General features: G+C 34.9%; 104 protein-coding genes, 1 pseudogene and 1 other annotated feature (2 of these 106 only partly in view). Of the genes and pseudogenes, 89 read left to right on the top strand and 16 right to left on the bottom strand.

The genetic code is table 11. The annotated features are described in order from the left end of the window. The 12 genes from CAR_RS07455 to CAR_RS07400 form a co-directional block, all read left to right on the top strand. Positions 1-330, top strand: partial view of a LacI family DNA-binding transcriptional regulator gene (locus CAR_RS07455; RefSeq protein WP_013711097.1) — the 3' end only. 684 nt of this gene lie to the left of the window's left edge; the window shows 330 of its 1,014 coding nt (coding positions 685-1,014); the start codon falls outside the window, past its left edge; the stop codon is at positions 328-330. 152 nt (positions 331-482) lie between these two features. Further along, the gene (rpe, locus tag CAR_RS07450) at positions 483-1,139 is read left to right on the top strand and encodes a ribulose-phosphate 3-epimerase (protein ID WP_013711096.1); all 657 of its coding nucleotides are present in this window, start codon (positions 483-485) and stop codon (positions 1,137-1,139) included. Further along, positions 1,139-1,591, top strand: a complete 453-nt coding sequence (rpiB, locus tag CAR_RS07445) for a ribose 5-phosphate isomerase B (protein WP_013711095.1) — start codon at positions 1,139-1,141, stop codon at positions 1,589-1,591. Before rpe ends, rpiB begins: the two co-directional genes overlap by 1 nt. A 237-nt stretch (positions 1,592-1,828) precedes the next feature. Then, on the top strand, positions 1,829-2,761 hold the full coding sequence (locus CAR_RS07440) for a sugar phosphate isomerase/epimerase family protein (protein WP_041556404.1): 933 nt from the start codon (positions 1,829-1,831) through the stop codon (positions 2,759-2,761). A gap of 36 nt (positions 2,762-2,797) precedes the next feature. Next, a complete protein-coding gene (locus tag CAR_RS07435; RefSeq protein ID WP_041556892.1) occupies positions 2,798-4,174 on the top strand; it encodes a PTS transporter subunit EIIC in 1,377 nt (458 codons plus the stop codon). A 93-nt stretch (positions 4,175-4,267) separates the two neighbouring features. Beyond that, positions 4,268-5,005, top strand: a complete 738-nt coding sequence (locus CAR_RS07430; protein WP_013711092.1) for a DeoR/GlpR family DNA-binding transcription regulator — start codon at positions 4,268-4,270, stop codon at positions 5,003-5,005. Positions 5,006-5,166: 161 nt separating this feature from the next. Next, the gene (locus CAR_RS07425) at positions 5,167-5,880 is read left to right on the top strand and encodes a nuclease-related domain-containing protein (protein ID WP_158305247.1); all 714 of its coding nucleotides are present in this window, start codon (positions 5,167-5,169) and stop codon (positions 5,878-5,880) included. 198 nt (positions 5,881-6,078) lie between these two features. Then, positions 6,079-6,369 carry a hypothetical protein gene (locus tag CAR_RS07420; protein WP_013711090.1) on the top strand — a complete coding sequence of 97 codons (291 nt, stop codon included), beginning with the start codon at positions 6,079-6,081 and terminating at the stop codon, positions 6,367-6,369. Positions 6,370-6,574: 205 nt separating this feature from the next. Beyond that, on the top strand, positions 6,575-7,279 hold the full coding sequence (locus CAR_RS07415; protein WP_041556402.1) for a DUF969 domain-containing protein: 705 nt from the start codon (positions 6,575-6,577) through the stop codon (positions 7,277-7,279). A 3-nt stretch (positions 7,280-7,282) separates the two neighbouring features. After that, positions 7,283-8,206 (top strand): DUF979 domain-containing protein, encoded by a 924-nt coding sequence (locus CAR_RS07410; RefSeq protein ID WP_013711088.1) that lies wholly within the window; start codon positions 7,283-7,285, stop codon positions 8,204-8,206. An 85-nt stretch (positions 8,207-8,291) separates the two neighbouring features. After that, the gene (gene pcp, locus CAR_RS07405; protein WP_013711087.1) at positions 8,292-8,939 is read left to right on the top strand and encodes a pyroglutamyl-peptidase I; all 648 of its coding nucleotides are present in this window, start codon (positions 8,292-8,294) and stop codon (positions 8,937-8,939) included. A 1-nt stretch (position 8,940) separates the two neighbouring features. Next, positions 8,941-9,408 carry a gamma-glutamylcyclotransferase family protein gene (locus tag CAR_RS07400; RefSeq protein WP_013711086.1) on the top strand — a complete coding sequence of 156 codons (468 nt, stop codon included), beginning with the start codon at positions 8,941-8,943 and terminating at the stop codon, positions 9,406-9,408. A 138-nt stretch (positions 9,409-9,546) separates the two neighbouring features. On the opposite strand, the gene CAR_RS07395 is transcribed toward CAR_RS07400, so the two are convergent. From CAR_RS07395 to CAR_RS07375, 5 genes are all read right to left on the bottom strand, one after another. Further along, a complete protein-coding gene (locus CAR_RS07395) occupies positions 9,547-10,719 on the bottom strand; it encodes an NAD(P)-dependent malic enzyme (RefSeq protein WP_013711085.1) in 1,173 nt (390 codons plus the stop codon). Positions 10,720-10,730: 11 nt separating this feature from the next. Further along, positions 10,731-11,837: an Ldh family oxidoreductase gene (locus CAR_RS07390; RefSeq protein ID WP_013711084.1), complete on the bottom strand. Its 1,107-nt coding sequence runs from the start codon at positions 11,835-11,837 to the stop codon at positions 10,731-10,733. Between the two features lie 253 nt (positions 11,838-12,090). Next, entirely contained in the window at positions 12,091-12,912 is an 822-nt protein-coding gene (locus CAR_RS07385) for an ABC transporter permease (protein ID WP_041556401.1), read from the bottom strand. After that, a complete protein-coding gene (locus tag CAR_RS07380; protein WP_013711082.1) occupies positions 12,909-13,838 on the bottom strand; it encodes an ABC transporter ATP-binding protein in 930 nt (309 codons plus the stop codon). The genes CAR_RS07385 and CAR_RS07380 overlap by 4 nt, the downstream gene beginning before the upstream one ends. A 233-nt stretch (positions 13,839-14,071) precedes the next feature. Beyond that, positions 14,072-14,995, bottom strand: coding sequence for a helix-turn-helix domain-containing protein (locus CAR_RS07375; RefSeq protein WP_013711081.1), 924 nt, complete (start codon positions 14,993-14,995; stop codon positions 14,072-14,074). Positions 14,996-15,776: 781 nt separating this feature from the next. On the opposite strand from CAR_RS07375, the gene CAR_RS07370 reads away from it, so the two are divergent. Then, entirely contained in the window at positions 15,777-17,192 is a 1,416-nt protein-coding gene (locus tag CAR_RS07370) for a hypothetical protein (protein WP_013711080.1), read from the top strand. Positions 17,193-17,338: 146 nt separating this feature from the next. Then, complete coding sequence (locus CAR_RS07365; RefSeq protein WP_013711079.1) at positions 17,339-17,884, top strand: RNA polymerase sigma factor; 546 nt, start codon at positions 17,339-17,341, stop codon at positions 17,882-17,884. A gap of 62 nt (positions 17,885-17,946) precedes the next feature. On the opposite strand, the gene CAR_RS07360 is transcribed toward CAR_RS07365, so the two are convergent. Further along, on the bottom strand, positions 17,947-18,879 hold the full coding sequence (locus CAR_RS07360; RefSeq protein WP_013711078.1) for a competence protein ComK: 933 nt from the start codon (positions 18,877-18,879) through the stop codon (positions 17,947-17,949). Between the two features lie 317 nt (positions 18,880-19,196). Then, positions 19,197-19,466: a binding site (T-box leader), on the top strand. Positions 19,467-19,530: 64 nt separating this feature from the next. On the opposite strand from CAR_RS07360, the gene CAR_RS07355 reads away from it, so the two are divergent. The 11 genes and pseudogenes from CAR_RS07355 to CAR_RS07300 all read left to right on the top strand — a co-directional run bounded on the left by CAR_RS07355 (position 19,531) and on the right by CAR_RS07300 (position 30,492). Then, positions 19,531-20,628: an iron-containing alcohol dehydrogenase family protein gene (locus CAR_RS07355; RefSeq protein ID WP_013711077.1), complete on the top strand. Its 1,098-nt coding sequence runs from the start codon at positions 19,531-19,533 to the stop codon at positions 20,626-20,628. Positions 20,629-20,651: 23 nt separating this feature from the next. After that, a pseudogene (locus CAR_RS07350) lies at positions 20,652-21,858 on the top strand (aminotransferase class I/II-fold pyridoxal phosphate-dependent enzyme). A gap of 15 nt (positions 21,859-21,873) precedes the next feature. Then, complete coding sequence (locus CAR_RS07345) at positions 21,874-22,698, top strand: MetQ/NlpA family ABC transporter substrate-binding protein (RefSeq protein WP_013711074.1); 825 nt, start codon at positions 21,874-21,876, stop codon at positions 22,696-22,698. Positions 22,699-23,046: 348 nt separating this feature from the next. Next, a complete protein-coding gene (locus CAR_RS07335; protein WP_013711073.1) occupies positions 23,047-23,931 on the top strand; it encodes a VOC family protein in 885 nt (294 codons plus the stop codon). Continuing rightward, the gene (locus CAR_RS07330) at positions 23,931-24,506 is read left to right on the top strand and encodes a dihydrofolate reductase family protein (protein ID WP_013711072.1); all 576 of its coding nucleotides are present in this window, start codon (positions 23,931-23,933) and stop codon (positions 24,504-24,506) included. Before CAR_RS07335 ends, CAR_RS07330 begins: the two co-directional genes overlap by 1 nt. 305 nt (positions 24,507-24,811) lie before the next feature. Then, the gene (locus tag CAR_RS07325) at positions 24,812-25,795 is read left to right on the top strand and encodes a LacI family DNA-binding transcriptional regulator (RefSeq protein ID WP_013711071.1); all 984 of its coding nucleotides are present in this window, start codon (positions 24,812-24,814) and stop codon (positions 25,793-25,795) included. After that, the gene (gene rbsK / locus CAR_RS07320; RefSeq protein ID WP_013711070.1) at positions 25,788-26,702 is read left to right on the top strand and encodes a ribokinase; all 915 of its coding nucleotides are present in this window, start codon (positions 25,788-25,790) and stop codon (positions 26,700-26,702) included. The genes CAR_RS07325 and rbsK overlap by 8 nt, the downstream gene beginning before the upstream one ends. Next, positions 26,677-27,075, top strand: coding sequence for a D-ribose pyranase (gene rbsD / locus CAR_RS07315; protein WP_041556397.1), 399 nt, complete (start codon positions 26,677-26,679; stop codon positions 27,073-27,075). Before rbsK ends, rbsD begins: the two co-directional genes overlap by 26 nt. A gap of 12 nt (positions 27,076-27,087) precedes the next feature. After that, positions 27,088-28,569: a sugar ABC transporter ATP-binding protein gene (locus CAR_RS07310; protein WP_013711068.1), complete on the top strand. Its 1,482-nt coding sequence runs from the start codon at positions 27,088-27,090 to the stop codon at positions 28,567-28,569. Position 28,570: 1 nt separating this feature from the next. Then, positions 28,571-29,542, top strand: coding sequence for an ABC transporter permease (locus tag CAR_RS07305; protein ID WP_013711067.1), 972 nt, complete (start codon positions 28,571-28,573; stop codon positions 29,540-29,542). A gap of 14 nt (positions 29,543-29,556) precedes the next feature. Beyond that, a complete protein-coding gene (locus CAR_RS07300; protein WP_013711066.1) occupies positions 29,557-30,492 on the top strand; it encodes a D-ribose ABC transporter substrate-binding protein in 936 nt (311 codons plus the stop codon). A gap of 84 nt (positions 30,493-30,576) precedes the next feature. On the opposite strand, the gene CAR_RS07295 is transcribed toward CAR_RS07300, so the two are convergent. Then, on the bottom strand, positions 30,577-32,112 hold the full coding sequence (locus CAR_RS07295; protein ID WP_013711065.1) for a M protein trans-acting positive regulator PRD domain-containing protein: 1,536 nt from the start codon (positions 32,110-32,112) through the stop codon (positions 30,577-30,579). 259 nt (positions 32,113-32,371) lie between these two features. Between CAR_RS07295 and CAR_RS07290 the strand changes: the two genes are divergently transcribed. The 8 genes from CAR_RS07290 to CAR_RS12845 all read left to right on the top strand — a co-directional run bounded on the left by CAR_RS07290 (position 32,372) and on the right by CAR_RS12845 (position 43,608). Next, positions 32,372-33,622, top strand: coding sequence for a sugar ABC transporter substrate-binding protein (locus tag CAR_RS07290; protein ID WP_013711064.1), 1,251 nt, complete (start codon positions 32,372-32,374; stop codon positions 33,620-33,622). Between the two features lie 164 nt (positions 33,623-33,786). Then, the gene (locus CAR_RS07285) at positions 33,787-34,683 is read left to right on the top strand and encodes a carbohydrate ABC transporter permease (RefSeq protein ID WP_013711063.1); all 897 of its coding nucleotides are present in this window, start codon (positions 33,787-33,789) and stop codon (positions 34,681-34,683) included. Between the two features lie 18 nt (positions 34,684-34,701). Then, positions 34,702-35,532, top strand: coding sequence for a carbohydrate ABC transporter permease (locus CAR_RS07280; protein WP_013711062.1), 831 nt, complete (start codon positions 34,702-34,704; stop codon positions 35,530-35,532). Positions 35,533-35,553: 21 nt separating this feature from the next. Then, the gene (locus CAR_RS07275; RefSeq protein ID WP_013711061.1) at positions 35,554-37,698 is read left to right on the top strand and encodes a glycoside hydrolase family 3 N-terminal domain-containing protein; all 2,145 of its coding nucleotides are present in this window, start codon (positions 35,554-35,556) and stop codon (positions 37,696-37,698) included. A gap of 18 nt (positions 37,699-37,716) precedes the next feature. Continuing rightward, positions 37,717-41,058, top strand: coding sequence for a GH36-type glycosyl hydrolase domain-containing protein (locus tag CAR_RS07270; RefSeq protein ID WP_013711060.1), 3,342 nt, complete (start codon positions 37,717-37,719; stop codon positions 41,056-41,058). 61 nt (positions 41,059-41,119) lie between these two features. Further along, complete coding sequence (locus CAR_RS07265) at positions 41,120-42,073, top strand: LacI family DNA-binding transcriptional regulator (RefSeq protein WP_013711059.1); 954 nt, start codon at positions 41,120-41,122, stop codon at positions 42,071-42,073. An 18-nt stretch (positions 42,074-42,091) separates the two neighbouring features. Then, positions 42,092-42,850 (top strand): alpha/beta hydrolase, encoded by a 759-nt coding sequence (locus CAR_RS07260; RefSeq protein WP_041556395.1) that lies wholly within the window; start codon positions 42,092-42,094, stop codon positions 42,848-42,850. Between the two features lie 125 nt (positions 42,851-42,975). Further along, positions 42,976-43,608: a VanZ family protein gene (locus tag CAR_RS12845; RefSeq protein ID WP_052303139.1), complete on the top strand. Its 633-nt coding sequence runs from the start codon at positions 42,976-42,978 to the stop codon at positions 43,606-43,608. A gap of 207 nt (positions 43,609-43,815) precedes the next feature. Here the strand turns inward: CAR_RS12845 and CAR_RS07250 are convergent, their stop codons facing one another. Then, complete coding sequence (locus CAR_RS07250) at positions 43,816-44,439, bottom strand: histidine phosphatase family protein (protein WP_041556393.1); 624 nt, start codon at positions 44,437-44,439, stop codon at positions 43,816-43,818. A 282-nt stretch (positions 44,440-44,721) separates the two neighbouring features. Here CAR_RS07250 and CAR_RS07245 point away from each other — a divergent pair, with 282 nt between their 5' ends. The 29 genes from CAR_RS07245 (at position 44,722) to CAR_RS07105 (ending at position 74,525) form a co-directional block, all read left to right on the top strand. Further along, the gene (locus CAR_RS07245; protein ID WP_041556391.1) at positions 44,722-45,798 is read left to right on the top strand and encodes a DUF871 domain-containing protein; all 1,077 of its coding nucleotides are present in this window, start codon (positions 44,722-44,724) and stop codon (positions 45,796-45,798) included. 4 nt (positions 45,799-45,802) lie between these two features. Beyond that, positions 45,803-46,693 (top strand): N-acetylmuramic acid 6-phosphate etherase, encoded by an 891-nt coding sequence (murQ, locus tag CAR_RS07240; protein WP_013711054.1) that lies wholly within the window; start codon positions 45,803-45,805, stop codon positions 46,691-46,693. 18 nt (positions 46,694-46,711) lie between these two features. Continuing rightward, on the top strand, positions 46,712-48,208 hold the full coding sequence (locus CAR_RS07235) for a PTS transporter subunit EIIC (RefSeq protein ID WP_013711053.1): 1,497 nt from the start codon (positions 46,712-46,714) through the stop codon (positions 48,206-48,208). A gap of 127 nt (positions 48,209-48,335) precedes the next feature. Then, positions 48,336-49,193: a MurR/RpiR family transcriptional regulator gene (locus CAR_RS07230; RefSeq protein ID WP_013711052.1), complete on the top strand. Its 858-nt coding sequence runs from the start codon at positions 48,336-48,338 to the stop codon at positions 49,191-49,193. A gap of 140 nt (positions 49,194-49,333) precedes the next feature. Then, on the top strand, positions 49,334-49,645 hold the full coding sequence (locus CAR_RS07225; RefSeq protein WP_013711051.1) for a hypothetical protein: 312 nt from the start codon (positions 49,334-49,336) through the stop codon (positions 49,643-49,645). A gap of 43 nt (positions 49,646-49,688) precedes the next feature. Continuing rightward, a complete protein-coding gene (locus CAR_RS07220) occupies positions 49,689-50,510 on the top strand; it encodes a Cof-type HAD-IIB family hydrolase (protein WP_041556389.1) in 822 nt (273 codons plus the stop codon). Between the two features lie 234 nt (positions 50,511-50,744). Next, the gene (locus CAR_RS07215) at positions 50,745-51,545 is read left to right on the top strand and encodes a sorbitol-6-phosphate dehydrogenase subunit (protein WP_013711049.1); all 801 of its coding nucleotides are present in this window, start codon (positions 50,745-50,747) and stop codon (positions 51,543-51,545) included. A gap of 19 nt (positions 51,546-51,564) precedes the next feature. Then, complete coding sequence (locus CAR_RS07210) at positions 51,565-53,445, top strand: BglG family transcription antiterminator (RefSeq protein ID WP_041556388.1); 1,881 nt, start codon at positions 51,565-51,567, stop codon at positions 53,443-53,445. Between the two features lie 14 nt (positions 53,446-53,459). Beyond that, entirely contained in the window at positions 53,460-53,915 is a 456-nt protein-coding gene (locus CAR_RS07205; RefSeq protein ID WP_041556886.1) for a transcriptional regulator GutM, read from the top strand. A gap of 20 nt (positions 53,916-53,935) precedes the next feature. Further along, on the top strand, positions 53,936-54,490 hold the full coding sequence (srlA, locus tag CAR_RS07200) for a PTS glucitol/sorbitol transporter subunit IIC (protein WP_013711046.1): 555 nt from the start codon (positions 53,936-53,938) through the stop codon (positions 54,488-54,490). 23 nt (positions 54,491-54,513) lie between these two features. Then, a complete protein-coding gene (gene srlE / locus CAR_RS07195) occupies positions 54,514-55,518 on the top strand; it encodes a PTS glucitol/sorbitol transporter subunit IIB (RefSeq protein ID WP_013711045.1) in 1,005 nt (334 codons plus the stop codon). Between the two features lie 93 nt (positions 55,519-55,611). Continuing rightward, complete coding sequence (locus CAR_RS07190) at positions 55,612-55,977, top strand: PTS glucitol/sorbitol transporter subunit IIA (RefSeq protein ID WP_013711044.1); 366 nt, start codon at positions 55,612-55,614, stop codon at positions 55,975-55,977. 20 nt (positions 55,978-55,997) lie between these two features. Beyond that, entirely contained in the window at positions 55,998-56,657 is a 660-nt protein-coding gene (locus CAR_RS07185) for a transaldolase family protein (RefSeq protein WP_013711043.1), read from the top strand. 238 nt (positions 56,658-56,895) lie between these two features. Beyond that, positions 56,896-57,219 (top strand): four-helix bundle copper-binding protein, encoded by a 324-nt coding sequence (locus tag CAR_RS07180; RefSeq protein ID WP_013711042.1) that lies wholly within the window; start codon positions 56,896-56,898, stop codon positions 57,217-57,219. Positions 57,220-57,722: 503 nt separating this feature from the next. Continuing rightward, the gene (locus tag CAR_RS07175; RefSeq protein ID WP_013711041.1) at positions 57,723-58,691 is read left to right on the top strand and encodes a GNAT family N-acetyltransferase; all 969 of its coding nucleotides are present in this window, start codon (positions 57,723-57,725) and stop codon (positions 58,689-58,691) included. Between the two features lie 50 nt (positions 58,692-58,741). Then, complete coding sequence (locus CAR_RS07170) at positions 58,742-59,548, top strand: GNAT family N-acetyltransferase (protein ID WP_013711040.1); 807 nt, start codon at positions 58,742-58,744, stop codon at positions 59,546-59,548. Between the two features lie 198 nt (positions 59,549-59,746). Beyond that, positions 59,747-60,469, top strand: coding sequence for a sugar transferase (locus CAR_RS07165; RefSeq protein WP_013711039.1), 723 nt, complete (start codon positions 59,747-59,749; stop codon positions 60,467-60,469). Positions 60,470-60,540: 71 nt separating this feature from the next. Continuing rightward, positions 60,541-61,749: a DegT/DnrJ/EryC1/StrS family aminotransferase gene (locus tag CAR_RS07160; RefSeq protein ID WP_013711038.1), complete on the top strand. Its 1,209-nt coding sequence runs from the start codon at positions 60,541-60,543 to the stop codon at positions 61,747-61,749. A 44-nt stretch (positions 61,750-61,793) separates the two neighbouring features. Next, positions 61,794-63,011, top strand: a complete 1,218-nt coding sequence (locus tag CAR_RS07155) for a glycosyltransferase family 4 protein (RefSeq protein ID WP_013711037.1) — start codon at positions 61,794-61,796, stop codon at positions 63,009-63,011. A gap of 38 nt (positions 63,012-63,049) precedes the next feature. Further along, positions 63,050-64,324: an O-antigen ligase family protein gene (locus CAR_RS07150; RefSeq protein WP_041556385.1), complete on the top strand. Its 1,275-nt coding sequence runs from the start codon at positions 63,050-63,052 to the stop codon at positions 64,322-64,324. A gap of 16 nt (positions 64,325-64,340) precedes the next feature. Next, complete coding sequence (locus CAR_RS07145; RefSeq protein WP_013711035.1) at positions 64,341-65,171, top strand: glycosyltransferase family 2 protein; 831 nt, start codon at positions 64,341-64,343, stop codon at positions 65,169-65,171. Between the two features lie 27 nt (positions 65,172-65,198). After that, a complete protein-coding gene (locus CAR_RS07140; RefSeq protein WP_013711034.1) occupies positions 65,199-66,260 on the top strand; it encodes a glycosyltransferase family 2 protein in 1,062 nt (353 codons plus the stop codon). 84 nt (positions 66,261-66,344) lie between these two features. After that, complete coding sequence (locus tag CAR_RS07135; RefSeq protein WP_013711033.1) at positions 66,345-67,805, top strand: oligosaccharide flippase family protein; 1,461 nt, start codon at positions 66,345-66,347, stop codon at positions 67,803-67,805. An 80-nt stretch (positions 67,806-67,885) separates the two neighbouring features. Beyond that, the gene (locus tag CAR_RS07130) at positions 67,886-68,623 is read left to right on the top strand and encodes a YveK family protein (RefSeq protein ID WP_013711032.1); all 738 of its coding nucleotides are present in this window, start codon (positions 67,886-67,888) and stop codon (positions 68,621-68,623) included. A 13-nt stretch (positions 68,624-68,636) separates the two neighbouring features. Then, positions 68,637-69,359, top strand: a complete 723-nt coding sequence (locus tag CAR_RS07125) for a CpsD/CapB family tyrosine-protein kinase (protein ID WP_013711031.1) — start codon at positions 68,637-68,639, stop codon at positions 69,357-69,359. Between the two features lie 62 nt (positions 69,360-69,421). Beyond that, on the top strand, positions 69,422-71,242 hold the full coding sequence (locus CAR_RS07120; RefSeq protein WP_041556381.1) for a polysaccharide biosynthesis protein: 1,821 nt from the start codon (positions 69,422-69,424) through the stop codon (positions 71,240-71,242). Positions 71,243-71,326: 84 nt separating this feature from the next. Beyond that, positions 71,327-72,286, top strand: coding sequence for a glycosyltransferase family 2 protein (locus tag CAR_RS07115; protein WP_148229447.1), 960 nt, complete (start codon positions 71,327-71,329; stop codon positions 72,284-72,286). A gap of 194 nt (positions 72,287-72,480) precedes the next feature. Further along, a complete protein-coding gene (lpdA, locus tag CAR_RS07110) occupies positions 72,481-73,872 on the top strand; it encodes a dihydrolipoyl dehydrogenase (protein WP_013711028.1) in 1,392 nt (463 codons plus the stop codon). A gap of 107 nt (positions 73,873-73,979) precedes the next feature. Beyond that, on the top strand, positions 73,980-74,525 hold the full coding sequence (locus CAR_RS07105; RefSeq protein ID WP_052303138.1) for a hypothetical protein: 546 nt from the start codon (positions 73,980-73,982) through the stop codon (positions 74,523-74,525). Positions 74,526-74,617: 92 nt separating this feature from the next. On the opposite strand, the gene glmS is transcribed toward CAR_RS07105, so the two are convergent. Beyond that, positions 74,618-76,426 (bottom strand): glutamine--fructose-6-phosphate transaminase (isomerizing), encoded by a 1,809-nt coding sequence (gene glmS / locus CAR_RS07100; RefSeq protein WP_013711026.1) that lies wholly within the window; start codon positions 76,424-76,426, stop codon positions 74,618-74,620. 403 nt (positions 76,427-76,829) lie between these two features. Between glmS and CAR_RS07095 the strand changes: the two genes are divergently transcribed. The 4 genes from CAR_RS07095 (at position 76,830) to CAR_RS07080 (ending at position 82,081) form a co-directional block, all read left to right on the top strand. Next, positions 76,830-78,281, top strand: coding sequence for a PTS mannitol transporter subunit IICB (locus CAR_RS07095; RefSeq protein WP_013711025.1), 1,452 nt, complete (start codon positions 76,830-76,832; stop codon positions 78,279-78,281). Positions 78,282-78,378: 97 nt separating this feature from the next. After that, the gene (locus CAR_RS07090; RefSeq protein WP_013711024.1) at positions 78,379-80,475 is read left to right on the top strand and encodes a BglG family transcription antiterminator; all 2,097 of its coding nucleotides are present in this window, start codon (positions 78,379-78,381) and stop codon (positions 80,473-80,475) included. Between the two features lie 15 nt (positions 80,476-80,490). Continuing rightward, a complete protein-coding gene (locus tag CAR_RS07085) occupies positions 80,491-80,931 on the top strand; it encodes a PTS sugar transporter subunit IIA (RefSeq protein ID WP_013711023.1) in 441 nt (146 codons plus the stop codon). A 1-nt stretch (position 80,932) separates the two neighbouring features. Continuing rightward, positions 80,933-82,081, top strand: a complete 1,149-nt coding sequence (locus tag CAR_RS07080; RefSeq protein ID WP_013711022.1) for a mannitol-1-phosphate 5-dehydrogenase — start codon at positions 80,933-80,935, stop codon at positions 82,079-82,081. Positions 82,082-82,260: 179 nt separating this feature from the next. Here the strand turns inward: CAR_RS07080 and CAR_RS07075 are convergent, their stop codons facing one another. From CAR_RS07075 to CAR_RS07060, 4 genes are all read right to left on the bottom strand, one after another. Further along, complete coding sequence (locus tag CAR_RS07075) at positions 82,261-82,929, bottom strand: deoxynucleoside kinase (RefSeq protein ID WP_013711021.1); 669 nt, start codon at positions 82,927-82,929, stop codon at positions 82,261-82,263. Positions 82,930-83,047: 118 nt separating this feature from the next. Beyond that, a complete protein-coding gene (locus tag CAR_RS13395; protein ID WP_013711020.1) occupies positions 83,048-84,151 on the bottom strand; it encodes a peptidoglycan-binding protein in 1,104 nt (367 codons plus the stop codon). Positions 84,152-84,273: 122 nt separating this feature from the next. Next, positions 84,274-84,498: a DUF2922 domain-containing protein gene (locus CAR_RS07065; RefSeq protein WP_041556378.1), complete on the bottom strand. Its 225-nt coding sequence runs from the start codon at positions 84,496-84,498 to the stop codon at positions 84,274-84,276. A gap of 54 nt (positions 84,499-84,552) precedes the next feature. After that, positions 84,553-84,756, bottom strand: coding sequence for a DUF1659 domain-containing protein (locus tag CAR_RS07060; protein ID WP_013711018.1), 204 nt, complete (start codon positions 84,754-84,756; stop codon positions 84,553-84,555). 509 nt (positions 84,757-85,265) lie between these two features. Between CAR_RS07060 and CAR_RS07055 the strand changes: the two genes are divergently transcribed. The 8 genes from CAR_RS07055 to CAR_RS07020 all read left to right on the top strand — a co-directional run bounded on the left by CAR_RS07055 (position 85,266) and on the right by CAR_RS07020 (position 93,457). After that, positions 85,266-85,997, top strand: coding sequence for a hypothetical protein (locus tag CAR_RS07055; RefSeq protein WP_013711017.1), 732 nt, complete (start codon positions 85,266-85,268; stop codon positions 85,995-85,997). Positions 85,998-86,248: 251 nt separating this feature from the next. Then, a complete protein-coding gene (locus CAR_RS07050) occupies positions 86,249-87,163 on the top strand; it encodes a general stress protein (RefSeq protein ID WP_013711016.1) in 915 nt (304 codons plus the stop codon). Between the two features lie 304 nt (positions 87,164-87,467). Beyond that, the gene (locus CAR_RS07045; protein ID WP_013711015.1) at positions 87,468-88,337 is read left to right on the top strand and encodes an SDR family oxidoreductase; all 870 of its coding nucleotides are present in this window, start codon (positions 87,468-87,470) and stop codon (positions 88,335-88,337) included. Between the two features lie 198 nt (positions 88,338-88,535). Then, on the top strand, positions 88,536-89,453 hold the full coding sequence (locus CAR_RS07040) for a general stress protein (RefSeq protein WP_013711014.1): 918 nt from the start codon (positions 88,536-88,538) through the stop codon (positions 89,451-89,453). Positions 89,454-89,589: 136 nt separating this feature from the next. Next, positions 89,590-90,444 (top strand): recombination regulator RecX, encoded by an 855-nt coding sequence (recX, locus tag CAR_RS07035; protein WP_013711013.1) that lies wholly within the window; start codon positions 89,590-89,592, stop codon positions 90,442-90,444. Beyond that, the gene (mutY, locus tag CAR_RS07030; RefSeq protein ID WP_013711012.1) at positions 90,441-91,655 is read left to right on the top strand and encodes an A/G-specific adenine glycosylase; all 1,215 of its coding nucleotides are present in this window, start codon (positions 90,441-90,443) and stop codon (positions 91,653-91,655) included. The genes recX and mutY overlap by 4 nt, the downstream gene beginning before the upstream one ends. 222 nt (positions 91,656-91,877) lie before the next feature. Next, positions 91,878-92,414: a nucleoside tri-diphosphate phosphatase gene (ntdP, locus tag CAR_RS07025; RefSeq protein ID WP_013711011.1), complete on the top strand. Its 537-nt coding sequence runs from the start codon at positions 91,878-91,880 to the stop codon at positions 92,412-92,414. A 203-nt stretch (positions 92,415-92,617) separates the two neighbouring features. Beyond that, the gene (locus CAR_RS07020) at positions 92,618-93,457 is read left to right on the top strand and encodes a hypothetical protein (RefSeq protein WP_148229394.1); all 840 of its coding nucleotides are present in this window, start codon (positions 92,618-92,620) and stop codon (positions 93,455-93,457) included. A gap of 64 nt (positions 93,458-93,521) precedes the next feature. Here CAR_RS07020 and CAR_RS07015 read toward each other — a convergent pair whose 3' ends face one another. Further along, on the bottom strand, positions 93,522-94,619 hold the full coding sequence (locus CAR_RS07015) for an FUSC family protein (RefSeq protein WP_013711009.1): 1,098 nt from the start codon (positions 94,617-94,619) through the stop codon (positions 93,522-93,524). A 126-nt stretch (positions 94,620-94,745) separates the two neighbouring features. Beyond that, entirely contained in the window at positions 94,746-96,038 is a 1,293-nt protein-coding gene (locus tag CAR_RS07010; protein ID WP_013711008.1) for a glutamate-1-semialdehyde 2,1-aminomutase, read from the bottom strand. Between the two features lie 234 nt (positions 96,039-96,272). Here CAR_RS07010 and CAR_RS07005 point away from each other — a divergent pair, with 234 nt between their 5' ends. The 3 genes from CAR_RS07005 to CAR_RS06995 all read left to right on the top strand — a co-directional run bounded on the left by CAR_RS07005 (position 96,273) and on the right by CAR_RS06995 (position 98,805). Beyond that, entirely contained in the window at positions 96,273-96,725 is a 453-nt protein-coding gene (locus CAR_RS07005; protein ID WP_013711007.1) for a Fur family transcriptional regulator, read from the top strand. A 187-nt stretch (positions 96,726-96,912) separates the two neighbouring features. Further along, positions 96,913-97,884, top strand: coding sequence for a LacI family DNA-binding transcriptional regulator (locus CAR_RS07000; protein WP_013711006.1), 972 nt, complete (start codon positions 96,913-96,915; stop codon positions 97,882-97,884). Between the two features lie 27 nt (positions 97,885-97,911). Further along, on the top strand, positions 97,912-98,805 hold the full coding sequence (locus CAR_RS06995; RefSeq protein ID WP_041556376.1) for a diacylglycerol/lipid kinase family protein: 894 nt from the start codon (positions 97,912-97,914) through the stop codon (positions 98,803-98,805). 337 nt (positions 98,806-99,142) lie between these two features. Here the strand turns inward: CAR_RS06995 and CAR_RS06990 are convergent, their stop codons facing one another. Then, a complete protein-coding gene (locus CAR_RS06990) occupies positions 99,143-100,519 on the bottom strand; it encodes a D-serine ammonia-lyase (RefSeq protein WP_013711004.1) in 1,377 nt (458 codons plus the stop codon). 285 nt (positions 100,520-100,804) lie between these two features. On the opposite strand from CAR_RS06990, the gene CAR_RS13390 reads away from it, so the two are divergent. From CAR_RS13390 to CAR_RS06935, 12 genes are all read left to right on the top strand, one after another. Next, positions 100,805-101,575, top strand: coding sequence for an alpha-amylase family glycosyl hydrolase (locus tag CAR_RS13390; RefSeq protein WP_274413340.1), 771 nt, complete (start codon positions 100,805-100,807; stop codon positions 101,573-101,575). Beyond that, positions 101,536-102,522: an alpha-amylase family glycosyl hydrolase gene (locus CAR_RS13385; RefSeq protein ID WP_013711002.1), complete on the top strand. Its 987-nt coding sequence runs from the start codon at positions 101,536-101,538 to the stop codon at positions 102,520-102,522. The genes CAR_RS13390 and CAR_RS13385 overlap by 40 nt, the downstream gene beginning before the upstream one ends. Positions 102,523-102,641: 119 nt before the next feature. Continuing rightward, positions 102,642-104,327 carry an alpha-glucosidase gene (locus CAR_RS06980; RefSeq protein WP_013711001.1) on the top strand — a complete coding sequence of 562 codons (1,686 nt, stop codon included), beginning with the start codon at positions 102,642-102,644 and terminating at the stop codon, positions 104,325-104,327. A gap of 48 nt (positions 104,328-104,375) precedes the next feature. Beyond that, positions 104,376-106,157 (top strand): glycoside hydrolase family 13 protein, encoded by a 1,782-nt coding sequence (locus tag CAR_RS06975; RefSeq protein ID WP_013711000.1) that lies wholly within the window; start codon positions 104,376-104,378, stop codon positions 106,155-106,157. 117 nt (positions 106,158-106,274) lie between these two features. Then, positions 106,275-107,552 (top strand): extracellular solute-binding protein, encoded by a 1,278-nt coding sequence (locus tag CAR_RS06970; RefSeq protein WP_041556375.1) that lies wholly within the window; start codon positions 106,275-106,277, stop codon positions 107,550-107,552. 187 nt (positions 107,553-107,739) lie between these two features. After that, the gene (locus CAR_RS06965) at positions 107,740-109,023 is read left to right on the top strand and encodes an extracellular solute-binding protein (RefSeq protein WP_013710998.1); all 1,284 of its coding nucleotides are present in this window, start codon (positions 107,740-107,742) and stop codon (positions 109,021-109,023) included. A gap of 85 nt (positions 109,024-109,108) precedes the next feature. Next, positions 109,109-110,419 carry a sugar ABC transporter permease gene (locus CAR_RS06960; protein WP_013710997.1) on the top strand — a complete coding sequence of 437 codons (1,311 nt, stop codon included), beginning with the start codon at positions 109,109-109,111 and terminating at the stop codon, positions 110,417-110,419. A gap of 1 nt (position 110,420) precedes the next feature. After that, positions 110,421-111,272 carry a sugar ABC transporter permease gene (locus CAR_RS06955; protein ID WP_041556374.1) on the top strand — a complete coding sequence of 284 codons (852 nt, stop codon included), beginning with the start codon at positions 110,421-110,423 and terminating at the stop codon, positions 111,270-111,272. Between the two features lie 42 nt (positions 111,273-111,314). Further along, positions 111,315-112,175, top strand: coding sequence for a DUF1189 family protein (locus tag CAR_RS06950; protein ID WP_013710995.1), 861 nt, complete (start codon positions 111,315-111,317; stop codon positions 112,173-112,175). Then, positions 112,168-114,459, top strand: a complete 2,292-nt coding sequence (locus CAR_RS06945; RefSeq protein WP_013710994.1) for a glycoside hydrolase family 65 protein — start codon at positions 112,168-112,170, stop codon at positions 114,457-114,459. The genes CAR_RS06950 and CAR_RS06945 overlap by 8 nt, the downstream gene beginning before the upstream one ends. Before the next feature lie 97 nt (positions 114,460-114,556). Then, positions 114,557-115,216: a beta-phosphoglucomutase gene (gene pgmB / locus CAR_RS06940; protein WP_013710993.1), complete on the top strand. Its 660-nt coding sequence runs from the start codon at positions 114,557-114,559 to the stop codon at positions 115,214-115,216. A 13-nt stretch (positions 115,217-115,229) separates the two neighbouring features. Continuing rightward, positions 115,230-115,343, top strand: the 5' end (the start) of a protein-coding gene (locus CAR_RS06935) for a glycoside hydrolase family 13 protein (RefSeq protein WP_013710992.1). 1,527 nt of this gene lie beyond the right edge of the window; 114 of the gene's 1,641 nt are visible here — the first part of the coding sequence; the start codon lies at positions 115,230-115,232; the stop codon falls past the right edge of the window.

The raw sequence follows: 115,343 nt of genomic DNA, 5'->3' as shown, positions 1-115,343 counted from the left end.
ATTGCTCAAAAATCTATTGAAGAAGTTTTAAATAGAGGATTGGTTTTTGATGGCGTATTTGCTACAAACGATTGGCTGGCATATGGTGCGATACAAACATTGAAGAAGAATCATATTTCAATTCCAGATGAAGTGAAAGTTGTTGGCTTCGATGATGATAGTATCTCTAAGTATACTTCTCCAAGTATTACAACGATTCACCAGGAAACGAATGAAATTGCTGAAAAAGCTGCTGATATCTTGTATCAATTGATGACCAGGCCAGATATGACATTAAATAATCATGATATCAAAGTATCTACCAGACTAATTAAAAGAGAAACGACATAAAAATCGTTTTTTTGTCTATTGAGTAATCGTTTACTCAAAAAGGAATTTCTATAAGTTAAAACCTAGAATCAGAGTTAAAAGAGATTATCTTTTTACCTTTTGAGTAATCGTTTACCCAAAAGTATAAATTTAAATTTGAAAGGAAGAAAATAATGGAAAAATTAATTTGTCCATCTATGATGTGTGCGGATTTTGGATCTTTAAAAGATGAGGTAACGAAATTAGATCAAGCAGGAGCAGATGTTTTTCATATTGATATTATGGATGGTGTTTATGTTCCTAACTACGGTATGGGGTTGCAAGATTTTGAATTTATTCGTAAGGCGACTAAAAAATTAGTGGATGTTCACTTAATGGTTAAAAACCCAGCAGATTATGTCGAAAAGTTTATCGATATGGGAGCCGATATTATTTATTTTCATCCTGAAACAGATCAGCATCCAGCAAGAACATTGGATAAAATACGAGCAAAAGGAAAGAAAGCAGGAATTGCTATCAATCCAGGAACCTCTATTGAAACTATTCAAGAATTGCTTTATTTAGCAGATTACGTTTTAGTAATGACGGTGAACCCTGGTTTTGCTGGACAAAAATATTTAGACTATGTAGACCATAAAATTAAAAAGTTGAGTTCTATGAAAAATGAGTATGATTTCGAATTAGTAGTAGATGGAGCAATTTCAAATGAACGAGTGGAAACATTGAGTGCACTTGGTGTAAAAGGTTTTGTATTGGGCACTTCAGCTTTATTTGGAAAAGATGAAAGTTATCAAGAGATTATTAAAAGCTTAAAAGGAGAGGGTAAATAATGAAATTAGCAATCGGCGGAGATCACGTAGGACAATTATTAAAACCAGAAATTATCAGTTATCTTGAAGAATTGGGACATGAGATGAAAGATTATGGTCCATTTACAACTGAGAGAACAGACTACCCAAAATATGCTGAAAAAGTAGGAACAGAAGTAGCAAAAGGCAATTTTGATGGTGGAATTTTGATTTGTGGAACGGGTGTAGGAATATCAATTGCTGCTAATAAAGTAAAAGGAATTCGTGCTGTTGTTTGTAGTGAACCTTATTCTGCAAAATTATCAAAAGAACACAACAATACAAATATTTTAGCATTTGGCTCTCGTGTGGTTGGATTAGACTTGGCTAAAATGATTGTAAAAGAATGGTTAGATGCAGAATTTGAAGGTGGTCGTCATGGAAATCGCGTGAATATGATTGAAGATATTGAATGTCGCTATATCGGAGAATAAAATTTTAGCATTTCTATAAACCATTTAAATTGAGTTGTGACTGTCAAATCTTAGTGCAGTCACAATTTGCTAGTTTATTGTTGAGAAACTTCAATACATATAAATAATTTCTTAGTGAGGATTAAACAACACTTTGAAACTATTTGACATAATATGGAATTATTTGATAAATAATGATTGATTTTGAAATTAAATGATGTTAAACTAAATTTATCAAACGAAGCGGAGGATTTAAATATGAAATTAGCTACTCGAATAAATTCATTTTTACCAGTATATGATAATGATTTAAAACAAGTTTTTTCAAAATTTAATGATCTAGGACTTACCCATGTTGACTTGAACTACCCAGAACACGTGACCGGATTTTCTAGTGGGGAAATGAAAGCGTTGTTAGATGGAAATAATTTAAAAGCAAATGGTGTAGCCTTACGTTTCAGAAATGAATTCATTAATGGTGAATTAGGGAATTCAGATGAAACAATTGCTCAACACGCTTTAGAGCTTTGTAAGGAAGCGGCTGATTACTGTAGAGAAGTTGGCGGAGAAATTGTCACAATCTGGTTAGGTTTTGATGGTTTTGACTACAGTTTCCAAATCAATTATCAAAAAGTATGGAATCAACTTGTGAATGCATTTAAAGAGATAGCAAACTATGCACCTGATATGAAAATCAGTATTGAATATAAACCATTCCAACCTAGAGCGTATGCCTTTATCGATAGTATGGGTGTTGCCGGAATGATGTTGAATGATATTGACTGTGAAAATGTTGGGGTCACGCTTGATTACTGTCATATGTTAATGAAACATGAAAATCCAGCTTTTGGTGCTGAAATTTTTGGTAGTCGAAATAAATTGTTTGGCGTTCATATTAATGATGGTTATGGTCTCAACGATGACGGTTTAATGATTGCTACGTCAACACCGTTCAAGACATTAGAATTTCTTTACTATGTTAAAAAGCATAACTATGATGCACCATTTTACTTTGACACATTCCCAATCATTGAACACGCAGTAAAAGAATGTGAACAAAATATTAAAATGATCAAATTATTAAATGGTCTGATTGATAATGTTGGTATGGACCATATTCAAGATATTATTGACCGTAACGATGCAATTGGAGCAAGCGAACTTATGATGAAATTTTTATCAAACAATTAGTCTCAATAAAAAAAAGAGGTGTGAGGAAATATGGTAATGAATTATAAAGATGGTGCTAAAGATATAATAAACCTTATTGGAGGGAAAGAAAATATCTCTGGCATGACTCATTGTGCTACTAGATTACGGTTTAACTTAAGGGATATTTCTAAAGCAGATACAGCAGCAATAGAAAAAGTTGATGGCGTTGTTAACGTCATCAACAAAGCTGGACAATATCAAATCCTAATTGGAACGAATGTACCAAAATTGTATGCTGAAATAGAAGAATTAGTTGGTGAGACTAAAGCAACTAATTCAGAAAAAGGTGATAGATCAGCGCAAGGCATAATTGGATCCGTTTTCTCAGCTATTTCAGGTATTTTTGCACCTTTGCTACCAGCATTAGCTGGTTCAGGTATTTTGAGAGGGTTACTTTTATTATTGGTTCAGTTAGGTTGGTTAAGTGAAGCAAGTGGGACTTACCAAATTTTGTCAGCGGCTTCAATGACCGTGTTTTATTTCTTACCAGTGTTACTTGCCTTTACTTCAGCAAGAAGATTTGGGGCAGATATCTATATTTCAGCGTTAATTGGTGCGGCGTTATTGCATCCTGATTTTATTGCCTTACTAGGTGATGTTGGTAATGGAGCGACAACCACGTTCTTAGGTATTCCAACTGTATTAATGAATTATAATTCAACAGTGGTCCCAATCATTTTATCTATCTGGATTTTCTCATACCTGTACAAATGGCTCGACAAGGTGATTCCAGAAACACTTAAACTAGTTGTATTGCCTTTAATATCAATAGTAATTATGGTACCGTTGACAATTATCGTAATTGGTCCTTTAGGCGTTTATGGTGGGGAAGCAATTGGAAGTGTAGTTAACTGGTTGATTGCAAGAAGCAGTATTCTTGCCGGAATCGTGGTCGGTGGCGGCTGGTCTGTTCTAGTTAGTTTAGGCATTCACTGGGCAGTTAACCCAATCATGATCAATAACATTGCGACTTATGGTATGGATTACATCGTACCGTTTACCTTTGCATGTAACTTCGCAACGATTGGTACAGCATTAGGTGTCCTTCTAAAAGCAAAAGATTCTGATATTAGAAGTTTTTCAATTACTGGTATGGTCACAATCGCATTATCAGCAATTATTGAACCAACTGTGTTTGGTTTATTGCTTAAAAATAAAAAATTGTTCTTAGCACAAATTATTGGTGGTGCAGTAGGTGGAGCATACCTAGGTTTGACTAACGTATACGCAAATGCATTTGTTTTTGGAAGCGTTACTACTTTCCCTGCATTTGTGGGTGAGAATCCATCAAACTTCATTAATGCAATGATTGGTCTGGTTATTTCATTAGTTGTAGCAGCTGTTATTTCGTACTTTGTTACAAGAATAGATGAAAAATTAATCAAAAACTAAAATAATTCACGATAATAGTTATAAAAGCTTGTCACCTGGTCATTTATATGAAATGATAAGGTGACAAATTTTTTTTACTGAGGTGTGTTTATAATGATTCCGTATGAGAGAAAAAAAGCAATCTTACAAAAACTAAACGAACAAGATATTGTTATACTGGATGAATTACAAAATGTATTATCTGGCGTATCGGTTTCTACTATTCGACGTGACTTAAAAGATTTAGAGAGAGCAGGTCACGTAACAGTATTGCCTGGCGGTGCCGCAAAACTATTTTCCCGTTCTACAGATGTTCCAATTACAAAAAGAACGACTTTAAATCGCAATGAGAAAAAAGAAATTGCCTTATTAGCGGTTAAAGAAGTTAAGTTTGGTGAGACTATATATGTGGACTCAGGATCAACTGGTGAAGAATTACTATTAGAATTAGTAAAGAAAAAAATAACCTTGATTACTTCAGTTACGAATTTCAAAATTCCTCTTCAAGATGTTGAAGCGCAAGTCTATTCTCTTGGTGGTTTTGTTAATTTCACAAACAATTCACTTAAAGGCGATTTGACCGTGCAAAATATTGATTATTTTAATTTTGATCGTGCTTTTATTGGTGCAAACGGAGTGGATAGTAAATTTGGCTATACTACCCCTGATTTGAGTGAGGCACTTAAGAAAAGAAAAGTAATCGAAAAATCGCAAGAAGTTTACTTTGTTTGTGATTCTAGCAAATTCCATGAGGTCTATATGTCCTCGATTGCACCTTTATCAGATTCAGTTCTCATTACGAACGAAAGAGATGAATCAATTGAAAAGAATCTTAAGCAATTAATCTGCTGATTTTTATTATTAGGTACTTATAGATTAAACAAAAAAGGTATTTAAGAATTTATTCTTAAATATCTTTTTTTTGTTTAATCGTTCATTATTAATTTGCTAGATTTAGGGTATGATGAATGAAGTATAAACAATTATTTAGAAATATGGAGGATATAAATTTAATGGTAGAACTTATGGGAATGTTATTTGGTATATATATTATAGTGTTTGGTATGGTAATCTTAAAAAGTTATTTAGATTTTAATAATTCAGATTACCAACGTGCAAGTAATCACACATTTTGGCAAACTTTTTTTAATAAAGGAAATATGGGTGAATACAATATTTATCGTACTCTTGAAAAAATAAAGGGGACAAAATTAATATTAACGAATCTTTATATTCCTAAAGAAGATGGTAGTACGACTGAAATTGATTTAGTAATGTTTACAAATTTTGGTATCTTTGTTATAGAATCAAAAAATTACAGTGGATGGATATTTGGTGATGAAAAATATCGTAATTGGACGCAAACTTTTCCAAACAAAAAGAAATTCAAATTTTTCAACCCTATTTGGCAAAATAAAGGACATGTTAAAGCATTAAAAGAAGTTTTGGATATTACTGATGAATCATTGATGCAGTCGTATATCATTTTCAGCAATAATTGTGAATTAAAGAAAATTACAGTAACTAGTCCTAATGTCTCTGTTATGAAACGAAATCAAATGAGAAATAGATTGAAAAGAGATTTAAGAAATACTGCACCTAAATTAACTTCAGAGGATATAAAAGCCCATTTTCAAGTACTTAAACCTTTTATGCATGCTGATGACAAAACAAAGCAACTACATATCGAGACTATACAAGAAAAACTAAGTCAGTTTAAAAGTTAAGGTTATAACGGATAGAGGCTTAAAGAACGAATACCCAAATGGTAGAGAAGTGGACAAAAAAACTTATAATAAGGACTTGTATGTCCAAAATAGTAAGTATATGTCTTTAGTTTAGCCTGTTCTTTGAGTGTTCTATTCGTTCAGTTTCTAAAGGTGTGATATGATTTAGGTAAAGACAGAAATTTTGGAGGAAAGAAAATGAAATTGACACTTTATCGTACGATTCATGTAAAAACCCCTAATGAGAAAGTAATTACGTTGCAAAAACTTTTTGAATCTTCTAATATTCCTCAAGAAGGCGATTTTATCAAAGATTCTATGTTTGTAGATCCCGATGAAATAGAAGTGATTTCAGTAGATGACAATGAAGTGGAGCAGACGGTTGCTATCCATTTAAGACCGATAGAAATGAATTATGCGACAGATGAACACAATCAAAACATGGTGAATGCTTATAAGGCAAATAACTGGTCAAGTGATAACTATTGAATATTTAAATTAAGTTTAACTATTTTTTATTACTGAGAAAACCGTTCCTTATTTTTTTAAGGGACGGTTTTCCATATACCAAAAAGTAGATAAAACAGCTTGGGAAATTAGTTAGCTTTATTTATCACAAAATAAAGTTGCAACTTTTTTAAAATGTGTATACAATTAAAAAAGCATTAAAAAATAAGTGAAAATGGGTGGGTTTATGGAAATCATAAAGTTAATTGGGATTTTAATTATTGTTGTCGGTTTTGTTTTTAAATTTGATACTATTGCGGTTGTATTGCTTGCAGCATTAGCTACGGCTCTAGTTTCTGGAATTTCATTTACAGATTTTTTAGCTTTATTAGGAGAAGCGTTTGTTTCTAACCGACTAGTAACATTATTTTTACTAACACTCCCTATGATTGGTTTAACAGAACGATTTGGATTACGTCAACAAGCTGTTAAATTGATTGAGAAGATGAGGGGGCTAACGCCAGGTCGATTCCTGTCTTTGTATATGTTGATTCGTGAATTAGCAGGATTCTTTTCTGTACGCGTCCAAGGCCAAACACAGTTTATTCGCCCATTAGTTGAGCCGATGACTCAAGCAGCAGCTAAAACAAAATATGGTGAAATCAGTGATGAAGATATAGAACGTCTTAAAGCACGTTCGGCAGCTACAGATAATTATGGTAACTTTTTTGCTCAAAATACATTTATCGCGGCAGCTGGTGTTTTGTTAATTGCTGGTACTATGGAATCTTTAGGCTATGATGTTTCAGCGGTAGCTATTGCTCAAGCTTCTATTCCAATTGCTCTAATTATGTTGGTTATGGTAGCTGGATCCAATGTTATATTTGATCGGAAAATGCAAAAAAAATATGGAAATAAAACCAATTTTTCGTCACAAAAGGAGGGGAAATAATAAATGGATGCCATTGTAAGCAATATACTAGAATTTTTCTTTATTGTAATTGGTTTGTTATTGATTTACACAGCTAGTAAAGTTTTTCGAGATGCAAAGCATCCAACACGATTAGGAACGGCGTTATTCTGGCTTTTATTAGGAATCGTATTTGCTTTTGGGAACTTTATACCAGACATGATCAATGGAATGTTAATTATGGTAATGGGAATACTAACATTATTTAAACAAGTACGTCTAGGTGAAGTTAAAACTGTGGATGAAGATAAAGCCTTAGAAGCTAGTAATCGTTTAGGTAATAAAATTTTTATACCTGTGATCACTTTAGCGGTAGTAGCTGTGCCTATTGCGCAATTTACACCTCTTGGAGGGCAAGTAGGTATTGGTATCGGAGCAGTTGTTTCATTAATTATTGCCATATATCTCACTAAATCAAAACCGTTAATGGTTTTGGAAGAAGGCGACCGCATGATCCAACAAGTAGGAACCACTGGTGTTTTGCCACAACTACTAGCTGCTTTAGGCGTTATATTTACAGCAGCTGGTGTGGGGGATGTCATTGCTAGTGGAGTTTCAACTTTTATACCAGAAGGCAATCGTTTATTAGGTGTTAGTGCATACGTGTTAGGTATGGTTATTTTCACAATGATCATGGGTAATGGATTTGCTGCATTTACTGTTATTACAGCCGGAATAGGAATTCCTTTTGTTATTGCGCAAGGAGGCGACCCTGTAATTGCAGGAGCATTAGCAATGACTGCAGGTTTCTGTGGTACGTTATTAACACCTATGGCTGCTAATTTCAATGCTTTGCCAGCTGCATTGTTGGAAATGAAAAATTTGAATGGTGTTATTAAAGAACAAGCACCACTTGCTATAAGTATGATTGTGGTACATATTGCATTAATGTACTTCTGGGCATTTTAAATAAAAATTGGTAATTTTGCTATATGAAATCAGTTATGTTAAATTATTATAATTAATGGAGCAAATGAGAGGAGCACGATAAAACATGAAAATTTTAGTAACAGGATTTGACCCATTTGGTGGAGAGAAAATCAATCCAGCTCTAGAAGCTGTCAAAGGTTTAGCAAATACGATTAAAGGTGCAGAAATAAAAAAAATAGAAATTCCAACAGTATTTGGCAAATCAGCTGAAGTAGTTAAAGTAGCCATTAAAGAATTTCAACCAGATGTAGTTCTAAATATTGGACAAGCTGGAGGGCGTTTTGCATTGACTCCTGAACGTGTGGCGATCAATGTGGATGATGCTCGTATACCAGATAATGAAGGCAATCAACCGATTGATGAAGCAGTCCAACAACAAGGAAAAGCAGCTTATTTTACTCAGTTACCAGTTAAAGCAATGGTAACAGCAATTAAAGCAGTTGGTCTGCCAGGAGCTGTTTCAAACACAGCAGGAACATTTGTCTGCAATCATATTATGTATCAAGTTCAGTATTTGATTGATACTCAATATCCAACTATTAAAGGAGGATTTATCCATGTCCCTTTCATTCCTGAACAGGTAGTAGATAAAGCAAATCAACCCTTTATGAGTTTAACTGATATGACGAAAGGTTTAACAGCTGCAATTGAAGCAATAGTTGATTTTGAAGGTAAAGAAGATTTAAAAGAAATAGGAGGTGCAATTCACTAAGATGCAGCTTGAAAGTATCCTTCCAGTTTTTGTTTATGGTAGTTTAAGAGCTGGTGAATTTAATTATAAACGTTATCTAGATGGTAATGTACTCAGTTCCACACCGAACCGTGCTCGTATAAAAGGTAGTCTTTATGATATGCCTTATAAAGGATATCCTGCTCTTTTGGTTGAAAAATTCAATACAGAATGGGTATATGGAGAAGTTTTTGAATTATTGGACTTTGAATCAACATTATCAAATCTAGATGTATTAGAAGGTTACATTGGAGTAGATCATCCGGATAACGAATACGAACGCAGAGAAGTGATGGTTGAAGTATGGCAAGAACAGTCTAAAACATTTGTAGCGAAAAAGGCTCTTGTTTATCTGTATCGAATGGAAAACGACTCATTATTTTATAAACAAACGGAATTAATGAAAGATGGTATTTGGAGACCGAGAGAATTTAGAGAAAGCTTAAGTTAATTTAAGTCAACTATATAAATCTATAAAATAAAGAGCTAATACCTGAAGATTATTGATCTTCAAGTATTAGCTCTTTATTTAGTAAAAATGATTAGTTGCCAGTTCTACTTCTTTAAACACGACAAAATAGGAGAGAGCCTAAATTCGATTAACTCTTGTCTTAATAGCAGCTTCTTTAACGGCTTTAGTAACGGCAGGACAGACTCGTGGGTCTAAAGCATCAGGAATGACGTAATCTACTCTTAATTCATCAGCGGCAATAAGGGAAGCAATCGCATGGGAGGCAGCTACTTTCATAGCCTCGTTGATATCGGAAGCTCGAACGCTAAGTGCGCCTTTAAAGATTCCAGGAAAAGCTAAGACATTATTAACTTGGTTAGGAAAATCACTGCGACCGGTTCCTATAACAGCAACACCAGCTTCAATTGCCAAGTCAGGCATGATTTCTGGTACAGGGTTTGCCATGGCAAAAATAATCGGATCTGACTTCATGTTCTGAATCATTTCTGGTTTTAAGATATGTGCGGCTGAGACACCTATAAAAACATCCGCGTCTTGTAACGCATGGCTCAAGTTACCATGCTGGTTCGTCAAATTGGTAACGTTGGTCATGTGTTGCTGTTCATTGTTTAAGTTAGGAGTATCATTTGCTAAAATACCATGTTTATCGGTTAAAATTAAATTGCGAACACCGAAGTTTAATAGGTGTTTTGCGACAGCAATCCCGGCTGATCCTGCTCCATTGACAACAACTTTAATCGTTTCGAAAGATTTATCAACTAATTTTAAAGCATTGATCAATCCGGCTGCAACGACGATAGCGGTACCGTGTTGGTCATCATGAAAAACGGGAATATCCAGTGAAGCCTTCAAGCGGCGCTCAACTTCAAAACATTCAGGAGCTGCGATATCTTCAAGATTGATCCCGCCAAAACTGTTCCCAATCTGCTCGATGGTTTGAACAATGGTGTCCACATCTTTTGATTGTATAGCAATTGGAAAGGCATCAATATCTGCAAAAGATTTAAACAACACGCATTTGCCTTCCATTACTGGCATAGAAGCTGTGGGGCCGATAGAACCTAAACCAAGTACTGCAGTTCCATTTGTAATGACAGCAACCAGATTGTTTTTACGTGTTAGTTCATAAGCTTTATCTGGATTTTCTTCAATGGCTAAGCATGCTTCCGCTACGCCTGGAGTATAGGCAAGTGCTAGATCTTCACGAGTATTTAACGGTACCCGGCTATTGATTTCAAATTTTCCATTCCATTCATAATGTTTCGCTAAGGCTTCTTTTTTATTATCCATAGGAATCTCCTTTACTGCTCAAATGGGAAGCGGTAATCTGTTAATCCAGCGTCATCGCGAATCGCAATCAGTTCTTTTTGAACCGGTTCGCTAACAGGTAAACCTGTTTTTTTGCGCTCTTGCCAGATCAAATATTCTTTTTCACCAGCGGTATAGATTCGTTCCGCACCAGGAGCTTTTTCTGCAGCTCGTAATTCACGCATGATATCACCGGCTATTTTTTTGAAACTGTCTAGTCCCATAAATGCTTCAGTATCAATGGCAATGAAGAAGTGACCTAAATGAAATTTTATTTTTTCTCCGTGTTCTCCAATGCCAGATAATAAGCTTAAGAAATTCCCTTGTTGTAAAGCAGAAGAAAGGACTTCAACGATGGTGGCATAACCGTATCCTTTATAACCAGAAAGATTTTCTCCAATGCCTCCCAATGGAGCAAGAGCAGCTTCTCCAGATTGAAGAGCCTTCAAAATAGTAGGCGAATCGGTCATTGCAGATCCATCATGTCCAATCACGGTTCCAGCTGGAGTATCTTTGCCTTCACGTTCATAAAGTTCAATTTTTCCTCGTTGAATAATAGAAGTGGCGCAGTCTAGTGAGAATGGAAATTCCTCATCTGTTGGAAAGCTTACAGTCAAGGGATTCGTACCCAATTTATTTTGTACACTAAATGTTGGGGCAATAGAAGGGCGGGCATTTGTTCCTGTCATGCCGATACAACCAGCGTTTGCCGCCATATCAGTATAATAACCGGCAATGCCAAAATGTGTCGAGTTTCTTACAGCAACCATACCCATACCATATTGTTTAGCTTTATCAATTGCCATTTGCATCGAACGGTGAGCAATCACTTGTCCCATACCATCATGACCATCAACTACAGCAGTCGTAGGGGTTTCTCGTACAATTTCGAATTCAGTGATTGGATTTTGGATACCATCCTTGATTCGATCGACATAAATTGGTTTAAAGCGATTGACCCCATGACTTTCAATTCCTTTTTTATCAGACTGCAGTAGAACATCGGCACAAATTTTCGCATCGGCTTCTGGTACCCCATAAGCCATAAAAGCTTTTTCAACAAACTCAGTCAAAAAATCCCATTCTACAAAACTTACCATATTATCATCCTCCTTAAATTCTTTGTGTATGAATGAACAAAACAATGCAAGAAAACGCTTTCTTAATCGTCAATAGTGTAGCATAAAAAATTAAGAAACTCAATTATAGTTAGGTCGAAAAGAAAGAAGGTGGATGCACTATCAATAGAGCATCCACCTTCTCTCCAATTTTAAACAAATGCAGCCAACTTACTGATTTAAAGCTGGAGAATATCTGACGTTAGTTTTGTAAGGTGCATTATTTTAATCCTCCTTAATTTCTTTTTTTTCGAGAAAGTTGAGGGCTTGTGAAATTTGCTTTTTGGAAAGAGCGGATTGCAAGTATCATGAATAATACACCATAAAGAAAGACAATTAACCCGCTCATTAAAGGTGTGAGGATAAAGCCGTTTATATCAAGTGCGATACCAAGGTTAACCATTTCGGCATTAGTCATCGTTTCTTCTAGAACGATGCCACGAAAAAACATAGTTGTATAACTCATTGGATTCAAGTAACTGATATATTGAAGAAATGATGGAAATATAGAGATTGGAAGATAAGCACCAGATAAGAAAATTAATGGAATAACGACTGTTTGTTCGACTACTTGGTAGGTTTGGAAATTTTTGACTGTTACCGCAAGTAAAATGCCTAGGGTTGAGTAGACGAGGCTGACCATCACCATTGAAAAGAAAACTAAGATCATAGTATGCCATTTTTCAAAGCCAAGATATGTAAACATACTAATCAAATAGATAAGAAAACCTTGAACAGTGGCTATAGTGGATCCAGTTAATATGTATCCCAATATGACTTGTAACCGACTGATTGGGCTCACTAAAATTTCTTTTAAAAATCCAGAACCGATGTCATCAATGACAGCAGATGCGACATTCAAAGAAGTATTGAATACTGTAGCAATAGAAACACCTGCAATCAAATAGCTTAAAGAGTAAGAGGCAAATTGGTTTTTGAATATCGATGACAAGACATAGATAAATCCAAAAGGAGTGAGGGTAATGACCAAAAGACGAATATTGTCTCGCGTATAATCTCGTAAATTCCGAATAAACAAGGAGTAAATAACATTCATGTTGCATTCCCACCTTCCCGGATCTCTTTACCTGTAATGTTCAAGAAAACATCATTTAAATTTCCTTTTAAAATTTCAATGTCTAAAATATCTTCTTGAAGGAGACTGATAAATTTTAAGAATTTTGGTAGATTTTCTATTTCTATAAAAAAATAGGAGTCTTCTAATATATACTTCATATTTTCTTGAAGCAATAAACGCTGAGCCTTTTCTAAATTTTTTACTTTCAAACTAGCTCTGGACTGAGTATGAGTCTCTTTTAGGTATTGAGGACTAGCGTGGACCATAATTTGTGCATGGTCCATAATAGCTATCTTGTCACAAACCTCAGCTTCATCAATATAATGAGTTGTTAGAAAAATCGTTAAATCTCGTTCTTTTTGGAGACGAAGAAGGTATTCCCAAATTCGATTTCTTGTATGCGGGTCCAACCCGGTGGTCGGTTCATCTAAAAAAAGAACTTTTGGATCATGTAAAAGAGCACGAGCGATTTCCACACGGCGTTTCATACCGCCTGATAGCTGTGAAACTAATTGATCCCGACTATCGGACAAATCAATTAGGGTTAATAGGTTATGGATACGCTCATCTATTTCATCTTTTGGTACCCCATAAAGGATACAATGCAATGCTAGATTCTCCGATATAGTCATTTTTTGATCAAGTGTGGATTCCTGAAAAACGATTCCAATAGATTTACGAACGGCATTTTTTTGAGAAGAAACATCCTTTCCATCTATCAATAACGTACCCGAAGTTTTTTCAATCATAGTACAAAGAGTATTGATGGTTGTGCTTTTACCTGCCCCATTTGTTCCTAAAAAAGCGAATGTGCTGCCTCTTTCGACTTCAAATGAAATATTATCTACTGCACGAAAACTGCCGTAGGACTTTGAGAAATTGTTAACTTCTATAATAGCTCCCATACCGTTTCACCCATTCTAGTTTCTATTTTATAATCTTGTAAAGAGGAAGAGAAATGGTTAAATTATAATTTAATCTCATTATAGTATATACATGTAAAAAACGCGGTTGATAACTCTTATTCTAGTGGGGGTTCTTGTTTCACATTGTTTAAGATGAATCCGTAAGCCAAGAAAATCAAAAAAAACTGCCAAGAGATTTGATCTCTTGGCAGTTTTTTGACAGCTACATTAATTTAGCATGAAGTTGAAAGTTCGCTTTGTACTTCATTGAAAGGATAATTTGAATAAAGATTCAAAAAGTTTTCTGGATCTTTTAACACTAACTCTTTTAAGTTTTGCTTATTCAAGCTATCAAAAATGCGAACGGCTCGGTCAATGAGTCCAGGTTCAGATTTATCACCAATTTTTTCCATACAGACTTCTTTGCGAACCAAAGCAGTCGCAAGCATAACCGCATAATCCATCCGAGCACTTTCAGTTTCCATTTGCTTGATATAAAATAAGGATTGTTCGTATTTTTGGTCCATCATCAGAAGATTGGTTAAATGCAGTAAGAAACTGACTTTTAAATTCCTCACTTCTTCAAGATGTTGGTATTGAGTTAAAGTTTCAAGTGCTCTTTCTGTAAGTAGAGCAGCAGTATCACTGTCAAATAAATACAAAATGCTATTAAGAATGTGTAGTTCAGCTAAGTACCATTTATCCAATGTTTCCATTCGCTTCCAAACTTCTTGAGCATAATCTTTAGCTTTAGTTAAATTTTGTTCCTCAAATAACACCGCATATCCACGACAAGCATTTAATATATCTAGGATCAATTGATCATAGCGTTCCTGCACTAATGTTTCGCCTTTTTCAATGATCTCATAAACTAATTCAAGTGTTGGATTTTTATCTAATTGTTTAAATAAATAAAGGATCGTTTCCTTCTGTCCTAATTCAAAATCATTTAAAAGGTAGATGAATTCCTCATGAGACATATCCATATGGTCTAAAATAGCGAGATATTTGGAAAGGGTAGGAGTAATATCATCATTCTCAAATTTTGTATACGTTGAACGAGCCATTGTATGATCTGAAATTTCCTTTTGTGTATAGCCTTTATTTTCTCTAATTTTCTTTAATGTGGAACCAATGGGAATATTTATGCCAGACATTTGATAGCCTCCTAAAAATTAGCTTTGTTATTATTGTAACGTTTGGTCATGAAGCCATGAATACTCGGTATACTAATTATAGAAACCATTCAAGTTTAGGCAAATCAACCAATCTCAACTTAAGAATGTTTATACGAGCTATACGCAGGAAGTAGGGATACAATATTGCAAACAAAGAGCAACTAATTAAACCAAACAATACTCAACAAACAGACTACTTTTATGTCATAAAGGGAAGACACGAAACCATACGACTAACCGTCGATGCTGACGATGTTTTAATAAATGCCGATGGTGACATTGATTGTCCAATTGATACAGTCCTGCGTAAGAACAAGTACTCGTTTGATGATTTAAATAGTTGGCTAGCTAAAGAAATCCAATTTCTTGTTGTTAAGAATAATGTTGAACAAATTCTTCAAACCATTCAATTAAATGTGAATCTTTAAACGAATTCAAATTATTTTAGCATAAAATTTCTTGAAAAAGATTAAAAATTAAAAAAATTGAATTAGAATTTTTTTAGTAATGAACAAATTATGACAAAGTCAGAAAAAACCTGTTTAATTTATTTGAAAATAGGGATACATAAAAAATGATTTTTAAATAATTATTCAACTGTTATTGCTAAAAAAATCACAAAAATTAAGCTGAGGAGTAGTTCTCAGCTTTTTTTGTCTATTTGGTGTCATTTGCTCTAAAAAGATTGATTAACTGGTGGATTGCGCTAAACTAGTTAAGGGACCATTAGATTACATATAGAATGGAAGATACATAAAAAATGACATTAACAAGTATACGAGTGCTGCTGACGGTGAGCATACTGCTGCTCATTAATTTTGAAAGTCAATCTGTATTGGCAGCAACAAACGATGAGACCGAATCAAGTGAAATATTAGAAAGTGCTCCATCAAATGAAATCAACGAACCTGTAGAAACCCAAAAACCTACCCCAGAGAATAAGGTGATTGTGAGTGATCAGGTATCCATTGAACCTAAAATAGCTCATGCTGGTGAGCAACGATCATTCAGCCTGACGCTGCAGGAAGAACTAAGTTTCGAGACGATTGTTTTAAGTTATTTAGCTAGTGACACCAAAACAGAAACAACCGTTGAGTTAACCTATGATGCTGCAAAAAAACAGTATGTAGGGCAATTGGAGACGACTAAAGAGACAACTAGTGGTCATTGGTTATTGACAAAAGCGGTTGGAATTGATGAAAATGAAGTCTCAAGTGTATTGGAAACGAGAAATTTGACAAACGAAGATTCTGAACTAAAAGTAGGTGATTTTGAAGTGCTTCCACACCCAGCTGATCTAATTGATCTCACATCGATTAAAGTTGAACCAAAAGCAGTTAAAGTGGGTGAAAAGCTTCAATTTAGTTTGCATTCAGTTGAAAATGAACAATTGACAAATGTAACAGTTGTTTATCGCTCGTTGACTAAAGACGGAGAATCAATAGATCAACAGTTGCTGCTCTCTTTAAGGTTTAATGAAGAAACAAAAGCCTATGAAGGAGAATTGGCTTCTATCACCAATGAGTTAATGGGCGATTGGGTGATCGATCACCTAAGTGGTAGTGATGAGCAAGGCAATCCGTTTACCTTGTATAACCAATTTGTAATTGGATTAGACAAAGAAAATTTACAAAAACAAATTGATGAACTAAACAAACAACTACTAATAGAACAAACAGCAGCGGAAATAGAAGACAAAGATGTACAAGAAAATAGAGACTTATTGCTAGAAAAAATTCAACAGTTGGAATTTTTAAAAGAAGCAAAAGAAAAACAGCTTCAAGCTGATTTATCAATCGGGAATTTCACTATAGAAGAACAGTTGACCGAAGAAGAACCGGATACAATTGATGCAGAGATGCCTATACTACATGAAGAAGAAAGTAATACATCAGAAAAAGAAGTCGAGACAAGTTTAGCAGAATCTAAAACAGAAGTTAGTAAGGAAGAAATGACAGTAGAGCTAAAAGATGTACAAAAAAAAGCGATTGCGACTAGTACTCAAAATGAAAATCAAGTATCAACCAAAGAGTCTGCTCAAGCGATAGATGCATCTTCAATTACAGAAGAAACTGTAACGGACGAAAAAAATGAAGCAGCTGCATTTTCTAACAGTTCCTTATTTATTGTGCTGGCTGCTTTTGTCATTATCAATGGATTTATATTTAAATTTTAAAAGAGTAGCAATGGCTTTCAAAGTCTCTTTAATAAGAGATTTTGGAAGCTTTTTAGTCTAGTTTGGTTTCTTGTCGGTTTTATAAGTAGACCTTATGCTTTAAGAGTACAAGGCCTTGTAACACCACAATAAAGGATTTGAAACAAATGATAAGGAAACTAAGTGAAGAAATGGAAAAAGCATTTTTTGATCAGCATTCAGGAATCGTCCATGGGGTATTGAAGAAATTAGGTGTGAGCCGCAATCATTCAGACTACGATGATTTTGTGCAACAAGGCTTGCTGAAATTGGTAGAAGCATACGAAATGTTTCCGAAAGACTTAGAGCAGGAAGAATATCTGTATCAATTTACTGGTTTTGCATACACTAAGGTTCGTTGGAAAATGTTGGACTTGTTAAGGAAACAACAACGAAAATGGGAAAGTGAAATGCCTTGGCCAGAAGACTTGGTTAAACAGCAGCCAGACACTCAATTGCCCTTTGAACAAGTGTATCAAGAGATGGATTTATTGAAAGAAATGTTACCATTGCTGACTAAAAATGAACAAGCTTATTTATTAGACACAGTAGTCACTCGTTTATCGGTTACGGAAATTGCTAAAAAGCAAGGAGTTAGTCGGAAAACAGTCTATCAATGGAAAAAGAGAGTAGCTGAAAAGTTAGCGCATTTTTTGCTTATCTTAAAAGACTAATAGAACTTTGAACCATAAAAACAGCTGATGCGAATCAAAAACAATCGCATCAGCTGTTCGTTTTAGTCATGAAAATAGGTTGGTTTAAATTTTAAACTTAGAGAAAAATCTTCTCTAATCTCATCAATATAGGGGTTCCCTTCTCCGAGAATCGTTTCCAGCGATTCATTTGCACGGTAGATGGTTAAATAATTGATGAGTGTTTCTATTGGAGAAAGTACGGATAGGAAAGTAGAAGATTGTACACGTCTTTGCACAATATTTAGCTCATCAGTAAAATGAGGTGTGTGGGAAAAGTGCAAAAGTCCAACGAGTTCATCAATCACATTTTGCTGAAGAAAAGAAAGTTTAGCGGATCTCTCTACTTGTTCGTTAAAGCTACGAGCTGAAATAAAAAGCTTCAATTCGTGACCGTCTCGAAAATATACTTGCATACTATTTCCTTTTTTATCTTCCACGGCATCGAGCGCATGATGGAGCCCGTACCAGCTGGTAGAGTCGTTGGATGAGCCTTTCTCAGGTACAAATATTTGATAGCCTGAGACAAATGGACAGCGGTGATGAAACCCTAGACTTTTACCAATCGATTGAACGGTTTGGTAATTTAACGGACGTTTACTGAAGTAACGGTTCATAATGGTACGAGAATGTTCCTTTGTTTTTAAAGGTGGAGTTCCTAATTGGAAAACAATGGTATTAAATATAGTGTCTTTAACATCACGAATATCTTTTATGTAATAGGTATTTTCATTTAACAAAATATGAGAGTGTTCAAAACTCATGGCTAACAAGGTGGAAAGAGTCGTGTCTGTAATCAACAAAGGCTTGATCGGTATTCGAGTAAATGACGTTTCATAATAGTAATGCGAGTCACCTTTTTCGCTATGAAGAGATGTATAATCAGTTGGCGCTATTTTTTTATTAAATTGGTAATAGGTTGTTCTTAAATTTTTGTAATATTCTTTGTGTTGATTATCGTAAAAATCTTCTTTCATCCTGCTAGCCCCATTCCATGTGTCAATTTGATGAAAACGTAGTATGACTTAATTGTAAACGTTACCAAATCGATAAACAGTACCTAATCAATTATTCTAATTAAATTATTATCGTTTTTTAATTATTTCACTTTAATCTTTTGCCAATTATTTTGAGGAATTCAAACTAAGGGTTCGATTTATAGCTATTTTGACTTCGATAGATAACTCAATTTGTTAAAGCAGATTATTGACAAAAAAATAAGAGACTGTTATAGTGAGTTAAATTATATTTTGGTTATAAAACGATTAGATATATCTTTTTATTAACTATACATATACACACGATGAAGAGAAGAGTACATTTTATGCGAAACTTATAGAGAGCCTCTAATGGTGGAAAAAGGCGGTAGAAGTAAAATGGAAGATGGTCTTGGAGTGGTTTAATCGAAGGTTGTTAAATTTCAGATTATTCCGGTCGGCACCCGTTAGAGTGTCACAGTATGATAAGGTTCTTCTGGAATTAAACGTACTGGTTAAGGTAAAAGTTGTAAAGCTTTTATAAAACAAGGTGGTAACACGAGAGAGTGAATCTTTCCGTCCTTGCACAAATATTTTTTGTGCAAGGACGGTTTTTTGTTGTTGATAAAACTAAAAATGGAGGAATAGCATATGTCATTAATTGCCAGAACAGGTCCACAAGAATATGAATGCAGAGTAGGGGTATTGAATTCTTTAACCGAAAAGTTGAGTGTACGAGGCATCACGAAAGTCCTGATCATTCATGGAACAGATTCGTGGGATAAAGCGAAAAATTATTTAACTCAGCTGATGGATAGTGAAATTACATTGGAATTTGCACTATTTAACGGTGAATGTACCCATGAAGAAGTTGACCGTATTGTGGGAATCATAGGTCAAACACAAGTGGAGGCGGTCATTGGGGTAGGTGGCGGAAAACTGATGGATGCTGTCAAATATGCCGCAGCTAAATCCCCTGGGGTTGAATCGGTTCTCATTCCAACACTAGCTAGCAATTGTGCTCCCTGGACTCCTCTAAGTGTAATGTATACTACTGAAGGTGTGTGTCTAGGTTTTGTTATCCATACGAAACAAGTAAATACATTAGTTATTGAGCCCAACCTATTGTTGGATGCACCGGTCGATTACTTTGTAGCAGGAATTGCCGATACACTGGCTAAATGGTATGAATCGGATCTTGTCTTATCCAGACCAGAATACCAAACGAATGCTTTGCTTCTATTGTCTCGTGCAGCAGCTTCGAATTGCCGAGACAGCATTGTCAACTATGGTTTGCAAGCTGTGACCGATATCCAAAATCAAACACTGACTCCCGCTTTTATTCAAGTGAGTGAGACCATCATCGCAGTCAGCGGATTGGTAGGTGGTTTAGGAGATGGGTATTCACGTTCAACAGTTGCACATGCGGTTCATGATAAACTGACGGCTTTTCCAGAAACACACACATTTCTACATGGAGAAAAAGTCGGTTATGGCATAATGGTTCAACTTGCGATTGAGGAAAACTGGGCAGAAATTGATCGACTGTCTGCTTTTTATGAATCGTTGAATCTTCCAAAAACTTTAGCTGATTTAAATTTGAGTTATTTGACTGATGAACAGTTGGCTGAAGTTGCCGCTAAAGTAGCAGGCGATGCTATTCTTTTGCAATCTCAATACAAAGTATCCAAAGAAGTGATCCAACACGGTATACGTTCACTAGAAAATTACTTAGTAACAACCGTATAGAAAATTAATTGGGAGGAATTTTTATGACACTATTTGAGCCGTCAGCAACACTCAAACGGCTTCCGGAGCAGTTCTTTTCTCATTTGCGAGCGAAAGCTACTAAACTGATTGAACAAGGATACGATGTGATTGATTTAGGTATTGGAAATCCTGATTTGCCAACGCCTAAATTTATTATAGAAGAACTGAAATCTGCAGCAGATGATCCACAAAATAATCAGTATGGACCTTATAGGGGGTACGATTATTTGAGAAAAGCTGTTGCTGAGTATTACTTATGTGAATACGGGATATATGTGGATCCAGATACTGAAGTAGCGGTCTTACATGGATCCAAAGCGGGAATCGTCGAAATCAGCCAATGCTTACTGAATGAAGGTGATACGGTTTTACTGCCGAATCCTTCTTACCCAGATTACTTATCAGGAATTGCTTTGGCAAATGCAAAAATAGCTTCGTTACCCTTGTTAGCCAGTAATGATTATTTACCTGAGTATGATTTGGTTGATCCGAGTGTTGCTGCTGAAGCAAAATTGCTTTTTCTAAATTACCCAAATAATCCCACAGCAGCAATTGCGACACCAGAATTTTTTTCAGAGACGGTTGCATTTGCTAAAAAGAATCAAATTTGTGTAGTACATGATGCTGCATATGGAGCGCTTGTATTTGATGGTCAAAAACCGTTAAGTTTTTTTACAGACTTCGGGAGCAAAAGATGTAGGAGTTGAATTCTTCACGTTGTCGAAATCACATAATATGGCAGGATGGCGCATTGGATTTGCAGTCGGGAATCCATCCGTTATCGAAAGTTTAAATATTATGCAGGATCATACAAGTGTCAGTTTATATGGAGGAATTCAAAAAGCAGCAGCTAAAGCATTAACCAGTGATCAATCATCTGTAAAAGAATTGGTGTCCATTTACGAAAGCCGTAGAGATCGATTTCTTTTTGAATTGAAAGATACAGGATTAGAGATACATAAACCACAAGGATCATTTTATGTATGGATCAAAATACCAAAAGAATTCACGTCAGAAACATTTTTTGATGTCTTGTTGAATGAAGCGCATGTAATTGTTGCTGTCGGAAATGGGTTCGGCTCACTAGGAGAAGGATATGTTCGGATTGGATTATCACAATCGGATGACCGGATTCTAGAAGCCGCAAAAAGAATCGCTCGGTTAGCACCATTTAACGTCGTAAGGTCAGAAAAATTATTTAGTCATTAATAGGGGGAAAATAAAATGAAATTAAAAGCGGGATTATTAACAACAGTAGCTATTGGAGCTATTTTAGCGGGATGCGGTGGAAATAAGGCTGATTCAGCAGAAGAAGGATTGTTGAGTGATGGCGTATTAACTGTTGGCGTAACAGCTGGCCCACATGAAGATATCGTAAATGAAGTCAAAAAATTGGCAGCAGAAGATGGACTTGAAATTAAGGTCATTTCATTCTCGGACTTTGTTCAACCTAATACAGCTCTAGTGGAAGGCGAATTAGATATCAACTCTTTTCAAACAGGTACCTTTCTAGATACAGTTGTAGAAGAAAGTGGATATGATTTGGCAAAAATAGAACCAACGATTTCTATTCCAATGGGGATTTACTCAGAAGTTTATGATGATGTAAGTGAAATTAAAGAAGGGGATACGATTGGAATCCCGAATTCGCCGACTCAAGAAGGGCGTGCACTGCAATTATTTGAAGAAGCTGGGTTGATTACTTTACCAGAAGGCTCTGGACAAGAAGTCACCAGTAGCGATATCGTAGAAAATTCATTGAACTTAGATTTTATTACATCTGAGGCCGCGCAGTTGCCAGCTCAATTGCAAGATTTGGGTGCTGCAGGTATCAATTCAAATTTCGCTTTAGATGCTGGACTAAATCCAAAAGAATCCGGAATATTTATGGAGAATATCGATAACTTAGAACAAGCCAATTACATTGTTTCCCGTACAGAGGATAAAGATGACGAAGCCATTGCACAATTTGTTGCCTATTATCAAACAGACGAAATCAAGCAGTTTATTGAAGAGGAGTTTAAAGGAGCTCTTGTTCCAGCGTGGTAAAAAGTTATTTTTCTTTGGAATTGCTACTTAAATTTGGGGGATTCATTTGGAATACGATTCTGAGTTAGTCAAACTAAAGCTCGTTGCATCGACTCAAATGAAAAGTGACTTTGAGTTAAACGAACTAAGGCTCGTTGTATCAGCTCAAACCGAATGTGACTTTGAGTTAAACGAACTAAGATTCATTGTGCTCACATTAATTAAATTTTATTTTAAATCGACCAATCGTACCTTGATCACTTAAAAATAGAATGATTTAAAGATAAGAAAATGACAGTCAAGATGCTTTTACAAATCTATTTGTGTGACGTATACTCAACTAAACAAAAGCAATAAGGAGGTATACCCATGCAAAAAATTGTTACGCATCTTTGGTATGATAAAGAGGCTCTTGAAGCAGCAGAATTTTACACAAACTTATTTGATCATTCTTCTATTGACAGTGTGGTAACTCTTAATGACACTCCTTCTGGATCTGCAGACAGTATTGTATTCACTCTGGCTGACCAAACTTTTATGTCTATTTCAGCTGGTCCAACATTTAAGTTGAATCCATCTGTTTCTTTACAAGTCGTTTGTAAAACTTTAGCGGAAGTAGATCATTTATGGAAACAATTATCCAAGGGTGGTTCCGTACTGATGCCACTTGATGCTTATCCATTTAGTGAAAAATATGGGTGGACAGAAGATAAGTATGGTCTTTCTTGGCAAATTATGTATTTACCCGATCAAATGATTTCACAAAAAATCACTCCAACTATGTTATTTACAGATGAACAGTATGGCAAAGCAAAAGAGGCAATGGAATTTTATACTTCAGTATTTGCTAATGCTGTCATTGACGGGTTGAGTTATTATGGTGAGGATGATGAGCAAGGTCAGGGTGGAAAGGTAATGCATGGAACGTTTAATCTAGAAGGGCAAAATTTTGTAGCGATGGATAGTGCTATGACACCTGGATTTAAGTTTTCTGAAGCCATCTCTTTTCTAGTAAATTGCGATACACAAGAAGAAATTGATTACTTTTGGGAAAAGCTATCTTTTGTGCCTGAAGCTGAGCAATGTGGCTGGTTGAAAGATAAGTTCGGATTCTCATGGCAAATTTCGCCTACGATCATGAATGACATGATGAATACAAAAGACCGTGTACAATTGGATCGTGTGACACAAGCCTTTCTTCCAATGAAAAAAATGAATATTGCCGAATTGAAAAAAGCCTATGAAGGGTATTAATGAACCGCCAATTTTATAAAAATATTGGCGGTTTTGTTAAAGGAGAAGATAGGATGAGACGGATTATTATGAACTTAGCAATGAGTTTAGATGGATTTATCGCCAATGAAGATGGCAGCTTTGAATGGATTAAAGGATATGAGGATAATACATTAAATACAGACAATCAATACAATTATGAAACGTTGTTAGAAGATATTGATATTGTAGTAATGGGGAAAAGGTGTTATGAGCAAGATATGCACCTGGAATTCACATCTAAAACTGTTTATGTAGCTACCCATTCGACAATAACTGATTATGATAACATTAAGTTTTGTGGCGAAGACATCATTGAGGTCATCAAAGAAGAGCAACTAAAGCCCGGTAAAGACATTATGCTATTTGGTGGCGGCAAGCTCATCAATACCTTTTTACAAGCAGAATGTATTGATGAGTATATTATTGGGCTGATCCCAGTTATTCTAGGAGCAGGCCGTCCGTTGTTTTATGGCGGGTATCCACCAATTGAGTTAAAGCTGGAAGAATACATGGTGGATAAAGGGATCGTCATTTTAAGGTATGTAAACAGATAAATGAGTATTGGTTATAGGCATTCAATTGAATGCCTATTTTTTTTTGGAGAGCAATGTATATTAATGGTACGATTGATGGAAATGGACAAATAATTTTAAAAAGTAATTTATTTGTCCAATAATTAAGGAAATGGGATAAATGATTGCAAAATAGGGGTTAGTTTGTCTAAAATAATAGAGCGATGGTTAATGATGCTATAACTTAAATAAAAAACTTCAGGAAAACGCTTGCATGTATTTTTAAATGATGGTAAGATTCATGTGTAATCGGTTCCACATAAACTTTTAAAAGAGCGAGGGATAACATGACAACGATAAAGGAAGTCGCAAAATTAGCAGGTGTATCGGTAGCTACTGTATCTAGAGCATTAAACAATAGTGGCTATGTCAGTAAAGACGCTCGAAAAAAAGTAGAGGCAGCCGTAAAAGAATTAAACTTTTATCCTAATGAGGTGGCAAGATCACTCTATCAAAAAAAATCAAAACTGATTGGCTTATTGTTGCCGGACATCGCAAATCCTTTTTTTCCTTTGATGGCTAAAGGAGTAGAAGACGGTGTGAATCAACGAGGCTATAGCTTGTTATTGGGAAATGTGGAAGAGGATCTTGAAAAAGAAAAAGATTATTTGAAAATTTTTTCGCAAAATAACATTGCTGGAGTCATCTCAGCTGTTCAAGGCAACACAAAAGATTTCCCAAATATGCCATTTGTTTTATTAGACCGAGTGAAAAGCAATCACGATTTTGCTGTTCATTCAGATGATTATACAGGTGGAATGATGGCTGCTGAAGCGATTGTAGCCAGAAGCCCAAAAGAAATTGTCGTTATGGTGGGACCGAAAGAAGTGCCAAGTTCAGCTGTTCGGTTAGCTGGAAATCAAAAAGTATTGCAAGAAAGTCACTTAGACTATCAATTGTTCCAAACGACTAGTTTTAAATTAGAAGTAGCAGAGGAAACGGCAGAACAGTTTTTTGAAAAATTTCCAAATGCGGATAGTGTGATTGCTTCAAATGATGTCTATGCAATGGCAGTTATGAAAGAAGCACTTAAAAGAGGTCGCCGCATTCCAGAAGATTTTCAAATCATTGGCTATGATGATATGCCGTTTAGCAGAATGGTTTACCCAGGCTTAGCGACTATTGCTCAACCGGCTTATGAAATCGGATATAAGGGTGCAGAGTTGTTGTGTGATATTTTTGAAAAAGGATTCGTTGAAAATAGCCGTATTCAATTGCCCGTAACGTTAAAAATTAGAGAATCAGTTAGAAAGAAGGATGAAAATGAGTAAAATTACCGTAATTGGCAGTATCTCTACAGATTTTGTAGTGACAGCTAATAAAAGACCAGAAGTCGGAGAAACCATTACCGGCAATGATTTCAGTACAACATTTGGTGGGAAAGGGGCTAACCAAGCCGTAGCAAGTGCTCGATTAGGCGGAGACGTCTATATGGCTGGGACCGTTGGTACAGATTTATTTGGAAAAGAATTGATTCAGAATCTAACAGAAAATAGCATTCATGTAGATTTTGTGGAACCCGTTACACAAGTTCCATCTGGATCAGCTCATATCACAATTGTGGATGGAGACAATTGCATTGTCTATGTTCCAGGAGCAAATAATGTGATTGATACAAACAGAATCGAGAAATTAAATGAGTTGATCCAAACAAGCGACATCGTGGTAGTACAAAATGAATTGCCACAAGAAGTTGTTGAACAAATTATTGAGGACTGTTTTGCTCAAAATGTTAAAGTCATTTATAATCCGGCTCCTGCTAGATTTGTCAGCCAAAGTATTCTAGAAAAGGCTACCTATTTGACTCCAAACGAAAGTGAGTTCAAGTTGTTATTCCCGGATATGACCTTGTCGGAAGGTTTAGCTCACTACCCGAATCAATTGATTGTGACTATGGGTTCTAAAGGTGTTTACTATCATGATGGAATAAGTGAGAAGCAGGTTTCTTCTTACTCGGTAGCCCCGATAGATACAACAGATACAACAGGTGCAGGAGATACCTTTAACGGAGCATTTGCTGTAGCCCTTACGGCTGGTTTAGATATGGACTCCAGTATTCGTTTTGGGAACTTAGCTGCTTCATTATCAATCCAAAAATTTGGCGCTCAAGGCGGAATGCCTACGCTAGCAGAAATGAAAGAGAGTGAGAACTATGAAAAAGAATGGAATATTAAATAGTGACATAGCAAAAGTCTTATCCGATTTGGGACACACAGATAAAATCGCGATTGGTGATGCAGGGTTACCTGTACCAGATGGCGTGAAAAAAATAGATTTAGCTTTGACATTATCTGAACCTTCTTTTCTATCGGTTTTAAAAGTCGTTTTAAGCGATATGAAAGTTGAAAAAGTGGTTTTAGCTGAGGAGATCAAAGAACAAAATGCCACACAGTTAGCGGATATAAAAGCAACATTAGTAGAAGATGAACAAGTAACCTATGTGAGTCATGAAGCGTTTAAAGAACAGTTGAAAGAGGTAAAAGTCGTTATTCGAACTGGAGAAGCAACACCCTATTCCAACATAATATTGCAATCAGGTGTTTTATTTTAGGAGGTGTGTCAGATGGAAGTGAAAATGACAGGCATTAGAAAAAGTTTTGGCAGCAATTCTGTCCTCAAAGGAGTAGACTTCGATATTCATGCTGGTGAAGTTCATGCTTTAATGGGTGAAAACGGAGCCGGAAAATCGACATTGATGAATATCTTAACGGGACTGCACAAATCAGATGCTGGTGAAATTAGTATCAATGAAGAAAAAAAATATTTCGATAATCCAAAAGAAGCAGAAGAACATGGGGTAAGTTTTATTCACCAAGAAATGAATACTTGGCCGGAAATGACGGTACTGGAAAACTTATTTATTGGGAAAGAACTTAAGAACAAAATGGGTTGGATTAAAACAAAAGAGATGCGCAGTCTTGCGGAAGCTACATTTAATGATTTAGGGGTCCATATTGATTTGAATGCAGATGTTAAACAACTTTCAGTAGGCCAACAACAAATGATTGAAATTGCCAAATCATTGATGACAAATGCTCAAGTCATTATTATGGATGAACCAACAGCAGCGTTAACGGAAAGAGAAATTGATGTATTGTTCAAAATTATTGCAACGTTGAAACAAAAAAAAGTAGCTATTATTTATATCTCACATCGAATGGAAGAAATCTTTAAAATCAGTGATCGCATTACCGTTATGAGAGATGGCGTATCGATTGATACAACCTTGACCAAAGAAACCACAAATGATGAAGTTGTACGTAAAATGGTTGGACGTGACTTAGAAGATTACTATCCAAAGAAACACTCCAAAATTGGAAATACTGTATTTGAAACAAAAGGATTAACACAAGAAAATCGTTTTGAAAACATTTCATTTACAGTGAAATCTGGTGAAATTGTAGGATTTTCAGGTTTGATGGGTGCCGGAAGAACCGAAATCATGCGTAGCTTGTTCGGAATTGATGAATTGGATCAAGGAGAAATTTATCTTGAAGGAGAAAAAATCACGATTAAAAATCCAAGTATGGCAATCCAAAAAGGGATCGGCTTTTTAACAGAAAATCGAAAAGAAGAAGGGTTAATCTTAGATTATTCGATTCGAGACAATATCAGTCTACCATCGATTGATGGATTTAGTAAAAAAGGACTAATTGATACACATGCAGAAACCGATTTTGCCAAATTATTGATGGAACGTCTACATGTTAAAGCAGAGGATCAATTTGATAGCGTTTCCAGTTTATCTGGTGGGAACCAGCAAAAAGTTGTCTTAGCTAAATGGATTGGCATTGGATCAAAAGTATTGATTTTGGATGAACCGACTCGTGGTGTGGATGTGGGAGCGAAACGGGAGATCTATCAATTAATGAATGAATTAGCGGATAGAGGTGTAGCCATCATTATGGTATCAAGTGACTTGCCAGAAATTTTAGGAGTTAGTGACCGAGTGATTGTAATCCATGAAGGTCATATCGCAGGGGAATTAACTAAAGCTGAAGCAACAGAAGAAAAAATAATGAAACTCGCTACGGGAGGGTACTAACATGGTAGAAGCAAATGTAGAAAAAAAAGAAAAGAAAACGGGAACTCCAAAAAATTATATTGGAAAACTTGGACCATTCCTTGCATTAATCGTATTAGTGGTATTAGTAACGATTGTAAATCCAAGTTTTATTGCACCAACTAATCTATTGAACCTATTAAGACAAGTTTCAACGAATGCGTTAATTGCTTTTGGGATGACATTTGTCATTATTACAGGTGGAATCGATTTATCTGTTGGATCAACGTTAGCATTAAGCAGTGCTTTAATGGCAGGCACAATAGCAGCTGGTATGGATCCAATACTTGCGATGATCTTAAGTTTGGTAGTTGGAACGGTATTTGGAGCTGTTAACGGCTTATTGATCACTAAAGGAAAAATGGCTCCATTTATTGCAACTTTAGCAACAATGACGATTTATCGTGGATTGACACTGGTTTATACAGATGGAAATCCAATTACGGGTATTGGCGATAGTTTTATTTTCAAATTTGTTGGCCGCGGATATTTTTTCGGCATCCCATTCCCAGTCGTATTGATGATCATTAGTTTTATCTTACTGTATATCCTGTTACACAAAATGACTTTTGGTAGAAAAACATTTGCGATAGGAGGGAACGAGAAAGCTTCATTTATTGCGGGTATCAAAAACGATCGAATCAAAACAGGTATCTACGCTTTATCTGGTTTGATGGCTGCACTAGCTGGTATCATCATCACATCTAGACTGGATTCTGCACAACCGACTGCTGGTACGTCTTATGAAATGGATGCCATTGCATCTGTCGTGTTAGGCGGAACAAGTTTATCTGGCGGACGCGGAAGATTAGTTGGGACCTTAATTGGGGCTTTGATTATCGGAACATTGAATAATGGTATGAATTTATTAGGGATATCAAGTTTTTACCAACAAGTCGTTAAGGGTATTGTCATCATTATCGCAGTATTATTAGATAGAAAAAACAAAAAATAGGAGGAATTACAAAGATGAAAAAATTAGTCGGTTTAGCAACAGTAGCAACGTTATTTTTAGCAGGGTGTGGTGCAGCAACTTTGGAAGGCGAAAACAATACTGAAAGCGGTCCTGTTGAAGAAAAAGAATCCTCAGAATTAGTCGTTGGTGTTTCAATCTCTACATTGAATAATCCGTTTTTTGTTTCACTAGAACAAGGGATTACGGATTTGGCTGATGAGCAAGACACAACCGTAAAAAGTGTCGATGCTCAAGATGACACAGCTAAACAAACCAATGATATTGATGACTTGATCCAACAAGGAGTAGACATCTTATTGATCAATCCAGTAGATTCAGCTGCGATCACACCTGCTGTTGAGTCCGCAAATGCTGCTGGAATTCCAGTCATCACGATAGATCGTTCAAGTGATGGCGGAGAAGTTATTACATTAGTAGCTTCTGACAACGTTGAAGGTGGCGAAATGGCTGCTAAATACATTGAAGAGATCTCAGGAACAGACGCAAATACGGTTCAATTAGAAGGTGTACCTGGGGCTTCAGCTACTAGAGAGCGTGGAGAAGGATTTACGAATATAGCTGAAGGGTCATTAAATGTTGTTGATAGTCAAACTGCAAACTTTGACCGTGCAGAAGGGTTAACCGTTATGGAAAATATGTTACAAGCTAATCCAGACATTCAAGCTGTTTTTGCACAAAACGATGAGATGGCACTAGGTGCAATTGAAGCCATTCAATCTGCAGGAAAAACCGGAGAAATACAAGTTGTAGGCTTTGATGGAACAGAAGATGGAATCAAAGCAGTAGAAGCAGGTACCTTGAGTGCAACTGTAGCTCAACAACCTAGTGAAATGGGTAAATTAGCGATGCAAGCAGCGTTTGATTACTTTGCTGGCGAAACAATTGAAGAGTATATTGCTTCACCTTTAGAATTAGTTAAAAGTGAATAATAAAGAGTACACAAAAAAGGGTTTGGGACATTTTAATTGTCTCAAACCCTTTTTGTATTCAAACTATATTTTTTAGAGCACGATTTATAACTGAATAAATTTCTGCAATATACTTTTCAAAGGGTGTTTTTTTAGTTTGTATTGGTTTTCAATTGCTTGAGCAATATCTATGATATTGCGCTTCGTTGGAACATTTCGGATGCAAATACAACTCTGGTCAATTATTTTACCATCAAAAGGAAGTGTAAAAGTAGTGATTAAAATATCATAAGCATAGTTATTGAGTCGTTTCAATGAAAAAATAGGATCGGTGTATATAGTAGTAGTAAGTTCATGTTTTAAATAACGATGCAATAGATCTTGAATCATCTTAGCATGCTCAACATCAAAATCACTTACGATCAATAATCGAACTTTATCTTTTTGATTATAAAGTTCTGGTATCAAGTGATCCCAATGTATAAGTAAAGTATAGATAATTTCATACCTAGCAGTTTCGCTGTAATGTTCATTTGTTTTCTTTTCATATTTTTTTAAATTCGAAAAAGCTAATGTTATAAAATCAGGAAACAATTCTTCCATCGATTGGACAAAATACTTTTTTGAATTAAATAAAATATAAGGAAGCGGATATTGTCCTTCTTTTGACTTGAAAACAAAATGCGAAATGTTAAACATCTCTTTCAATAAGTGTTGCTGGTTAGGTATGGGTATTCCAATTTGATTTGATAAGTTATGTAACAAGGTGGTATGATAAGAGACTCGTTCTTTAACAGCAGGATTGATTTTAGTATCTTCTATTAAAGATTCATAGCTAAACTTAAAATCATTATTAATAAAAATTGAAAAGACTTGTTCAATAAAATTTTTATCCAGAGTAATAGCTAATTTTTTCTCAATTAATCCTGTTAAAGGTTGGAAATTTGAGAAATCTGGAATCATTTTGGAATAGTTAGAAGACATTACAGATACCTGATGTCCTTGTTTAACTCGTAAATAGGGAACAGCTGTCCAAAGCTTTAAACGTTTAAAATCAGCGAAATTTACTGGAATATTATTGGTTTTTGCAATGAAAATCAGAAGTTGTTCAAAAAAATTTTGATTAATAGTTTTAAATGGCCATTCAAGATTATTGTACCGCTCCGAAAAATAACTTATATAAAAATAACGGATACTTTCTTCAGTTTCACTAATCAACTTACAAGGATTTGTCTGTACTTGGACGTAGTAATCAGTTAATGATATATTGAGCTTTTTTATCAGGCGAAATAATGTGGATGGGCTTACGTATAATTCTTCAGCTAATTCAAAAACTGTTTTTGTTTCATCATAAATTAGCATTTCTATAAAATTAAACGCTAGGCTGTTTGATAAAAAATACCGATAAAGATCATCGCAATCTTTATACGGTGGTAAAACTAATCGAACACCAAGATGAGAAGTCTGTAATACTTCTTTAGTGTAATATTCACGTAGTTGAAGCATATCTTGTTTTAAAATTCTTTCAGAACTAACTGTCTTTAGTGCAAGTTCTTTTAGAGTGACCCAACTTTCAGTAAAATAAAGATGCTCGATTACTTCTAATTTTCTACGTTCACTTGCATCTAACACTTTACGCATACCTATCCCTCATTTTCCTGGAATCTTTACTGGCTGGTAATATTAAATCATAAGCGGAAATGTAAGCCTATTCAATAGACTTATTAATTACAGTTTACTCGTAAAGTTTAAAAAAAGATATAGAGGAAAATAAACCATAAAAATTAGTCAAATTCGATAAAATAAAAACGTTTCGATAAAACGCTTGCATTTTATCGATTTTAGATTTATATTATTTATAGAAACGTTTCACCAACTAAAAGTAGGGAGGAATAGAAGAATGAAAAAATGGTATAAAAAGACAGCTTTTGGAGCTTTAACATTACTTTCAGCTAGTTTATTGATGGCTTGTTCAAGTGATAGTAACGAAACGGAGGACGGTGCATCAAGTGATTCGGTAACTTTTTGGTACATGGGGGATGGAAATGAACATATTCAACCAATTTTAGATGATTTTACTGAAGAAACTGGTATCACAGTAGATGTTCAAAGTATTCCTTGGTCTAGTTCCCATGATAAATTATTAACTGCAGTAGCTTCAGGAGACGGTCCAGATGTTGTTCAAATGGGAACAACATGGATGGCCGAATTTGTTGATGCAGGTGCATTACAAGATATTTCTTCGTATATTGAATCAGAAGATTCAATGAAATCAGAAAACTTTTTTGATGGATCAGTTGCTACAACTAAATTTGATGATGCTTACTATGGGGTACCTTGGTATACAGAAACAAGAGCCCTTTATTACCGAACAGACTTATTAGAAGAAGTCGGCTATTCTGAAGCTCCAAAAAATTGGGAAGAATTAGAAGATGCAGCTGTTAAATTATCTGAACGAGGCGATGATATGTATGGTTTTCAAGTTGAATCGAATGATCCATCATTTGCATTTATGTTTGCTCGTCAAAATGGATCAGAATTGTTTGACAAAGATGGAAACCCAGATTTTAGTGAAGCACCTTTTGTAGAAACGGTTGATTACTTAAATACGTTTATGCAAAATGGATCTTCTCCTAAACAAGACTTAGGTTTAGATATTTCTCAAACTTTTGGTGGAGAAGGAATTGTGCCTATGTTTATCAGTGGACCTTGGATGATCAATGCTATCAACGACAGCACAACGGACATTGAAGGGAAATGGGCAACAGCAGTATTGCCGTCCGGTTCTGAAAATAATCTTTCAAATACTGGTGGAGCTAATTTAGCTGTCTTCAATGGAACAGAAAATGAAGAAAACTCTATTGCTTTGATTGAATTCTTATCTCGTCCAGAAAATCAATTGGCATTCTTTGAAACGTCTAACTCTTTGCCATCTGCAACTGCTGCTTGGGAAGATGAAGCTTTAGCAGATCCAATAATTGCAACATTTGGTAAACAACTTGAGAACTCTGAGTCTATGCCTTTAATTCCAGAATTTGAGCGGATTTCTGCAAGTTATTTAGAAGATTGGGAAGAAATTTATCTAGGCGGAGCAGATATTCAAGAGAAAATGAGTGAACTCAATACCGAAACAGAGGGTTTTATTCAATAAATAAGAAATTTGTAGGAATTGTTCGTTGAAGAAGTTCAGAAAAATAATCAAAACGATTCAGTTCTTGATTTATTTTTCTGGATTTTTGTTGATATGAGCATACAAAATGACGTCAAATAGTTTTGAAGTACTCTCAGTTAGTTTTAGAAAGGATGAAGAATGTTATGAAATCGGCAAATAAGAAAGCTCCTTATTTTTTTATTTCACCTGCAATTATTTTGCTTTTGATTTTTTCTATTCTACCAATTTTTATTGCTTTGTTTATTAGCTTTACAGACTTGAGTTTAGCTGGATTAGCAGATTGGTCAAGAGTTAGTTTCATTGGAATAGATAACTATAAAAATATTTTGGCTGATCCAATTTTTATTAAAGCTGCAGGAAATACTTTGTATTATGTTGTTATTGGAGTTCCTTTAGTCGTAATGATCTCGTTAGGACTGGCAATTTTAATCAATGTTGGTGATGGAAAGTTTTTTTCTTTTATGAGATTAATTTTTTATTCTCCTTCTATAACCAATATTGTCGCAGTTTCTGTTGTGTGGACCTTTTTGTATAATCCAAATATTGCAATAGGGCTGTTTAATCAAATTTTAGATTTGGTTGGAATAGCTCCAGTTTCTTGGTTGTTAGATCCAAGTGTAGCAAAACTTTCTTTGATTGTTTTGGCACTTTGGAGAGGAACGGGTATTAATATGTTGATTTTTTTAGCAGCTTTACAGGGTATTCCACCAGAATACTATGAAGCAGCTGAGTTGGATGGTGCTTCAAAATGGAATCAATTACGTTACATCACCGTACCAATGCTTAAATTTTCTATTTTCTTTGTCAGTGTTACAACCGTTATTGGCTGGTTACAATTCTTTGAAGAACCGTTCGTTATGACTGAAGGTGGACCATTAAACAGTACCACAAGTATTTCACTCTTCTTATATCGAAATGGGTTCCAGTTGAATGAATTTGGTTATGCAGCAGCGGGATCATTGATTTTATTTGTTGTCATTATTCTTATAACCCTATTTCAACTTAGAGGTCAATTAAAAAATAACGAAAATGAAATATAAGAGAAAGGAAGATAAAAAATGAATTCTTACAAGAAATCACAAAAGATAAATAAAGTGATTGTTGGCATTATTCTCATCATAGGTGGAATTATAGCGGTTATGCCGTTTATCTGGATGATACTTTCTTCATTTAAAGTAAATGCTGAAATCGTTTCGATGGAATCAGGAATACTACCAAAAGAATGGACACTGCAAAATTTTATCGATTTATTCGAAAAAATGAATTTTGGAGTTTACTTAAAGAATACACTGATTATTACAGCTTTCTCTTTTGGTGGAATGTTTCTAAATGCTATGGCAGGATATGGATTTGCAAAATATCGTTTTACAGGAAGAAATAGTCTCTTTATTATGATATTGGCAACTATGATGATACCTGGACAAGTAACTATGATTCCCGTCTATTTGATCTTAAATAAATTAGGATTAACTAATACTTTAGCAGGGATCGTATTGCCTGGATTAGTAGGAGCATATGGTATTTTCTTGTTTCGTCAATTTATGTCAACTATTTCTGATGAATTATTAGAAGCTGCTCGATTAGATGGAGCAAGTGAATTTTACATTTTCACTCGTATTATTATTCCTTTATCAAAACCAATACTAGCCGTACAAGGTATTTTAACCTTTATTGCTGGATGGAATTCATTTATGTGGCCGTTAATTATTGCCAACGATGAAAAATACTATACACTTTCTGTTGGTTTGCAACTTCTTCAAGGTCAATACGGCAATAACTATGCGTTGCAAATGGCTGGTGCAACATTTATGGTTGTTCCCATCATCATTATTTTCTTAACTTTCCAAAAATATATTTTACAAGGTTTTAATGTATCAGGACTAAAATAACAGCATTCTAAGGAGGATATTATGGAATTAATAAAATTAAAAACATTAATAAATGAAATGACAATTGAGGAAAAAATAGGTCAAATGATACAAATATCAGCAGATTTTTATAATGCCACAGAAAATGAAATTACAGGACCGATGAACGATATGCATTTGACAACCGAAAAAATGACGACAGTTGGTTCAGTTTTAGGGATATCGGGAGCTGAACAAGTAAAAGCGATTCAACAAGCACATTTAGAATCCAATCGATTAGGGATACCGTTACTATTCATGGCAGATATTGTGCATGGTTACCGTACTATTTTTCCTATCCCTTTAGGACTTGCTAGCTCTTGGGATCCAAAGTTAGTCGAACAAACCGCTTCAATTGCTGCAAGAGAATCGTCAGTATCAGGATTGCATGTGACATTTTCACCAATGGTCGATTTAGTGCGGGATGCAAGATGGGGAAGAGTAATGGAGTCAACAGGAGAAGATGCTTATTTAAATCAACAAATGGCACGAGCTTTTGTTCGAGGGTATCAAGGACCAAACCTTAAGGATGATCTGTCGAAGATAGCAGCTTGTGTGAAACATTTTGCGGCTTATGGAGCTCCTATTGCAGGGAGAGAATACAACACAGTCAACATGTCAGAACGTCAATTACGTGAAAATTATCTACCGGCATACAAAGCAGCTATTGATGAAGGAAGCCGTTTAGTGATGACAGCTTTTAACACAGTGGATGGTATACCTGCTACTGGAAATAGTTGGCTAATGAATGAAGTATTACGTAAAGAAATGGGATTTGATGGTGTACTTATTTCAGACTGGGGCGCAATCGGTGAATTGATTGCACATGGAGTTGCAGAAAATTTGAAAGAAGCCGGAACGCTAGCTTTTGAAGCTGGAGTAGACATGGAAATGATGTCAGCTGCTTATTCAAGTGAGTTGCAAGGTTTGATTGAAGGTGGCACAGTAGATGAGCAAAAATTGGATGAAGCTGTTTTACGCATCTTAGAGCTGAAAAATGACTTAGGGCTATTTGAAAATCCATATCGCGGAGCCGATGAGCAAAAAGAAGTTCAAGAAGTCTTTAGTCTAGAAAATCGTGAAACTGCAAGAATTAGTGCAGAACAATCTATTGTATTACTAAAAAACGAACAAGTTTTACCTTTGAAAAAAGACATGAAGGTTGCCTTAATTGGACCAAACAGTCAAACAAATGATTTGTTAGGGTCATGGTCTTGGAAAGGGGATACTTCAGAAGCACATTCGCTTTATGAGGGAATGCTAAAGCATGTTCCTTTTGAACAGTTAATTGTAATAGATGAAACAGATATTCTAAGTCATTCGGCTGATGTGAAATTGGCAGACGTAGATGTTATCGTTCTTGCGCTTGGAGAAACTTCTGAAATGAGTGGTGAGGCAGCTAGTCGAACATCAATCACTTTGCCAGGCAACCAAATTGAATTAGTCAAAGCCGTTCGTAAACTGTCTAAACCAGTTGTAGCAACTTTATTTAATGGTCGTCCGTTAGATTTATCCGATATAGTTGATGATGTAGACGGTTTAGTAGAAGCTTGGTTCCCTGGGACAGAAGGCGGAATTGCTTTAGCAAATATATTATTTGGGGAAGTAAATCCTTCTGGAAAATTAACGATGTCGTTTCCAAGGAATATAGGACAAGTTCCGATTTACTACAATCAAGATAAAACCGGTAGACCTATGAATGAAGAAAACAAAGATGAAAAGTATTTATCCAAATATTTAGATGTTGAAAATTCTCCTTTATTCCCATTCGGTTTTGGCTTGAGCTATACAACATTTTCATACAAATCATTTAGAATTTCTCATGAAACATTTACTGAAGAGGATAGTATAACGGTGAGTGTTACAGTTAAGAATGAAGGGATTATTACTGGATCTGAAATTGTTCAACTATATGTTCAAGATGAAGTAGGAAAAGTTGTTAGACCAGTAAAGGAACTAAAAGGATTTGAAAAAATCACTTTAAATCCACAAGAAGAAAAAGAAGTAAGCTTTACAGTAACAGCTAAAGAATTGGGTTATGTTCATCCAAATCTTACTTTTTCAACTGACAGTGGGGCATTTAAACTCATGGTGGGTTCAGATAGTGAGAATGTACAAAGTGAAACTATTAGATTAATAACTAAATAAGTAAAAATGAGGGATAATATGACGAAAAATCAATTGATTAATTTGAATGAAGGTGAATTAACCGCTCAGTTTAAAATGAGTGGTGATTTATTTGAACTGAATGCAAATGGAATCATGTTGAATCAGTTAAATCTCGGAGCACTAGATGATTCTATTATGAATTTATATTTGCGTAAATTTGAAGCGGGAAAAATAACTTGTACACCCTTGATTGGGCTGCAATCTTCAAGCCAGCTTTCACAAGCTGAAAATAAGCTTCGTTGGAACGGAATCTGGGAAAACATTACTTATAGCGTTACATTCTCTTTAACCGGTCAATCCTGGTTTTGGGAAGTTGAAGTAGAAGGTCAAAATGTCACCGTAGATATTATTTACGGTCAAGATCTTGGTGTAGCTGACAAAGGAACAGTTCAGTCTAATGAGGCTTATAATTCTCAATATCTTGATCATGTAGTAACTGAATCTGAAGAAAATGGCTATACGATTTGTAGCCGTCAAAATCAAGCACAAAGTAGAGGCAATTATCCTTATCTGCAACAAGGTGCGTTAAGCAAAACAGTTGGCTATTCAACAGATGGTTTTCAGTTTTTTGGCAAAAGCTATAAAATAACAAACGAACCTGCCATTTTGACTCAAAAGCATTTAGTAAATGAAGTCTATCAGTATGAAATGGCTTATAGTGCGTTACAATCAGAACAACTTGAACTAAAAGGGAAGGAGTCCATTGTGTTTTACGGTTATGCAGCTTTTGATCATCCAGAATCCATTACAGATCCAGTAGCATTAAAAACAATTCATGAATTTTGGGAAAAAGCTAGGCAAACGGAAGATGTGTTTATAAATGTAGAAACAGTAAAAAAAATCGTTACTATCGGAGAGCCCGTAAAGACTCAGACTTTTTCAAAGACAGAAATTGAAAGCTATTTTCCAGAACGATTAGAAGAAGAATATGAATCAGGAAAATTATTATCCTTTTTCACTCAAGAGAAAGCCCATATTGTGTTAAAAGAAAAAGAAGAAATGATGGAACGGCCTCATGGACATATTATAATTAGTGGTGCTCAATTATCCGTTGATGAACCTGTGTTGACAACAACTGCATATATGTATGGCGTCTTCAACTCTCAAGTAGTTTTGGGAAATACATCTAATAATAAATTTATTAGTAATGTGCGGAATGGATTGAACATTGCTAAAACTGCTGGACAAAGATTGTATGTAGAAATAGAAGGCGTATTTTCTCTCTTAACTATGCCAAGTGCATTTGAAATGGGATTTAATTATGCCATGTGGTACTACAAAATTAAAGATGATGTATTAAAAATTAGAAATTATACAACTATTGAAGGGCCTGAACTCTTTTTAGAAGTTGAAAGTGAAAAAGGTAAAGAGTACAGATTTGCTTTGACTAACCAAGTAACGATGAATGAAGTTGAAAATACAGTGCCTTATTCGCTATCAAAAAAAGGAAATCAACTACAGTTTTGTTCTGAAAAGCAATCGACTATGTCTGAACTTTATCCAGAATTGAATTACACTATGACCATTGAAGATGTGAATTTCTCACTTACGGATGAGCGTTTTTTCTTGGAGAATGGAACAGCGACTGTGAGTCCGTTAGTTGTATTGGAGATGAATGAAACCTCTCACTTTACAGTTGCGATTCAAGGCAGTCTAGAAAATGAAAACAGTAAATTCATTAAACGATCTTTTCAAGAGGAAGTTACAAAATATACACATCATTTTAGAAAAGTGATGAATGGCTTTGAATTATCGATTGATTCTGAAAATCAGGCATTGGATAGGGTAAATATACTTGCTTGGTGGTATACGCATAATATGCTGGTTCATTATCTAGTGCCTCATGGATTAGAACAATATGGTGGAGCTGCTTGGGGGACCAGGGATGTTATGCAAGGTCCAACAGAATATTTCATGGCGACGCAAAATTATACCAGTATTAAAGAGATATTACGGATTTTATTTGCGAACCAATTCGCTGATGATGGAAACTGGCCGCAATGGTTTATGTTTGATCGTTACACTCACTTGAAAGCGGAAGAAAGTCATGGTGATATTATTGTCTGGCCGCTTAAAGTGATGGGAGATTATCTAATGGCCTCAAATGACTATGCCTTTTTAGATGAACTAATCGTTTATACCAATCGCGAAACGTTTGATAAAACCGAACAAACGGCTACCGTATTTGAACATATTGTTAAGGCGATCGACTACATCCAAAACCATTTATTAGAGGGAACGAATTTACCTGGTTACGGGGATGGAGATTGGGATGACACACTGCAGCCATACGATTCTCGTTTGAAGAGCCATATGGCCAGCAGTTGGACGGTTGCATTGATGTATCAATCGTTGAAACAGTTAGCTGAAGTTTTAAATTCATACAATCAAGAATTTTCTGATAAGTTGAAAGAAATGTATCAATCTCTTGAAGCAGATTATAAAGAATATATGCTTTCAACAGATGTGATTCCTGGTTTTGTATTTATGGAAGATCCAAATAAAATTGAACTTATGATTCATCCAACTGATACAAGAACAGGCATAAATTATCGCTTATTACCAATGCAGCAGTCTATGATTGCTGAACTGTTCACTCCTGAAGAAGCTGAACAGCATTATCAATTGATTAAAAAGGAGTTGAGTTATCCAGATGGTGTACGTCTTATGAGTGAACCTGCACGCTATGAAGGAGGTGTCAGCACGTATTTCAAACGGGCTGAACAAGCTGCGAACTTTGGAAGGGAAGTAGGGCTACAATATGTTCATGCTCACATCCGGTTTGCTGAAGCTATGGCGAAGATCGGTAAACGAAATGAAGCTTGGAATGCATTGTCGATTGTGAACCCTATTAATATTAAAAAGGTCGTACCTAACGCTCAATTGCGTCAAAGCAATGCTTACTTCAGTAGTTCTGATGGAGACTTCAAGACTCGTTATGAAGCAGCTGAGAACTTTAATAAGCTTAAAAATGGAGAAGTGGAAGTTAAAGGAGGCTGGCGTATTTATTCAAGTGGTCCGGGAATTTATATGAATCAATTGATTGCGAATATTCTAGGTATTCGTGCAACAGAGGCTAATTTGACAATTGATCCTATTTTGCCTGATTCGTTAAATGGATTAGAGGTTACATTTGAAATTTACAATAAGCCTGTAAAATTCCACTACCATATGAATAATAAAACACCGTACGTAGAGGTAAATCAGAAAAAAATTCATACAAAGGACTATTCAAATAGATATCGTTCTGGAGGATTGGTGTTAGAAAAAGAAGAAGTTGAGAAACACTTAAAAATAAAGAATAATCGCATTGATATTTATATCCAACAAAAAGACTAGTCTTTTTGTTGGATGCTTGATATTATTAAAGAATAAAAGGGTAGGAGAGTAGGGAAAAGAAATGGTAGGAATAAAAGATATCGCTAAAGTAGCAAATGTCTCCATTTCAACAGTGTCTTATGCTCTAAATGGGAGTTCTAAGGTAACTGAAAAAACAAGAGCTAAAATTGTAAAAATAGCTGAAGAATTAAATTATATTCCGAATAGGGCTGGTCGGAATCTTCGAAAAAAAGAAACCCAAATCATTGGGGTCTATCTGGCAACTTATGGTGGGACTTTCTATGGAGATTTATTAGAAGGAATCATGAGTACGGCAAAAGAAAACAACTACGATATGATTGTTTGTTCAGGAGACCGTTCTCGTTTGTTTTTACCAGAACGAATGATTGACGGCGCCATTATTTTAGATACTGGTTTTCCAGATGAAGAGTTGATTGATTACGCTGATCGAGGGCATAAAATAGTAGTAATGGATCGGAAAATTGAGCATGAAAATATTCGTAGGGTGTTAGTTGATAATCGTCATGGAGCTAAAATGGCGATTGAAGAATTAGTAAAAAATCCTGATTCTCTTGTCTATTTAATTACCGGCCCACCTGATTCATTCGATAATCATGAGCGTTTAGAAGCAGCAATTGAGAAGCTCTCTGAAAGCAATCAGCCTTATGAAATAATAGAAGGCGATTTTTCTGAAGTTTCGGGACAGAGAATTGGAAAAATCATTCATAATAAATGGACTGAAAAAGTTTCTGTATTTTCATTTAATGATGAGATGGCTATTGGAATATACAATTATTTTAAAAAGACTAATTTAAAAATTGGAAAAGATATTCGTTTAATTGGATTTGATAACTTGCTGGTCAGCAAATATATGATACCAAGATTAGCAAGCATTGCTTATTCTAAGCATAAATGGGGTTCTATTGCAGCTCAATCATTAATTAATTTGATAAAAGATGAGTCAGTCGAAAATCAGGTTCTAAAAACAACATTAGTGAAAAGCCAATCTTACTAAATGATGGGAGGTATAATGATGAGTGTTATTTCAGGTCAAATCAATTCTTTAGAATTAGGATTTACGATTTCTTATAAAGCGATTTTTCCAGAGGAACGAAAAGGACCTTATCCGGTTTTGTATCTCTTGCATGGGTTATCAGACGATGATTCCAGCTGGCTTTATCAGTCATCAATAGCACGTTATGCAGCGGAGTATAACTTGGCTATTTTTATGCCTCAAGTTCATGTAAGCTACTATACAGATATGCATATGGGTGCAAATTACTGGAGTTTTTTAACAAAAGAATTCCCAAATAAAATGAAAAATTTATTTAATATCTCTCATAAAAGTGAAGAAACATTTGTTGCTGGCCTATCAATGGGTGGATACGGTGCGATGAAATGGGGGCTTATGTATCCTAACGAAGTAGCAGGAATTGCTGCTTTGTCAGCTGCCGTAGATCCTTATAGAATATGGCAAGATGATCCAAACAGAGATAAGCTTTTTAAACCAATATTTGGATCAAAAGAACTATTTATAGGATCACAAAATGATTTATATGCCTTGTTAAAGCAAGTAAAAAGAGAAACCATTCAACCGTCAATTTTACAAATTTGTGGCACGGAAGATTCTCTCTATGCAGATAATCTGAAATTTAAAGAGGCTCTTCAAGAAAATGCTATCGAATATACATTTATTGAAAAGCAAGGAGACCACAATTGGGAATTTTGGGATCAAGAAATACAAAGTGTATTGAAATGGATTCAAGAAAATTTAGAACAAAAAAAGAATTGAGGAATTTCAATTCTTTTTTTTTGTGGTTACAGACAAATATTTGCAATTAATTGAATTGAATAGATAATATCTGTATACTTGAAAAATCATATTAAATAGAAGTTGCACATAAAGGGTGTGTGAAAATGGATATTGCAAACAAAAGACCTATAAAAATTTTTCCATGGCTAATGGTTGTATTTTGGATGGGATTGATCTTTTATTTTTCACATCAAGTTCAACAGCAATCTTGGGATCTAAGTCATACGGTTTTAGGAATCAGTATACAAATTATTAAGGTAACTCAAGTAATCGTAGTGATTGGTTTAGCCGGATTTGTCATAGTTAAATTAAAAAATCGCGGAGTAACGATTGGAACAAAAGAACTTTTGCTGATTTTCCTTGTAGGGTATCTGCTGTATAGTTTATCTATTGGAGTAAGGCATGCACTTGTTCCGCCAGATTTACATCACTTTATCCGAAAAAATGCTCATTTTTTTATCTATCTGATTCTAGGGGTATTAGTAAAATACGCATTGAACAGTACTGGAATAATAGGATTCAAGGCAGTAGCAGTTGGTTTGCTCATATGTGTTGCTTACGCTTTTTCAGATGAAATCCATCAATTGGTGGTACCCGGTCGAGGTGGACAATTAAGCGATGTGGTTATTGATAGCTGTGGAGCAGGATTGGGCATTCTTTTGCAAATGACATTCATTAAATTCATCTCTAAAAAAGCATTAAACAGAAAAACACCTGAAAATAAAGTAGCTGAGTAGCTGCCTTTATTTTCAGGTGTTTTTTATATGGGTAGATTATAGTAAAGAATTAATGTGTTTAATTTATTTTTGGACAAATAAAAGAGAATTAGGAATAGTTTGTCCATTTCTTCTAGTTTATGGACAAATAAAGGTGAATTGTCCATAAGTTTGTCCAATTGCTGCAATTAGAATCCATTTCATCATTATTTGAAGCACTCAGCTAGGTTACACTAAATGATCTGTTTGGTTCCATGCATTTAAAGTAAATTGACCATTAGCGTAGCCTAACTCAGTGATGCTGGTATTCGCTAATGGTTCTTGTGAACGAAGGTCTCTTAAATCCATTCCAATCAGTGACAAAAGGGTCGTTGTCCATGTGATGCTATGTCCAACAAATAATAAATCTTTATGAGGAAACTGTTCAATTGAACGATGGATCGCTTTGCTGCCTCTAGCAATTAATTCAGGATAAGTCTCGCCATTAAATTCACTCGGGTCATACAAATCAGGACGATGACGCAAATGGTAAAAGCTGTCAGGAGAAGTTTCACTCCAGTGTGGAATAAAAGCCCCTTCCCACGATCCGTAGCCAAATTCTTTTAAATCATCTGTGTATTGAATAATGAAATCTTGCTCAAATTGAGAAGTGATCAAACGAGTCGTTTCAACAACACGTTTTTGAGGACTGGCAATAATGTGTTTAAATCCAATATCTTTCAGACATAGCCCTGTCTTTTTAGCATCCTCTAAACTTTGCGGCAATAGAGGAGAATCAATATCTCCACCTTGAACGCGATCGGCTAAATTGTATTCGGTCATTCCATGGCGTACAAAATATAGTCGTTGCATGTGAGTCCTCCTATTTTTAAAATATAATTTCATTTTAACACAAAAAAATCGATAATAAACCTTAATATTTTGATGGTTTCCGAAAGAATGTTAACGAAATAACGAGTGTTTATAAATTAAAATGTAAAGGTATACATTTTAATTATTATATTACACTAGTGTGTAATGGATGTTTTATAACAATTGGTCTATTTTTTTATAAAATGAAAAAAGTTATTGAAATTATATTTTAACATGTTATGATTAGTCATGTCATTAAAACGATTTCAAAGGAGTGGTGCTATGTTTGGTGTATCTGTCTTTCTTGGAGATGAGTTAACTACTGAAACAAGAAACTATCTACAAAGAATGAAAGACAGCGGTTTTGAAGGTGTATTTTCTTCACTGCATATTCCAGAAGAGGATGCGTTTCAATATGTCACACGCTTGAAGATGCTGGGTCATTGGACACAAGAATTAAAGATGCAATTGATGATTGATATTTCAGGAGATGCTTTGAAAAGAATCGGGTTTTCATTTGACCGACCTGAGGAAATGCTAGATATCGGAATTACCGGTTTAAGAATGGACTATCATATAACAAATCAAATTAGTGCTAAAGTCAGCCGTTCAATGACAGTTGCTCTTAATGCGAGTACCATTACTCAAGAAGATATCGATGAATTAAAGCAATACAATGCAAATTTCCAACAAATGGAAGCGTGGCATAATTATTATCCACGTCCTGAAACTGGATTAGATAAAGAGTTGTTTATTCGTAAAAATCACTGGTTGAAATCACTAGGATTTAACGTAATGGCTTTTGTTCCAGGTAATGAAATATTACGAGGCCCATTGTTTTGTCAGCTGCCAACGTTAGAAAAACAGCGTGGAGTTCATCCTTTAGCTAGTGCAATTGAATTATTAAATGAGTGTGAAGTCGACGATGTTTATATTGGTGATCCAACAATTGATGACAGAACAAAATTGCAATTTTTTTATTATATTAAAAAGAAAACGTTATTATTTTCAACTGAAGAAGTACAAGGAACGAATTATTTACCCGTCATCATAGGAAAACATCAAAATAGGTGGGATGCTGCTAGAGACGTGATCCGCAGTGCTGATGCACGTTTTAGAACCATTCCGAACATCGAACCGCAGCATACTCAAGAACGAGTAAAAGGAAGCATCACAGTAGATAACCGTCTATATGGACGATATATGGGAGAAATCCAAGTTGTTCAACAACCTTTACCTAAAGATACAAAAGTAAATGTTGTAGCGCATGTTATTCCAGAAGATATCCCATTAATAGATTGGTGTAAAGAAGGTCAATTATTTGAACTTCAAACGATACAAGAGAATGAAAGAGGTTAGGAAAATGAATTTAGACAAATTAACGACAGAAACAAGAAACACACAAACGATGAACTTAGATGAGCTTTCAACAAGCGAAGTCATGACTTTAATGAATCAAGAAGACCAAAAAGTGGCTGTAGCAGTTGAAGAAGCATTACCTACAATCACAAAAGTAGTAGAAGCCATTACTGAATCGTTTAGCAAAGGTGGCCGTTTAATCTATATGGGCGCTGGAACAAGCGGACGTCTTGGTGTTTTAGATGCAGCTGAATGTGTACCAACATTTAGTGTTGACCCAAGTATGGTCCAAGGATTGATTGCTGGTGGAATGAAAGCAATGACAGTTGCTGTTGAAGGAGCAGAAGATTCAAAAACGCTTGGTGCAGAAGATTTAGAAGCTATTCAACTAAATGATACAGACGTGGTAGTGGGTATCGCTGCAAGCGGACGTACACCGTATGTTATCGGTGGGTTAGAATATGCAGCTAGCGTTGGAGCAACAACGGCAACTATTTCATGTAACAAGAATGCTGAAATCAGTCAATTTGCCCAAATGCCGATCGAAGTAGATGCTGGTCCTGAAATTTTGACAGGTTCTACAAGATTAAAAGCTGGTACAGCTCAAAAATTAATTTTAAATATGCTGTCAACTGGAGCAATGATCGGTTCTGGGAAAGTCTATCAAAATCTAATGGTAGACGTAAAACCGTCAAATAAAAAACTAGAAGAACGTTCAAAACGTATAATCATGCAAGCTACAGAATGTACGTATGAAGAGGCAAGTGAAGCATTTGAAGCAGCTGATCATCAAGTGAAATTAGCAATCGTGATGATACTGACACATTCAGATAAAGAAACTGCAGAACAAAAATTAACAGAAGCGAAAGGGTTCATTCGTGAAACCTTAGCATAAACTAGGAGGGTAAAGATTATGGCTGAAACAAAAGAGCAACGTATAGCTAGACAGATTTATGAGCAAGTTGGAGGTATGAATAACGTTGATTCTGTTATTCACTGTATGACTCGTGTTCGTATGGATATTAAAGATAATGATAAAGTGAATTTTGATGGACTGAAAAAAATTGACGGCGTAATGGGCGTTGTTGAAGATGATACATTACAAATCGTTGTTGGACCTGGTACAGTAAATAAAGTAGCAAACCAAATGGTTAGTATGGCGGGTGTTCGTTTAGGCGACAAAATTCCTGCTGGAAAAGCTACGGCTACAGCATCATCTGGTCGTTCTGAAGCAGAAAAACAAGCAGCGGCAAAAAAAGCTGAATTAAAGAAGAAAAATAATACACCATTCAAACGTGTATTAAAAGACATTGCAAATATTTTTGTTCCGTTAATTCCAGCATTTGTTGGAGCCGGAATTATCGGTGGTATTGCTTCTATTTTTGGAAATATGTTAGTGGCTGAAACCATTAGTGGAGCAAACTGGGAAAATATCGTTGTTGTACTAAATATCATTAAAAACGGATTGTTCCTTTACTTGAATGTGTACGTAGGGATCAATGCTGCAAAAGTTTTTGGTGCTACAGAAGGTCTAGGTGGAGTTATTGCCGGAGTGATTTACCTTCCAGGAATGAACATTGAAGCACCATTGACGAACATCTTTACTGGTGCCCCTATGGCTGGTGGACAAGGTGGAATTATCGGCGTTATCCTAGCTGTTTACCTACTATCATTAGTAGAAAAAAGCTTGCATAAAGTTGTTCCAGATTCAATTGATATCATTGTAACACCAACGATTTCTTTACTAGCTATCGGATTAGTAACGATTTTCTTGATCATGCCAATTGCGGGTGCTGTTTCATCTAGTTTAGTTGGAGCAATCACTTGGGTATTAAATGTTGGTGGAGCATTTGCCGGATTTGTTTTAGGTGCATTGTTCTTACCTATGGTTATGTTTGGTTTACACCAAGTATTAACACCAATCCATATTGAAATGATTGCTTCTCAAGGCATGACTTTATTGCTACCAATTTTAGCAATGGCTGGAGCTGGACAAGTTGGAGCTTCAATCGCTCTATGGGTTAAATGTCGTAAAAATAAACAATTAACTAACATGATCAAAGGTTCATTGCCTGTTGGTATTTTAGGAATTGGCGAACCCTTGATCTATGCTGTAACATTGCCTTTAGGTCGCCCATTCATTACTGCTTGTATTGGTGGCGGAATTGGTGGAGCTGTTATAGGAATGTTTGGCGGAATCGGTGCAACAGCAATTGGACCAAGTGGAGTTGCTTTGATTCCATTGATCGCTAATGGTCAATGGTGGGGTTATGTTGTTGGATTATTAGCAGCTTATGCTGGTGGATTCGTAGCAACTTACTTCTTTGGAGTTCCAAAATCAGCAATGGAGCCAACTGAATTAGTAGGATATGATTCAGATGAGTTTGAAGCTGAAAGTATTGTTGGTTAATTCGATTCATCTATTGTAAACTAATAATAGCATTTGAAAAGGCATGTAAGTCTAGCGATTTGCATGTCTTTTTTATTACGAAAAATGTCTGTCAGCTTTTTTTTAAAGACTACGGAGGTCACAAGTTATGCAAAACAATGTTTTACTGAAAATCAGAGAAAAGATAGTTGCTCTACCACAATCTGAAAAAAAAATCGCCGAAACGATCCTTAAAAATCCGATGAAGGTTATTCAAATGAGTGCAATAGACCTAGCGACCGAAGCAGAATCAAGTTCTGCCGCCGTCATTCGATTTTGTCGATCCATCGGTATAAAAGGATTTACTGAATTAAAGCTGCAGCTATCAGCTGATTCTCAAGGCATCAAAGATAATCTATACACGGATATTTTATCCGATGAAAATTTAGAGCAAGTAAAGAAGAAATTATTGGTCAATACCAATCATCTTTTTGAAGAAACCAACAATGTATTGGATACAAAACTAATTGAACAAGTAACAGAACTGTTGCATGAGAGTTCTGTAGTTTACCTATACGGATTAGGTGCTTCTCACATCGTTGCTTCGGATATTCAACAAAAATTTAGCCGGATGGGAAAAATAATGGTTTGTTCACTTGACCAACACTTATTAGTCACTTCAATGGCGGTTTCTGATAAACCTGCCGTGTTTTTTGGAGTTTCGAATAGTGGAGAAAAGAAAGAAGTATTGGCATTATTGACGATTGCAAAAGAACTTGGATTAAAAACAGTATCTCTTACAAGCAATACAGAAAATCCTCTAAGTATCGAAGCGGATATTGCGTTAAAAACAGCCTTTGCGCACGAAGCTCCATTAAGAAGTGGTGCAACAATTTCATTGCTGACTCAAATGTATGCTGTAGATATTTTGTTTTATGATTATGCTTCTAAACACTTCGATCTAACTGTAACCAATTTAGAGCAATCAAAGGCAGCTATTCAACGATACAACCAAATGTTCGACTAAATAAATTGTTGGAGAAAATACTGAAAATAGGAATGTGACTCAGCTGATCAAAGCTCGACGATCATTCCTTTTTTTTGAAGCTGAGTGTAGTAAGAATGATTGCAAAGCATCCGCTCTATTGATCTTTCTGGATTAGTGGTATGATAATTGTAGATGAATTTTCTGTGATTGAAACAGGTGAGGAGTGGCTAACAGTGAAGAAAAGAAAAATTTCAACTTATTTTAGTGTTTATATAAATGAAAAAGAAGTTGTTTTGCATTATGCGAACACAAAAGAGCTTGCTCAAGAGTTTCAATTTAAAATGGAAAAAGATGCCCTACAATTCTTTCAAGCTTGTTTGGACATTGAAAATTCTATTGAAAATTTATCAACGCAAAAACAGGAAAAAACTCACAATCAATGGGTAAAACAGACGTTAAAAGGGATAGATTATGAATACACAGAGTATTAGTAACCTGTTGTTTTAAAGGAATAGTTAAATGGAGGAGAACAAATTGATCAAATTAATTGCAATTGATATGGACGGAACATTATTAAATGAACACCATTTGGTTACCGATAAAGTGAAAAAAGCGATAACCAGAGCAAGTGAAGCAGGAATCAAAATTGTTTTATGTACAGGAAGACCTGTTCAAGCGGTTTATGAGTACCTTAAAGAATTAGAGTTGCCTCAAGATGAAGAAGACTACGTTATTTCATTAAATGGTACAGTCGTACAAAAAACTACGACATGGGAAATTGTGTATTCACATGAGTTAGACCACGATCATTTAAAGCAAGCTGAACGATTAATTGAGCCTTTTGAGATGAACTTTACTTATTTTGATGAAAAGGAATATTATTACACCGGTGCACCAACGGAAATGCTGCAATTTGATGCTGATTTATTAGGTATGGAAAAAGTACACTTGCCATTAACAAAATTACCGCATGATCTGACTGTTTTCAAAGCAATGTATGTAGCACCAGAAACGGAACTTGATCGTCTAGCTTCTTCTTTTCCATCCTTTATCTCCGAGTATTTTTATCCTATTCGAAGCTTATCATATGTTTTAGAATTATTACCGAAAAAAGCGAATAAAGGCGAAGCTTTAACAGGACTGGCAACTAAACTTGGCTTTGCTATGGATGAAGTAATGGCAATTGGCGATGGAGAGAACGATTTAGACATGATGAAAGTAGCAGGTACAGGTGTTGCTATGGGCAATGCTGTGGATTCTATTAAACAGGTCGCTAAGTACGAAACTAAATCTAATCAAGAAGATGGCGTAGCCCATGCAATTTATGAGTGGGCATTACAAAATTATTGTAGTTGAGTTAATGAAATTTAAAATAAAGGAGCTCTAAATCGAAATTTTTATTTCGGTTTAGAGCCCTTTGTTATTTTTTTGATACAGTTTACATATTAATAGTTTATGCTTGGTGGCTTACTAAGGATAATTCTTTTTAATTAGTTTACTTTTTTCATAAGCTTTAAAAAAAAAGGTGTATTAATTAAACCTCACACTTGAGTTAGAATAAATTCAACAAGTTGAAAGGGGTTTATTTTAATGACAAATGATTGGTTAGAGTTAAAAGATAAAAATGTTATCGTAACTGGAGGAGCATCAGGAATTGGATTACACATTGTCAATGAATTGAAAAATAATGGTGCTACTGTAATTGTTGCTGATTTGAACGTAGAAGATGGCGAAAAAAATGGAGTATATAATATTAAGACAGATGTAACATCGGTTGAAAGTGTAAACGGTTTAGTAAAAAAAGCATCAGAAAAGTATGGTATTATTCACGTACTAGTAAATAATGCTGGGATTAATCAGCCTCGACTATTAGTTGATTTGTTTAGCGATAAAGGTAATTATGAAGTAAATGAGAAAATGTTTGATTTATTAGTAAATATTAACCAAAAAGGCGTAGTCTTAACTACACAAGCAGTTGTTCGAAATATGCTTGCAAAGAATACACTAGGAACAATTATTAATATTTCTTCAGAATCTGGCTTAGAAGGTTCAGTTGGACAAAGTATTTATTCAGGAACAAAAGGGGCGGTTAATTCTTATACACGCTCATGGGCTAAAGAATTAGGAAGTAAAGGAATACGAGTGGTTGGAGTAGCACCAGGAATAAATGAAAAGACAGGATTAACAACACCTGCATATAATGAAGCTTTAGCTTATACAAGAAATATTTCAGTAGATCAAGTCGATGTTGGATATGAAAAAAATATTCCGTTAGGACGTGTTGGGAAATTAGATGATATTGCTAATTTGGTATCTTTCTTAGCATCTGAAAAATCTTCTTACATTACGGGAACGGTTATTAATATTACAGGTGGTAAATCAAGAGGCTAATTTAAAGGAAGTGATAAAATTGACATCAATAAGTAGAAGAGTAAAAATTCTAAACTATTTGAGTCAAAACGATACTTTATCAAATAAAGAATTAGAGAATAAAATTAAAAGTACGTCTCAAACTCTGAAAAAAGATATCGATGAATTAAACGAATCAATGAGTGATGCAGCGATTATTCATTTCAAGCATCACCATTATTCGCTCGAGATAGTAAATCATAAAAAATTTCAAAAAATTATTAATGGAGAATTTAAGCAGTATTTAGATTTTAATTCTTCCCATAAACGTGTTGCATTCATCATTTATCATCTTATTGAGAAAAATAATTTTGTGAAAATTGATGATTTATCAGAAATAATGAGTATCAGTAGAAGTACTTTAAACAATGATATAAAAAAAGCAAAAATGCATTTAGTTAAATACAGTATTTCTATCAAAGGGATCCCAAACAAAGGAATACTTATTGATGGAACCGAGTTTAACTTTCGACTAGCATTATTGTATTTAGTTTATGATTATTACTTTAGTAAGTTTGAATTATCTAGTACTATAGTAGTTTTAATGGACGAATTAGCAGATGAATTTCAGTTGAATTATCAAAATAAAAATTTATTTAAAAAAATAATTGCTATATCAGTAAAACGCTTAAATATGAAGCATGAGTTAAATGAACTGACTTCTCTCTATCAAAATTATGAAAAAGATAATGATAAATTAGATGTATTTTTTTCTATATTAAGTAGAGAAGTGGAAAGTGGTATTTCAGAAAAAGAAAAAGATTTCATGTCTTTTCCTATTAACACTGGAAATTCAGCATCTGTTAAAGTAATCAAAAATCAAGAGTATGAGAGAGAAATTAGATATATTTTTGATCAAATGATCCGAACGGTGGAAGAAAGTTATTTTATTAATATGAATACAGAGGAGTTTTATAATAATATAAAACACCACTTGATGCTTTTAATTAATCGTTTAGCCTTTCATGTACCATTAAATGATATTTTTTCTGATAATATTCAACTGAAATTTCCTTTAGCTTTTGAATTAGCAAAAGTTTCAACAGAAGTATTTAAACAAAGGTATCAATTAGAAATAGAGGAAACAGATACAAGTTATTTAGCTGTCTACTTTGCTCTTTTCCTTGAAGAAGCAAAAATAATAGAAGAAAAGAATACAAAGAGAATTGCAGTTATTTCGAATACAGGAAGAGGTACTTTTGAATTAGTCAAAAGACAATTACAAGAGGTAGTAGGATTAGAGGCAGACATTCATCATATTAATGAAATCGATTACGAGAATAAAAATTTGCAGTATTATGATTTTATCGTAACTATGATTCCTATAAAAATCAAAGAGACTATTCCAGTCATTAAAATCAACAGTATCTTTGATAGGAAATATATTGCTAGAGAAATTGACAAAATTAATTTACCAAGTCATTCAATACCATCTAATGAGATAGATAATAATATTGATTTTAGTTATTTTAAGCTTTCTAAAGATTTTAATTATCGTTCCAATGTAACTTTTATGATCGAACAACTGGTTGAAGATAACCTAATGGATCAAGACTTTTATAAACGTTGGGAAGAAAGAGAGAATATTCAACAAATGATTTATGACAACGGAATAGCTATTCCTCATACCATAAATAAAGGAAATGCTAAGTTTGTTTTGAGTATTGGGATTTATGAAAATGCTGTAGTAACATCAAAAGATAAAGTAAAAGTAATTTTTTTATTAGGTATACCAGAGACATTAGAAGATAAACAACAACAATATTTGACTTTTATATATGATAAAATTTTCTCTTTTGGAACAAATAAGAATGATTATGAAAAATTAATAATGGCTAAAAACGACAATCAAGTCAAATCAGTATTATTGAAGGGATGGTAACTATGAGTAGTTCGATGATTTTATTAATTGTTTTGGGTATAGGAGCATTTTTATTACAATCATTTTTAGGGTTTATACAAATTAAAAATTTTGGTTTAGAATACTCTAGGATGAGAAAACTAGGCAGGGTTGCTATAGGGAGACGTCCAGGAAAGTTTAGATCCGGTACAATAATTATGTTTGCACTTGATAAAGAAGGAATAATTAAATACGGTCGCAAACTTCAAGGTACTTCAGTAATAGCGAGATTTAAAGAATTAGAAGGATATGATGGTATTAAACTAGATACTTTAACACTTCAATCAAAAGTTATGCAAAAAGAAATAAATCTGACAAAACAAGCCATTATAAATGCAGTTGAAACATATAACCATGTTGTAAATGGAGAACCAATTCCAGAAAAGAAAGCCCCATTAGCACATGCAGCACATAAAATGAAAGGGTTAACATTAAGTTTTTCAAAAAAATAAAATAAGAGGAGTGGAAAAAAATGGATATCATTGTAATGTTGGCTGAAGGTTTCATTGGATTATTTGAAGAGGGAGCAGCCGTATTTATAAGTTGGGTAAGCGGTATTATCCCTTTAGTTTTAATGCTGTTGGTTTTTATGAATACATTAGTAAGTGCATTAGGAGAAGAAAGAGTAACAAAATTAGCACGTGCTTCAACAAAAAACCCTTTAACTCGTTATATGATCTTACCTTTTGTAGCCGCATTCATGTTGGGTAATCCAAGCTCATTCACGTTAGGCAGATTCTTACCTGAATATTATAAGCCTAGTTATTTTGCTGCGTTAGCTCAGTTTAATCATACTAGTAATGGTGTTTTCCCGCATATCAATCCAGGTGAATTATTTGTCTATCTTGGAGTAGCACAAGGTATCGAAACATTAGGACTAAACCAAATGGATCTAGCTATTCGTTACCTTTTAGTCGGTTTAGTAATGAACTTTATTGGCGGCTGGGTAACAGACTACACAACAGCATTTGTATGTAAACAACAAGGCATTACGTTAAGCAAAGAATTGAAAATTGAAGCAATTTAAGAAAGCTAAAGGAGAGAAAAAACATGGCAGAATATAAAAGTGTTATCGTGAAAAAAGGGTCTGGCGGTTATGGTGGCCCATTAATCATTACACCGACTGAAGAAAAACATAAAATTTTATATGTTGTCGGTGGAGGAGAAAGACCAGCAATTGTCGATAAAATTGAAGAATTAACTGGAATGGAATCTGTTAATGGATTCAAAACGTCCATTCCTGATAATGAAATTGCTGTAGCTATTATTGACTGTGGTGGAACATTAAGATGTGGCATTTATCCTCAAAAAGGAATTCCAACAATCAATATTCTTGCAACAGGAAAAGCAGGTCCATTAGCAAAATACATCCATGAAGAAATCTATGTATCTAAAGTAGGTGTAAATCAAATATCGCTAGCAGATGAAAGTCAAATTGCTTCTTCAGCTGTAAAATCTGACAGTTCAGCAAAACCAGAACCAAAATACGATACCAATAAAAAAATCACGCAGCAAAAAGCTGAAGGCGGAAGTTTTATTGCTAAAATTGGAATGGGGGCAGGTAAAGCGATTTCCGTGATCAATCAAGCAGCACGTGAATCAATCCAAACTGTTATCAATACCATTTTACCATTTATGGCATTTGTTGCATTACTGATTGGGATTATTCAAGGAAGTGGAATTGGGACATTATTTGCAAACATTATGGCTCCTTTAGCAGGAAATATCTGGGGCTTGATCATCATTGGTTTTATTTGTTCCTTACCATTCTTATCTCCTTTATTAGGACCTGGAGCAGTTATTTCTCAGGTTATTGGAACGTTGATTGGTGTAGAAATTGGAAAAGGAAATATTCCACCATCATTAGCACTTCCTGCTCTATTTGCTATTAATACTCAAAATGCAGCTGATTTTATTCCAGTTGGTTTAGGACTTGAAGAAGCAGAGCAAGAAACAGTTGAAGTAGGAGTTCCTTCAGTCTTATATTCACGTTTCTTAAATGGTGTTCCGCGTGTTATTGTGGCATGGTTAGCAAGTTTTGGATTATACAGTTAAATATAAAAAATGCATGAATGAATCTGATTGGAGATTTTTTTCATATCAGATTCTTAAACACTTAAAAAATAAATCTATTTATGAGGTGAAGTAATGACTATTTTTGAAACAAAAGTAAACAGATATGGCGAAAACGCTGCAGCATTTAAGGAAGAAAATATGGTGGTGTTATTTGGGAATAATGCACCAGCAGACTTAGCAGATTTTTGTTACATTATTGATATCAATCCTATTAATGGGGAAATTGAAGTAGGCGATATTTTGTCACTTGATGACACTGAATATTCTATTACAGCGGTTGGTAATGTTGTTAAAATAAACCTTACAAATTTAGGTCATATTACCTTGAACTTTAATGGAGAGACAGAAGCTGAAATAGCAGGAACGCTTTATGTTGAAAGGAAAGGAATTGTCAATTTAGAGGAAGGTTCTGTTGTGAAAATCACTAAAAAGAGCTAATTTAGAGGAGGCCTCAGTGCATGTTTCTTGATACTGCAAGTATTGATGAAATCAATGAAAAGTTACCTTTAGGCATATTTAAAGGTGTTACCACAAATCCAACACTATTGTTAAAAGAAAATAAAGAACGCTTTAGTCATCTCAATACTCTTTTAGCAAGTGATGTTGAACTGTTATTTGTGCAAGTGATAGGTGAAACAGTAGAAGAATTAAAGAAAGATTATACTATAATCCAGAATATACAAACAGATAAGGAAATTGTTATCAAAGTTCCAATGGATACAATTGGGCTAGAATTCGTTAAAATCACTAAACAAAACTATTCAGAACAACTTATTTTAGGAACAGCTATTTATTCATCGGATCAGGGTATTCTATCAGCTGTTGTTGGTTGTGATTACTTAGCTCCTTATGTAAATCGTATGTCAAATAATAATTTGGATCCTTATCGATCAATCACACAAATGCGCAAATTTATTGATAATCGACAATTGCCAACAAAAATTATGGCAGCGAGCTTTAAAAATGCAAATCAAGTTGTAGATGCGTTGATAGCCGGAGCACATACAGCCACTATTCCGACTGATATTGTAGACCAAATGATGAATAAAGAATTAGCCATAAATGCAATTAAGATTTTTAACAGTCATGGTAAAGAATTAAATAAATTAAAAGAGTAAAAGAAAAACTTAACCTTAAACTAGCTTCTTAGTGGGTTAAGTTTTTTTATTCGAAATTTAAGACAGCAGAATTCCTATAGTAACTATTGTGACAATAGCTTCATTTTTTATAAATTTTAAAATCTTTTGATAGTCCTAATTTATTAATGGGTTTAAACACAAAATAAAAATTGTATCATTTGATAGCCCTTTCTAAAAGATTTATACTAAAAGTGTAAAAAATAATAGGAGGGGTAATATGCAAGAACAATTAGTGAAAATTTCGGAAAAAATGTTTGAGTGTCAACGTGTTTGTAATGAATGTTTTGATGCTTGCCTAAAAGAAGATAACGTCCAAATGATGGCAGAATGTATCCGATTAGATAGAGAGTGCGCGGATATTTGTGCATTTGCTTCAACAGCAATAACCCGTGAAAGTGCCTTATCAACTGATCTTATTTCTTTATGTGCCACTATTTGTCAAGCTTGTGGAAAAGAATGTGAAAAACATGAACATGACCACTGTCAAAGATGTGCAAAGGTTTGTTTGGAATGTGCAGAACTTTGTAGAAACTACGCATAGTCAACTATTTTTTAATATTTATCCCAAATATGTACAGCTCTAAATGCCTATAGATAGGTGTTTTCAATAGAGCTGTACATATTCTTGTCACAAATTATGGTCAAAAGTTAATTTTTGATTATAAAACGGTAGCTCTTTTAAAGTGTACTTGTTATACTCTGGTTATCAAAAACAATAGCAAATGCCCCAAAACTTTTGCTATCATTGAATACTTATTTTTAACCTCTTTAAAGCAGTACCCCTCAGTTTTATCCTAGGTCATCCTGACCGCTCATACACTTTATATTTTTAGATTCGTTTCAAGAAGTACATCCACAAACTCTTATTTAATTTACTCTTTTTTACCCCACATGCCACAATGGATATCCCATTATTTTGAACTACCTCATTTACTTTTTTTACCGTAATCCAGAAGCTATGTTAGAAAAAAATAGTGTAACGTAGGTTTATTTAGGTTGCCTTTTTATAAATATTTTATTAAAAACGTGAAGGAGAAATGCTAAATGGAAATTAATTTTACAGAACCTTATGGAAAGTTATATGAGTCGATTGAAGAAGGAGAGTTAAAAGTTTTCAATTTTGAAAGCGAGTATGGGAAAATAAAAAATATGTTTATTAAAAGGGGCATTCCATTTAACTTAGAAAATAAAGAATTTTTTGATATTGTAACCCCATATGGTTATGGCGGACCAGTTATTCAAGAAACTACAGATGAAAAAAAATTATTAGAAGGCTATTTTGAAGCCTTTTCAAATTATTGTCAAAAAAATAGTATTATAACAGAATTTATACGCTTTGATCTATTCGAAAACACACAAGTACGGAAATCTTTTTACGGAGACGTATCATTGGTGGGTAACAACATCGTTAGGGATTTAAAGTTACCAATAAATAAAGATATTCGTAAAAATATTTTGCGAAGTGCAGAATCAGCTAAAAAAAGCGGAATAAAAATTGTTATGGATGAAACTGGAGAATATATTGATGATTTTCTAACTGTCTATTATTCAACAATGAAACGAAATGGTGCAGAAGATTATTATTACTTTGATAAGTCATTTTTTGAACAAATCCACGAAACGATGAAAGGTCAATTTGTTTATCTCCATGCCGTAATGGAGGATAAAGTCATTTCGACAGCATTGGTATTAATGGGTAAAGAAAGATCCTTTGGTTTTTTAGCTGGAACACTTGAGGAATATTACTGTTACCATGCAGAAGCTTTAGTAGAGTTAACAACTATACAGTGGCTAAAAGAGAAAGGGTTAAAGAAATATATTTTAGGTGGAGGTCATAAAGGGGAAGACGGAATATACCTGCATAAAAAAGGTTATGCTAGAAGTGGAGACCACCCATTTTATGTGGGTAAAAAAATACATGATCCAATTATTTATGAAAAATTAGTTCAAATGCGTAAAACATTTGGTGATTTTGATAAGGAAACTTCTTTTTTTCCAAAGTACCGAACTTAAAAACGAATATTTGTAACATTCTAGGAGTTTACTTCAAAGGAGTGATGAGAATGGTATCGTTCAGCGAAACATATCACGAGTATACATGGATAGAAGAAACAGATTTTTATCACCATTATCAAAATGAAAAACTACCCTTTTTATATTCTTGTAATATATTAAAATTTAAACGAAATCCTTCATTAGAAGAATTTTGTTTAGCTGAAAAAAAACTGATGGATTTCCAAAAAAAGATGCAACAAGATTTCATTCATTTTTATGCAGCAGAGAATGAACCTTTTTCTAAGGAGATAGAAGAATATCTCACAAAAGAAAATTATACGATTGCTGCTGAAGAATTGCTCGTTATTGATCCAAAGAATTTTTATTTTTCTCATCAAAATGAAGAAATTAGTGTGGAAATAGTAGGAGATAATGAACGATTAAAAGAGTATTTAGATTTTATGTATCAACTAAATTTAAAGAATGGAGTGTTATACGCTCACAAAAAGCAGGATTTTTATGTGGATCGTTTTATTTCCCCAAAAATCCAGCAAATCAATGCTTATTTAGATGGAAAAGTTGTAGGAACAGCCAATATTATTTTATCTTCAGAATACATTGAAATTGATCACTTTGAAGTAGAACCAAATTTTCAAAATAAAGGGATTGGAACACAAATACAAATATTTATTATGGCGTTAGCAAAAGATAAAAAAGTGCTATTAGTTGTAGATAAAGAAACTAAAGCTAGTCGTATGTACTATCATCAGCACTACCAATATTGCGGATATCAATTGTCTGCATTTAAGCGATTTAAAACTGCCACGATAATTAATATCCCTCAAAATTCCTCTTCAATTGCTTCAACCTCATGAAAAAACACTCTATTTAATCGTAAGTTACTAATTTTTGACTTAATTCCTCTTATTTTCCCCTTGATTAAACCTAAACCTCTGAATTCCTCACATTAGTTATACCCCTATTTAATAAACCCTCTCTAGATATCCAATTTTGAAGCCTCTCTTACTGATATCCAGTTAACAGATATGTAAAAAGATAAAGGAGAGAACATTATGACGATTTATTATCCTATTAAATCAATGATTGAATGGATTTTTGCCGCTATGTTATTTCTAATAGTTTTACCAGTCATTTTAATTGTAGGAATTTTGATAAAAATTGAAGATCCTACTGGTCCTATCTTTTTTATTCAAGAACGTGTAGGAAAAGACAATAAACTATTCAATATGTATAAATTACGAAGCATGAGAAATCCAACGATAATTAATGAGAAAGAAATGTCTTACGATGATCGTATGTTAAAGGTTGGTCAAGTTATTCGTAAATTAAGTTTAGATGAACTACCACAAATGATCAATATTTTAAAAGGAGAAATGAGTTTCATTGGTCCTAGACCGTTATTAGTCGAGTACTTGCCTTGTTACAACAAGAAAGAATTGCGTCGGCACAATGTGAAGCCCGGTATTAGCGGGTGGGCTCAAGTAAATGGACGTAATCACTTAAGCTGGGAAGATCGATTTGCATTAGATGTGGAATATGTTGAAAAATGTTCATTTTCCTTCGATATAAAAATAATATTTATGACAATCCAAAAAGTTTTAATGAAAGCGGACATCGTTGAAAAAGAAGGCGATTACATCGTTGCATTTGATGAATATCGCAAAAGACAATGGGAATATGAGAAAGGTAAGAACAATGTCACATCGCTATTTACTAAGGTAGGTTCTTTTGACTCCGTTCCAATAGTACAAAACAGCAAATCTGAAATGCAGTAAGTTAAAAACTAGTCATCGCTGATTCAAACGAAATCTGATGGGAATAAGCGATAGAGAAAGAAGGGAAGTCTATGGCAAACAGTGAGCGAATTTTATTGTCTTCACCACATATGTCAGGAAATGAACAAAAATACATTCAAGAGGCGTTTGATTCAAATTGGATTGCTCCCTTAGGTTCGAATGTCACTAATTTTGAAAAAGAGTTAGCTCAATACACAAACAATAAAGGTGCTTCATTAACAAGTTCAGGTACGGCTGCTATCCATTTAGCTCTAGCATGTCTAGGGGTAGAAAAAGGAGATAGTGTATTTTGTTCGAGCTTTACATTCATTGCGAGCGCTAATCCAGCACTGTATTTGGGAGCCGAATTAACATTTATTGACTCTGAACCAAGCAGTTGGAATATGTCACCACAAGCCTTAGAACGAGCTTTATTTGATGCCAGTCTAGAAACCCGACTACCAAAAGCGATTATTGTGGTGAATCTTTACGGACAAAGTGCAGATATGGATGCATTATTAGCCATCTCAAATCTATTCGGTGTTCCAATTATTGAAGATGCTGCAGAATCTTTAGGAGCAGAATACAAGAATAAAAAAAGCGGAACATTTGGGAAAATTGGTATCTATTCCTTTAATGGAAATAAAATCATCACAACTTCTGGTGGCGGAGCATTAGTGAGTGATGATGATGAATTGTTGGATAAAGCTTTTTTCTTAGCTACTCAAGCAAAAGATGCCGCACCATATTACCAACATTCACTTGTTGGATACAATTATCGGATGAGCAATGTTCTTGCAGGAATTGGAAGAGCTCAACTAGAAGTATTGGATCAGCGAGTCGATAAAAGAAGAGAGATATTTCAGAATTACTACCAAGAATTAAATTCAATTGAGGAAATTCATTTTATGCCTGAAATCGAACAGTCAAAATCCAATCGTTGGTTGACCACGCTTGTTATTGATCCGTTTATGACAAAAATTACTCCTTTTGAATTCATGGATAAAATGAATCAAGCAAACATTGAGACGCGTCTATTATGGAAACCACTTCATATGCAACCGCTATTTAAACACACTAAATTTTATAAACATAATGAAAGAACAACAGCTGTATCAGAGTTGCTCTTCAAGATGGGAATATGCATTCCTTCAGGTTCAAATATGACTGAAGAAGATCAATTTAGGGTCATCGACGAAATGAAAAAAATTCTTGTTCCTGAAAGTCAAGTCCAACTTCTTTGGAAAAAAGTTCAAGTGAGTCCACTATTGGTCGACTAACAGTTGGTCATTTTGTATAAATAACAACTTTGGAGGGTACTATAATGGATAAAGTATTAATTTTAGCATCAATTGCTCCAATGATAGAAGGGTTTAATGTGCCAAATATAAACCTGCTGCAGGATGAGGGGTATGAAGTCCATGTTTTAGCAAATTTTAAAGATGAAGATACAGCAGCGAATGAACGAAATAATCGATTTAGAAAGCAACTAGAACAACAAAGAGTAACCGTGTTCGATGTAGCCATTAACCGAAATCCATTTAAAGTTATAAATTACACTGCGTATAAAGAAATCAAAACAATTATTGACCGTGAAGATTATGCGTTTATTCATTGTCATTCACCAATCGGAGGAGTTTTATCCAGACTTGCCGCTAGAGAAGCTCGCAAACGTCACACTAAGGTTGTTTATACCGCACACGGGTTTCATTTTTTTAAAGGTGCACCAAAAAAAAACTGGTTGATGTACTATCCAGTAGAAAAATGGTTGTCTAGATATACGGATTGTCTAATCACCATTAACGAAGAAGACTATCGTACAGCTCTGGCTAAACAATTTAAGATGAAGAGGATTGAAAAAATTAGCGGAGTAGGAATCAATAAAAATAAATTTAAACCAATCGATTCAGGATTAAAAGACCTAAGAAGAAGTTTATTAGGGTATAACAATGAGGAATTTCTTTTGATCTATGTTGGAGAACTTAGTAAAAGAAAAAATCAGCATCTAGCTATCGCTATGATGAAAAATGTCATTCAAATAATACCACAGGCTAAGTTGCTGTTGGTTGGAGATGGTGAGCTAAGAGAACAATACGCTCAACAAATCATAGATCTGCAGCTAGAAGAAAATGTATTTTTATTAGGTTATAGAACTGATGTTGACCAGTTAATGAGCATATCAGATATCGTTATTTCTACTTCAACTCAAGAAGGTTTGCCGGTCAATCTTTTAGAGGCAATGGGAACGGGTCTTCCGATAATTGCTACGGACTGCAGAGGCAACCGAGACTTGATTCATCATGGTGAGAATGGTTACTTGATAGGTTTAGAAGAAGATGAACGGTTGGCAGGATATGTTGACACACTTTATCATTCAAGTAGCTTGAGAGAGAATTTTGGTTTGAGAAGCTTAGAATATCTTGATACCTATTCTGTTCAAGCTGTAATGAGTCAGATGACACAAATCTATCATTTTGTAAATTATGCTCAAGATCCATCACTTGTCAGTGAAAGAAAAGCAACAAAAGCTTTTATAAAATGAGTTTCCTTTAAAAACGGTTCTCATTGGAGGTGGAAAATATGGCCACAAATTCTTTACCATTAGAAAGAAAGCGAGATGCATCATTCCTAATAATTATGGTTTTTGTCATGTCGTTCTTTTTAAATCAATCCAATGTGTTATTTGGAATCAACTTATCTTTATCAGACTTTATAGTTGTAGGAGTATTGATTAGTTTGATTATGAAGCAGGAATTAGAATTACCGCTCACGCATATTTTGGTTTTTAGTACGTTTTCAATTGTTATTTTGTTTTATTCTCTGTTCATCATCCCCAATCAATATATGATTGTAGCTAATCCATTAGCTACTCTAATTGATTACACTAAACTACTAGTTGTTTTCCTCTATTACACTATAGGTTTTAATCTTTCCCGCTTAAAATTAACCACTTTTTTTTTAAGAGGCTTTGTAATAGGGGCTGTTGGAATAGGTTTTATTGGTATTCTGATTTCATTTGTTCCAATCCCATATTTATCTTCTATCATGTTATTTGGTGAAAGTCGGTTGATTGGCTTTATGAATGATCCGAATTTTTTCGCAGTCATTCAATGTTGTGCACTAAGTATTCTTTTAAGGATAAAACCTTTAAATTCAGTTATTCGAATTGGAGCAATCGGGATTATACTTTTATCCATTATTAGTTCAGGTTCAAAATCAGCTGTTATATTGGTTTTTCTATATGGTGGATATTTTTTAATAGCGAAAGCCGTAAAATTGAAAAGGACAACTCCATTGAGAGCTGGTGGTTCTCTTATTCTAATACTAGGATTGTTAGCGATTGTACCAAATATTTTGACTTATACGGATGAATTAATGGCAATAATCGTAAATCGATTTCCGATTTTTTCTAGAGTAGAATTGTTGTTTACTGATTTTTCTTCAGCGGTTTCTGACGGTGGATCAGGAAGAGCACAGGTCTGGGAAACAGCAATGCATATAATCAACTCCGCACCATTTCTGGGAATTGGATTAGGAAATTATATTCCAATTGCCGAACAATTTGTCCATAACCCAAATGTTGCTCATAACACGTATCTTCAGCTTTCGGCAGAATGGGGAATCGTATTAACCGTTTTATTCTTTATATATGTTGGTTCCGCTCTATTTGAAGCTAGACCAAGTTTGTTGGAAAGCAATCAGGAAAATCAAAACAGGCAAATTATTCGAGACATTTTAATTATCTTCTTAATTGCCTCTGTATCTATTTCATTAAATAATGCCCGGATTTTTTGGTTAGTCCTAGGAATGAGTGTTTTCCAAACAAAATACACTCACTCATTGAAAGAGTCATGAAAAGGAGAAGATTAAAATGAAAGTATCTGTTGTAATGGGCATTTATAACTGTGAAAAAACGTTAAAAGAAAGCCTAGATTCCCTTTTGAATCAAACGTATGAATCTTTTGAAATCATATTATGTGAAGATGGTTCGAGGGATAATACCTTGAAAATAGCAAAAGATTATGTGAAGAACTATCCTCGAAAGGTACGTTTAATTCAAAATACAACCAATAAAGGATTAGCCTATTCACTGAATAGGTGCATTGAGATTTCGAAAGGCGAATACATTGCACGAATGGATGCAGATGATATTTCTTATAAAGATAGGTTTGAAAAACAAATGCATTACTTAGAATCTCATTCAGAATATGCATTAGTTGGAAGTCAAGTTTTCCTTTTTAATGACGACGGTATTTGGGGAGTACGAAAAACAAAAAATGATCCATTAAAAAAAGACTTTCTATTTGGATCACAGTTCATTCATCCTACCATTATTATTAAAAAGGACGTTCTTAACCAAGTTGGAAATTATACAGTTTCAAAAGCAACCTTAAGGGCAGAAGATTATGATTTGTTTATGAGGTTATACGCTGCAGGGTTTAAAGGGCACAATATGCAAGATATTCTACTTAATTATCGAGAAGATTCCGCAACATTTAAAAAGAGAGCGTATAAATACAGATTTGGAGAGGCTAAGGTAAGATATAACGGTTTTAAAACAATGAATCTTATGCCATTAGGTCTGATTTATGTACTCAAACCATTAATTGTCGGACTGATTCCTCAAAAGATTTTGACACATCTCCGACATCAAGAACTTGATAGCAATCTTTTTGATGAAACAACTCACCCAACTGTTTAGAAACGCTATTTTGAAAGGAGAGCTATTATGGTTGCTGTATCTGTCATTATGCCCATTTACAATGTTGCAGATGGATTAAGAAAATCGATTCAATGTTTGTTGAATCAAACGTATAAGGATTTTGAATTAATATTAGTTAATGATGGATCAACGGATGGATCTGGTCACATTTGTGATGAGTTCCAAAAAAAAGATAATCGAATACAGGTTCTCCATCAAGCAAATGCAGGTTCTGGATTGGCTCGAAATGCAGGACTTGATCGAGCAACAGGCCATTATATTTATTTCTCGGATCCAGATGATTATGTAGAAGCTGAGTTGATTGAAGACAACTTAAAAATTGCTTGGGAAAATGAAGCGAATGTTGTTGTTTTTGGGTATTATGTCGAAGAAATAAATGCAAGAGGAAAAAGAATAATGACGGCTCAACTTCCAAATTTATCCGTGTTAAACACAAAAGAGGATTTTAGAAAAAATTTCAGAGCATTTCAAAACTTAGATTCCAATATATTGTGGAATAAACTCTATAAACATCTTTATTTGCTGGAAAATAACTGTCGTTTTACTGATCAGCGAGTAGGACAAGATGCGTTATTCAATCATTTAGTCTATCGAAATTTAGACGCTATCTATTTTAATCAGATACCTTATTATCATTATGTTTCTCGAGTTGGATCAGCTGTTAATCGTTATCATCCAGATCGCTTTCTGTTGGAGTACAACATTGCTGAACATTTTGAAAAATTAATCGTTACATGGCATTATGAACAAAGTTATCAAGACTTAATTAGTCTAGCTTACTGGAGAACTCTTTATGTAGAACTAAATAATTTAGTTTTGGAAGATTGTCCTCTTAACGAAGACCAAAAAGTACAACAAATTTCCTCTGTTTTACACCATCCGAAAATCCAACAAACATTATTTTCCCCAAACTCTAGTTTAGAAATGAAATACCACATCAAATTATTGACCCTTCTATTAAAGAACAATAAATATTCACTTGCTTTAAGAGTTATGAGAGCCAGAACACAAATTAGCAAAAAATACCATTATGCATTCAATACATTAAAAAAACTAGCAGGGACTTAATCAGAATGAAGTAGTCATCATTTTTGTTAGTGAAAGGGGTCTTTATTCTATAGGGCTAAATCAATAAAATTGAGGTGCTTAAAAATGACATCAAGTGTTGGGAAAAATTTATTTTATCAATCATTGTTTCAAGGAATCAGAATTTTAATGCCTATTGTTACAATTCCAATAATTTCAAAGGCATTAGGGGCACATGGAATTGGAATCTATTCATTTACCAATTCAATAGCAGAATATTTTATTTTACTATCCGGTTTGGGAATTACCTTATACGGAAATCGTGAAATTGCAATGGTAAGGGAAGACAAGAAAAAACTGGATCAAACATTCTCTGAATTAGTTAGCTTGAAGTTAGTAACAACAGCTGTTTCATTTATTCTTTATTCAGTTGTAGTTTTGGTCTTTCTTCACAGGGATTTCTTGTACTACATTATTCAATCGCTGCACATTATTGCTGTATTATTCGATATTTCGTGGTTTTTTATGGGTATAGAAGATTTTAAAAAAGTTAGTTTAAGCAACTTAGCTGTTCAAACAGTTGTGTTTTTTGGGATTGTATTTTTTATTAAAGATTACAATGATTTGCCACTCTATTTGCTCTTACAAGCGTTAGGCAATATTTTCTCTCAGCTTGTTATGTGGGTGTTTATTTATAAGAAGATTTCATTCCGCTTTGTACCTATAAAAAAAATGATGAGACATTTGTTTCCAATGATTGCCTATTTTTTCCCACAAATCGCTGTTATTTTTTATACTACATTAAGTAAAACCATTTTGGGTGTATTGGATAGTCAAACATCCGTTGGGATCTATACAAATACACTCAATTTAAGCACCATTATCATTACCATGATCTCAACAATTAATTTGGTGATGCTACCCAAAATGAGCAATTTATTTTCAAAGAATAAGATAGACGAAATAAATAAGACGCTACACAGCTTAATACATGCTCAATTGTTTATTTCTATACCAGCAGCGTTTGGGGTAAGCGTATTAGCTGCAACGTTGGTTCCATGGTTTTTTGGCAGTGACTTTGAGGCGCTAAAGGTTTTTATACCGATCATCGCACCCGTTATAATCATTATGCCAATTGGGATCGCAATCAGTAACCAATATTTATTGCCAAGAGGAAATACAAAAATTTATGCCATTTCTACATTTGGTGGGGCTGCGATTAGTATACTGCTTAATTTTACCCTTATTCCAATTTTAGGCGTGGTAGGTTCTGTATTAACCAGTTTAATAGTAGAAACTTTTGTTACGGTGTTTCGTGTGATTTATTTAAACAAACAGACCCAGTTTACATTTGATATGAATCTAATTTTAAGAATAGTTGCTTCAGCTGCAGTTATGGCACTAATGATTGTCGTTACTACGAATGGTATGAATGCAAATTTTGTAACAACTTTAATTCAAATTTTTATTGGCGTTGTAACTTATGCAGGTTGCTCTACAGCTTTGAAAGTCCCTTTTTTAAAAGACCTATTCATATTGTTAAGAGGAAAGTTGTATCATTCAAAAAGGTACAAAGTTAAAAACTAGGCTGAATGATTTGGTAGGCCAATCTAGATTATAACCTACCTTAGTGTTTTAAAAACAAGATTTATAAGGAGGAATATAGGATGATGAATACGATTGGAATGGTAGACATATTTAAAATGTTGAAGAAACGTTGGTGGGTAATAGTATTGTTAAGTTTGATTGGTATCGCACTTACAACAGCCTTAACAAATTACGTGCTTATCCCTAGATACAGTTCTACAACGCAACTTTTAGTTAGTAGACAAGATATGAATACACAATCAATAGAATTAGGGGAAATCGAAACCAACATTCAAATGATCAATACTTACCGAGATATCATAGAAGATCCTGTTGTAATTGACAAGGTAATAAATGAACTAGGAAATACAATGTCTGAAGTTGAGTTACAGCAAAAAGTTGAAGTGATCACTCAGGACGATTCACAAATTTTTGGGATAAAAGTTACCGATACTGATCCAAACCGTGCAGCAGAGATGGCCAATCTAATGGCTGCTACATTCCAAGAAAACATAGATGGAATCATTAATGTTGAAAATGTAGCCATTCTTTCAAAAGCTAAAGTAAATGCTGTTCCAATTTCTCCCAATTTATCATTAAACCAAGTAGTAGGTTTATTAGTTGGATTCCTATTAGGGATGATTTTATCCATTATTTTAGAAACAATGGATAAAAAAGTACGCGATGAAAAAGTCATTACTGAGAAGTTAGGATGGATCCATTTAGGAAATATCAGTGAAATGTCTAAGTCAGAAACGGCGATTGAAGAAAAAAATCTGGTTTTGCAGTATCAACAAATCACACTAAAAAAGTTTTAGGAGGAGATTAATGATGTTTAAAAAGAGATTAAAAGAGAAAAAATATGAGGATAAAAATCTTATCACACTAATCGATCCCTCTTCTATTATTTCAGAAGAGTTTCGGACACTTAGGACAAATATTCAGTTTTCTATGATAGATAAAGAGTTGAAAACATTAATGGTAACTTCTTCAAAACAAGGAGAAGGCAAATCTACAATTGCTGCTAATCTAGCAGTTGTCTTTGCTTCCCAAGGGAAAAAGGTATTACTTGTAGATGCAGATATGCGTAATCCATCACTTCATAAACTATTCAAAGTGCGAAATCAACAAGGATTGACAAGTATTCTCACAACTAAAAATAGACAAATAGCTAACCTTTTGCATAAAACTAGTCAAGAAAATTTAGAATTATTAACTAGCGGGATTTTACCACCGAATCCATCAGAATTACTAGCTTCTCAAAGAATGTCACAATTTATTGAGACAGTAAAACAAGAGTATGATCTGATTGTTTTTGATTTGCCACCAGTCAATGTTGTTACGGATGCTCAAGTGATGGGAAATAAATCGGACGGGACAGTCTTTGTGATTCGAAAAGAAGTTGCAGATTTAAGTGAAATCTTAAAAGCTAAAGAATTATTGAACTTAGTACAAGCAAATGTTTTAGGAGCTGTATTTAATAGTAAAGAACGAATGAAAAGCTTGAATAATGGGTATTATGCTAAAGAAAAAGAACTAGACAGCGTTGGTTAAGTGTTGTTTGAGAAAATAAAATCAACTATTAATGTGGTTGAAAAATAATAGGAGTGATCAAAATGATTCGAACAATTCTAAATAAGAAAAAGCTCTATTTACTGTTGGATAGTTCCGTAATTCTATTAGCTGGTGTGATAGCGTATTTCTTTTTAAATCCTTATGTAGCACTCCCAGCGTCCTCTTACTTATTTATGGTTGCTTTTGGGATAGCAGGTTACAGCTTTTTAGCAGGTTATTCAGGGATCTGTGCTACTCTCTATCGCTACACAAGCATCAAGGATATGCTGATCATTTTTATTTCTATCACAGTATCTTTCGGAGCAACGACAACGCTTGCTGTTTTATTACTGGATGAAATGAGTTTTCGGTATATTTTATTGATCTATCTCGTTTCGTTATTACTAGTTAGTGGGGGGCATATTGTTTTTAGAATTATCCACGATTACAAAACAAGTACTTCTCCAGAGAAACAAACAGCTGAAAAAATCCGAACGTTAGTAGTCGGTGCAGGTGATGGTGGAAATCTATTTATCAAGAATATTCAAAAGAATTCAACGGATATAAAAGTAGTCGGTGTTGTTGATGATGATGAAGCTAAACATGGTATGCGGTTATACAGCATCCCTATTTTAGGGAATATTTCTGATATCCCAGTATTCACAAAAAAATTAAATGTTGAACAAATTACAATTGCAATTCCTTCATTAAAACCCAAACAACTTGAAAAGATTTTAGAGATTTGTAATGATATCAATCTGCCGGTCAATTTAATGCCATCTATAGAAGATGTGATAAATGGGAAACTAATGGTCAGCCGCTTCAGAGAAATCGATGTGGTCGATTTATTGGGAAGAGACGAAGTAACGTTAGATACAAAACAAATCTCAGAAGATCTATTTGGCAAAACTATTTTAGTCAGCGGTGCTGGCGGATCTATTGGCTCAGAAATTTGTCGAATCATATCTACTTTTGCTCCTAAAAAAATTATTTTATTAGGACATGGTGAAAACTCGATTTATCAAATCCACCGTGAATTAAATAAAAATTTTGTTGGTAAAATTGATATTACACCGGTTATAGCAGATGTCCAAAATCGACAAAGAATGTTTGATATTATGGAAATGTATAAACCTGATATTGTTTATCATGCAGCTGCCCATAAACATGTTCCAATGATGGAATCAAATACTTTTGAGGCTGTAAGAAATAATGTTTATGGTACAAAAAACATAGCTGAAGCTGCTAAAGCGGCTAATGTAGGAACCTTTATCATGATCTCTACTGACAAAGCTGTGAACCCGCCGAATGTTATGGGAGCAACAAAACGTATTGCTGAAATGATCGTGACTAGTTTAAATGAAGAGGGGAAAACAAATTTTGCAGCTGTCCGCTTTGGAAACGTATTGGGCAGTCGTGGCAGTGTGGTTCCACTATTCAAAGAACAAATAAAAGCAGGTGGCCCTGTGACGGTAACAGACTTTAGGATGACACGTTATTTTATGACAATCCCAGAAGCCAGTCGTTTAGTGATCCAAGCAGGAACTTTAGCAAAGGGTGGAGAAATCTTTGTCTTAGATATGGGAAAACCGGTTAAAATTGTTGATTTAGCTAAGAAAGTAATCAAATTAAGTGGATTTAGTGATGATGAAATTTCAGTAGTTGAAACTGGAATTCGCCCAGGAGAGAAGCTGTATGAAGAGTTATTGATTGCTAGTGAAAATACTGGTGAGAAAGTATTTGATAAAATATTTGTTGGAAAAGCGGTAAGGCGTTCACTAGAAGAAGTAATGTCGTTTTTAAAAACATTAGATGGATGTAGTGATGCTTCATTAAAAGAACAATTAATTTACTTTGCTAAAACACATCAAGCAGCAGCATAACAATTTTTTATACAAGAAACTTTAAAGAAAGGAACATGGAATAGGCTGCTTATCCATGATGTTATGCAGAAAGGAGGAGCAGTTATGTTGTCTATCATTGTTCCTGTATATAATGTGGAAAATGTTTTAAAACATTGTTTAAATAGCTTAAGATTTCAATCTTATAGAAACATTGAAATTATTTTAATCAATGAAGGGTCTACCGATATGAGTGCTGCTATATGTGATCGATTTGCACGAGTAGATCCTCGTTTTAAAGTACTTCATAAAGAAGTAAAAGGGCATTATGACGCTTTGAATACTGGATTACTTTCAGCTAAAGGTGAATATGTCAGTTTTATTGATCCAATTGACCGAATAGATGGTTTGATGTTCGAAAAGTTAATACTAACGATTATTAAAAATAAAGCAGACATAGTCATAGCTAACTATGGAGAAGAATTAGATCAGGATGATAAAGAATATATAGAACCTTCAAGCAACGTTAATTGGACTAAAGAGACTGCTCTGAATAAAATCGTTGATCATTTCCGATTGAAAAGTTTTTTATGTAACAAACTTTTTTCTATCGATTTATTCAGAGTTGATCCTGTTTTAGAGTTTAATTCGACGTTAGACATTTTTGGTGATTTGTTGATGTGTGTACAATGTATATTAAAAAGTAATAAAATTATATTTGACCCTAATTTGCATTATCATTATATAGCCTATAAGCATACCTCTTTCTTTAATGATATTACTAAAGAAAAACTTTCTGGACCTAAAGCACTACTGGAAATCATTGATTTAACAAAGGAATTAGACAACTTTGATGTTTCAACAATAAAAGATATTTATGTTAATTATTCTATTCAATTATTGATGCAACTTCTAAATGAAGAGGTTCAAGACCACCATCAAATCGAAGAAGCGAAGCAAAATTTGTATCGGTTTTCCATAGATGAACTTAACAGCCAAGATATTAAAATGTCTTGTATAATGGCTAGGAAAATGACTATGGTTTATTATAAATTTTGGAAAATGAGAAACAAATCATTCGATTAATTTTAAAAATGTTGTGGTATTTCACATTTCATTCAAATAATTCGAAGCGAGAATGCGGTTTTTTTGAATTTTTTTCACATACTTAGTTGAATTTACTTGAATATTTCGGTTTTTCAAGTAAAATAGGGATGTGAATCTATCTATTATCTTTTTTAAAAGTTAATAGGTAAAAAATAAGAAGGAGTTGACCTATCATGGCAACTATTCAAAAAGAAACGATTATTATTGGAGCTGGTCCAGGAGGCTACGTTGCAGCAATTCGAGCAGCACAACTAGGACAAAAAGTTACAATTATTGAAAAAGAATACATCGGTGGAGTTTGTTTAAACGTCGGATGTATTCCTTCTAAAGCGTTAATTACTGCTGGACATCATTTTCACAATGCACAACACTCTGAAGTCTTTGGAATCACAACTTCTAATGTAACGTTGGATATTACAAAAATGCAAAACTGGAAAGATACTAAAGTTGTAAGCATGTTAACGCGCGGTGTTGAAGGTTTATTGAAAAAAAACAAAGTAGAAATTATTCGTGGAACAGCTGTTTTTACTGATAAAAATCATTTAACTGTTGAAACTAAAGATGGATCTCAAGATTTTGAATTTAAAAATGTTGTTATTGCTACAGGTAGTTCACCATTAGCAGTTCCAGAAGTTCCATTTGGTGGACGTATTGTAGACACCACGGGCGGTTTAAACATTAAAGAACTTCCAAAACGTTTAGTAATCGTAGGCGGCGGTTATGTTGCCACTCAATTAGCTTTTGCTTTTAATAATTTCGGCTCTAAAGTAACCATTCTTGAAAAAGAAGACAGCATTATCAACTTCTTTGATAAAGATATGGTGAAATTGGTCAAGAAAAGTTATGCAGATAAAGGTGTAGACGTTATTGAAGGTGTAAACATAACTAAATCTTCACAAACAAATGACGTAGTAACCGTCACTTATGAAAAAGATGGCAAAGAAGAAATGATTGAATCAGATTATGTTTTGGTTTCTGCTGGACGAGTGCCTAATACATCTAAATTGAATTTAGAAGCAGTTGGCGTTAAGTTATTAGAGAATGGTAGAATTGATGTAGACGATTCATTGAGAACTGGTGTTGAAGGCGTTTATGCAATTGGAGATATTACTCCAGGACCAGCATTTGCCCACAAAGCCAGCCATGACGCAAAAATCGTGGCAGAAGTTATTTCGGGTAAAGAAGTCGTTGTGAATTATAAAACGATGCCAATTGCTGCATATACAGAACCTGAAATTGCTACAGTAGGATTATCAGCTGATGAAGTTAAAGGCAATAAAGAGTACAAAGTCAGCAAATTCTCGTTAGCAGGTAATGGACGTGCATTATCATTAGATGCGGCTGAAGGATTTGTTCGCATGATCACTGAAGAAAAAACAAATAAAATTGTGGGAGCTCAAGTTATTGGAGTAAGCGCAGGAGATGTTATTGCTGAATTAGCATTAGCGATTGAATTAGGTATGGTCGCTGAAGATATTTCATTAACCATCCACGCTCATCCATCACTTGCAGAATCAGTAATGGATACAGCTGAATTAGCTTTAGGATTACCAATCCACATGTAAACCGATAAACTAAAAGCTTGTAAGTAAAGGATTTTCTTTACTTACAAGCTTTTTTGTATTTAAATTACGGTAAGGAGAAATTGTTAACAAAACAAGGGGGGATTAAAATGTCAGAAAAACTAAAGACTGCTTTTCCATCCAAGTGGGTTGGGCTTAGTCCGGCTCGTTTTCGAAAATACAAAACATGGATAAATGCCGTAAAACCTGGAATATGTGGAACGTATGTTGGAGCAGTGATTCTGCACGATGCTTTCAACCAACGGTATGGAATAGAATTAGAAAAACAGAAATTGATTACCGGATTAAAGACAGTTATTGACGATACCTTTCCATATAAAGGAACTTTTCCCTGGGACGTTTGGCGTGGATTGGATTGGGTACTAAAAGATAACCCTGATTTTTCTGTTAAGATGCATTTTGTTCCTGAGCGTAAAATAGTTTCACTATTAAATAGGAAGGACCCGGTCCCAGTAGCAGTTGGTACGGCAACTTTATTTGGCAGTCCCTATAAAAATCATTGGGTAGTGGTTTATGCATATGGTTACGATCAAGAGGGAAAATTATTTTTCAAAGCTTATGATAATCATGGAAGATACACGGCTATTTTACCAGCGTCACAAACAATTGGTTGTGTATGGATAGAATCCAATTAAACGACCAATAGATATAAAAATCCCAATAGGCATGAAGTATTTCCTTCATACCTATTGGGATTTTCGATTAATTAAGAATAAACTTTACAGGTTTACTCAACAGTTACGCTTTTAGCTAAGTTTCTTGGTTTATCAACGTCGTTACCACGATGTAAGCTTGTGTAATAAGCAATTAGTTGAGTAGGAATAACACTAACTAATGGAGTTAATAAGTTGTGCACTCTTGGCAATACGTATGCGTCACCTGATTGATCTAGACCTTCCATAGCAATAATCATGCTATGAGCTCCACGAGAAATAACTTCTTGTGCATTTCCACGAGTGTGTCCAGCAGTTGCTTCATCCGTAATAATTGAAATAACTGGAGTACCTTCTTCAATTAATGCAATTGTTCCATGTTTCAACTCGCCAGCTGCGAATCCTTCTGTTTGAACATAAGAAACTTCTTTTAATTTAAGTGCAGCTTCCATAACAACATAGTAATCAATACTACGTCCAATATAAAATGCGTTACGACTGATACTTAAATGTGTAACAGATAATTGTTCGAAAATTTCTTTTTCATCGATAATAGATTCAATTGCTGTAGCGGCAATACCTAGTTCATGTGCCATATCTACATCTAATTCTAATCCTTTTTTGCGACCAGCAAGCTCTCCAAGGATTGCAAGTACAGCGATTTGAGCTGTGTAAGCCTTTGTTGAAGCGACAGCGATTTCTGGGCCAGCGTGCAACAATAAAGTATATTTTGCTTCTCTAGAAAGAGTAGAACCTGGTACGTTTGTCAATGTTAGAGAAGGGAAGTTCAAATCATTTATTTTTACCAATACTTGACGACTGTCAGCTGTTTCTCCACTTTGAGATAAGAAGATGAAGAATGGTTTTTCAGTCAATAAAGGAGTATTGTAACCAAATTCACTAGATAAATGAACTTCTGTAGGAATATTGGTCAAGTTTTCAATAATTTGTTTGCCAACCCATCCAGCATTGTAACTTGTCCCACAAGCGATAATGTAGATACGGTCACTTGCTGTCATTTCTTCAAGAATAGCTGAATCAATTTCTAATTCGCCATTGTCATTCTGATAATTTTGAACAATTTTACGCATAACAGCAGGCTGTTCATCAATTTCTTTTGCCATGTAGTGAGGGTAAGTACCTTTGCTTAAATCATTTGCATCCAATAAAGCAGTATATGAAGCACGGGTGATCACGTCACCAGCTAGTGTTTCAATTTTGATGTCATCTACTGTTAATGTAGCAATTTCGCCATCCATCAGTTCAACAAATTGATTCGTTTCTTGAATCATTGCCATAGCATCGCTACAAATAACATTAAAACCATCACCTCTACCTAATAGAAGAGGACTTTTATTTTTCGCTGCATAAACAACATCTGGATTTTCATTGTCAATCAAAGCTAATGCGTAAGATCCTTTCAGAGCTACAATTGCTTTCTTGAAAGCATCGATTGTTTCTAATCCTTCTTCTTCAACGTACCAAGCAATCAATTGTACAATAATTTCAGTATCTGTATCGCTATGCAACATTGTATCTGTAAGGAAAGCATCTCTTACTGCTTTGTAATTTTCGATTACTCCATTATGAACAAGGTTAAAACGACCACTATTTGATTGATGAGGATGAGCATTTTCAACACTTGGTACACCGTGAGTTGCCCAACGTGTATGTCCGATACCTGTTTTTGCAGGAACGTTATGGTCTACTTTTTCTCTTAAAGCAGCAATGCGTCCTTTTTCTTTAAATAAATGTCCTTTATCTTGATCGTCCATTACATAAATACCAGCTGAGTCGTAACCACGGTATTCTAACATTTCAAGTCCTTGTAATAAAATATCTTTTGCATCTTGTCTTCCAATATATCCTACGATTCCACACATGCTAAATTCCTACTTTCTTTTCTTTATTTAATAGAGAGTTTCATACTGAAGTCAACTTCTTTAGTGTTTTTTTCTGATGATAAAGTACTTATAAAAATGATTTTCAAGTGTATAATGTTAAATTGGTATATACACTAAAAAAAGTTGTTAATCTGTCAAGCAGGTTAATGATAAGGGATTTGAAAAATAAAGTCAACACTTTTTTTAAAAGTGGTATATTGGTCTATATCAGTTTAATGATGACAGCATTTATTAGGATGTTAAAGGATGTTGAGTTGACAAGGGAATGTTATCGGTACTTTTGACAAAGCATGTGATGACAAACTCAACACTACACTCTGTTGTAATCGGATACAAACCGCGTTAAGATTAACTTAACAAAAAAGTTTGAGGAGGAGTTATTGTGGAACAAACAGAAAAAAAGGGAGCGAAAGCTACCGTTCAACGCATAGGTAGTTATCTAAGCGGTATGGTTATGCCGAATATCGGTGCTTTTATTGCTTGGGGAATTATTACGGCATTGTTCATTGAAGCAGGTTGGCTGCCAAATGCACAGTTAGCAACAATGGTTGACCCAATGTTGAAATACCTGTTGCCAATCTTAATTGGATACACAGGTGGTAGTATGGTATACGGACAACGCGGAGCAGTTGTTGGATCAATCGCAACAATCGGTGTTATCGTAGGTTCAGATGTTCCAATGTTTATCGGAGCTATGGCTTTAGGACCATTAGGTGGATATTGTATCAAGAAATTTGATGATTTTTTTGGAGATAAAATTAGAGCTGGTTTTGAAATGCTAGTTAACAACTTTTCAAGTGGAATTATCGGATTTGGCTTAGCTATTATTGCTTTTTATGCTGTAGGACCTTTTGTAACCGGATTAACAAATCTTCTTGCAAGTGGTGTTGACTGGATCGTTAACGCTGGGCTATTGCCATTAGCAAATATTTTTATTGAACCTGCAAAAATCCTGTTTTTGAATAACGCTATCAATCATGGTATATTGACACCATTAGGAATTGAACAAGCTGCAGAGACAGGGAAATCTATTCTATTCTTACTAGAAGCGAATCCTGGTCCTGGTTTAGGTTTACTATTAGCTTATTCGTTCTTTGGAAAAGGAGCTGCTAAAGCATCTGCTCCTGGTGCTATTTTAATTCAGTTCATTGGTGGGATTCATGAAATTTACTTCCCATATGTATTGATGAAACCTGCTTTATTCTTATCTGTCATTGCTGGTGGGGTTGCTGGTACGTTTACAAACACAATTTTCAATTCAGGTTTAGTTGCCGCAGCTTCTCCAGGTTCAATTTTTGCAATCTTATTGATGACTCCACGAGGAAGTTATCTTGGTGTTATCTTAGGAGTTGTTGTTGCAGCAGCTGTATCATTCCTAGTTGCAATGGTGATTCTTAAGTCTGACAAATCAACAGAAGCTATTGAAGAAGACAATTTTTCAGCAAAAGTTCAAGAATCAAGATCTCTTAAAGCTGAATCAAAAGGAACAAATAAAGGTACTACTGCTCAAACAGCTGTAACTGATGATGCAGCAACTGTTGGGCAAAAAGAAGTCAAAAGAATTATCTTTGCATGTGATGCCGGTATGGGATCTAGTGCAATGGGAGCTTCCATTATGCGTAAAAAAGTAAAAGACGCCGGGTTGGACATTTCTGTAACCAATTCTTCTATCAATAACTTAACAGATGAAGATGGCCTATTAGTTATTACGCAAAAAGAACTGACAACGCGCGCGAAACAAAAGACGCCAAATGCAACACAAGTTTCAGTTGATAATTTCTTGAACAGTCCTAAATATGAAGAAATTGTTGAAAATTTAAAAAATCAATCATAAGCATATTATCTTGACAATAAGATGCACATAAAAAGGGATAAAAGCGGTGAGTGTTGACTCACTGCTTTTATCTGTTTAAATTTTGTCCAGAAACGAGATGAAAGAATTGTATATTTCCAATAGGGAAAAAAAGATTATAGAAATCTTGCTCGAACAAAAAAATGGTGTCTCCTTAGATTATTTAAGTGACGAATTGCAGGTCAGTAATCGCACGATCTACAGAGAACTTTCTAGTCTTGAGAGTACATTGGCTCAATATCAAATTAAATTGATACGTGAACTGGATATTGGCTATCGACTAGTTGGTAAGCCGGCTTTGTTTAGAGAGTTGCAGCAGCAATTATACGCTTCACCAGAAGAGTTTACTGCTCAACAACGACAAAGTGCTTTAGTTATCAAGCTTTTGACGCAAGAAAATGAAGTGAAAATGGAGTCACTGGCTATTGACCTTCAAGTAAGTATCAGTACGATCCAGGCTGATTTGGTTTCAATAGAAGAGGTTTTTAAAGCTTACCAAATTGATATTGAACGTAAAAAAGCGAAGGGCATTCAAGCAATGGCTTCTGAAAGCAATCGACGTTTGATCATCAGTGGGTTGATCCATAGTGAAATCAATGAGTATGATTTTTTTCAATTATTGGAAAATGAAACTAAAGCACAAGATAAAGAATGGGGCAATGGACAAAACCCATTTTTAAAGCAGTTAACTAAAGAAGATCTGTATCATGTGTATGCTGTGGTCAAGCAGTTTGGTCAACATTATTTTGATGAAGTTACGGATAGTCAACTGCAGCGATTAGTTATTCTGTTGTGTGTCTCCATCATGAGATTGCGAGAAGGGTATCAAATCACATCATTTAAAACGAATACTTTCCTAACAGATAGTAATCAAACAAAAAGTTTGGAAACAGCCACAGCTATTTATGAATTTATGCAGAAACTATATGGAATGACTATACCTAAAGAAGAAATTCAATTTTTAGGGCTTCAAATTCAAGGGTTGAATGTTCCGTTGCGCAATGATTTTTTTTCACAGGAATATGATGCTGATTTAGGTTATAAGGTAAGAGAGTTGATTCAACTCGTTTCCAATGAAATGGACTGGAATTTTAATCAAGATGAGACACTTTTTCATGATTTGTTGGCTCATATTACAGCAGCACTCAAGCGAGCCATTGCACCGATGCCTGAGAGCAATAATCCTTTACTTGATAAAATTAGCACTCAGTATAGTCAATTGAGTTTTTCGGTCAAAGAAAATTTAACGCATATATTTCCATTGATCCATTTCTTGCCGAATGAAATTGTGTATATTGTGATTCATTTCGCTTCAGCTTATGAACGACAACCTAAAATACAAGAATTGAAAGCATTGGTCATTTGTTCAAGCGGAGTTGGTACAGCAAAAATATTAGAAAGTCGTATACGAAAACACATTCCTGAAATAACAGTTATTGAAATTTCCAGAATTTCAAAACTTCACCGGATCGATTTTAATGAATACGATTTAATTTTATCAACAATTTTTTTACAAGGTTTTGAAACGGAGTATAAAGTAGTGACACCGCTATTGATGGATAACGAAATCAAAAGTATTCAATTGTATGTTCGCCAGATTATCAACGAAAAGATAAAAGGAAAAGTTAGAAAAGAAACTTTAGTCCTTACTACCCCACAAACAGATAAATCTGAATTTAAAGAATTCTATCAGAAATTAACGCTTGCGAATGGTGTGTTAGAAAATTTTGATTTGCATCAAACTATTGGAATGATGGACTTAAATTCTATTATTTCGGCCATTTGTGAAAGTTTAGAAGGCGAATTTTTGACAGATGGTAAGCATGTTGCTACTAAACTAATGGAGCGAATGGAATTAGCTCCTATTGGACTTCCTAATACAAACATGGCATTATTTCATTGTATTGATGCAACGATTAAACAACCATTTTTTTCCATATATGAATTGCCAAATACTATGGATGTGCTTGGAATCGATCGGAATCCAGTACACATGAAGCGGGTTTTAATGATGCTAGGTCCAGACCCATTAAGTGAAAATGCGCAGGAAATTTTAGGTTTTATCAGCTCGGCGATTGTTGAAAGTGATTTGACTATGGAAATCTTTAATTCGGGTTCTGAACCATTGTTAAATAATTACTTAAGCGGTTTATTTTTAGAAAAATTAAAGAAATAAAGGAGAGAATAGATTATGGCTATTTTAGAAGAAAGCAGTATTCAATTAAATCAATCATTTAACACAAAAGAAGAGGCTATTCGTGCCGCGGGTAAGATTCTAGTAGAAGGTCAATATGTAAAAGAAGGCTACATTGAAGAAATGCTGAAGCGTGAAGAAAATGTCACGACTTATATGGGAAACTTTATTGCTATTCCTCATGGTACAGAAAATTCAAAAGACTTAATCACTCAATCGGGTATTTCAGTTGTTCAAATTCCTGGTGGGGTAGATTTTGGTACTCCTGAGGAAGAAAAATTAGTAACCGTTGTGTTCGGAATCGCTGGAGTAGGGAATGAACATTTAGACATCCTTTCAAAAATCGCTGTTTACTGTTCAGAAGTAGAAAACGTGGTTAAGTTAGCGGATGCATCTTCTGAACGAGAAGTTAGAGAATTATTAGAAGGGATTGAATAATATGTTAGCCATTCATTTTGGTGGAGGAAATATTGGTCGAGGATTTATAGGAGAAGTCTTAAATAAAAATGGATTTAAGATTGCTTTTGTGGATGTAAATAAAGAAATCATTGATGCGCTAAATGACAAACACGAATATACTATTGAACTGGCTCAAGAAGGCACCCCTCAACTCAAGGTAAACAATGTCTATGGTATCAACAATGGGACTCATCCAGAAGAAGTCATTGCAGCATTTGAACAAGCTTCTATTGTAACGACTGCTATTGGTCCAAAAATTTTACCGTATATCGCACCTTTAATCGCTAAAGGGATTCAAAAAAGACGAGCTGGAAAATCGACTCAACCAATTGACGTGATAGCATGTGAAAATATGATTGGCGGAAGTACATTCCTGAAAGAGGAAGTTTCAAAACATTTAGTTAAAGAAGATATGGATTACCTTGAACAGTATATCGGATTTCCTGATGCCGCAGTGGATCGTATTGTTCCTTTGCAATCTCATGAGGATAAATTGTTCGTATCCGTTGAAGGATACAAGGAATGGGTCATTGATGAATCTAAACTTAAAAATACGGAACTACGTTTAGAAGGAGTTCATTATGCACCTGAACTAGAACCCTTTATTGAAAGAAAATTATTTACCGTAAATACCGGACATGCGACTACGGCCTATGTCGGGAAATATGAAGGATACAAAACAATTGACGAAGCGTTAAAAGATGAAAAAGTGAAAAAACAAGTTGAGAATGTTTTAGCTGAAACAGGAGCCGTGATGGTTGAAAAATGGCAGTTTAATGCTGAAGAACACAAAGCGTACATTACTAAAATTCTTTCCCGTTTTATGAACCCATATATCTCAGACGATATCACTCGTGTTGCTAGAACGCCAATGCGTAAGCTGGGATACGACGAACGGTTTATTCGTCCTATCCGAGAAGCAAGTGAAAGAGGACTTGAAACAGACTATTTGATTAAGACTGTTGCTAAAGCTTTAGTCTATCGTGACAGCAATGATGAGGAAAGCCAACAATTAGAAAAAATGTTGGAAGATAAATCTGTTGAAACAGTTATTCGTGAAGTTACGCAATTAAAAGATGAAACAATTATTGGGAAAATAGCTAGTGAATATGAACTTTTAACAAAATAAAAATTAGTGAATTAACAAATAAAGTTAGTGTTGTAATTGAAATTACTTCTGGTTGAATCCTTTAAATGGCTACAGGTAATTTTCATTTCTCTATAAATTTCAAGTGAGTGATGGAGTTAATTAAATAATACTAAAATTAGATAAAAAAACAGTTGAGCAAAATATGCTCAACTGTTTTTTTATCCAACCGAATGTTCATTTCTAACAGCTTCTAATTTTTCTGTGACCATATTGAGAACTTTTTCAGCATCTTCTAACTTTTCTAAATCATATTGATTAATATCAATTATCAGAGTAGCACTTTTATCGTAAGCGTTAAACCAGCTATCATATTGACTATGAAGATGAGTATAATAGTCTAGTAATCCACTATTTTCTCCGATTTGCTCAAAAGTACGACCACGTTTTTCGATCCTGTTTAAAACAGTATCTAAAGAGCCACGTAAGTAGATTAATAAATCCGGAGATTTTTTAGGCATATTGTCTAGCTCTTCCATCATGTTATCCAATAAATCTAAATAAGTGTCCATCTCAGCATCACTCATATTTCCTTCTTCATAATTGATTCGAGTAAACAAGGCATCTTCGTAAATCGAACGATCCAGTACATTGTTTTCATGCTTAAAGGCAGCTTTAATGCTTCTAAAACGAGTATTTAAAAAATAAATTTGTAGTGAGAAAGCCCATCTTTCAGGATTCTCATAGAACTTTTCCAAAATCCGATTATCATCCACACTCTCATAGAAAGCCTCGCTTCCTAATGCTTCTGAAATGAATTTTGTGTAGGTGCTTTTACCAGCACCAATCATACCAGCTAAAACAATCACAGCTTTGTTTTCTCCCTTCATATAACGGCCACACTCCTATCAAAGACCGATGTCTTCTTCTTTCTTTTGCGTACTTTAGTATACCATATATTAAAACGGCTTTTCGGGTAATTTTGGAAAGTTGAAGGAAAGAAATGAATCAGCAAAATAATTTTTGACATGTTTTTGGACCAGTGATGCCGTCAGCTAAAAGCCCAGAATTAAGTTGAAATTGTTTGACTGCCTCTGTTGTTTTTGGACCATATTGTTTATCTGGCGTACCTAATTTTAAATGATAGTTACCTATTAAAAAAGCTTGGACTACGTACACATCCGATCCAGAGAATCCGGTTTTTAGAATTCTCATTTTTGAAGCAGATTCAGGCCCCCAATAGCCATCGAGTTTGGAACCAATTGTTTTTTGAACTAGACAGATTAAGCTTTGTTTTGTTACCGGGCCAAAAAGACCGTCTTGCTTGATGCCAAGAGTCTTTTGAATAGTCTTTATGATCGCAAGTTGGGAAAAGGGAGCTACATTTGAATAATTTGTTGAAATGATTAACCTTTGACCAATTAGGATAGTTTCAGAAGATAGTAGATTGATCGTTTTCAACCAAGTAAGGGTAGTATGATATCTTTTAGCAATACTCCATAAAGAATCGCTTTTCACTACAATATGGTACAAGTGATTTGGTCTAGTAGGAGAAGGGGTTGATAAAAATTCCTTTTGAGTAGTTGAGGATAAGTCACGCGCAAATTGAGTAAGAGAAATACCGTTTTGCATTAGATAAGCATCAGGATCGGTATGAGTGGTACCTCCTAAATTGTTGGAGATCCAATGATGTGTTTTAATGCCCTTTGATGCAAGAGTAGTACCCGCATTTAATGAAGTAGGGATTCCGGCTTCTACAGCAAGTTTTTTTAATAGCCATACATAGGCTAGATAATCTTTTTTAAACCAAACTGGATTTGATGTGCGTGCTAATTCTACTTGAGCATATGCATGAGGGTTGGCGTTTTTTCCAGCACCATACTGTATTTTTCCTGTTTGAGCGATCTGGATAATTCTTCCGCCTCCACCAACCCAACGGCTTGTGAACGGACCATTGGTTTGAGCGTTACGCTTCATATAAGTAATTTCATTTTCTAGGGAAAGTAATCCCGTATTTTTTGCATTTCCAGATTCGTGGGCGATAACCAGGCTGTTGCTGATCAAGTTTTTCTGAGTGATTGTCAAAAGCTGGTGTTCAATTGTATAAGTCATTATTATTCCTCCTGTAATAATTAAATAGGGTGAGACTGTTGTCCCACCCTATTTTTTAGCGATTAATTTATGCGTGTTCTAAAACAGACTCGGTAGTGCTTTACCATTATACTTATTAGCTGTTATTCTACTTCGAAGATATCATCTACTACACGCTCGACGTAGCGAGCACCTACTACAGTAGCGTAGGGGTTTGCACCTTCAATTTGGAACATATTTAACGAGATGATTGAATTCATTGCTTCCTGAGCTTTTTCTGTAGTTAAATTAAGAATTGGATCTTTTACACTCATTGTTTTTGACTTTCCTAAACTAGTAACGAATCTTAATTCCAATGATTTTGCCATATTCATTTCCTCCTTAGTGGATAAATTGATTTAAATAAATGTTCTCTTTACTGCTTAGCGTGTATAGGTATATTCTTCAACCATGACTGATTGTACATAAGGTAAACTTGTTAAAGATTCTAAAGCTGCAGAGAAACCTTCAACTTGTTCGTCTGTTACAGAGTTGATTGTGTTAGAATAGCTACGTTTTAACGTTTTTTCATTTGCAGCATCTTCGAAATGTACTTCAATTGCCCCTTTTGTCCATTCTTTTTGCATAATTTATTCCTCCTTATAAAATAAGTTACTGTGTAAGTTATTGTCATGACATCTTACATCTGTAATAACGTTTAGAAGGGATGGAGTGTTACATAGTATTGAAAAGGTAAACATTCTACTTTAGAAAGCGGGCATAAAAAAAATACCTATCGCTGCTTCGTGTCATCCGGTTTAACCAATGCTGTCTTGAAGGAAGGTGTAGTTCTTATTCAGATATACCAATCATCTTGGGAAAGAGAGAGTACCCCGTTGAATACAGTACACTGGACTCAAGTTTGACAGAAAAATGAACAGGAGAAATGCTTTCAACCAATCACTCTTCTAACTTAAAAGAAGTATTTAAAACGTTTACAAATCTTTCGATTTAGTGGATAATAAGTGAACTATTAAAAGCCTATGCTTTTACTTGCGAAATAGTTTTTAATTTTGTAAACTTAAAAATAAATAGTGTTTTTTAATTATATTAGAATACTGAAATACTTCTAAGCCAAGCGAATAAGGAGATCAATATGAATTTAACAAAACTTGTCCAAACATATGTCTTAAACCAGAATATTGGTAGTCCAATTTTTATTTCTGACATCATGCATTACATAGAACAATTTGCTGATGACCAAAAGATGTGTCAACAAGCAAGAAAAAATGTGAATGTTATTCTAATGAGAATGGTAAAGGATGGTAACTATTTAAAGCGTTTTGGAACTGGTGTCTATTACCGGGATGACATGGATCCAGCCGAAGAAATAGGGATTGATAGTATTGAACTAATTAACCGAACTTATATAGAAGATAAAAGAGGAAATGTATTTGGTTATCTTACAGGAGCAGCATTTTTGCATAAATTAGAATTTATCGAAAATTCCCCAAGCGAAATGATTATTGCAACCAATGCAAAAAGAAATGGCAATATTGAAACAACGGACATAAAATTCAAGTTGGTCAATCCTCCAACAACCGTGACACGAGAAAATTATCGTTATTTGCAAATGTTAGATTTAATAAAAAATGATTTAATACATGGAAATAACCTTCAATATAGCTTTGCGCTGACACATTTTATGAATGAGTACCATTTAAAAGAAGCAAAACTAGTAGCGTTGGCTGTAGATTTTTATAGTCAGAAAGTCGTTCTTAAAGTTGCCGAATTTATTAGCAATAAAGTGTATTTGGAAGAACAAAAAGATGAAATTATCATCACGCTAGATACTACAAAGCAGAAAGAATTATATGAGAATGATTAAAGGGTGTTTTAACAACTAGTTTTGATGGTTCAAAAAAAATTCTGAAAAGAATTAGTTATGGGTACCTTAGAATCTAATCTATCTCTCGAACAATCTTTCATAGCATTAGCAAAGGCTTCTTCTTTGCTAGTGCTATGAATTTTTGCTATCATGAATATAAATTAAGGATGACTAAAAATACCAAAATAGTCATCACGTAGCAAAACGTTAAACTGTTCAACGTTACTATAGGAAATGGAGTGTGAGTTCAAATGGATAGAAGAGTTGAAGGAACATATACATCAAAAGAAGAAACGGTAAGTGCAGTAGAAAGACTCATTAATGAAGGGTATGCAACAGATGAAATCATTATTGTGACCAATGAAAAACATGAAAAAGAATTAGAAGATTTAACCCTTGTAGAGGTTGAGGCTGTCGATTCTACTGAAGGATTGTCTCTTTGGGGAAAATTAAAGGAATCTTTCAGTTTTGGACGATACAATTCAGATGAAATTTCAAATCCTCTAGAAGAATATGGTGTAGAGGGAGATATTGGTGAACATTATACAGAAGCTTTAGAAAGTGGAGAAATTGTTATCCTTGTTAGCAGTGTAGGCCCATCAAAAATACAACACTTATCTCAAGTAAATGAAGAAGTGCTAAATGGAGATAAAGAAAATGAACGTGGAGACATTGCAGCAACAGATTCGGTTAAAGTTCCTACAAAAGAAAAAATGGATACAGTACCTGGAGAAGGCGAACAATTCGATCCCACTAAAGCTCAATCTTCCAGAGAAGATATCGAAGGAAATCCTGTAACAGCTCCAGATAAGCAAAGTTCAACTTCAGAGGAATCTATTAGTCCGATTACGTCAAATCAAAAACAAGATGGCAATACAGTGTCATCAGTAAATGAAGATGTTAAAGGTTCTTCTCTTGAAACAGAGCCTGAATTAACCGGTGACGAATCTACAGTAGTGGCTGAAAACGAAGGACATGTATACCCTGGAAATATCAGCAAAGGAGTTGTGGATGGAGGAGATTCTTCTCACAGCAAAGGAACTGAAAAAACAGAAGAATCAAAACCTGAGATGAACTCCAAGCAGCCCGAAAGCGATGCGTATTATAGTGATAATTACGAAGAAGCTGGCGGAAAAACGATTCAAAAAGATGACGAAGATAAATAACAATTAGTATTTCAAAAAATCATAAAAAAGGATTGAGACATAAAAGTCTTAATCCTTTTTTGTATAAATGTTTTAGCACTAACGTTTATAATTCTCTTTGAATCCTGTACAGGGCTACAAGCCACCCATTCCTCCAGAAATTTTGGTGAGTAGTTTGATTAATTTAGCAACACTAAAAATTATAGATTCCTATTAATGATAGCTTATTTTTTACCAAATTTTATGCAGAGAAGTCTTCTTATTTGTATTCGTTTTCCCAAGTTGCTATCCTTAATTTGTAGAGAAAAATTAGGAGGAATGTTAAATGGAAAATCCTGATAAAGAAACTCAAAAACCGAAGAAAAATTATTTGTTAAATGATGATAGCAAGAATATTAATCCTGAACCACAAACAGAAGATCCAAATTACAAAGCAGCAGGTAAACTTGAAGGTAAGACTGCCATCATTACGGGTGGAGATAGTGGGATCGGGCAAGCTGTAGCGATTGCTTTTGCAAAAGAAGGTGCAGATGTTGCTATTGGTTACCTAGAATCAGAGGATGATGCAAATTATACAAAAAATCGAATTGAAAAGATTGGTCAAAAAGCCTTAGTGTTTAAAGGTGATGTAGGACAAGAGTCTTATGCTAAGGAAGTAGTATCGAAAGTAATTGAGAAATGGGGCCATCTAGATATATTGGTCAACAATGCTGGCGAGCAACATGTCCAAGAGAAAATTGGAGATATAACCGCAGAACAATTGGATCGAACATTTAGAACCAACATATTTAGTCAATTCTACTTTGTGAAAGCTGCAATGCCACATTTGTCAGAAGGTGCATCAATCATCAACACAACATCCATTACAGCTTATCGTGGAAGTGAACACCTTTTAGATTACTCAGCTACTAAAGGTGCAATTACAGCGTTCACTAGATCTCTTTCTCAAAATAGTGAAGTGATTGATAAAAAAATTCGCGTAAATGGTGTGGCTCCTGGTCCAATATGGACTCCACTTATACCAGCTACTTTTACAGAAGAACAATTAGAGGACTGGGGTAAAGGCGGAGCAATAGAAAGAGCTGGTCAAGCTTTTGAATTGGCGCCAACGTATGTCTATTTAGCGAGTACAGACTCTAGTTATGTTTCTGGCCAAGTGTTGCATGTTAATGGTGGAGTGGTCATAAACGGCTAAAATAGTTTCTTGATTTTTTTAAAATTACAACTAAATGCACTTCTAGTCTGATTACAAGTCGTCTATTTTGAAAACTTATTTTTCATTTGGTAAAGTTAATTATAGAAATATAAGTGTTTGATTTTAGTCCTCATGATTACTTAGCAGGTTGATTAGCTAAACCATAAAGAGGATACAAAGAAGAGGAGCGTGTAAAGGATGAATAAAGTAGTTATCGGTTCATTTTCAAACGTACAAGAAACAACGGCTTGTGTAGAACAATTGATCGCGGAAGGCCATTCAACAGACAGTATAAAAATTGTGACGACTAATCAAGATCCTGCAACGATTCAAAGTCAAACAGGTGTAGAAATCGATAAAGTTTCATCAGAAGAAAAAGAATCTTTCTGGGATAAATTTAAACATTTATTCGCTGATACAGATGAAGATTTGGTATTAGAAAATTTTGGTGTAGATGAAGCTAGTGCAGAGCAATACAATGAGTCTTTGGAAAAAGGTGAATACATTGTACTTGCTGATAAAGATAAAGCCTCAACTTCAAAAACCAATACAACTAAAAAAAATTCTGGGACTGTTGGCCAAGCTGGTCAAGGTGTACGAGAAGTCAGAAATGCTTCACAACCGACCGATGAAGTGAGTTATGCAAATGATGGAAATGATTATTTAAACAATGCTGAAGTTCCTTTAACGAATCAGTTTACAGAACAAGATGAACTTGATGAAAGCATAATAGTGAAATCTGATGTAATCGACACGACAATTCCTGAAACGATTGAAGAAGATGACATTATGGTAGAATCGATTAGACAAGAGAACAAGCCTAGATTGCAAGATAATCAAGACAGTGAATTAACCAATGATTCATTTAGTAGAGATCAAGATCGAAGAGATGATACAAGAGATGTTGTATCTCCAAAAAGACAACCGTGGTCACATAAAAACTTTGATCCTAATGACAATCCGTTGCAAGGAAAACCTACAGAGGATAAATTAAAGCATGAAGATCAGGTTGGCCCTAGTTCACCAAACGAAGAGGAAGTAGATTTGCCAATTTTTGATGGTAGTACTTTATCAAACCAACCGATAAATGACCCAAGAGAAGAGTTCAGAGATTAAATAGTAAAATTAAAAGTGATTCAGGCTTATGTCTGAATCACTTTTTTTAATTAAAATCGTTGCATGATAACTTTCGAACATGTGTTTGTAGTTGTTTTATGTTATAATAGTGGAACTGAAGTAGGAGGGTGATGCTATGATCTATAAACCCAATAGTGGAAATGATGGCTCTTCAACGTCTGAATTACCCAAAATTACAAAGATTGAAGCGCAAAAAAGAAAAGGGCGCTACAATATTTATTTAGATGGAGAATATGCTTTTCCTGTTGATGAAGCTATTTTAATTAAGCACATTTTGCATAAAGGAATGGAGATCTCAAAAACATTCCGTCAAGAATTAGAGATAGAAGATGGGTACCGCAAAGCTTATACAAGGGCGCTCGTTTACTTAAACTATTCTTTGCGTTCAATAAAGGAAGTGAAAGATGATCTGGTCGCTCATGAATTTACTAGCGAAACTGCTGATCAGGTTATCGAACAATTAAAAGAACAAGGCTACTTAAACGATTTAATGTATGCTGAAAGTTATACAAGAACCGCTGCAAATGTTAGCGGAAAGGGGACTTACGTGATAAAAAGAGAGTTGAAAAAACGTGGAGTTAAAGATGAAACGATTGAAGAAGCAATGGAGCAATATCCGTTTGATCAAATGGTAGAAAATGGTGTTGCCTTAGCGGAAAAAGTTATGCGACGTTCTTCGCGTCATTCATCAAGAGAAACTAACAATAAAATTCGTCAAAATTTAATGCAAAAGGGATTCCAATCAGATGTTATTACACAAGTATTGGAACAAATTACTACAGAAAAAGAAGTAGATGAGGAGTATGAAGCATTAAAAGCACAAGGTGATAAAATTTGGCGCAAGCAAACTAAGTTAACAGGAGCTAAAAAAATTCAAAAAGTTAAAAGTGGATTGTTTCAAAAAGGATTTGCTGGCGACTTAATTACACAATATATCAATGAAAAAGAAATGGAAGAAGAGGAAGAATGACATTAAGTGAATCAAATTTAGATGCAACAAACAAAAATGAAATTTATGGTATTCCTATGTGGCCCCAAGAAAAAATCAATCGATTTAGAGAAACCCTCTTAAGTTGGTATGATTTAGAAAAACGAGATTTACCATGGCGAAAAAACAACGATCCGTATCGTATTTGGGTATCTGAAATCATGTTGCAACAAACAAGAGTAGATACTGTTATTCCTTATTATTTAAATTTCATGAATACTTTCCCAACGATAGAAGCATTAGCACATGCACATGAAGACGTATTGTTAAAGGCTTGGGAAGGGTTGGGATATTACTCACGAGTTCGCAATATGCAAACTGCAGCTCAGCAAATCATGAACGATTATGATGGGGAAATGCCTACTGATCCTAAAGAAATTGGTAAATTAAAGGGAATAGGACCTTATACAACTGGCGCGATTTCGAGTATGGCCTTTGGACTTCCTGAACCAGCTGTAGATGGAAATGTGATGCGCGTGTTGAGTCGGTTATTTGAAATTGATGCGGATATTGCTAAGCCGGGCAATCGTAAAATTTTTGAGGCCATCATACGAGAACTGATTGATCCGTATAAACCAGGAGATTTTAATCAAGCATTTATGGATTTGGGTTCAAGTATCTGTACGCCTAAAAATTACCATCCAGAATTAAGCCCCATTAAAGAATTTAATCAATCGTATCAAAATGGCACGTGGGAGAAATACCCCGTAAAAAGTAAAAAGAAAAAAGCAAAGCCGGTTTATTATATAGGGGCGATTATTAAAAATTCAAGTGGTGCATTTTTACTAGAAAAGCGTCCTGGAAATGGCTTGTTGGCTAATATGTGGACTTTTCCACTAATTGAAGAAGAATTAGTGGTTCAGGAAACAGGAATTGCACACGGAACATTGACTCAAGTAGACGATGAAGAGCGAACAGAACAAGTGATGGAAAAGGTTATGACTGAACTGGAAAATAAATACCAAATTAGGCCGACTTTAATGGAAGCACCCTTTGTTGAAGTTCAGCATATTTTTAGTCATTTGAAATGGTTTATCGCTGTTTATTATGGTCAATTACTAATAGAGGAACCTATCGATATTCCTGAAAACTGTTATTGGGTAAAGCCTTCTGACTTTGATCAATATGTATTTCCAGGCCCTCAAACGAAAATGTGGCAAAGCTATTTAACAAAATTTAAAAATCAAGTCTGACAAAACTAGATTAAAGACCCTTTTTTCAGTAACAAATGAAAAAAGAGGTCTTTTTTTTTGAGTGTCGGTTCTCATTTTTTTTTCATTAATTATTTGGTTTTGTACTATAAAGATTAAGAGTTGTGATATAATAAGTACGAGTCGAGTGTTCATTCACTCTCTGGTTTATTATTTACTAAGTTCTTACGATCTTTATGTGAGAAAAAGAAAGTTGGGTTAGGGATGCATATTCCAAAAGAAGGAGAATACATCACAATCCAAAGCTATAAACATGATGGCAGTTTGCATCGCACTTGGAGAGATACAATGGTACTTAAGACAAGTGATCAGTCGTTAATAGGAGTGAATGATCATACTCTTGTAACGGAATCGGATGGCCGAAGATGGCTAACGCGAGAACCAGCGATTGTTTATTTTCATAAGCACTATTGGTTCAATATTATTGCAATGATAAGAGATAATGGTGTTTCTTACTATTGCAATCTCGCTTCGCCTTATGCATTAGATGAAGAAGGCCTGAAGTATATTGATTATGATTTAGATATCAAAGTCTTTCCAGATGGCGAAAAACGCTTATTGGATGTAGATGAGTATGAAGATCATAGCATAAAGTGGAATTATCCTGATGATATTGACCATATCTTAAAAGAAAACGTGAAAATTCTAGTGGATTGGATCAACGAAGAAAAAGGTCCTTTTTCACAAGACTATGTTGACATATGGTATAAACGCTATCAACAGTTATCGCATAAGCAATGACCTTCTACTGGATAAGATGACAGTAATTTCTCCATAATAGATAGACAAATAGTAAAGGGGTTCCAAAATACCGGAGCCTCTTTACTATTTTAGTGAAAAAGTATAGTGGCTTTGAATGAATGTATGGTAAAATAATCAAGGGTTCAATAACAAATGAAATTATTCGAGAGAAAAAATTAATGGATAAATTAGGAGTGAAAAAAGTGTCTAAAAAAAGTGGGTTTATTATTTTTTTACTAATCATTTTAGCTGTAGGAGTTGTCTTTTTTGGCATAAACTTCTCTAAAAAACAGCAAGAACAATTAATGTCAGTTGCTGAACAAACAGATCAAAAAACAGAAGCAGTAACGCAAGAAGATGTATCTACACAGGTTGCTGGATATGAAGAAAGCCGTGGAGAGCTTTCGGTAATAGACTATTTAAAGTACGTTAGCTTATTAAAAGATGAGGTTTCAATCAGTTTTTATGGAGACATCGCTCAAGAAGAGCAATGGGTTTCAGAAATAGATACATACATAAATGATCAAGTTGGCAGCACAATGAAAGTTAATCGTTTACCTTATACCGATTATAATTCTTATCAATTAATCAGTGAAAATAAAGTGACAGATCTTGCTCAAACAAATCCAGATGTTGTATTTTTTCAATTAACTCCTTATGCAGATCAAGAGTTAGATATCGCTTTAGCTGACTCAAGTGATTATTTAGCAATGAATTATGCCGCAATAAAAGATGTCTTGCCTGAGTCGTTGATTGTCTTTGTTTCTCCTAATCCAAGTAGCAGTGAAAAAGGAAACAATAATTCAAGAACACTTGATTATACTTCCTATTTAAATGAGATGGTGTTAACAGTTGAATCTAATGAATGGATTGGGTTCAATTTGCATGATAGCTACCTTGAAAAACTTGAGGCTGACGGAATTTCGTTGGAGAGCACTTTAACAGAGAATGGAAAATCATTGAATGGTGAAGGAACAGCGGTATACCGTGCGTTATTCGAAGAAGCATTAAATCAAAAAAGAGATACTACCAGCGGAATTTAATCAATATCAGTAGAAAAAAAGCAGTTGAGCGAATACGCTCAACTGCTTTTTTTTCTACTATTTTTTATTGTTCAATGTGTTCGATGTTAGAAATATCTGTATCCGGGTTCCAATCGTTTCCTTTATAACTACTGACTAAAATGTTTAAATGCTCTAAATATTCCTCATATTTTAAAATACTGGACATAATATGAATAACCGCATTACTTTGGCCATAGTCATCATGCAAGTATTCTTCCAAACTTGCTTCATCAAAGAAGGACTGCATAAATTCTTTTCTGAGCGGGGCTTTATACGCAATAAAGTTTACACTATCTGGTGAAACACGACCGTTAAATTTTAATAAGATTTGTTCATGTGCTGTGAGTAAAGTTTCCAGACGTTCTCGTATCAAAATACGCAAATCTTTTGGGAAATGATTAAAGGAGTTTTCATATTTATGAAACGTGTAAGACAAATTATAGGCTTCTCTTGTTGTTGCAATGATTTGTCTGTAAACTACTACTTTACGCATTTTTTGAATGCGGTCTTTTTTTCTCGTGGTCACTCCTTCATCTTTGAATAATGAAAGGTAGACATCCATCCGATTGAGCTCTGATTTGATCCATTTTAAATCTTTTTTTAAAATAGGGTATTGGCTGTTTTTCCGCACACTTGCACGTAAAAACTTCATGATTTCAGTTGTTGAGTAGTCGGTAACGTGATACAATTTTTCTTCATACTTTGGAGGAAACAAAATAGTATTCACCAAGAAAGCGATAAAAACCCCCATAATGGTAGCTGCGACTCGTATAGTGGCATAAAGGATAAAATTATCTTCAGTGGTTTCCATAATAACAATTAGTGTTACAGTAGCTAAACCAATCACACTGCTAAGGTTCAACTGATTTAAAATAGCAATCAATAGACAAGCAGCTAACCCAACAATGATATAGTGATTGCCTAAAGTTAACGTGATGGATATAGCAACCAAAGCGCCGATTAAGTTGGCAATAATGCGATCTTTGAGGGTGTTGATGGATCGTTTGACTGATGGCTGCAATGCGAAAATAGCTGATATAGCAGCTAGAACACTGCCAGATGGAAAGTTTAATAACGCAGGAATAGCTAATGCAAGCGCAACAGCTATTCCTGTTTTGAGCGTTCTTGCTCCAATTCTCATAAAATAGTTTCACTCCGATTAATTGATAGTTATACTTGTATGATAAGCTACTTAGAGTCAATAAGCAAAGAATTTATAGCAAATAGTTTGAAAATTAAGATAATAGAACAGCGTACAGTTATATTTTTAAGAAAGTTTAGAAAAAGCTTTATCAATCGCTTTTTTAGTTACATCAATATCTTCTTGTGTATGCATGATGGTTAGAAACCAAGCTTCATATTTACTTGGTGCAAGATTGATGCCTTCGTTCAACATTGCTTTAAAAAACCTTCCGAAACGTTCGGAGTCCGTATTTTTTGCATCAGCATAATCTTCAATTGGATGATCTGAGAAGTAGACGGTTAGTGACCCACCAATTTGGTTCACAACTGTTGGGATGTTATGTTTTTTACCAGCCGCAAGAAGAGCATCTTTTAATTGAATAGCAAAGTCAGCCATTCTTTCATAGATTCCAGGTTCTTGTAAAACTTCTAAACAAGCAATTCCAGCTTGCATAGAAAGCGGGTTTCCAGACATTGTACCGGCTTGATAGGCAGGCCCGAGAGGAGCTACAGTATCCATGATGCGTGATGGTCCACCGTACGCTCCAATCGGTAATCCTCCACCAATAGATTTTCCAAATGCTGTTAAATCAGGAATAACACCTAACATATCTTGAGCGGCTCCGTAATGGAAACGGAAGTTGGTGATTACTTCATCATAGATGACTAAGGCTCCATGCTCATGAGTGATTTCATTGACAGCTTCTAAAAATCCAGGTTTAGGGGCTACCATACCAAAGTTTCCGACGATTGGTTCCACTAAAACAGCTGCGACTTTATCTCCTAATTTTTCCATAACTGCTTTGTAGGATTCAATATCATTGTAAGGTACAGTGACCACTTCTTTTGATGTACCTACTGTTACTCCACCGGAATCTGTGGTACCTAGTGTAGATGGTCCGCTGCCTGCTTCAACGAGTACGAGATCAAAATGACCATGGTATTGACCAGTAAATTTAACGATCAACTCCCGGTTTGTATACGCACGAGCAACACGAACGGTTGTCATAACGGCTTCAGTTCCAGAATTTGTAAAACGTACTTTATCCATTGAAGGAATAGCAGAGGTTAACATTTTTGCAAAAGTCACTTCATGTTCAGAGGGTGTACCAAATAACACACCGGTATCCGCAGCTTTTTTTATTGCTTTTACAATATGAGGATGATTGAATCCAGTTATAATGGGTCCAAAAGCTGCTAAATAGTCAATATAGCGATTGCCATCAACGTCATATAAATAGGCTCCATCCCCACGCGCCATAGTAACCGGATTGCCTCCTCCAACGCCTTTAAATGAGCGGCTTGGACTATTCACTCCTCCAACAATAACTTGGTTCGCTTCATGAGCTAACCGATCGCTTTGAGTATGGTTTAACATAAAATAATTGCCTCCTTAAAAGTATAATCATTTCTATTGTAATGCTCCCACCATAGAAGTGCAATAAATCCTTTGATAGCGATAAAAGGATTTATTTGCAAAGTTAAGATAGAAAAGTTATCATTAAATTATAAAACATTTATTATAAGGTAATAATCACTATTAAGTAATCATTATAAAAAAAATATAAGCATTGGAATTTTTTTATTCATTAACTTTGAGAGGAAGAGAATTATGACCTCAAATCATTTAGTCGCTCATTCGATTGAGAAATTAAAGCGCGCGCACATACGTATTACGCCACAGCGTTACGGTATTTTAGAATATTTAATTGAGAATGACAACCATCCGACAGCGGATGAAATTTATCAAGCTTTGGCAGTTAGATTCCCTAATATGAGTGTTGCAACTGTTTATAATAATTTGCGATTATTTACTAAAGTAGGTTTTGTGGATGAAATGAACTATGGAGACGCTTCAAGTCGATTTGATTTTACTTCTGCACAACATTACCATGCCATCTGTGAAGAATGTGGAAGAATTGAAGACCTTTATTATCCAGGATTAGAGGATATTGGTGAAGTAACGACTACTCTGACCGGTTTTAAGGTTAAGCGACATCGATTAGAAATTTACGGTGTCTGTCCGGAATGTCAATTGAAATTAGAAGGAAATGAAAAATTGTGAATCGTGCTAAAGAGGAATAGGATAAATAAAAAACACCTTTTTGGTGCTTTTTTATTTTGCGTAAGATTAAAGATTATTAAGGGAACATTGACACAAAAATAAATTCTCTATACTATTAGCTTTATAATGGAAGATACAGATAGAGTATATAAATAGATATGAGACTAGATAAAGGAAGGGAGACGGCATGACTACACTTAATGATGTTGCGAAAAAAGCGAATGTATCAAAAATGACAGTATCCAGAGTGATCAACCATCCCGAACAAGTGACTGACGAATTAAAAGAACTTGTTTTTGAAGCAATGGAAGAACTTAATTACCGTCCAAATGTTGCAGCAAAAGCATTGGTCAATAACCGTACACAAATCATAAAATTGTTTATCCTTGAAGAAATGGACACAACAGAACCGTATTACATGCATTTGTTAACCGGTATTGCACGAGAATTAGATAATCGTCATTACTCTTTACAATTGGTTACTAAAAATAATTTTGATATAGGTGCGTGTGATGGATACATTATTTGCGGCATGCGTGAGAGTGATTACAATTGGATAAGCGGTGCTACAAAACCCGTCGTTTTATTTGGTGAAAATCGACATGGTTATGATTTTGTTGATTCGAACAATAAAGAAGGAATTGCGAAAGCAACACAATATGGCGTTGATTTAGGGTATGAGAACATTATTTTTATTGGGATGGATGTAAAAGAACCCTTTGAATATTCACGTGAGAGTGGATACATAGTTACGCTTCAAAAAAATAAACGCCTACCAGAAATTCATCGTTTTGAAAATCGTTCGCGTTATGCTGCAGAGTTTATTAGAGAAAACTGGGAGAAATTCAAACCCAGTACGCTCTTTATTTGCAGCTCAGATCGTTTAGCCATTGGGATCCAAAGAGGAATTATCAATATGGGTGGAAGTATACCTGCTGATTTTGGCATTATTGGATATGATGGCGTTTTTTTAGATCAGATTGCTTTCCCACAATTGACTACAGTCAAACAACCTGTTATTCAAATGGGAGAAGCTTGCGCTAAAATGGTGTTAAATAAGATTGAACAAAAAAATGCACCTCAAGGAGAACTTTTTTTTACTCCGGAATTAATTATTAGAGGAACAACTACACAACAACAACCCTTTTCAAAATGTTGAAAATTTATTTTAGAAAGAAGAATGAATATGACTAAAGCTATGATTATTGTAAATCCTTCTTCGGGTGGAGAAAAAGCAGAAAAATATATGGGAAAATTGAAAAAGCAAATTGAACCTGATTTTACTGAACTTATCATTAAGAAAACGGAAAAAGCAGGAGATGCCACAGCATTTTGTGAAGATGCTGCCCTAGAAAAATATGAAGCTGTTTTTGTATTGGGCGGTGATGGAACTGTTAGTGAAGCCGTTAATGGATTAATGTTGCATCAAGCTCAAACGATATTAGGAATTATACCGCTTGGAACAGTTAATAATGTTGCTAGAGCTTTGGGGATTTCAACGAATCCTGATATAGCAATTGACTCATTTAAACAGCGTGCGGTTAAACAAATTGATGTAGGGAAATTAAATAGTCGGTATTTTATTAGTTCAACTTCCGTAGGTCCAATACCGGAATCTATTCAAGAAGTAGATGTTGAGATGAAAACCAAATTTGGTGTGTTTGCTTACTTGATTGAAGGAATAAAAGCTTTAAGAGATGACGAAACATACACAGTTGAATTAGAAGTTGATGGAGAGAAATGGGTAGCCGATTACAGCATGGTCTTAATTGCCATGAGTAATTTTGTTAGTGGAGTGGGTACTGTCATTCCTGGAGCCGAAATGGATGATGGTTTTATCCATTTAGTGACATTAAAAGAAACCACAGCTAAAGAAAAATTGAGTTTAGTGCCAGAATTACTTCAAGGAAAAGAATACACTAAAGAAAAATTGGAACATCGCGCTTTTAAAAAAGCAACCATTCGATTGTTAGAAGATGAGGATACCTACTGCACTGTTGATGGCGATAAAGGTCAACCGTTTCCGATTAAACTAGAAGTGCTACCAAGTTCACTAGCAGTTTTTGTTCCAAAAAACTAACTAGTATAAAGCTTTTCTGAAATTTATGTGATTATTTCTCTAAAGCACCATAGTTCAGGCGAGGCTAATCAATGGTTGTCTATAATATTAGTTAAATGAATTTTTTTTAGATCCTAATTTGATCAATAAACCTCCTTTATTAGTCAAATAATAACTTGTTCTGGTGCTTATTAATCAATAAATTTACTGTATTAGTCAAATAATTCCTTACTCAGCACCAATGTAATCAATAAACGAAAACAAAATTCCTTTTCTCATTAAATATGTAGTTAGAACAGGAAAATAAAGCAAAAAAGAGGTGGGGACAAAAGTCCCACCTCTTTTTTGCTTTATTACTTTATATTTTTTCTGTCAGTGGAGATAGTAAACCCGATTCGTAAAATTGATCCATATCTTCTTTAGGAACCATGCTCCCGCCAGTTGCCCATGCAATATGTGTAGCTTGTTCCATTTTATCCATCAAATGATGTTTTTCTAAATAACTTTTGCCTTCCTCAGTCTGAAACAGTCTGAGTGCACCTGGAACTCCCGCTAAAGCAGCTGGTTCTAAAAAGATTTTTTCTTTATCAATAAGAGCACTTAATAAACGGTTTGTTTCAAAGTCATCAATAGTATAAGAACCGCTAAAAAAGTGTTTCATAATACTAGCAACTAGTTTTGATGTACGAGGTACGGCTAATCCATCGGCGACGGTTAAACCATCTAAGCCAAAATCTTTAACGGATACTTCATTATATTTTTGAGTCATTAATCCTACTGTCATGGAAGGAACATGTGTAGGTTCTGCGAAAAAACAATGAACATTGTCCCCGTAAATTTGTTTTAAACCGAAAGTAATCCCACCTGGTGAACCACCAATACCACATGGCAAGTAAACGAATAAAGGGTGAGTTTCGTCTACAATAATATTTTCTTGAGTCAATTGTTTTTGTAACCGATTGGCAGCAACCGTATAGCCTAAAAACAATTCAATTGAATGTTCATCATCGACGTAATAACTCATTGGATCTAAATTAGATTGCTGACGTCCTTTTTCTACGGCATTTGTAAAGTCAGACTCATGTTCAATAACCGTGACTCCACGAAAACGCAATAAATCTTTTTTCCATTGCTTTGCTTCCACGGACATATGTACCGTGACATCAAAGCCTAACTTAGCACCGACAGTTCCTACGCTGATACCCAGATTTCCGGTAGTACCTACCGCAATTTTATAATTTGAAAAGAATGATTTAAACGATTCACTTGCAAATACGGCATAATCATCTGCGTAACTGGTAATCAAACCATGTTCTAATGCTAGATTTTCTGCATGCTTCAACACTTCATAAATGGCTCCTCTTGCTTTGATCGTTCCAGCAATTGGTAGTGTATCGTCTCGTTTTAATAAAAAAGTCCCTGGGATAGAAGAATGATAAACTGTTTCAAGGTATTCTTTCATAAAAGGAATCGAAGATAAAGGGGATTCAATGATTCCATTGGCTACTTCAGTTTCTGGAAAATCGATTCTTAAGTAAGCCGCAAAACGGTTTAAGCGTTCTTCAGCATCATTCACATCATCTTTTGTATAGGGAACTAAGGACGAAGCTTCTTCAAATGGAATTTTAGCTTCGTTGATCCAAAAGATTTCTTTTAAAGAAAGAAGATCTTCTAATTGGGGGATTTCTTTTTCCCATGTATCCACAGTTTTACCAGCAACACTAATACTTGTCATTATTATACCTCTTTCTACTAGGCAATTACGCCTGTTGCAATTACTGAAAGAGTAACACTTTTAGCATTTGAAATCTAGAAAGTTCCTTATTTTTTAGGGAATTATTAGAAATCCTCAGCATATGATTCTGTTTCGTTTAGTTTTAAATTCAATTTTAAATAAATAAAAAACGGACGCCATTGGATGAGACTAGAATAATCTTAAATCACTAAAGTGGCAATCCTCTTTATGAATGAATACAATAATTACTATAAGCAGTTATCCATTTATAAAGGAGTGGTAGGAATGCAAGAGAATAATTGGTGGAATGAAGCAATCGTTTATCAAGTTTATCCAAGAAGTTTTAAGGATACAAATGATAATGGTATAGGAGATCTTAAAGGAATCATCAGCCGTTTAGACTACATTCAGCAATTAGGTGCGACAGCTATTTGGCTCAATCCCATTTTTTCTTCACCACAAGTCGATAATGGTTATGATGTCTCTGACTATTACACGATTGATCCAATTTTTGGAACTGTTGAGGATGCAGTGGAATTAATCGAAGAAGCGCATAAACGTAACTTGAAAATTATTTTTGATTTAGTTGTCAACCATACTTCTGATCAGCATGTTTGGTTTCAAGAAGCCTTAAAAGGACCAGACAACCCTTATCGCAATTTTTACATTTGGGAAGATGCAAAAAAAGGTGGTCATTTGCCCAATAACTGGGTCTCTGTTTTTGGTGGATCGGTGTGGGAAAAGGAACCGGTTGGAGAACAGTATTATTTCCATCTATTTAAAAAAGAAATGCCAGATTTAAACTGGGACAATCCAGAGGTCGAAAAAGCAATTTTGGATGTAGGGAAATTCTGGATGGATCATGGAGTAGATGGATTCCGATTAGACGCATTTATTCATATGGACAAAGCTAATGATTTTTTCCAAGTCGAAATGGAAAATGGTGAAGAACTGGTATCTGCGCAAAAAATAAATGCTTTTTACCCAATATTAAAAATTATGTTCAAAAGTTATCGATGGATTTGCGTAAAGTTAAAGAAGATATTTTCATCTTAGGAGAAGCAGCTTCAGCGAACGTTGATTTAGCCTTTGAATATACCAATCCTGATAATAATATGTGCAATGCCATTATATCCTTTTTAATTTTTCCAGAAGATGAGTCAATGAAAGATCCTCGGTTACCTTTTAATATGCAAGCAGGCCGGCTAGATAAAAAAGCATTCAAAAAAGTCATGAATGAGTGGCAAAATAAAATGGATCCATATGGCGGCCCAATTTTATATTGGAACAATCACGATATGGCACGTGCACTATCTCGCTATGGAAATTTAGAGGAACACAGGGATAATAGCAGTAAGATGTTGGCAACGTTAATGTATCTTCAAAAAGGGATACCGTTTATCTATAACGGGGAAGAGATCGGCATGCGTAATTTACATTATAGTGACCGCGCACAATTTGATACTCCAGGTGCAATCTCTTTTTATGAAAAAGCAAAACAACTAGGGTATTCTGAGGAACACATCTTAAAAGAGTTAAACCATACTGGTCGTGATGTTAGTCGAGGAGCTATGCAATGGGATAATTCTGAGTACGCTGGGTTTTCATCAACTAAGCCTTGGAGCGGTGTAAACGTAGAAGAAAAATACAATGTGGCAGCTCAAGAAAAAGATCCAAACAGTATCTTAGCCTACTATAAAAAAGTTTTAAAATTAAAGAAAACAGCAGTATTTACGAAAGGATCATTTACTTTACATGAGACAAAAGATACATTATACATTTATGAACGAAACTACGATGGGCAACGAGCAATTGTCTGCTGCAATTTAACGGACACACAAGAACATCTACAAGAAGAAGGTGTTTCAACACTGGGATGGAAAGTTATTTTGCAAAATGAAGGCAATGCTATCGATAAAGATGCCATTACATTTGCACCATATGGGACCATCGTTTTTATGTATGAAGATCAACTAGCTGATGAAACAGCAGAAAAAGAATAAATTTCAACTAAAGAAGTTGTTAACGGTAACAATGCAATTTTCATTGTAAGTGCTTTCTGGATTCTGTAAGCTAATAGTTGAAAAAGGAATTTAGCAAAGTCAAAGGTGGTATGTGCTCCATGCAGGATAAATGGTGGGAAAATACAGTTGTGTACCAAATTTACCCTAAAAGTTTTCAAGATACAAATAATGATGGAATTGGAGATTTAAAAGGAATTATTCAACGATTGAATTATATCCAGTCGTTAGGAGTGAATATGATTTGGTTGAACCCCATTTTTGTTTCTCCACAAGTTGACAATGGATATGACGTTGCAAATTATTACGCTATTGATGATCATTTTGGTACTATGGCTGACATGGAGAAATTGATTGATGAAGCACATAAACGCGGTATAAAGGTTATGCTTGATTTTGTGCTAAATCATACATCTGATCAACACCCATGGTTTCAAGAAGCTTTAAAAGGGCCGGAAAATATATACCGAGATTATTACATTTGGCAAGATCCGATAGAACAACGCTCTGTACCAAATAACTGGGGTTCATTTTTTGGCGGTTCTGTTTGGGAAAAAGAACCAAACGGAAACTCTTTTTACTTTCATTTATTCGCAAAAGAGATGCCTGACCTGAATTGGGAAAATCCTGAAGTGCGCTTAGCAATGGCTGATTGTGCTGAATTCTGGTTAGGCAAGGGAATTGACGCCTTAAGATTAGATGCGTTCATCCATGTAGACAAAGAAAACGGATTTCCAGATGTTGACACAGCAAGTAAAGATGAAATTGTATTAGCAGAAAATTATTATGCCAATCTGCCAAAAGTAATTGACTACATGAAAGAGTTTAGTCAACGTATACGTAAAAATTATCCCGATGTCTTTTTAGTTGGTGAAGCGGCATCAGCAAGTCTTGAGTTAGCAAAAAAATACACAGATCCGGCAGATGAAGTGTGTGACAGCGTGATAACATTCCGGTATTTTCCAGAAATAGAACATTCAAAAGATGAACGACTTCCATTAAGCCTGCAACATGGAAAATTGGATCTCGAAAAATTCAAACAAACTATGTCTGAATGGCAAAAGGGATTAGCTACAATTGGCGGACCTGTTTTGTATTGGAATAATCATGATATGGCACGAGCGGTATCGCGTTTTGGTGAGGTTGAACATTATCGTGATAATAGTAGTAAAATGTTGGCCACCTTAATGTATTTGCAAAAAGGTATTCCTTTTTTATTAAACGGCGAAGAAATTGGGATGAAAAATTTAGAGATTGAAAGAATCGAACAGTTCGCATTACCCGGGGCGGATCTATTTTATCAACAAGCACTTGATTTAGGGTATCCAAAAGAATTTGCATTAGAACAATTAAATGCACGGAGTAAAGATGTCAGTCGTGGAGTGATGCAATGGGACAACTCTAAATATGCTGGATTTTCAACTCATCGGCCATGGAGTGGAGTGAACCTTGAAGAAAAATACAATGTAATGGATCAAGAGTCAGACCCGGACAGCGTATTGCATTACTACAGAGTAGTATTGAAATTGAAGCAAAAATCTTTATTTATCGAAGGTGATTTTAAACTGTTGGAAACCAGTTTGGAAACCTACTGTTATGAACGAAGCTGGGGATCCAGCAAAGCAATCGTGTGTTGCAATATGTCAGAAAATAAGCAAACGATTACAATTGACAAGTTAACAGCACAGTCCTACACAGTTGCGTTGACCAACGAAGGCAACACTCTGCAAGAAGGCCAGTTAAAGTTGAGTCCATATGGCGCTATAGTTATTTTAATAGACCTATAAAAATTAATTTATTCGTTACTAAAAAAAAAAAGAATTGAGGAAATAACAATGGAAACAGCAGCAATTTACCACAGACCAGATAGTGAATACGCGTACTTGTATAAACCTGAACAGTTTCATATTCGTCTAAGAACAAAAAAAGGTGATGTAAAAAAAGTTAGTTTGATTAGCGGAGATCCTTACTCTCATGGAACAGAAAAATGGTATGAAGAAGATAAACCAATGAAATTGATTTTAAGTACGGATGTCCATGATTATTGGATGATTGAAACCTACGTAAAAACAAAACGCATCGCTTATTGTTTTCATGTTGAAGGAACTGACGGTATAGAAGTTCTTTACGGAGATCGTGGGGTATTTCCGTTTACAGATCACTACTTAGAAGATGCCAATACCTTTTTTAGAATGCCATACTTACACGAAGTCGACAGAGTAAAAACACCGGAATGGGTGAAAGAAACCGTGTGGTATCAAATTTTTCCAGAACGGTTTGCTAACGGGGATACAATGAATGATCCTGAAGGAACGTTGCCATGGGGCAGCAAAAAAAATCCTGGACGAGACGACTTCTATGGAGGAGACCTGCAGGGTGTGATAGACCATTTGGATTATCTAGTTGATTTGGGAGTCAACGGTATTTACTTTTGCCCATTGTTTAAAGCTAAATCGAACCACAAATACGACACAATTGATTATTATGAAATCGATCCTGATTTTGGCGATAAAGAACTGTTTAAAAAGGTCGTTCAAGAAGCACACAAACGTGGTATTCGAGTAATGCTGGATGCGGTTTTTAACCATTTAGGAATGGATTCGATGCAATGGCAAGATGTTCTTGAACATCAAGAACATTCACGCTATAAAGATTGGTTCCATATCAATCAGTTTCCAGTTGAATCACTGACTGACTTATCGGTTGAAGAACTCGAAAATGTTAGCGAATTAAGTTATGACACTTTTGCATTTACCGGACACATGCCCAAGTTAAATACCAGCAATCCAGAAGTTCAAGACTTTTTATTAGATGTGACTACGTATTGGATCAAAGAGTTCGATATTGATGCTTGGCGTTTGGATGTTGCAAATGAAGTCGATCATCATTTTTGGAAGAAATTCTACCAAGCTTCGGTAGATGTAAAAGAAGACTTTTATATCTTAGGGGAAATTTGGCATTCGTCGCAAAGTTGGCTTCAAGGTGATGAATTCCATGCTGTGATGAATTACGCTTATACACAAACTATTGAAAATTTCTTTATGAAAAAAGACATTACAGCGAGTAAAATGGTAGCTGGATTAAATGAACAATTGATGTTGTACCGCAATCAAACGAATGAAGTTATGTTTAATATGCTGGATTCTCATGATACTGCTCGACTGTTGACTGTCAGCAAAAACAACAAGGAATTAGCTAAGTCAGGACTAGCCTTTATGTTTGCGCAACATGGATCGCCGTGTATTTATTATGGAACTGAAATCGGTATAGATGGGTTTGATGATCCTGATTGTCGTAAATGTATGATTTGGAATGAAGAAGAACAAGACAATGATATGTTTACTTTCACAAAAGAAATGATTGCTTTTAGAAAAAACAATCAAGAATTGTTAAGTTATGGAGCAATAGAATGGTTTGATATTCGCGATGATGACAAAGTTATTGGAATGAAAAGAACCTATGGTGATGAAGAAGTGATTTGCTACTTTAATCAAGGTGAGCAAGATTTAGAACTTACGTTAGAAAGAACACCAGAAATCTTACTATGGAACTTAGCTTTTGTAGACAATAAATTATTATCAGTCAAAAAAAATGGCTTTGTTATTTATAAAGCATAAAAGAAAAATAGAACTAGGGATGAGGCTTAGTTCTGTTTTTTTGCGTTTAAATGGTAACGTTTGCAAAAAAATGAAGGAAGTAAGATAATAAAGTTAACTGAGAAGGAGGAGATTACAGTGGAGAAAAGGGTTTGGAAAAATATAGTGTTAGGTTTGCTATCGGCTAGTGCGTTAGTCTTGGCTGCTTGTGGCAGTGGGGAAGAGACAACTGAAACGAATTCGTCAACGGGTGGAGACGGAAATGCTTCAACTTTAAAAATAGATGTAGATCCTCGATACATTGATTATGTTAATGAAATTATTCCAGCTTTCGAAGAAGAACATAATGTAACGATTGAAATTTCTGAACGAGACATGTTTGATGGACTAGAAGCTTTACCACTGGATGGACCTGCTGAAATTGGATCTGATATTTTGATTGCTCCGTATGATCGAGTAGGTATATTAGGTCAACAAGGTCATATAGCAGAGGTTACCTTACCAGATGATGGACGCTATGATGAATTAGATCAAAGACAAGTTACGCTTGACGAAAAAATTTATGGTGCCCCGTTTGTTATTGAATCATTAGTAATGTATTACAATAAAGAGTTAATTGACCAAGCACCGGAAACGTTTGAGGATTTAGAAGCATTGTCAGAAGATGATCAGTATGCTTTTGAAAATGAAGAAGGTACAAATACTGCTTTCTTAGCTAACTGGACAACTCCGTATCAATACATTGGTTTGCTTTCTGGATATGGAGGTTATGTCTTTGGGGAAGAGGGAACGGATCCAACCGATATTGGATTAAATTCACCTGAATCTGTTGAAGGTATCACCTATATAACAGATTGGTATCAGAATGTTTGGCCTCAAGGAATGCTAGATGCAACCAGCTCAGAAAACTTTATGAATGAATTATTTACTAGCGGTAAAACGGCAGCTGTGATTAATGGACCATGGGGTGCAAGCGGCTATGATGATGCAGATGTGAATTATGGCGTTTCAACCATTCCGACATTACCGAATGGAGAAGAGTATGAACCTTTTGCAGGAGGCGTAGCTTGGGTAGCCAGCAAATACTCGAAAAATCCTGAATTAGCCCAAGAGTGGTTGAATTATGTTACGAATGCAGAAAATAGTGAAACGTTGTATGAGTTGACTTCAGAAATTCCGGCTAATCAAGAAGCGAGAACAGTTGTCAGTGAATCAGGAAATGAGTTAACAAAAGCAGTCATTGAACAATTTAATACAGCCGTACCAATGCCCAATATCCCTGAAATGAGTGAAGTATGGACCGGTGCTGAGACAATGATTTTTGATGCTGCTTCTGGAAATAAATCTCCACAACAAGCTGCAGATGATGCGGTTCAATTAATCGAAGAGAATATCGCACAGAAATACCAAGACTAAATTTTAAAAGACAATGCTGTTTTTAGAGCAACCGCTCTTTAGACAGCATTGTCTTTTTTTTTGTAGGTGCAACACATAAATGAATACTGTTACCGGTAACAATTAGAAAACGTTTGCACAAAGTGCTTGGATAACTGATAATAGGTATGTAATCAAAAAAACTCATACATGAGGGGGATATACAAAGATGAAAAAGACAGGTTGGAAAAAATATGTTTTAGGTTTAGTATCTGCTAGTGCACTAGTGCTTGCAGCATGTGGAGGCGGGGAAGAAGCCACAGAAACGAGTTCAACATCCGGTGGAGAAGAAGCAGGTGGAGACACAACATTACAAATTTCTGTTGACAAAGGGTATGTAGATTATGTTGAAGATATTAAAGGTGATTTTGAAGAAGAACATGGGGTTACCATTGAAGTAACGGAACGCGATATGTTCGAACAATTGGAAGCGTTACCTCTGGATGGTCCATCTGGAAATGCGCCAGACATTATGATGTCTGCTTATGACCGTATGGGATCTCTAGGACAACAAGGACATATTGCTGAAGTGACATTAGGAAATGATGATCAATATGATGACACAGATAGAGCTCAAGTTACTTTAGATGGAAAAATTTATGGAGCACCTTCAGTAATTGAAACATTGGTATTATACTATAATACAGATTTATTAGATGCAGCACCAACAACATTTGCAGATTTAGAAGAATTAGCAAAAGACGATCAATTTGCTTTTGAAGGAGAAGAAGGAAAAAATACAGGATTCTTAGCTAAATGGACTGACTTTTATTTCACTTACGGTTTAGTTGCTGGTTACGGCGGATACGTTTTTGGTGAAGACGGAACAGACCCAACAGACATTGGACTAAACAATGAAGGTGCTGTTGAAGCTATCGAATATGCTACTGACTGGTTCCAAAATACATGGCCACAAGGTATGCAAGATGTAACAAGTTCTGATGCTTTCATTACAGATCAATACTTAAACGGTAAAGTTGGCGCATTTATTGGCGGACCTTGGCAAGCAGCTAGCTTAAAAGATGCTGGTGTTAACTATGGTGTTTCTACTATCCCAACATTAAACAATGATGAAGCGTATGAAGCATTTGGTGGCGGAAAAGGATGGGTTGTCAGCAACTACTCTGAAAATAAAGATGTTTCTCAAGCATGGTTAGACTATGTGACAAATACTGAAAACCAAAACAAATTCTATGATGCAACAAATGAAGTACCGGCAAATCAAGAATCACGTGTTTACGCTACAGGGAAAAATGATGAATTAACAACAGCTGTAATCAATCAATACAAAGATGCACAACCAATGCCAAACATTCCTGAAATGGCTGAAGTTTGGACAGGTGCTGAAAATATGTTGTTTGATGCAGCTTCAGGAAACAAAACACCTCAAGAGTCGGCGGATGATTCTGCTAAATTGATCAAAGAATCGATCGAACAAAAATATACAAATTAAATTATAACTAAAATTGAACAGGTTTCGGCAGAGGATGCAATTGTTCTCTGCCGAAAAATGTTAAAAGAAAAAGGAGGAGTTAAAAATGTCTTCTCAGACAAAACCTCAAAATGGTAAAAACGAAAAAAAGGCAATGTTGTACTCAATAATACCAGGTTTAGGACAGCTTTATAACGGACAACGGTTTAAAGGAATTGTATTTTTAGCTATTTTTGTCGCATTTATTGTCGAGATGATCGTTTTTGGTATTGATGCATTTAACGGACTTATTACTTTAGGAAGCACTCCAATGGAAGATCATTCATTATTTATTATGATTGAAGGAACACTTCAACTCATTATAACCATTATCTTCTTAGCCTTCTACGCATTAAATATCTATGATGCTAGACGAGTAGCTAACATTTGGAATAAAGGACAAAAAGTTAATGTGACAGCTAAAGAAGTCATGTGGAATGTCTATAATGCAGGTTTTCCTTACTTATTGATCGTGCCTGCTTACTTAATGATGGCCTTTACCATTATCTTCCCCGTTTTGGTTACATTATTTATGGCATTTACAAACTACGATTTTTATCATATTCCACCAGCATCTTTGATTGACTGGATTGGTTTAAAAAACTTCGTAAATATTTTCTTCTTAAGTACCTATAGGGATGCTTTTACGTCTGTTTTCAGTTGGACAATCATTTGGACATTCAGTGCGACAACCTTACAAATTGTTGTCGGAATTTTCACAGCAGTTATAGCCAATCAATCCTTTATTAAAGGGAAAAGATTCTTTGGTGTTATCTTCTTACTCCCTTGGGCGGTACCTGCTTTTATCACGATTTTATCTTTTTCAAATATTTTTAACGATAGTATCGGAGCCATCAATACTCAAGTTATTCCATTAATAAACAATTTACCCTTCGTAGAAATCGGGAGAATCGCTTGGAAAACAAATGCATTTTGGTCTAAGATGGCTATTATCATGATTCAAGGCTGGTTAGGATTCCCATATATTTACGTTATGACAACGAGTATATTGCAATCTATCCCAGAAGATTTATATGAAGCTGCTAAAATTGATGGAGCTAGTGCTTTTCAGCGTTTCAGAGAAATTACAATGCCAATGGTCTTTATGGTAGCTGCTCCAACTTTTATTACGCAATACACTGGAAACTTCAATAACTTTTCAATGATCTACCTCTTTAATAATGGTGGGCCAGGAAGCGTTGGTGGTGGTGCAGGAGCTACAGATATCTTGATATCGTGGATTTATAAGTTAACAACTGGAACTTCACCGCAATATTCAATGGCTGCTGCGATCACCTTGATTATTTCAGCTTTGGTTATCACTGTTTCCTTGTTAGTCTTCAAGAAAACAAATGCATTTAATATGGAGGATGCATAATATGGAGAAATTATTTAAATCCCAAAAGACTTCTCGTTTCCTTAGTCGGTTTTTCACTTATGCCTATATGATTGCTTTGGCGATTATTATCATCTATCCGTTGCTGATTACAGCTAGTTCAGCATTTAAATCTGGTAATATAACGGCGTTCTCATTAGATCTAAATTCAGAATGGACTTTATCTAACTTCACGCGTTTATTCCAAGATACGCTGTACGGTACATGGTATAAAAATACTTTGATTGTAGCAGTCTCAACAATGGTCATTCAAGTAGGATTGGTTACGATTGCTGGATATGCCTATAGCCGTTACAACTTTTTAGGACGGAAAAAAAGTTTGATGTTTTTCCTTGTTATTCAAATGGTTCCAACAATGGCTGCTTTGACTGCCTTTTATGTTATGGCGTTACTATTAGGGGCACTGGATCAATTTTGGTTCTTGACTATGCTATATATTGGTGGAGGAATACCGATGAATACGTGGTTAATGAAAGGATATTTTGATACAGTTCCAAAAGATTTAGACGAGTCAGCTAAATTAGACGGAGCAGGACACTTTAGAATCTTTTGGCAAATAGTACTTCCACTTGTACGTCCCATGATTGCGGTGCAAGCACTTTGGGCATTTATGACTCCATTTGGGGATTACATGCTGGCTAGATTTTTACTAAGAAGTCCAGAAAAAATTACAGTCGCAGTAGGGTTACAAACTTTTATTAGCAACCCACAAGATCAAAAAGTGGCTTTATTCGCAGCCGGTGCAATTTTGATTGCCGTTCCAATATCTGTATTGTTCTTCTTACTGCAAAAGAATTTTGTTTCTGGTTTAACTACCGGTGGAACAAAAGGATAATATTTTGAGAATGAAAATTTTAAAAAGAAATGAAGTGAAACAATGAAAACTGATGCATTCCCGTTAAATTATTTTAAAAGCATTTGGTCTCCTAGCAAAATCTTCAAAAATCGTCATCAACTAAACTGGTTTCAAATTTTTGTTGTTTTGCTTTTTGTTAATAGTTTATTGATGATCCCAGTATCATTAAATTATATGAAAATGGATACTTTTCCAGTGGAAGGGACGTTACCTGGTTCGTTCGGTTTAATAGATGAAACAGTTGTTTTAAAACTACAAGAAGGCAGATATGAGAACGGAACATTAGCGTTACCAGAATCATTTATGCTTTCATCCGAAAAAGGTACGGTTAGTGCTTTACTGACAGAAAATGAGATTACAGAAGCGCTAACTTTTGAAAATGCGCTGATTTTTCAAGAAAATGAGTTCATGATTAAAGAAGGCAGCCAGGATGTCTCGACTATTCCTTATACAAAAGATTTTGATCTAGCTAAAGTTACGAATGGGGACGAATTAAAAGCCGCCCTTTCGCGACAATGGTTTATTAAAAACAAAGGATATACCATAGCAACGTTAATGTTTCTAGTATTCACCATTACATTGATTAGCACATTTTTTCTAACGTTTGGTTCAGCTATCTTTTTGTATTTGACAAAAAAAAGTCAATTTTCTTCTATCAAAACCTATAAAGAATCGGTCAATCTTTTGATTAATTGTATCGGGTTGCCATCATTCATAGGTTTGTTGATTGGGTTGATTCAATTCGACATCATCATTTTGCTAATGATTCAATCAGTAGGACTAGTAGTCATGCTTCTGTTTGTTTTTTATCAAACGAAATTTAATGATGCAACGAATGAAAAGAACCTAAAAAAGCATTTGGAGGTAAAAGTACATGATTAAGCGTTTATTTGATGTTGACCCATGGAGAGTAAAATCAACGAAATTAGATAGAACAGATAAAAGACTACAAGAAAGTTTAACTTCCATTGGAAATGGGTACATGGGAATGCGTGGAAACTTTGAAGAAGGTTATTCAGGTGATTCTCATTTAGGAACGTATCTTGCAGGTGTCTGGTTTCCGGATAAAACAAGAGTCGGCTGGTGGAAAAACGGCTACCCAGAGTATTTTGGAAAAGTGATCAATGCCACAAATTTTATTCCTATTGAGTTAATGGTAGACGACCACAAAGTTGATTTGGCGATTGATGAAGTAAAAGACTATGAAATCGATTTAGACATGAAAAAAGGTATTTTGTATCGTTCATATACATGGGTTGAAGGAGAAAAAGAAATCCGTTTCACCTTTAAGCGCTTTGTAAGTGCTGCGACTAAAGAATTAGCGGTTGTTGAAGTTACAGCTGAAGTCCTAAAAGGCGACGCAACAATCATTTTCATACCGAAGATGGATGGCAATGTTAAAAATGAAGACAGCAACTATGAAGAAAATTTCTGGTTAGAAATGAACCGTGTTTCGGGAGAGAAAAGCAGTCTAACGACTAAAACGATTGAAAATCCTTTTGGGGTAGAACAATTTACTGTAACTACCATGATGGAAAGTAGTGCAGTAAATTATGAAAAAAGAGAATTTTCTGAAGGATTTATGCAAGTGGAAGAAAAAATCACTTATAAACTAGCTGTTGGTGAAAAAGCCAAAGTAACTAAATTTATCAGTGTACTGACAAGTCGTGATATACAACCTGAAAACCAACAGACAGCAGCTGCAGAAATGTTGGATCAAGCCATCGCTTTAGGGACGGAAGCAGTAGAAGCACAGCACATAGCAATCTGGAAAAAACGTTGGCACAAAGCTGATGTGGTGATTAAAGGAGATGCCGAAAGCCAGCAAGGAATTCGATTTAGTATATTCCAATTGTTTTCTACTTACTATGGTGAAGACAATCGTTTGAATATTGGGCCAAAAGGATTCACGGGTGAAAAATATGGCGGAGCTACTTATTGGGACACTGAAGCGTTCATTCTTCCTATGTATCTATCAGTTGCTGATGAAACGGTCTCAGAACAATTGTTGACCTATCGCCATAATCAACTTCCAGGTGCGTTCCATAATGCTAAACAACAAGGCTTGCAAGGAGCTTTGTATCCAATGGTGACATTTAATGGAATCGAAAGCCATAATGAATGGGAAATTACCTTTGAAGAGATCCACCGTAACAGCACGATTGCGTACGCTATCTATAATTACACGAATTATACTGGTGATGAAACCTTTTTAACAACTAAAGGGATTGAAATGTTGGTTGCAATCTCACGTTTCTGGGCTGACCGTGTGCATTTCTCTAAACGAAATAAGCACTACATGATTCATGGCGTTACAGGTCCAAACGAATATGAAAACAACATTAATAATAATTGGTACACAAACACGATGGCTGCTTGGACGCTCCGCTATACATTGGAAAGTCTAAAAAAAGTTTTTCCAATAGTTGCAAATGAATTGCATTTAAAGGATGGAGAAACATCTAAATGGGAAGACATTATTGAAAAGATGTATTATCCTCATGATGATGAATTAAATGTTTTCGTACAACACGATACATTTTTAGATAAGGATTTGCTTACAACCAATGATTTGGATCCAGCTGAAAGACCCATCAATCAACATTGGTCATGGGACAAAATTTTACGCTCTTGTTTTATCAAGCAAGCGGATGTCTTACAAGGTATTTATTACTTGAACGACGAGTTTACGCTAGAAGAAAAAGAAGCCAACTTTAACTTCTATGAGCCAATGACGGTTCATGAGTCTTCACTTTCTGCATCCATTCATGCTATTTTAGCAGCAGAACTTGGCAAAAAAGAAAAAGCGGTTGAATTGTATGCACGTACAGCTCGTTTAGATTTAGATAACTACAACAATGATACTGAAGATGGGTTGCACATTACTTCAATGAGTGGCGGATGGTTGGCTATTGTTCAAGGATTTGCCGGTATGCGTACATTCAATGGTAAACTGATTTTCAAACCTTTTTGTCCGGAAAACTGGACAGAATATAACTTTATGATCAAGTACCGCGGACGTTTGCTTCATATCTCGGTGACACAAGAAACTGTGAGCGTCCGTTTAGAAGAAGGCGAGCCGCTTGACCTTACTTTATATGATCAAGAAATGGTGTTGTCAGATGTAGTTGAAAGTCCGATTCGGTTTTTCCAGACAATTAAATAAAAAAATGTTGAATTTAAAAAAGCAATCAATAGAAGGCTATCAAATTGATAAATTCATTTGATAGCTTTTATTATTGTTAAAAAGGAGCAGTTAGCAAATGATTAAAGGATTTATTTTTGATTTGGATGGTGTTTTGACAGATACTGCTGAGTACCATTACCAAGCTTGGAAAAGAATGGCAAATAAATTAGGTATCCCGCTTGACCGTGAAATGAATGAGCAATTAAAAGGAATCAGTCGAATGGATTCTCTTGAGCGCATTTTAGCGTTAGGCAATCAAACGGAAAAGTATTCTGTCGAAGAAAAAAAACAATTAGCAGATGGAAAAAATGAAGATTACAAAAAGTTGATCTTAAGTGTTACACCTAATGATTTATTGCCCGGAATAGCAGATTTATTAGCAGATCTAAAAAAAGAAAACATTCGATTAGCGTTAGCATCTGCCAGTAAAAATGGACCAGTCATAATGGAGAAACTTGGAATAGCAGATTTATTTGATACGGTAGTTGATCCTGCATCATTAGCTAATGGAAAACCGAATCCGGAAATTTTTATTAAAGGTGTAGAACAATTACAGTTAAAACCAGAAGAATGTGTAGGCGTGGAAGATGCTCAAGCTGGCATTGAATCAATTAATGCGGCCGGGATTTTTTCTGTAGGTGTAGGTACAAAAGAGATGATGAGAAACGCTGATTATGCTGTGTCAGATACAAGTGAGTTGAAATTAAGTGACATTCTAAAAAGAGCAACCAACTAAGGAGTGATTGATAGTGGAAAAAAAATGGTGGCATAGTTCTGTTGTTTATCAAATATATCCCAGAAGTTTTCAAGATAGCAATGGAGATGGCATAGGAGATATTCAAGGTATTATTCAACGGTTAAGC

This window comes from Carnobacterium sp. 17-4 (assembly GCF_000195575.1).
GTDB lineage: Bacteria > Bacillota > Bacilli > Lactobacillales > Carnobacteriaceae > Carnobacterium_B.
Note: the sequence above shows the minus strand (reverse complement) of the source record. Positions and strands in the feature narration are given on the sequence as shown.

What these genes read in the sequence shown, in the direction of transcription:
- rpe (WP_013711096.1), top strand. Translation starts at nt 483, where the DNA reads ATGGAAAAATTAATTTGTCCATCTATGATGTGTGCGGATTTTGGATCT.
- rpiB (WP_013711095.1), top strand. Translation starts at nt 1,139, where the DNA reads ATGAAATTAGCAATCGGCGGAGATCACGTAGGACAATTATTAAAACCA.
- CAR_RS07440 (WP_041556404.1), top strand. Translation starts at nt 1,829, where the DNA reads ATGAAATTAGCTACTCGAATAAATTCATTTTTACCAGTATATGATAAT.
- CAR_RS07435 (WP_041556892.1), top strand. Translation starts at nt 2,798, where the DNA reads ATGAATTATAAAGATGGTGCTAAAGATATAATAAACCTTATTGGAGGG.
- CAR_RS07430 (WP_013711092.1), top strand. Translation starts at nt 4,268, where the DNA reads ATGATTCCGTATGAGAGAAAAAAAGCAATCTTACAAAAACTAAACGAA.
- CAR_RS07425 (WP_158305247.1), top strand. Translation starts at nt 5,167, where the DNA reads ATGGTAGAACTTATGGGAATGTTATTTGGTATATATATTATAGTGTTT.
- CAR_RS07420 (WP_013711090.1), top strand. Translation starts at nt 6,079, where the DNA reads ATGAAATTGACACTTTATCGTACGATTCATGTAAAAACCCCTAATGAG.
- CAR_RS07415 (WP_041556402.1), top strand. Translation starts at nt 6,575, where the DNA reads ATGGAAATCATAAAGTTAATTGGGATTTTAATTATTGTTGTCGGTTTT.
- CAR_RS07410 (WP_013711088.1), top strand. Translation starts at nt 7,283, where the DNA reads ATGGATGCCATTGTAAGCAATATACTAGAATTTTTCTTTATTGTAATT.
- pcp (WP_013711087.1), top strand. Translation starts at nt 8,292, where the DNA reads ATGAAAATTTTAGTAACAGGATTTGACCCATTTGGTGGAGAGAAAATC.
- CAR_RS07400 (WP_013711086.1), top strand. Translation starts at nt 8,941, where the DNA reads ATGCAGCTTGAAAGTATCCTTCCAGTTTTTGTTTATGGTAGTTTAAGA.
- CAR_RS07395 (WP_013711085.1), bottom strand. Translation starts at nt 10,719, where the DNA reads ATGGATAATAAAAAAGAAGCCTTAGCGAAACATTATGAATGGAATGGA.
- CAR_RS07390 (WP_013711084.1), bottom strand. Translation starts at nt 11,837, where the DNA reads ATGGTAAGTTTTGTAGAATGGGATTTTTTGACTGAGTTTGTTGAAAAA.
- CAR_RS07385 (WP_041556401.1), bottom strand. Translation starts at nt 12,912, where the DNA reads ATGAATGTTATTTACTCCTTGTTTATTCGGAATTTACGAGATTATACG.
- CAR_RS07380 (WP_013711082.1), bottom strand. Translation starts at nt 13,838, where the DNA reads ATGGGAGCTATTATAGAAGTTAACAATTTCTCAAAGTCCTACGGCAGT.
- CAR_RS07375 (WP_013711081.1), bottom strand. Translation starts at nt 14,995, where the DNA reads ATGTCTGGCATAAATATTCCCATTGGTTCCACATTAAAGAAAATTAGA.
- CAR_RS07370 (WP_013711080.1), top strand. Translation starts at nt 15,777, where the DNA reads ATGACATTAACAAGTATACGAGTGCTGCTGACGGTGAGCATACTGCTG.
- CAR_RS07365 (WP_013711079.1), top strand. Translation starts at nt 17,339, where the DNA reads ATGATAAGGAAACTAAGTGAAGAAATGGAAAAAGCATTTTTTGATCAG.
- CAR_RS07360 (WP_013711078.1), bottom strand. Translation starts at nt 18,879, where the DNA reads ATGAAAGAAGATTTTTACGATAATCAACACAAAGAATATTACAAAAAT.
- CAR_RS07355 (WP_013711077.1), top strand. Translation starts at nt 19,531, where the DNA reads ATGTCATTAATTGCCAGAACAGGTCCACAAGAATATGAATGCAGAGTA.
- CAR_RS07345 (WP_013711074.1), top strand. Translation starts at nt 21,874, where the DNA reads ATGAAATTAAAAGCGGGATTATTAACAACAGTAGCTATTGGAGCTATT.
- CAR_RS07335 (WP_013711073.1), top strand. Translation starts at nt 23,047, where the DNA reads ATGCAAAAAATTGTTACGCATCTTTGGTATGATAAAGAGGCTCTTGAA.
- CAR_RS07330 (WP_013711072.1), top strand. Translation starts at nt 23,931, where the DNA reads ATGAACCGCCAATTTTATAAAAATATTGGCGGTTTTGTTAAAGGAGAA.
- CAR_RS07325 (WP_013711071.1), top strand. Translation starts at nt 24,812, where the DNA reads ATGACAACGATAAAGGAAGTCGCAAAATTAGCAGGTGTATCGGTAGCT.
- rbsK (WP_013711070.1), top strand. Translation starts at nt 25,788, where the DNA reads ATGAGTAAAATTACCGTAATTGGCAGTATCTCTACAGATTTTGTAGTG.
- rbsD (WP_041556397.1), top strand. Translation starts at nt 26,677, where the DNA reads ATGAAAAAGAATGGAATATTAAATAGTGACATAGCAAAAGTCTTATCC.
- CAR_RS07310 (WP_013711068.1), top strand. Translation starts at nt 27,088, where the DNA reads ATGGAAGTGAAAATGACAGGCATTAGAAAAAGTTTTGGCAGCAATTCT.
- CAR_RS07305 (WP_013711067.1), top strand. Translation starts at nt 28,571, where the DNA reads ATGGTAGAAGCAAATGTAGAAAAAAAAGAAAAGAAAACGGGAACTCCA.
- CAR_RS07300 (WP_013711066.1), top strand. Translation starts at nt 29,557, where the DNA reads ATGAAAAAATTAGTCGGTTTAGCAACAGTAGCAACGTTATTTTTAGCA.
- CAR_RS07295 (WP_013711065.1), bottom strand. Translation starts at nt 32,112, where the DNA reads ATGCGTAAAGTGTTAGATGCAAGTGAACGTAGAAAATTAGAAGTAATC.
- CAR_RS07290 (WP_013711064.1), top strand. Translation starts at nt 32,372, where the DNA reads ATGAAAAAATGGTATAAAAAGACAGCTTTTGGAGCTTTAACATTACTT.
- CAR_RS07285 (WP_013711063.1), top strand. Translation starts at nt 33,787, where the DNA reads ATGAAATCGGCAAATAAGAAAGCTCCTTATTTTTTTATTTCACCTGCA.
- CAR_RS07280 (WP_013711062.1), top strand. Translation starts at nt 34,702, where the DNA reads ATGAATTCTTACAAGAAATCACAAAAGATAAATAAAGTGATTGTTGGC.
- CAR_RS07275 (WP_013711061.1), top strand. Translation starts at nt 35,554, where the DNA reads ATGGAATTAATAAAATTAAAAACATTAATAAATGAAATGACAATTGAG.
- CAR_RS07270 (WP_013711060.1), top strand. Translation starts at nt 37,717, where the DNA reads ATGACGAAAAATCAATTGATTAATTTGAATGAAGGTGAATTAACCGCT.
- CAR_RS07265 (WP_013711059.1), top strand. Translation starts at nt 41,120, where the DNA reads ATGGTAGGAATAAAAGATATCGCTAAAGTAGCAAATGTCTCCATTTCA.
- CAR_RS07260 (WP_041556395.1), top strand. Translation starts at nt 42,092, where the DNA reads ATGAGTGTTATTTCAGGTCAAATCAATTCTTTAGAATTAGGATTTACG.
- CAR_RS12845 (WP_052303139.1), top strand. Translation starts at nt 42,976, where the DNA reads ATGGATATTGCAAACAAAAGACCTATAAAAATTTTTCCATGGCTAATG.
- CAR_RS07250 (WP_041556393.1), bottom strand. Translation starts at nt 44,439, where the DNA reads ATGCAACGACTATATTTTGTACGCCATGGAATGACCGAATACAATTTA.
- CAR_RS07245 (WP_041556391.1), top strand. Translation starts at nt 44,722, where the DNA reads ATGTTTGGTGTATCTGTCTTTCTTGGAGATGAGTTAACTACTGAAACA.
- murQ (WP_013711054.1), top strand. Translation starts at nt 45,803, where the DNA reads ATGAATTTAGACAAATTAACGACAGAAACAAGAAACACACAAACGATG.
- CAR_RS07235 (WP_013711053.1), top strand. Translation starts at nt 46,712, where the DNA reads ATGGCTGAAACAAAAGAGCAACGTATAGCTAGACAGATTTATGAGCAA.
- CAR_RS07230 (WP_013711052.1), top strand. Translation starts at nt 48,336, where the DNA reads ATGCAAAACAATGTTTTACTGAAAATCAGAGAAAAGATAGTTGCTCTA.
- CAR_RS07225 (WP_013711051.1), top strand. Translation starts at nt 49,334, where the DNA reads ATGATAATTGTAGATGAATTTTCTGTGATTGAAACAGGTGAGGAGTGG.
- CAR_RS07215 (WP_013711049.1), top strand. Translation starts at nt 50,745, where the DNA reads ATGACAAATGATTGGTTAGAGTTAAAAGATAAAAATGTTATCGTAACT.
- CAR_RS07205 (WP_041556886.1), top strand. Translation starts at nt 53,460, where the DNA reads ATGATTTTATTAATTGTTTTGGGTATAGGAGCATTTTTATTACAATCA.
- srlA (WP_013711046.1), top strand. Translation starts at nt 53,936, where the DNA reads ATGGATATCATTGTAATGTTGGCTGAAGGTTTCATTGGATTATTTGAA.
- srlE (WP_013711045.1), top strand. Translation starts at nt 54,514, where the DNA reads ATGGCAGAATATAAAAGTGTTATCGTGAAAAAAGGGTCTGGCGGTTAT.
- CAR_RS07190 (WP_013711044.1), top strand. Translation starts at nt 55,612, where the DNA reads ATGACTATTTTTGAAACAAAAGTAAACAGATATGGCGAAAACGCTGCA.
- CAR_RS07185 (WP_013711043.1), top strand. Translation starts at nt 55,998, where the DNA reads ATGTTTCTTGATACTGCAAGTATTGATGAAATCAATGAAAAGTTACCT.
- CAR_RS07180 (WP_013711042.1), top strand. Translation starts at nt 56,896, where the DNA reads ATGCAAGAACAATTAGTGAAAATTTCGGAAAAAATGTTTGAGTGTCAA.
- CAR_RS07175 (WP_013711041.1), top strand. Translation starts at nt 57,723, where the DNA reads ATGGAAATTAATTTTACAGAACCTTATGGAAAGTTATATGAGTCGATT.
- CAR_RS07170 (WP_013711040.1), top strand. Translation starts at nt 58,742, where the DNA reads ATGGTATCGTTCAGCGAAACATATCACGAGTATACATGGATAGAAGAA.
- CAR_RS07165 (WP_013711039.1), top strand. Translation starts at nt 59,747, where the DNA reads ATGACGATTTATTATCCTATTAAATCAATGATTGAATGGATTTTTGCC.
- CAR_RS07160 (WP_013711038.1), top strand. Translation starts at nt 60,541, where the DNA reads ATGGCAAACAGTGAGCGAATTTTATTGTCTTCACCACATATGTCAGGA.
- CAR_RS07155 (WP_013711037.1), top strand. Translation starts at nt 61,794, where the DNA reads ATGGATAAAGTATTAATTTTAGCATCAATTGCTCCAATGATAGAAGGG.
- CAR_RS07150 (WP_041556385.1), top strand. Translation starts at nt 63,050, where the DNA reads ATGGCCACAAATTCTTTACCATTAGAAAGAAAGCGAGATGCATCATTC.
- CAR_RS07145 (WP_013711035.1), top strand. Translation starts at nt 64,341, where the DNA reads ATGAAAGTATCTGTTGTAATGGGCATTTATAACTGTGAAAAAACGTTA.
- CAR_RS07140 (WP_013711034.1), top strand. Translation starts at nt 65,199, where the DNA reads ATGGTTGCTGTATCTGTCATTATGCCCATTTACAATGTTGCAGATGGA.
- CAR_RS07135 (WP_013711033.1), top strand. Translation starts at nt 66,345, where the DNA reads ATGACATCAAGTGTTGGGAAAAATTTATTTTATCAATCATTGTTTCAA.
- CAR_RS07130 (WP_013711032.1), top strand. Translation starts at nt 67,886, where the DNA reads ATGATGAATACGATTGGAATGGTAGACATATTTAAAATGTTGAAGAAA.
- CAR_RS07125 (WP_013711031.1), top strand. Translation starts at nt 68,637, where the DNA reads ATGTTTAAAAAGAGATTAAAAGAGAAAAAATATGAGGATAAAAATCTT.
- CAR_RS07120 (WP_041556381.1), top strand. Translation starts at nt 69,422, where the DNA reads ATGATTCGAACAATTCTAAATAAGAAAAAGCTCTATTTACTGTTGGAT.
- CAR_RS07115 (WP_148229447.1), top strand. Translation starts at nt 71,327, where the DNA reads ATGTTGTCTATCATTGTTCCTGTATATAATGTGGAAAATGTTTTAAAA.
- lpdA (WP_013711028.1), top strand. Translation starts at nt 72,481, where the DNA reads ATGGCAACTATTCAAAAAGAAACGATTATTATTGGAGCTGGTCCAGGA.
- CAR_RS07105 (WP_052303138.1), top strand. Translation starts at nt 73,980, where the DNA reads ATGTCAGAAAAACTAAAGACTGCTTTTCCATCCAAGTGGGTTGGGCTT.
- glmS (WP_013711026.1), bottom strand. Translation starts at nt 76,426, where the DNA reads ATGTGTGGAATCGTAGGATATATTGGAAGACAAGATGCAAAAGATATT.
- CAR_RS07090 (WP_013711024.1), top strand. Translation starts at nt 78,379, where the DNA reads ATGAAAGAATTGTATATTTCCAATAGGGAAAAAAAGATTATAGAAATC.
- CAR_RS07085 (WP_013711023.1), top strand. Translation starts at nt 80,491, where the DNA reads ATGGCTATTTTAGAAGAAAGCAGTATTCAATTAAATCAATCATTTAAC.
- CAR_RS07080 (WP_013711022.1), top strand. Translation starts at nt 80,933, where the DNA reads ATGTTAGCCATTCATTTTGGTGGAGGAAATATTGGTCGAGGATTTATA.
- CAR_RS07075 (WP_013711021.1), bottom strand. Translation starts at nt 82,929, where the DNA reads ATGAAGGGAGAAAACAAAGCTGTGATTGTTTTAGCTGGTATGATTGGT.
- CAR_RS13395 (WP_013711020.1), bottom strand. Translation starts at nt 84,151, where the DNA reads ATGACTTATACAATTGAACACCAGCTTTTGACAATCACTCAGAAAAAC.
- CAR_RS07065 (WP_041556378.1), bottom strand. Translation starts at nt 84,498, where the DNA reads ATGGCAAAATCATTGGAATTAAGATTCGTTACTAGTTTAGGAAAGTCA.
- CAR_RS07060 (WP_013711018.1), bottom strand. Translation starts at nt 84,756, where the DNA reads ATGCAAAAAGAATGGACAAAAGGGGCAATTGAAGTACATTTCGAAGAT.
- CAR_RS07055 (WP_013711017.1), top strand. Translation starts at nt 85,266, where the DNA reads ATGAATTTAACAAAACTTGTCCAAACATATGTCTTAAACCAGAATATT.
- CAR_RS07050 (WP_013711016.1), top strand. Translation starts at nt 86,249, where the DNA reads ATGGATAGAAGAGTTGAAGGAACATATACATCAAAAGAAGAAACGGTA.
- CAR_RS07045 (WP_013711015.1), top strand. Translation starts at nt 87,468, where the DNA reads ATGGAAAATCCTGATAAAGAAACTCAAAAACCGAAGAAAAATTATTTG.
- CAR_RS07040 (WP_013711014.1), top strand. Translation starts at nt 88,536, where the DNA reads ATGAATAAAGTAGTTATCGGTTCATTTTCAAACGTACAAGAAACAACG.
- recX (WP_013711013.1), top strand. Translation starts at nt 89,590, where the DNA reads ATGATCTATAAACCCAATAGTGGAAATGATGGCTCTTCAACGTCTGAA.
- mutY (WP_013711012.1), top strand. Translation starts at nt 90,441, where the DNA reads ATGACATTAAGTGAATCAAATTTAGATGCAACAAACAAAAATGAAATT.
- ntdP (WP_013711011.1), top strand. Translation starts at nt 91,878, where the DNA reads ATGCATATTCCAAAAGAAGGAGAATACATCACAATCCAAAGCTATAAA.
- CAR_RS07015 (WP_013711009.1), bottom strand. Translation starts at nt 94,619, where the DNA reads ATGAGAATTGGAGCAAGAACGCTCAAAACAGGAATAGCTGTTGCGCTT.
- CAR_RS07010 (WP_013711008.1), bottom strand. Translation starts at nt 96,038, where the DNA reads ATGTTAAACCATACTCAAAGCGATCGGTTAGCTCATGAAGCGAACCAA.
- CAR_RS07005 (WP_013711007.1), top strand. Translation starts at nt 96,273, where the DNA reads ATGACCTCAAATCATTTAGTCGCTCATTCGATTGAGAAATTAAAGCGC.
- CAR_RS07000 (WP_013711006.1), top strand. Translation starts at nt 96,913, where the DNA reads ATGACTACACTTAATGATGTTGCGAAAAAAGCGAATGTATCAAAAATG.
- CAR_RS06995 (WP_041556376.1), top strand. Translation starts at nt 97,912, where the DNA reads ATGACTAAAGCTATGATTATTGTAAATCCTTCTTCGGGTGGAGAAAAA.
- CAR_RS06990 (WP_013711004.1), bottom strand. Translation starts at nt 100,519, where the DNA reads ATGACAAGTATTAGTGTTGCTGGTAAAACTGTGGATACATGGGAAAAA.
- CAR_RS13390 (WP_274413340.1), top strand. Translation starts at nt 100,805, where the DNA reads ATGCAAGAGAATAATTGGTGGAATGAAGCAATCGTTTATCAAGTTTAT.
- CAR_RS13385 (WP_013711002.1), top strand. Translation starts at nt 101,536, where the DNA reads ATGGATTTGCGTAAAGTTAAAGAAGATATTTTCATCTTAGGAGAAGCA.
- CAR_RS06980 (WP_013711001.1), top strand. Translation starts at nt 102,642, where the DNA reads ATGCAGGATAAATGGTGGGAAAATACAGTTGTGTACCAAATTTACCCT.
- CAR_RS06975 (WP_013711000.1), top strand. Translation starts at nt 104,376, where the DNA reads ATGGAAACAGCAGCAATTTACCACAGACCAGATAGTGAATACGCGTAC.
- CAR_RS06965 (WP_013710998.1), top strand. Translation starts at nt 107,740, where the DNA reads ATGAAAAAGACAGGTTGGAAAAAATATGTTTTAGGTTTAGTATCTGCT.
- CAR_RS06960 (WP_013710997.1), top strand. Translation starts at nt 109,109, where the DNA reads ATGTCTTCTCAGACAAAACCTCAAAATGGTAAAAACGAAAAAAAGGCA.
- CAR_RS06955 (WP_041556374.1), top strand. Translation starts at nt 110,421, where the DNA reads ATGGAGAAATTATTTAAATCCCAAAAGACTTCTCGTTTCCTTAGTCGG.
- CAR_RS06950 (WP_013710995.1), top strand. Translation starts at nt 111,315, where the DNA reads ATGAAAACTGATGCATTCCCGTTAAATTATTTTAAAAGCATTTGGTCT.
- CAR_RS06945 (WP_013710994.1), top strand. Translation starts at nt 112,168, where the DNA reads ATGATTAAGCGTTTATTTGATGTTGACCCATGGAGAGTAAAATCAACG.
- pgmB (WP_013710993.1), top strand. Translation starts at nt 114,557, where the DNA reads ATGATTAAAGGATTTATTTTTGATTTGGATGGTGTTTTGACAGATACT.